82 protein-coding genes and 7 pseudogenes are annotated in these 95,083 nt (G+C 37.1%); 62 read left to right on the forward strand and 27 right to left on the reverse strand.

The features are described 5' to 3' along the window. Positions 1–50 precede the first annotated feature (50 nt). From SPD89_RS03000 to SPD89_RS03020, 5 genes are all read left to right on the forward strand, one after another. Positions 51–1,799, forward strand: coding sequence for a thiamine pyrophosphate-binding protein (locus SPD89_RS03000; RefSeq protein ID WP_336260483.1), 1,749 nt, complete (start codon positions 51–53; stop codon positions 1,797–1,799). Positions 1,800–1,997: 198 nt separating this feature from the next. Further along, positions 1,998–3,023 carry a tripartite tricarboxylate transporter substrate binding protein gene (locus tag SPD89_RS03005; protein WP_336260484.1) on the forward strand — a complete coding sequence of 342 codons (1,026 nt, stop codon included), beginning with the start codon at positions 1,998–2,000 and terminating at the stop codon, positions 3,021–3,023. A 105-nt stretch (positions 3,024–3,128) separates the two neighbouring features. Then, complete coding sequence (locus SPD89_RS03010; RefSeq protein ID WP_336260485.1) at positions 3,129–4,430, forward strand: FAD-dependent oxidoreductase; 1,302 nt, start codon at positions 3,129–3,131, stop codon at positions 4,428–4,430. A 239-nt stretch (positions 4,431–4,669) separates the two neighbouring features. Further along, positions 4,670–5,098 (forward strand): tripartite tricarboxylate transporter TctB family protein, encoded by a 429-nt coding sequence (locus SPD89_RS03015; protein WP_336260486.1) that lies wholly within the window; start codon positions 4,670–4,672, stop codon positions 5,096–5,098. Positions 5,099–5,144: 46 nt separating this feature from the next. Then, the gene (locus SPD89_RS03020; protein WP_336260487.1) at positions 5,145–6,665 is read left to right on the forward strand and encodes a tripartite tricarboxylate transporter permease; all 1,521 of its coding nucleotides are present in this window, start codon (positions 5,145–5,147) and stop codon (positions 6,663–6,665) included. A 55-nt stretch (positions 6,666–6,720) separates the two neighbouring features. Here the strand turns inward: SPD89_RS03020 and SPD89_RS03025 are convergent, their stop codons facing one another. The 5 genes from SPD89_RS03025 to SPD89_RS03045 all read right to left on the reverse strand — a co-directional run bounded on the left by SPD89_RS03025 (position 6,721) and on the right by SPD89_RS03045 (position 12,323). Continuing rightward, complete coding sequence (locus SPD89_RS03025) at positions 6,721–7,764, reverse strand: Gfo/Idh/MocA family protein (protein WP_336260488.1); 1,044 nt, start codon at positions 7,762–7,764, stop codon at positions 6,721–6,723. A 9-nt stretch (positions 7,765–7,773) separates the two neighbouring features. Continuing rightward, positions 7,774–9,276 (reverse strand): tripartite tricarboxylate transporter permease, encoded by a 1,503-nt coding sequence (locus SPD89_RS03030; RefSeq protein ID WP_336260489.1) that lies wholly within the window; start codon positions 9,274–9,276, stop codon positions 7,774–7,776. A 12-nt stretch (positions 9,277–9,288) separates the two neighbouring features. Then, complete coding sequence (locus SPD89_RS03035; protein WP_336260490.1) at positions 9,289–9,783, reverse strand: tripartite tricarboxylate transporter TctB family protein; 495 nt, start codon at positions 9,781–9,783, stop codon at positions 9,289–9,291. Positions 9,784–9,906: 123 nt separating this feature from the next. After that, positions 9,907–10,974, reverse strand: a complete 1,068-nt coding sequence (locus SPD89_RS03040) for a Bug family tripartite tricarboxylate transporter substrate binding protein (protein WP_336260491.1) — start codon at positions 10,972–10,974, stop codon at positions 9,907–9,909. Positions 10,975–11,255: 281 nt separating this feature from the next. Continuing rightward, positions 11,256–12,323 carry a Bug family tripartite tricarboxylate transporter substrate binding protein gene (locus tag SPD89_RS03045; RefSeq protein WP_336260492.1) on the reverse strand — a complete coding sequence of 356 codons (1,068 nt, stop codon included), beginning with the start codon at positions 12,321–12,323 and terminating at the stop codon, positions 11,256–11,258. Positions 12,324–12,729: 406 nt separating this feature from the next. On the opposite strand from SPD89_RS03045, the gene SPD89_RS03050 reads away from it, so the two are divergent. The 16 genes and pseudogenes from SPD89_RS03050 (at position 12,730) to SPD89_RS22845 (ending at position 35,153) form a co-directional block, all read left to right on the forward strand. Beyond that, positions 12,730–13,482, forward strand: a complete 753-nt coding sequence (locus SPD89_RS03050; RefSeq protein ID WP_336260493.1) for an IclR family transcriptional regulator — start codon at positions 12,730–12,732, stop codon at positions 13,480–13,482. A 315-nt stretch (positions 13,483–13,797) separates the two neighbouring features. Next, positions 13,798–15,006, forward strand: coding sequence for a CaiB/BaiF CoA transferase family protein (locus tag SPD89_RS03055; RefSeq protein WP_336260494.1), 1,209 nt, complete (start codon positions 13,798–13,800; stop codon positions 15,004–15,006). After that, positions 15,007–15,963: a hydroxymethylglutaryl-CoA lyase gene (locus tag SPD89_RS03060; protein ID WP_336260495.1), complete on the forward strand. Its 957-nt coding sequence runs from the start codon at positions 15,007–15,009 to the stop codon at positions 15,961–15,963. A 150-nt stretch (positions 15,964–16,113) separates the two neighbouring features. Continuing rightward, positions 16,114–18,219, forward strand: coding sequence for a sigma 54-interacting transcriptional regulator (locus SPD89_RS03065; RefSeq protein WP_336260496.1), 2,106 nt, complete (start codon positions 16,114–16,116; stop codon positions 18,217–18,219). Between the two features lie 802 nt (positions 18,220–19,021). Next, positions 19,022–20,401 (forward strand): aminotransferase family protein, encoded by a 1,380-nt coding sequence (locus SPD89_RS03070; protein WP_336260497.1) that lies wholly within the window; start codon positions 19,022–19,024, stop codon positions 20,399–20,401. Between the two features lie 39 nt (positions 20,402–20,440). Further along, positions 20,441–21,862 carry an NAD-dependent succinate-semialdehyde dehydrogenase gene (locus SPD89_RS03075; protein WP_336260498.1) on the forward strand — a complete coding sequence of 474 codons (1,422 nt, stop codon included), beginning with the start codon at positions 20,441–20,443 and terminating at the stop codon, positions 21,860–21,862. Positions 21,863–21,923: 61 nt separating this feature from the next. After that, positions 21,924–22,574, forward strand: a complete 651-nt coding sequence (locus tag SPD89_RS03080; protein ID WP_336260499.1) for a GNAT family N-acetyltransferase — start codon at positions 21,924–21,926, stop codon at positions 22,572–22,574. Positions 22,575–23,138: 564 nt separating this feature from the next. After that, complete coding sequence (locus SPD89_RS03085) at positions 23,139–24,230, forward strand: ABC transporter ATP-binding protein (RefSeq protein WP_336260500.1); 1,092 nt, start codon at positions 23,139–23,141, stop codon at positions 24,228–24,230. Positions 24,231–24,245: 15 nt separating this feature from the next. Next, positions 24,246–25,328, forward strand: a complete 1,083-nt coding sequence (locus SPD89_RS03090; RefSeq protein ID WP_336260501.1) for an ABC transporter substrate-binding protein — start codon at positions 24,246–24,248, stop codon at positions 25,326–25,328. A gap of 1,114 nt (positions 25,329–26,442) precedes the next feature. Beyond that, a complete protein-coding gene (locus tag SPD89_RS03095; RefSeq protein WP_336260502.1) occupies positions 26,443–27,276 on the forward strand; it encodes an ABC transporter permease in 834 nt (277 codons plus the stop codon). After that, the gene (locus SPD89_RS03100) at positions 27,269–28,120 is read left to right on the forward strand and encodes an ABC transporter permease (RefSeq protein WP_336260503.1); all 852 of its coding nucleotides are present in this window, start codon (positions 27,269–27,271) and stop codon (positions 28,118–28,120) included. The genes SPD89_RS03095 and SPD89_RS03100 overlap by 8 nt, the downstream gene beginning before the upstream one ends. A gap of 381 nt (positions 28,121–28,501) precedes the next feature. Then, positions 28,502–29,779, forward strand: coding sequence for an NAD(P)/FAD-dependent oxidoreductase (locus tag SPD89_RS03105; protein ID WP_336260504.1), 1,278 nt, complete (start codon positions 28,502–28,504; stop codon positions 29,777–29,779). Between the two features lie 36 nt (positions 29,780–29,815). Next, positions 29,816–30,901: a C45 family peptidase gene (locus tag SPD89_RS03110; RefSeq protein WP_336260505.1), complete on the forward strand. Its 1,086-nt coding sequence runs from the start codon at positions 29,816–29,818 to the stop codon at positions 30,899–30,901. Positions 30,902–30,916: 15 nt separating this feature from the next. Then, entirely contained in the window at positions 30,917–31,579 is a 663-nt protein-coding gene (locus SPD89_RS03115; protein ID WP_336260506.1) for a GNAT family N-acetyltransferase, read from the forward strand. A gap of 666 nt (positions 31,580–32,245) precedes the next feature. Further along, positions 32,246–33,595 (forward strand): APC family permease, encoded by a 1,350-nt coding sequence (locus SPD89_RS03120; RefSeq protein WP_336260507.1) that lies wholly within the window; start codon positions 32,246–32,248, stop codon positions 33,593–33,595. Positions 33,596–33,844: 249 nt separating this feature from the next. Further along, a pseudogene (locus SPD89_RS22845) lies at positions 33,845–35,153 on the forward strand (IS91 family transposase). A 511-nt stretch (positions 35,154–35,664) separates the two neighbouring features. On the opposite strand, the gene SPD89_RS03140 reads toward SPD89_RS22845, so the two are convergent. The 6 genes from SPD89_RS03140 to SPD89_RS03165 all read right to left on the reverse strand — a co-directional run bounded on the left by SPD89_RS03140 (position 35,665) and on the right by SPD89_RS03165 (position 42,149). Beyond that, positions 35,665–35,985, reverse strand: a complete 321-nt coding sequence (locus tag SPD89_RS03140; protein ID WP_336260510.1) for a YxeA family protein — start codon at positions 35,983–35,985, stop codon at positions 35,665–35,667. Positions 35,986–36,001: 16 nt separating this feature from the next. Next, positions 36,002–37,924: an ABC transporter permease gene (locus tag SPD89_RS03145; protein WP_336260511.1), complete on the reverse strand. Its 1,923-nt coding sequence runs from the start codon at positions 37,922–37,924 to the stop codon at positions 36,002–36,004. A gap of 2 nt (positions 37,925–37,926) precedes the next feature. Further along, the gene (locus SPD89_RS03150; protein WP_336260512.1) at positions 37,927–38,700 is read right to left on the reverse strand and encodes an ABC transporter ATP-binding protein; all 774 of its coding nucleotides are present in this window, start codon (positions 38,698–38,700) and stop codon (positions 37,927–37,929) included. A gap of 382 nt (positions 38,701–39,082) precedes the next feature. Then, positions 39,083–40,018, reverse strand: coding sequence for a sensor histidine kinase (locus tag SPD89_RS03155; RefSeq protein WP_336260513.1), 936 nt, complete (start codon positions 40,016–40,018; stop codon positions 39,083–39,085). Between the two features lie 114 nt (positions 40,019–40,132). Then, positions 40,133–40,816, reverse strand: coding sequence for a response regulator transcription factor (locus tag SPD89_RS03160; protein WP_336260514.1), 684 nt, complete (start codon positions 40,814–40,816; stop codon positions 40,133–40,135). 472 nt (positions 40,817–41,288) lie between these two features. After that, positions 41,289–42,149, reverse strand: coding sequence for an alpha/beta fold hydrolase (locus tag SPD89_RS03165; protein ID WP_336260515.1), 861 nt, complete (start codon positions 42,147–42,149; stop codon positions 41,289–41,291). Positions 42,150–42,380: 231 nt separating this feature from the next. On the opposite strand from SPD89_RS03165, the gene SPD89_RS03170 reads away from it, so the two are divergent. Beyond that, positions 42,381–42,965, forward strand: a complete 585-nt coding sequence (locus SPD89_RS03170; RefSeq protein WP_336260516.1) for a CGNR zinc finger domain-containing protein — start codon at positions 42,381–42,383, stop codon at positions 42,963–42,965. A gap of 48 nt (positions 42,966–43,013) precedes the next feature. Here the strand turns inward: SPD89_RS03170 and SPD89_RS03175 are convergent. After that, positions 43,014–43,151 (reverse strand): annotated as a pseudogene (locus SPD89_RS03175) (Atu4866 domain-containing protein); the annotation flags it as partial. Between the two features lie 386 nt (positions 43,152–43,537). Between SPD89_RS03175 and SPD89_RS03180 the strand changes: the two are divergent. Further along, positions 43,538–43,871 (forward strand): annotated as a pseudogene (locus tag SPD89_RS03180) (AraC family transcriptional regulator); the annotation flags it as partial. A gap of 180 nt (positions 43,872–44,051) precedes the next feature. Then, positions 44,052–44,318, forward strand: a complete 267-nt coding sequence (locus SPD89_RS03185) for a helix-turn-helix transcriptional regulator (protein WP_336260564.1) — start codon at positions 44,052–44,054, stop codon at positions 44,316–44,318. 356 nt (positions 44,319–44,674) lie between these two features. Here the strand turns inward: SPD89_RS03185 and SPD89_RS03190 are convergent, their stop codons facing one another. Further along, positions 44,675–45,268, reverse strand: coding sequence for a TetR/AcrR family transcriptional regulator (locus tag SPD89_RS03190; protein WP_336260517.1), 594 nt, complete (start codon positions 45,266–45,268; stop codon positions 44,675–44,677). A gap of 192 nt (positions 45,269–45,460) precedes the next feature. Here SPD89_RS03190 and SPD89_RS03195 point away from each other — a divergent pair, with 192 nt between their 5' ends. The 4 genes and pseudogenes from SPD89_RS03195 to SPD89_RS03210 all read left to right on the forward strand — a co-directional run bounded on the left by SPD89_RS03195 (position 45,461) and on the right by SPD89_RS03210 (position 47,427). Beyond that, positions 45,461–45,778, forward strand: a complete 318-nt coding sequence (locus SPD89_RS03195) for a PadR family transcriptional regulator (protein ID WP_336260518.1) — start codon at positions 45,461–45,463, stop codon at positions 45,776–45,778. Next, positions 45,765–46,335 (forward strand): annotated as a pseudogene (locus SPD89_RS03200) (DUF2812 domain-containing protein). Before SPD89_RS03195 ends, SPD89_RS03200 begins: the two are co-directional and overlap by 14 nt. Before the next feature lie 665 nt (positions 46,336–47,000). Further along, positions 47,001–47,219, forward strand: a complete 219-nt coding sequence (locus tag SPD89_RS03205) for a hypothetical protein (RefSeq protein ID WP_336260519.1) — start codon at positions 47,001–47,003, stop codon at positions 47,217–47,219. Positions 47,220–47,241: 22 nt separating this feature from the next. Next, positions 47,242–47,427 (forward strand): transposase, encoded by a 186-nt coding sequence (locus tag SPD89_RS03210; protein ID WP_336260520.1) that lies wholly within the window; start codon positions 47,242–47,244, stop codon positions 47,425–47,427. 259 nt (positions 47,428–47,686) lie between these two features. On the opposite strand, the gene SPD89_RS03215 is transcribed toward SPD89_RS03210, so the two are convergent. Together SPD89_RS03215 and SPD89_RS03220 are read right to left on the reverse strand one after the other, a co-directional pair. Continuing rightward, positions 47,687–47,947 carry a transposase gene (locus tag SPD89_RS03215; protein WP_336260521.1) on the reverse strand — a complete coding sequence of 87 codons (261 nt, stop codon included), beginning with the start codon at positions 47,945–47,947 and terminating at the stop codon, positions 47,687–47,689. Positions 47,948–47,967: 20 nt separating this feature from the next. Next, a complete protein-coding gene (locus SPD89_RS03220; RefSeq protein WP_336260522.1) occupies positions 47,968–48,969 on the reverse strand; it encodes an Rpn family recombination-promoting nuclease/putative transposase in 1,002 nt (333 codons plus the stop codon). Between the two features lie 850 nt (positions 48,970–49,819). Between SPD89_RS03220 and SPD89_RS03230 the strand changes: the two genes are divergently transcribed. Further along, on the forward strand, positions 49,820–50,818 hold the full coding sequence (locus tag SPD89_RS03230; protein WP_336260523.1) for a nuclease-related domain-containing protein: 999 nt from the start codon (positions 49,820–49,822) through the stop codon (positions 50,816–50,818). A gap of 725 nt (positions 50,819–51,543) precedes the next feature. Here the strand turns inward: SPD89_RS03230 and SPD89_RS03235 are convergent. Continuing rightward, positions 51,544–51,768, reverse strand: a complete 225-nt coding sequence (locus tag SPD89_RS03235; protein WP_336260524.1) for a sulfurtransferase TusA family protein — start codon at positions 51,766–51,768, stop codon at positions 51,544–51,546. Positions 51,769–51,789: 21 nt separating this feature from the next. Beyond that, positions 51,790–52,857, reverse strand: a complete 1,068-nt coding sequence (locus SPD89_RS03240) for a YeeE/YedE family protein (RefSeq protein ID WP_336260525.1) — start codon at positions 52,855–52,857, stop codon at positions 51,790–51,792. 155 nt (positions 52,858–53,012) lie between these two features. Between SPD89_RS03240 and SPD89_RS03245 the strand changes: the two genes are divergently transcribed. After that, the gene (locus SPD89_RS03245; protein ID WP_336260526.1) at positions 53,013–54,236 is read left to right on the forward strand and encodes an N-acetylglucosaminidase; all 1,224 of its coding nucleotides are present in this window, start codon (positions 53,013–53,015) and stop codon (positions 54,234–54,236) included. Positions 54,237–54,584: 348 nt separating this feature from the next. On the opposite strand, the gene SPD89_RS03250 is transcribed toward SPD89_RS03245, so the two are convergent. Next, positions 54,585–54,809 (reverse strand): hypothetical protein, encoded by a 225-nt coding sequence (locus SPD89_RS03250; RefSeq protein WP_336260527.1) that lies wholly within the window; start codon positions 54,807–54,809, stop codon positions 54,585–54,587. A gap of 45 nt (positions 54,810–54,854) precedes the next feature. After that, on the reverse strand, positions 54,855–55,760 hold the full coding sequence (locus SPD89_RS03255; protein WP_336260528.1) for an Rpn family recombination-promoting nuclease/putative transposase: 906 nt from the start codon (positions 55,758–55,760) through the stop codon (positions 54,855–54,857). Between the two features lie 453 nt (positions 55,761–56,213). Here SPD89_RS03255 and sipW point away from each other — a divergent pair, with 453 nt between their 5' ends. The 3 genes from sipW to SPD89_RS03270 are packed head-to-tail and all read left to right on the forward strand — an operon-like array spanning position 56,214 to position 57,837. Further along, positions 56,214–56,780, forward strand: coding sequence for a signal peptidase I SipW (gene sipW, locus SPD89_RS03260; protein ID WP_336260529.1), 567 nt, complete (start codon positions 56,214–56,216; stop codon positions 56,778–56,780). A 37-nt stretch (positions 56,781–56,817) separates the two neighbouring features. Further along, the gene (locus SPD89_RS03265) at positions 56,818–57,222 is read left to right on the forward strand and encodes an FIMAH domain-containing protein (RefSeq protein ID WP_336260530.1); all 405 of its coding nucleotides are present in this window, start codon (positions 56,818–56,820) and stop codon (positions 57,220–57,222) included. A gap of 27 nt (positions 57,223–57,249) precedes the next feature. Continuing rightward, positions 57,250–57,837 carry a CalY family protein gene (locus tag SPD89_RS03270; RefSeq protein WP_336260531.1) on the forward strand — a complete coding sequence of 196 codons (588 nt, stop codon included), beginning with the start codon at positions 57,250–57,252 and terminating at the stop codon, positions 57,835–57,837. 527 nt (positions 57,838–58,364) lie between these two features. Here the strand turns inward: SPD89_RS03270 and SPD89_RS03275 are convergent. The 5 genes from SPD89_RS03275 to SPD89_RS03295 form a co-directional block, all read right to left on the reverse strand. Continuing rightward, positions 58,365–58,610, reverse strand: a complete 246-nt coding sequence (locus tag SPD89_RS03275; RefSeq protein ID WP_336260532.1) for a hypothetical protein — start codon at positions 58,608–58,610, stop codon at positions 58,365–58,367. Between the two features lie 239 nt (positions 58,611–58,849). Continuing rightward, complete coding sequence (locus SPD89_RS03280; protein ID WP_336260533.1) at positions 58,850–59,917, reverse strand: DUF4179 domain-containing protein; 1,068 nt, start codon at positions 59,915–59,917, stop codon at positions 58,850–58,852. Beyond that, positions 59,901–60,443 (reverse strand): sigma-70 family RNA polymerase sigma factor, encoded by a 543-nt coding sequence (locus SPD89_RS03285; protein ID WP_336260534.1) that lies wholly within the window; start codon positions 60,441–60,443, stop codon positions 59,901–59,903. The genes SPD89_RS03280 and SPD89_RS03285 overlap by 17 nt, the downstream gene beginning before the upstream one ends. Positions 60,444–61,130: 687 nt before the next feature. After that, positions 61,131–61,556 (reverse strand): MaoC family dehydratase, encoded by a 426-nt coding sequence (locus SPD89_RS03290; RefSeq protein WP_336260535.1) that lies wholly within the window; start codon positions 61,554–61,556, stop codon positions 61,131–61,133. Positions 61,557–61,597: 41 nt separating this feature from the next. Beyond that, on the reverse strand, positions 61,598–62,419 hold the full coding sequence (locus SPD89_RS03295) for a polysaccharide deacetylase family protein (RefSeq protein ID WP_336260536.1): 822 nt from the start codon (positions 62,417–62,419) through the stop codon (positions 61,598–61,600). A gap of 419 nt (positions 62,420–62,838) precedes the next feature. Here SPD89_RS03295 and SPD89_RS03300 point away from each other — a divergent pair, with 419 nt between their 5' ends. Then, on the forward strand, positions 62,839–63,306 hold the full coding sequence (locus SPD89_RS03300) for a hypothetical protein (protein ID WP_336260537.1): 468 nt from the start codon (positions 62,839–62,841) through the stop codon (positions 63,304–63,306). A 302-nt stretch (positions 63,307–63,608) separates the two neighbouring features. On the opposite strand, the gene SPD89_RS03305 is transcribed toward SPD89_RS03300, so the two are convergent. After that, the gene (locus SPD89_RS03305) at positions 63,609–65,069 is read right to left on the reverse strand and encodes a C40 family peptidase (protein WP_336260538.1); all 1,461 of its coding nucleotides are present in this window, start codon (positions 65,067–65,069) and stop codon (positions 63,609–63,611) included. Between the two features lie 347 nt (positions 65,070–65,416). Here SPD89_RS03305 and SPD89_RS03310 point away from each other — a divergent pair, with 347 nt between their 5' ends. From SPD89_RS03310 to SPD89_RS03425, 24 genes and pseudogenes are all read left to right on the forward strand, one after another. Continuing rightward, a complete protein-coding gene (locus SPD89_RS03310) occupies positions 65,417–66,193 on the forward strand; it encodes a YveK family protein (RefSeq protein ID WP_336260539.1) in 777 nt (258 codons plus the stop codon). Then, a complete protein-coding gene (locus SPD89_RS03315) occupies positions 66,162–66,857 on the forward strand; it encodes a CpsD/CapB family tyrosine-protein kinase (RefSeq protein WP_336260540.1) in 696 nt (231 codons plus the stop codon). Before SPD89_RS03310 ends, SPD89_RS03315 begins: the two co-directional genes overlap by 32 nt. Positions 66,858–67,156: 299 nt before the next feature. Then, on the forward strand, positions 67,157–67,927 hold the full coding sequence (locus tag SPD89_RS03320) for a tyrosine-protein phosphatase (protein WP_336260541.1): 771 nt from the start codon (positions 67,157–67,159) through the stop codon (positions 67,925–67,927). Positions 67,928–68,283: 356 nt separating this feature from the next. Further along, positions 68,284–70,116 carry a polysaccharide biosynthesis protein gene (locus tag SPD89_RS03325; protein WP_336260542.1) on the forward strand — a complete coding sequence of 611 codons (1,833 nt, stop codon included), beginning with the start codon at positions 68,284–68,286 and terminating at the stop codon, positions 70,114–70,116. Between the two features lie 24 nt (positions 70,117–70,140). Beyond that, positions 70,141–71,019: a UTP--glucose-1-phosphate uridylyltransferase GalU gene (gene galU / locus SPD89_RS03330; protein WP_336260543.1), complete on the forward strand. Its 879-nt coding sequence runs from the start codon at positions 70,141–70,143 to the stop codon at positions 71,017–71,019. 28 nt (positions 71,020–71,047) lie between these two features. Continuing rightward, a complete protein-coding gene (locus SPD89_RS03335) occupies positions 71,048–72,154 on the forward strand; it encodes a DegT/DnrJ/EryC1/StrS family aminotransferase (protein WP_336260544.1) in 1,107 nt (368 codons plus the stop codon). An 85-nt stretch (positions 72,155–72,239) separates the two neighbouring features. Further along, on the forward strand, positions 72,240–72,857 hold the full coding sequence (locus SPD89_RS03340; protein WP_442961031.1) for a sugar transferase: 618 nt from the start codon (positions 72,240–72,242) through the stop codon (positions 72,855–72,857). Between the two features lie 19 nt (positions 72,858–72,876). After that, complete coding sequence (locus tag SPD89_RS03345; RefSeq protein WP_336260545.1) at positions 72,877–73,401, forward strand: GNAT family N-acetyltransferase; 525 nt, start codon at positions 72,877–72,879, stop codon at positions 73,399–73,401. 22 nt (positions 73,402–73,423) lie between these two features. Next, positions 73,424–74,377 (forward strand): 1-aminocyclopropane-1-carboxylate deaminase/D-cysteine desulfhydrase, encoded by a 954-nt coding sequence (locus tag SPD89_RS03350; protein WP_336260546.1) that lies wholly within the window; start codon positions 73,424–73,426, stop codon positions 74,375–74,377. A 5-nt stretch (positions 74,378–74,382) separates the two neighbouring features. Next, positions 74,383–75,354, forward strand: coding sequence for an ATP-grasp domain-containing protein (locus tag SPD89_RS03355; protein WP_336260547.1), 972 nt, complete (start codon positions 74,383–74,385; stop codon positions 75,352–75,354). 26 nt (positions 75,355–75,380) lie between these two features. Then, a complete protein-coding gene (locus tag SPD89_RS03360) occupies positions 75,381–76,688 on the forward strand; it encodes a hypothetical protein (protein WP_336260548.1) in 1,308 nt (435 codons plus the stop codon). A 161-nt stretch (positions 76,689–76,849) separates the two neighbouring features. Further along, positions 76,850–77,680 (forward strand): annotated as a pseudogene (locus SPD89_RS22850) (transposase). 36 nt (positions 77,681–77,716) lie between these two features. Further along, positions 77,717–78,055, forward strand: coding sequence for a transposase (locus SPD89_RS03370; RefSeq protein WP_336260549.1), 339 nt, complete (start codon positions 77,717–77,719; stop codon positions 78,053–78,055). Between the two features lie 111 nt (positions 78,056–78,166). Next, positions 78,167–79,234, forward strand: coding sequence for a glycosyltransferase (locus SPD89_RS03375; RefSeq protein ID WP_336260550.1), 1,068 nt, complete (start codon positions 78,167–78,169; stop codon positions 79,232–79,234). Between the two features lie 486 nt (positions 79,235–79,720). Beyond that, positions 79,721–80,992, forward strand: coding sequence for a lipopolysaccharide biosynthesis protein (locus SPD89_RS03380; protein WP_336260551.1), 1,272 nt, complete (start codon positions 79,721–79,723; stop codon positions 80,990–80,992). After that, positions 80,985–82,742, forward strand: a complete 1,758-nt coding sequence (locus tag SPD89_RS03385) for a hypothetical protein (RefSeq protein ID WP_336260552.1) — start codon at positions 80,985–80,987, stop codon at positions 82,740–82,742. Before SPD89_RS03380 ends, SPD89_RS03385 begins: the two co-directional genes overlap by 8 nt. Before the next feature lie 12 nt (positions 82,743–82,754). Then, positions 82,755–83,804 (forward strand): sugar-transfer associated ATP-grasp domain-containing protein, encoded by a 1,050-nt coding sequence (locus tag SPD89_RS03390; RefSeq protein ID WP_336260553.1) that lies wholly within the window; start codon positions 82,755–82,757, stop codon positions 83,802–83,804. Positions 83,805–84,368: 564 nt separating this feature from the next. Beyond that, entirely contained in the window at positions 84,369–85,535 is a 1,167-nt protein-coding gene (locus SPD89_RS03395; protein ID WP_336260554.1) for a nucleotide sugar dehydrogenase, read from the forward strand. 206 nt (positions 85,536–85,741) lie between these two features. Next, positions 85,742–86,780 (forward strand): annotated as a pseudogene (locus SPD89_RS03400) (IS3 family transposase); the annotation flags it as partial. A gap of 99 nt (positions 86,781–86,879) precedes the next feature. Further along, entirely contained in the window at positions 86,880–87,533 is a 654-nt protein-coding gene (locus SPD89_RS03405) for an IS1634 family transposase (protein WP_336260566.1), read from the forward strand. A gap of 195 nt (positions 87,534–87,728) precedes the next feature. Beyond that, positions 87,729–87,875 (forward strand): hypothetical protein, encoded by a 147-nt coding sequence (locus tag SPD89_RS03410; protein ID WP_336260555.1) that lies wholly within the window; start codon positions 87,729–87,731, stop codon positions 87,873–87,875. Positions 87,876–88,046: 171 nt separating this feature from the next. Next, complete coding sequence (locus SPD89_RS03415; protein ID WP_336260556.1) at positions 88,047–88,223, forward strand: hypothetical protein; 177 nt, start codon at positions 88,047–88,049, stop codon at positions 88,221–88,223. Between the two features lie 3 nt (positions 88,224–88,226). After that, positions 88,227–88,394: a hypothetical protein gene (locus tag SPD89_RS03420; RefSeq protein ID WP_336260557.1), complete on the forward strand. Its 168-nt coding sequence runs from the start codon at positions 88,227–88,229 to the stop codon at positions 88,392–88,394. A gap of 432 nt (positions 88,395–88,826) precedes the next feature. Next, a complete protein-coding gene (locus SPD89_RS03425) occupies positions 88,827–89,906 on the forward strand; it encodes an EpsG family protein (RefSeq protein ID WP_336260558.1) in 1,080 nt (359 codons plus the stop codon). 162 nt (positions 89,907–90,068) lie between these two features. On the opposite strand, the gene SPD89_RS03430 is transcribed toward SPD89_RS03425, so the two are convergent. After that, the gene (locus tag SPD89_RS03430; RefSeq protein WP_336260567.1) at positions 90,069–90,551 is read right to left on the reverse strand and encodes a tyrosine-type recombinase/integrase; all 483 of its coding nucleotides are present in this window, start codon (positions 90,549–90,551) and stop codon (positions 90,069–90,071) included. A 524-nt stretch (positions 90,552–91,075) separates the two neighbouring features. After that, a complete protein-coding gene (locus SPD89_RS03435; RefSeq protein ID WP_336260559.1) occupies positions 91,076–91,252 on the reverse strand; it encodes a transposase in 177 nt (58 codons plus the stop codon). A 288-nt stretch (positions 91,253–91,540) separates the two neighbouring features. Between SPD89_RS03435 and SPD89_RS03440 the strand changes: the two genes are divergently transcribed. From SPD89_RS03440 to SPD89_RS03455, 4 genes and pseudogenes are all read left to right on the forward strand, one after another. Beyond that, positions 91,541–91,789 (forward strand): hypothetical protein, encoded by a 249-nt coding sequence (locus tag SPD89_RS03440; RefSeq protein ID WP_336260560.1) that lies wholly within the window; start codon positions 91,541–91,543, stop codon positions 91,787–91,789. A gap of 602 nt (positions 91,790–92,391) precedes the next feature. Beyond that, entirely contained in the window at positions 92,392–93,957 is a 1,566-nt protein-coding gene (istA, locus tag SPD89_RS03445; RefSeq protein ID WP_336260561.1) for an IS21 family transposase, read from the forward strand. Beyond that, positions 93,944–94,694, forward strand: a pseudogene (istB, locus tag SPD89_RS03450) (IS21-like element helper ATPase IstB). The gene istA and the pseudogene istB overlap by 14 nt, the downstream one beginning before the upstream one ends. Continuing rightward, positions 94,691–94,891, forward strand: coding sequence for a hypothetical protein (locus SPD89_RS03455; protein ID WP_336260562.1), 201 nt, complete (start codon positions 94,691–94,693; stop codon positions 94,889–94,891). Before istB ends, SPD89_RS03455 begins: the two are co-directional and overlap by 4 nt. Positions 94,892–95,083 lie beyond the last annotated feature (192 nt).

The following is a 95,083-nucleotide window of genomic DNA, read 5'->3' on the forward strand; positions in this document are numbered from 1 at the left end:
AAGATGAGTTTTCCCTCATACAAAATTATAAAATTTTAGGAGGCTGGAAAATGTCAAAAAGATTAGTTTCGAATTTATTAGTAGAATATTTGGAAGATCGCGGAGTAGAGCATATTTTTGGTCTATGTGGTCACACAAATATTGCATTTCTTTCTCAGTTAGAAAATAGTTCGATAAAATTTGTAAACGTTCGTCATGAGCAGATTTCTGCACATATGGCTGACGGATATGCGCGTGTGACAAAAAAAGCGTCGGTTGTACTAAGCCACCTTGGACCTGGACTGACGAACGCGGCGACTGGGGTTGCAAACGCAGCGCTTGACTCGATTCCGATGGTTGTCATTGCTGGAGATGTTCCGAGTCATTTTTACGGAAAACATCCGCACCAGGAAGTGAATTTACATGCTGATGGTGCTCAATATGAAATTTATCGTCCGTTTGTTAAACGTGCATGGCGTGTCGATCGTCCAGATTTAATTCCTGAAATTATGGAAAAAGCATTCCAGCTTGCGGAATCAGGTAGACCCGGCCCGGTATTAGTGTCTGTACCGATGGATATGTTCTCTAAAGAGATTGAAGCGTCACTATTCGATCGCACGAAATACCATACGCGTTCGATTACAAAACCGTCGATCGATGACGAGAGGGCTAAGGAAATTATTGAAAAACTTGTTGCATCGAAAAATCCAGTCGTTTACGCTGGCGGTGGAGTGATTTTAGCCGATGCGGCAGTAGAATTACGCGAATTTGTAGAGCATTTTGACATCCCTGTTGCACACTCGCTCATGGGGAAAGGCGTTATGTCTGATGACAACGATCTAACTCTTGGCATGACTGGATTCTGGGGAACAAAATTCATTAATGATAAAACGAGAACTGCTGATACGATGTTAGCGCTCGGCACACAGTTTGCGGAAGCGGACAGTAGCTCATGGGAATCTGAATATACGTTTGATATTCCAAAAACAAAGCTGATCCAAATCGATATTAGTGCAGATGAAATCGGTCGTAACTATCCAGTAGAAATGGGAGTAGTAGCAGATTTAAAACAAGCATTAACTGTGTTGAATCGAGTGGCAAAAGAGCTTTATCCAGAAGGAAAGACGAATAATGCGATTAAAAAGGAAATCAGAAACTACAAAAAAGAATTCCGTGCGAGCAATGAAGAATTGCGTACAGATGATAGCTTTCCATTAGTACCGCAACGAATTTTAGCGGATGTTGAAGCAGTAATTCCTAGAGATGCGTACATTACAACAGATGTAGGTTGGAATAAAAACGGGGTTGGACAGCAGTTCCCAATTTACGAAGCAGGTAGCATTTTAACACCAGGTGGATTTGCGACAATGGGCTTCGGTGCTCCAGCGGCGATGGGGGCAAAAATCGCCGCACCAGAAAATGTGGTCATTTCCCTTGTTGGGGACGGAGGATTCGGTCAAAACCCAGCAATCCTTGCGACTGCGGCTGAAGAAAACATTCCAGTTGTTTGGATAATCATGAACAACTCCTCATTCGGAACAATTGCCGGCCTTGAAAAAGCACATTTTGATACAACATTCGGTACCGTTTTTGAACAATCACCTGATTTTGCAGCGATCGCAAAAGCATACGGCATTGAAGGTATCAAGATTAATTCTGCAGACGAATTTAAGCCAGCGCTCAAAAAAGCTATCGCAATGAAAAAACCTGTCGTGATTGATGTACCGATGATCAACAACCCAGTTCCGACTGATGGACACTGGAACATTATGGACATTTACTCGCCGGGGAAAAAAGTTCACCATGTGAGTGTGGAGTAAAAGAAAAATATCTGAGTAAATAATCAGAATTAAATAAATTTATTATGTTTACTAGATATCTAATTGGCTTCTATCAAACGTAATAACCCTTATATAGAGGGGACGTGTTTTTAGAAAAGAGAAATGTTAAGTTACTATAATTTTACTTTAATCGATTGATAAATTTTGTTTAACCATTTCTTGGGGGGAAGAGAGTTTATGAAAAATAATATATTTGGAATAGTTTTTATTGTTTTGATAATAGGATTACTAGCAGCTTGTGGTAGTAATAACGATGCAACCGGAGAAGATAGTTCAAATGAAGAACTAGATTTTCCAACTAAAAGTTTAACAGGGGTTATCCCTTTTTCACCTGGTGGTACAACAGATTCCATTTCACGTACAATTGCTTTTTTAGCTGAAGAAGAGTTAGATCAATCAATTGTTATCCAAAATACGAGCGGAGGAACTGGTTCGATTGCCACTCAAGAAGTGTATGAAGGAGACGCAGACGGTCATACATTACTATTTGCTGCTGAGAACCAAAACTTATATCGTACAACAGGGATTTCTGATTTAAGTTTTAATGATTTTGAACCAATTATTTTACTAGGTAGAGAAGTACCTGTCTTTGTTACACATGTAGATGCTAAGTGGGACACTATTTCCGAAGTATTAGATGAGATTGAACAAGACCCTAAATCAATTAGTATGATGACAACGGGACCAGTTGGAATATCTGGAGTCGTATCCTCCATGTTGAATAAAGATTTTAATCTAGTGCCATATGATGGTGCAGGTGAAGGTATTGCTGGGGTCATCGGTAAACAAGTAGATTTAGGGGTAGTAGGTTTAGCAACAGCACTTGATTATGTTACGGCGGGAGACTTAAAAATTTTATCTGTTGTTAATGATGAACCATTGGAAGAATATCCTGATTTACCTGTATTAGCAGAAGAGAGACCTGAGTATGCGGAGTTTTTACCTTGGGGTCCTTATTATGGAGTTTACGTTAAAAAGGACACTCCACAAGCTGTAGTAGATACTTTATCAGATGCTTTTAAAACTTCGTGGGAAAATGATGAATTTCAAACATTCCTTTCAGATAATAGTATTATTCCGATGGGGTATAGTGGTGAAGAAGCATTAGAGTTTCAACAAGATTGGGAATCCAAAACGAATTGGTTACTTCATGAAGCAGGAGAAGCGAGTGATCCATCAGAGTTTGATATTCCGAAGCCTTAATTATAAATAAAAATAGAAGATTTGCTTAGCGAAGCGTAATCTTATTGATTACGCTTCTATTCATAAATTATTCCAATTTATATTTAAAGAAAGGAAAAGATGATATTGATTAAAACTATGGAACAAATTGGACTCCCATTTGCTGGTGATATAAAGACAGATGTCTTAGTAATGGGTGGTGGATCAACGGGGATTGGGGCGGCAGCAGGGGTGGCTAAGTCGGGAAAAAAGGTACTCCTAGTTGATAAAAACAGTAGTTTGGGCGGTATGGCAACTTTGGCTGCCGTTAGTACAATTTGTGGAGCTTATTCAGCTGATAAATCAAAAAAAATAATTGGTGGCATCTATCAGGAATGGATGGATGAGTTAAGAGAGTTAGATGGAATTAACGAAGGTGCTGATTTTGGTAGGCATAGAGCTGATGTATGTGATCATCATTTGTTGAAAACAGCTGCAGATCGATTATTAATGCATTACAATGTTGATTTACTTTTTCAAACACAAGTTATTGGAACAAAATGTGATAATGGATTCATTCAATACATTTTATTATCAAATAAAGAAGGAATCTTTCGTGTTTTTGCTGATAAATATATTGATTGCACTGGTGATGCAGATATAACAGCACAATGTGGAGCTCCATTTGAAATAGGCGATGGAAATGGAAACATACAGGCAGCGACGACAGTTTTTAAAATGGCAAATGTCGACATTAACGTTACAGAAGCTTTACCACAAGAACAGTTTAACAATCTCGTTAAACAAAGCAAAGAAAATGGTGAATATAATTTGCATCGACCTTCTGGTGTCTTTATGACATCCGCTGTAGGGAATTCTATTATTTGTAATATGAATTGGATCACTGGATTTTCACCATTGAATGGAAAAGAAATGACTGAAGCAGAAATAGAAGGTAAAGAAGCAGCAATTGAATACAGTAAGTTTTTAAAAGACAAAGTGCCTGGATTTGAAAACTCCTATTTAGCAGAAATCGCCGAACAAATCGGTATACGTGAAACAAGAAGAATAATAGGGGAAATTGTATTAACTGAACATGAAATTATGAATGGTGCCCAATTTGATGATGCTATTTCATGGGGGGCTTGGCCAGTCGAATACCATGATCCGTCCCAGTCACAAGCTAAAAAAACTTATTTAAAACATGATTATCAAATACCTTATTCAACATTAATTCCTCAAGGTATTTCAAATTTGATCGTTGCAGGTCGTTCGATTTCGACTACTCAATTTGCAAACGCTTCTACAAGGGTAATGGCTCCTTGTTTAGCAATTGGACATGCAGCGGGAGTTGCTTCCGCTATCGCAATCAAACATGATACTGACTTCAAGAATGTAGATATAAATTTACTTCAGAATACATTATCAAACCAAGGAGCAATCTTATAAAATTACACAATTTATATTTAGAGAATATTCAAAAGTATGGTTAAAATACATTAAATTTTGCGTGAATACTTGTTTTTTTTCTTTAAAAAGCAAAGAACCTTTTCTAAGTGCTAAAGCATTTATTTACGTATTAATCGTTTATGTTACGTTACCAGGAGTCTCGTTACCTCGAACTCCTCGGTCTTTTATTCTTCCTTTTGAATACGCTCTTTTAGAACATAAATAAGAGGGTGAAAACTTTGATACGATCCACACAATTTTATTTTAATTTAATACTTGTAGGAATTAGTATTATCTTAATTAATCAATCTTTAAATATTCATGTAAAGGATGAATTCCTTTCATCGCCAAAGATATTTCCGTTATTTCTATCGATAACGATGTTAATCTTGGCGTTAGTCATACTCTTCAAGGAAATAAAGAGTAAAGAAGTATACAATATTTTACCGGAAAACTTATTATTTTTTCTTGGATTCATCATATTAACTTTCTTGTATATTTTCTTCATACCAATTATAAAGTTTTCTTTTGCGACGGTTGCATTCCTTTTTATTTGCTTTATATTTTTTAAAACGACAAATATATGGAAAAGTATGGTAATTTCTGTGGGATTTGTAATTGTAATCGTAATTATTTTTGAACGCGTATTTAATATTATTTTCCCATAAGTTAATTTTTAAAATTATTAAATAAAGCTTTATTGAGGTGAAATAAATGGACGTATTATTAAATTTTTTAATGCCAATTTTAAACCTAGAATTGCTTCTCATGGTTGCACTAGGTACATTTGCGGGAATATATGTTGGTGCAATCCCAGGGTTATCCGTTACGATGGCAGTGGCACTTTTACTTTCATTAACATACTCTTGGGATCTTTTACCAGCATTGGCGCTCATCATCGGAATATATACAGGTGGGGTTTATGGTGGTTCAAGAGCTGCTATATTGCTAAATATACCGGGTGGCCCCTCAGCTGTAGCAACAACATTTGACGGATATCCGATTGCACAACGAGGAGAAGCTGGCCAAGCCATGGGACTTGCAACTATCACCTCTGTTATTGGTGGAATGGTTGGTGTTGTATTTCTTGCTTTTACAACTCCAGTTGTTTCACAATTAGCTTTACATTTTGCGCATAGAGATTATTTTTTATTAGCATTTATGGGACTTTTACTAGTTGGTTCTTTAAGTAAAGGCTCTTTTATAAAATCTGTCTTTGCTGCATTTTTAGGAATTATTATAGGGTTAGTTGGGCTAGATAATATTACCGCTGTGCCTCGTTTAACATTCGGAATGCTTGATTTACAACGTGGCTTTAATATTATTGTTGTAATACTAGGACTTTTTGGATTTTCTGAAGTGCTCTATCAGATGTCTAAATCATTTAGTGTTACCGTTACTAATAAAGTTGGGAAAATAGTTCCCACATTAGCTTTCATTATTAAATTCTTACCACTTTCCTTACAAAGTTCTCTGATTGGTGTACTTTCCGGAGTTCTACCAGGAGTTGGCGGAGAGATTGCTGCACTATTTAGCTATGATCGAGCAAAGAAAACAGTTAAAAAACCAACTAGACCTTTTGGTGAAGGAGCATATGAGGGAGTTGTAGCACCTGAAACTGCCAATAGTGCCGCTATAGGTGGAGCATTAATACCAATGCTGACCCTCGGTATACCAGGTGACGCGGTAACTGCAGTTATAATCGGTGCATTTGTTATCCATGGGCTAAACCCTGGTCCTTTATTGATGATAGATTCTCCAGACATGTTTTGGGTTATTACCGGATCTTTATTTCTATCAAATATTTTCTTGTTAATTTTTGGTTTTATGGGAATAAAAGCATTTCAAAAAATTGTAACCATCCCAAAAGGAATATTATTACCAATTATTACTGTATTGACTGTCATTGGTGCTTACTCCATTAATAATAGTATAACAGACATTTACTGGATGATTGCTTTTGGTTTTGTAGGATACTTTTTCCGGATATTTGGTTTCTCGGTAGCTCCATTGGTATTGGGTGTTATCCTTGGACCGTTGATTGATAAATCTTTAAGAGCGAGTCTCATAGCTTCACAGCATAATTTCGGTGACTTTTTACTAGGCTTTGTCACTTCACCTATAAGTTTAGTTCTATTTCTTATAACTACATTAGCTGTACTATCGGGGACTTCTCCATATAAAAAGGTGAAATCATTTATAGGTAGAAAAGTTAAACTAATATTTAATAGATAGATTGACATTAAATAAACACCTAAGGAAGAAATTTTCTTCTTTAGGTGTTTATTAATTAAGGTAGCTGTACCTGTACAATTTTTTTCTCCTCAGCTGACTGCTTAATCGCTAGCACTATTTTCAACGTTTCTACTGCATCTTCACCTGTTACTAGTAGTGGAGTGTTGTCGTGCAATACGCTGATAAAATGTTGTAATTCACTTGTCATCGGATCATTGTCTTCCTCTGCGTCCAAATTTTCAATAGAAAGAGGATGGTCCCAACCGTATTTGTCCTCATCATACGAATAATATTTCATACTCGGGAAGGCGATGCTTCCTTTTGTTCCGAAAAAATAATAGCAGTCTGCATCCTCATAATAAGGATATTTTGGATTTTCACCTGTCGTAAATTCATATGACCAAGGGGCAGGAACGCCGTCGGAAAGGAAATAATTCATCGTTACGCCTTCTTCAGTTTCGAGCAAAATAGAGGCAGTGTCTTCCACTTCATTTCCACGAATGTGGTTTTGCGAAGAGGCATACACGCGATCCACCGTTAATCCAGTCACGTAGCGGATGGTGTCGATATCGTGAGCGGCGTTAATTAATAGAGGGCCGCCTCCGGATTTCGACACACGCCATTTTTCCCAAAAATAAGCACGATCCTTCGCTACAGCAAATATCATATTGACTCCGACTAAATCACCAATTTTTCCTGAGTCGATTACTTCTTTCAATCGTTGAATTTTATTCGAAAATCTCCGATGGTGTCCTACTAGCAGCTTGATTCCAGCTTCATGGGCGATGCGCACCATTTCCGAGCCTTCCTCAACAGTTGATGCGATCGGTTTTTCAACTAAAACGTCAGTGCCTCGTGTAGCACATTCTCGCACTGCCTCCAAATGCAACTGATTCGGAAGTGTGATAATTGCACCGTCGATCTCGCATTCCTCAAGCAACTCACGATAATCAGCAAACAGCGGAACATCAAGTGATGCTGCACGCTCTTTTGCCAACGTATCATTCCCCGCAACAGCAACTAACTCCGCTCCGTCTAAATTCAAAAGATCCTGTGCAAACTTATAGCCATGATTTAATCCTAATACAGCAAGTCTCATATTCTTAACCTACGCTTTTTTAAATAATTTGCTTTTTAAATTTTCAAACATACTCGTTTGTGAAAGTAGAGTAAAGACAAACACGATCGATAAAATTAGTGTAATTGGTGTATTGACGAAACCGAATAAAAAGTCACTTGCGCCTTCAGAACTCATATAAGCTCGTCTAAACGATGTGTCAACGAGTGGGCCGAGAATGATTCCAAGAACGAGCGGGGCGACTGGGAAGTTGTTCAGTTTCATAAAAAATCCAACGATTCCAAATCCTAACATCCAATACACATCTGTAATACTATTGTTTAACGAGTAAGAGCCGATTATTGTGATAACTGCAATAATAGGGAGTAAAATTTGCTTCGGTACGGTAACAACTCGAATGAATATGGTGACAACAAGTAATCCAAAAATGAGTAAGAAAATATTCGCTAACGCGGATGAGCCGACCATCATCCAAAATAGGTCACCACTTTGTTCCATTAATAATGGCCCAGGTTGAAGTCCGTGAATAAATAATGCTCCGATAAAAATTGCTGTAACCGCATCTCCCGGGATACCGAGCGTTAATAGTGGGATTAGTGCTCCACCGATTGCTCCACTATTTGCAGCTTCTGGTGCGATAACACCATCATAGGATCCTTCCCCAAATGGTCGGTTCGTCTTTTTAACCGTTCGTTTTGCATGGTCATACCCTAATAAAGCAGCGATTTCTCCCCCGGCACCAGGTAGGGCACCAATGAAAACACCCATAATGGAAACACGTAAAGACATTGGCAAAAATTTTAAGAAAAAAGCAATTGTCGGAAAGGCAGTTTTCTTTAAAATCGCATTTATCCCTTGTTTATTAACCGTTCTCATTTGGAATAAAATTTCCGACATCCCGAATAAACCGAGTAAAGCTACAACAAAATTCACGCCACTCATTAATTGTAAAGAACCGAAAGTAAATCTGGTACCGCCGCCGATTGTATCCATTCCGACCAGTCCGACTAAAATTCCAGCACCTGCAGCAAATATTCCTTTTGCTGTTGCTCCTTTACTAAGACTTCCGACTAATAGTAATCCGAGTAAGGCAAGTAACAAATAATCACGCTGTCCAAAATTAATCGCAATCTTTGCAATAAGCGGTGCCGTTGTTCCTAAAATAATAACCCCGATCATCCCACCGACAAAAGAGAACACTGTTGTAAGAGTCAGTGCCATTTTCGCTTCTCCCTTTTGAGCTAACGGATAACCGTCAAAGGAAGTTGCAACGTTCGATGGACCACCTGGCATATTAATTAAAATCGCAGCTCGTGAACCACCAAATACACCACCATAATATACCCCTAACATAATCGCCAATGCATCAAGAAGATCCCATGAATAAGTAAGGGATAGTACTAGCGCAATACATAATGTTACAGATAGACCTGGAATCGCTCCAAGAATAATTCCGACAAACGTACCCGCTGCAACATAAAATAATAACTTAATATCTAATAATGGAATAAGTAATTGTTGAATGACTTCCATAATAAACGCTCCTTACGGAAAAATAATATGAAATAATTTTGAAAATACTAAATCAATAACGATAATACTAACAATAGAAACGATAAGATTTGTTTTCCAAGAAACGCCTCTTAAAAAAAACATGCTCACCGATAAGAAAATAAATGTTGCTACGATAAATGGAATGAAGGATAGTAATAAAACGTATATAATAATCATTATAAAATAAGTTAAGATTAAACTATATTGCCTCATTGTCATTTCTGTATTTTCATAGTCAGGTGTTTCTGCTTCAGCTTCTATTACTTTGTGATGTGTTTCGGACATTTCCACTTTCAATTTCATTCGTTCTTGAAAGAGAACAGTTATTCCAGTGATCATCATTACAAATGCAATTAATGCTGGAAGAAAACTACCACCTGCAGGGTCAGTAATAGAGGCCTTTTCCATCGTGAATGCTTGACTTAAAAACACAAGACTGACGATGATCATAATTACTCCAGGAGCAAATGCTCTTACCTTTTGCATTTTCTAAATCCTCCTTTTGATTCAAATACTTTTTAAAAAATGCTCTTAATAGAGGTTGTAAAGGTATAAAACAAAGGAGAGCTCGCGAGATGCGAGCTTTCCAAGTAAAACTAAAACTTCAACCTATTCTGCAACTTTCGGGATATCAAATTCCTCTGGTGATTTTACTGTTTCACCAGCTTCATATAACATCCATGCAGCAGTAGAACGGTTTTGATCAACATAATCCATTGCTTCTTGTCCACTAATGTTCATGTATTCCATACCTAAGTTTGCTAATGTAGCTTTAAATTCATCTGTTTCAATAGCAGCTTGGAAAGATTCCGAGAGCTTTTCCACCACATCGGCTGGTGTGTCTTTATGTGCAAATACGGCTTGGAATGGTCCCCAAGGTAGATATTTATTAATTTCTGGATAAGCGTCTGTGATTGCTGGCACATCCGGTAATGCATCGATTGGTTCATTGTTCACAACTGCTAACATGCGGAAGTCACCAGATTCTACATAATCTTGTGCAGCCGAGACCGTTACTGAGGTAACATCAACTTCGCCACCTAAAAGAGCAGTTGTTACTGGTCCTTCACCATCGTATGGAACGGTTTTAAACTCAGAGCCAAGTTCATTTTGCAACATGGCGAGAACAACATTTGGAAGTCCACCTTCACCAGTTGTCCCAAAAATAAGATCATTCGGTTTATTTAGTGCAAAATCAACTAAATCTTCAATCGTTTCAAATGGTGAATCCTCTTTTACGATGATTCCTGCATAACTATTGGCGATAACAGATATTGGTACAAAATCTTCTTGATAACTACGATCCGAAATATCCAACACTTGATAAAGGTTCGGATTTTCAGCACCGAATAATAATGTGTGCCCATCGGCAGGTCGATCGTATACATCTTGTGTTGCGATTGCCCCTGCAGCACCTGCTTTATTTTGCATAACGAGTGAGCCATCAATTTCGTCTTCTACGATTGGAGCGAGTGTTCTTGCAATAATATCTGTCGCTCCTCCTTCACCCCACATGATGATCCCATCAATGTTTTTCTCAGGGAATGAATCTGCCGCTCCATTGCCCTCGCCTGAAGACGCTGAATTAGCATTACCACTATTTGAGCTACAGGCAGATAAAACTAAAATGATTATTGCGAAAATTGGCAGTGTTATTTTAAATAGTTTTTTCTTCATGTTGTCTCCCCCTTTGTTTAGCAGTTAAGAAAAGTATAACTACTATCTTACTGCTCACTGGCTAAAAGTGCGACGTCCTGGGACTGGGACTGCGCTTACTCGTCCCATCGAAGAGCATTTGCACTTTCGTTCGTCTCACCGTAAAGATTTGTCTCAGGCGCCAGTACTAGCACGTCAATCACTCGTAAGGCTACTAAAGCATTCACCCAAAGGCATGGCGAATGCCAAGTTTTCTAATGTTTTTACGTTAAAATTAGAAGAGTGCTACAATTTCGCTTTCTTTATTCGCCAACTTTTGGAATACCGAGTTCTTCTGGAGAAATTTCTGTTTCACCAGCATCATACAGCATCCAAGTTGAAGTTGATTGGTTTGCTTTTACAAATTCTACCGCTTCTTCACCGTGTAAATTTAACGGATCTACACCCAAACTAGTAAGTTTTTCAATAAATTCTTCATCATTTTGTGCAGCTTCAAAGGCATCACTTAATTTTTGAACAACTTCATCTGGGGTATCTTTATGTGCAAAAATTCCTTGAAACGGTCCCCACGGCAAATATTGATCAAACTGTTCATAAATATCTGTAATCGGCGGTACATCTGGAATCGAGTCTAATGAACTATTGTTTAGTACAGCTAACATTTTAAAATCGCCTGACTCTACATATTCTTGAGCAGCAGAAACTGCAAGTACTGTAACATCAATTTCATTTCCGAGCAATGCGACAGCTAGTGGACCATCTCCGTCATATGGAATGAGGTTAAAGTCTGTGTCAAGTTCACTTTTTAACATCGCACTTGCTACATGTGGAAGACCACCTTCACCTGATGTCCCCATTTTAAGCTTTCCAGCGTTCTTGCTAGCATAATCTACTAATTCTTCTAAAGTATCAAACTCAGAATCTTTATTTACTACTATACCCGCATAACTTTGTCCAATAATGGAAACTGGAACGAAATCATTTACGTAATCCCTTTCAGAAATGCCTAATAATTGATAAAGGTTCGGGTTTTCTGCTCCGAATAATAATGTATATCCGTCTGCCGGCTGATCATAAACATACTGGGCACCGATTGCTCCACTTGCGCCAGTTTTGTTTTGCATAACTAAGGAAGCGCCAACTTCATCTTCCGCAATGGAAGCTAGAGTTCTTGAAATAATATCAGTCGCCCCACCTTCCCCCCACTGAATGACACCATTTATATCTTTTTCAGGGAATGAAGTAGCTTCATCATCATTTGTTGGGCTTGCTTCATCAGCACCCTTGTCCCCTCCGCCACCACAAGCTGCTAGAGCGAGGACAGCTAGTAAACTACCAAAAACGCATAACTTCTTCAAAAACGAATTCATTATTTGTTTCTTCCTTTCTAGTTATTATAGTTGATTATTTGTAAAACGATAAGAGAAAACTGCTGGAAAATCCACCACCTTTATATGATTTTTATGCAAACGGTTACTTTATAGCGTTAAAATTCCATTCAGTGGAACAGGTTTACCTTTAATGGAATTGATTGATAAAAGAATTCTAACATAAAAAAAGAAAGCTGTCACCTGAAATTTAAAAAAACTTCGTGAATTTGTCGGAACATTTAAAAATTACTTAGAGAATATGGGGGAACTTTAGCGTAAAATTGTGTGTGAGTGAATTTTTGATATTAAAATATTGAAAAATCGGTAGAAATGTTTTAAACTAAAATTATAGTTCTGTTGTATAGAACTGAATTCCATTTAGGGGGTTCAGGAAGGGGTTTTAGTGATGACAGAAAATAATCCGCAAATTATTCGCTCAGTCCAACGAGCGATTGATGTTCTCAATTGTTTTAGTGAAGAAAAATCAGAATTAACATTAACGGAAATTTCTATTGTAACCGGTTTAGCAAAGTCGACAACGACGAGAATACTTGCAACATTAGAGGAAAATAGATTTGTAGAAAAAGAAGCTTCTACTGGAAAATATCGACTAGGTAGACAGCTTTATTTTCTAGGCCATCGCGCCGGACGTTCCATCGAACTAAAAGAAGTAGCAAAAGAAACGATGATTCGCTTGCGGGATCAGTTGAAAGAAACAGTAAATTTATATGTTAGAGAAGGCGAACATCGTGTTTGTGTACAGCAGTATGAAAGTTTGCAATCTGTAAAACATATGATTCAAATCGGCCAACATCTCCCACTAACAGTTGGTGCGAGTGGAAAAGTATTGCTCGCATATGAACCGAAAAAATTTATCGAAGAGATTATGGAAAAGCAAGTAATGGTGAAAAGTAAAGTCGCCTTACTTTCCGAACTCAATATGATCACCGTCGAAAAATATGCGGAGAGTATTGAAGAAAGAGAAACCGGAACCTCAGCAGCGGCCGCACCAATTTTTAATATTCACGGCGAAGCGATTGCCGCACTATCATTATCAGGTCCCGCACAACGATTTAACCCAAGTAAAGTCCCGGATTTAAAAACAATTTTAGTCGCCAGCGCTTTGGAAATTTCAAACCATATGGGCTTTACGTTGTGAGACGTTATCGGCACATGTTGTGGTGAAACGGCACATATTAGGCTGCAATCGGCACATGTTGCGAAGAAACGGCACATGTCGCGAAGAAACGGCACATATAAGGTTGCAATCGGCACATGTTGCGAAAAAACGGCACATATCAAGTTCCAATCGGCACATGTCAATCAGAAATGGCGCATGTTCAGTTGTAGTTCCACAAATTGTGTTAGATTGGTGCATATTAATATTAATCGTGTAATCAATGATGGGATGAAATCCTCTCCCATTCATTTTTCTATAAGTTTTAGATCGATCTATTATATGGAGGGAATTAGTATGACAGCTAAGAGTTTTGGTCCGCTAACGGGGGTAAAAATTCTCGATATTTCAACGATGATTGCGGCACCGTTTGGGGCAACATTGCTCGCGGACTTCGGTGCAGAAGTAATTAAAATTGAACTACCAGGAAAAGGGGACACACTGCGAACGGTTGGTCCGTGGAAGGGTGAGGAGGCGCTTCGTTGGCCGGGGCTTGCGCGTAATAAAAAGTCGCTCACGCTTGATATCCGCACAGATGAGGGGAAAAAGATTTTTAAAAAACTTATTACACAATCTGATATATTAATAGAAAACTTCCGTCCAGGTACATTGGAAAAGTGGGGACTGGGCTACGAGGAATTGAAAAAAGAGAACCCTGAACTTGTGATGGTGCGTGTTTCTGGGTATGGACAAACGGGACCTTATCGTGAAAAAGCAGGTTTTGGTACTCCGGGAACGGCGTTTAGCGGGCATACGGCAATACAAGGTTACAAAGATCGTCCGCCTGTCAGTCCATCTTACTCGTTGCTTGATTATATTACTGGTGTTTATGTGGCGTTCGCGGCAGTGGGCGCACTTTATCACCGTGATACGGGTGAGGAAGGTGAAGGGCAAGTCGTTGAGATGGGTCTCTATGAATCTATTTTCCGGATGCTCGAGTTTTTAATCGCTGAATATGATCAAAATAAAGTCGTGCGCGAAAGATCGCCGGGACTTTCAGGTCACTCAAGTCCTGCGGGAACATATGAAACGAAAGACGGAAAATTTGTTGTACTCGTTTGTAGTACTGATTCCACATTCGACCGCCTTGCAAAAGCGATGGGTCGCGAAGATATGTTAGAAGATGATCGTTATTATACAAATGCAGTTCGTCTGAAAAATGATGATGAAGTGCAAGAGATTGTCTCCAGTTTTATCAAGCTATACACACAAAAAGATTTAACAGCAAAACTCGATGAAGCAGGTGTGCCAGTTAGCCCAATTTATACGATTGAAGATATTTTCAATGATCCACAGTATAAAGCACGGGAAAATATTGTCGAAGTTGAGCATCCTCGTCTTGGAAAAGTGAAAGTGCCAGGAATTGTGCCGAAGTTTTCTAAAACTCCTGGAGCAATTCGTCACCGAGCACCTGAACTTGGTGAGCATAATGACGAGATTTTGGGCGACGCACTCGGACTTTCGGAAGAGGAAATCGCGGGACTAAAAGAACAGGGAGTGATTTAAATGGAAAAAAAATTAACCTTACCAGAGCGGGTAACGATATGTGAAGTGGCACCACGGGATGGTTTTCAGTCGATTAACGAATTTATCCCAACAGAAAATAAGCTAGAAATTATCCGAAAATTAGCTGCAACTGGAATTACGTCGCTTGAAATTACTTCATTCGTGCATCCTCGTGCAATTCCGCAGTTAAAGGATGCGGAAGAAGTGGTACGTACGGTCATCAATGAGCTTGACGGGATCGATGTGCGTGCGCTCGTTCCGAATTTACGAGGAGCAGAGCGGGCATTTGGTGCAGGCGTCAGGAAATTAAAAACAATGCTCTCGGCGACAGATTCTCATAGCCTGTCGAATGCAAATGCGACTGTTAAGGATTCACAGGAAAAACAGGCGCCTATTTTTGAGTATGTAGCTCGGGAAAATATCGAGGTAATGGGCTCTATTTCTGTAGCGTTTGGTTGTCCGTTTGAAGGATTGGTGCCAGTTGAACGATTAGTCGAGATCGTCGGTCGCTACGATGCAGCCGACGTCCGGGAAATCTCTCTTGCGGATACAACAGGCATGGCACAGCCGAAACAAGTATTTGATACGCTGGAAGTTTTAAAAACAGAATTTCCACATATAACCTATTCGATGCATTTTCATAATACACGCGGCATGGCGCTTGCGAACACATTGGCAGCATTGCAACAAGGTGTGACGCTTTATGACAGCTCCATCGCGGGGCTAGGCGGTTGTCCGTATGCTCCAGGCGCGACTGGAAACGTTTCGACTGAAGATCTAGCACATATGCTTGCCGAAATGGATATTGAAACGGGAACGGATTTGGAGGCGCTGATTGCAGCGGCAAAAGATGTGCGTGATTTGCTTGGTGTTCCGGGTGATAGTTATATGCTAAAAGCGGGACCATCCTGCCGTTTACATGAAGAAGCGCCGACCGGCCAAAAGAAAGTAAAATAGAAATCTACATCAAAGCTTTTCCCTCAATCCAAGGGGAAGGCTTTTTTAATTTCCTACAAAATACAATTATTGTAATTCCATCTTCTATGATATAATACACTCTAAATGAAGGCACTTTTAAAACGCTCGGAGATAAAGGGGGGTGAAGTTATGTTGAATGTTTCACGCGAGAAAATTCATCCGTTGTTTTCAATATCTATTGATCCGTTAGAAAAAAACTGGGAAGAAAAAATAACACAAAGCAAAGATCCGTTCGTTTTTTTGGAAAGAAATGGCGAGCTTTATGCGTATGTGTTTATCGGTAATATGAAGGAAGACATCACGCTTGATATGATAACATCCAATGCCAGTTCGCTTGATATGGTTGGGGTGTTAAAAGATGAAGAGTCCGTTTCCGCTCCTTTTCTTTTTCAAACACTCGGCGATCCAATTGCACTTGTAAAGAACAATGAGGAATACATTGGATACATACGCAGAGAGGATTTGTTAATCGAACTGCTTCGGGAAGAGGACAATCATACGAATTTGTTGAAAATCATGCTTGCCTCAATTCCGATGGGGATATTTATCGTCAATACGGAAAGAAAAATTATCAACTGTAATGAAGCGGGCATACGAATGATAAAGTCAACGTATGACGACGTAATGTTTATAGATGCTGAAAAAATTTTTGATCCAGAAAAAATCGAGAAGACATTTGCGACATCGAAAGCAATGCTTAACCAGATACATGTAACAGATGATTTGGGAGTTTTATTTGATTATAACCCCATTGTGGATGCGAACGGTCAGTTGGAAGGGCTTATGATCATTGTTCAGGATTTGCCAAAAGTGGAAGAAATGGCGATGGAAATTCAATATGTAAAAGATTTAAATGCTGATTTGAATGCAATTTTAACTTCGATGTACGATGAATTATTAGTTGTTGATCAAGAAGGGATTATTCTGCGTTATAGTGATAATTTTATTTCAGACTTTGCAGGGACAAATGTAAAAGAACTTATTGGAAAAAGTATTTTTGATCTGGAGAGCAATAGTGATATAGGTGCATCGGTAGCCGATCTTGTTATAAAAAGGGAAAAGAAAGCCTCGATTGTCCAAGAACGAAATGGAAAAAATGTAATGGCGATTGGAAATCCTGTTTTTAATGAAAAGGGTGAGTTGTATCGGGTCGTCATTGCAACGAGAGATATTACCGAAACTACTAAACTGAAAAATGAACTCGATGCAACGAAAAGACTAACCAAAGAATACGAGAAACAGATAGAAAATTTAAAGCGCAAAGAAAAGTTTGGAAAAAAGATTATTTATAGCAGTTTAAAAATGGAACGGATCATGATGAAAATCGAAAAATTGGCAGAGTTTCATTCGACTGTTATGATTTTGGGCGAGTCGGGAGTAGGGAAAGATTTAATTGCAGAAGTTATTCATCAGCACGGAAAAAGGGCAGATAAGCCATTTTTAGCACTAAACTGTGGTGCAATTCCAGAAGAGTTGTTGGAAAGTGAGCTTTTCGGATATGTAAAAGGTGCGTTTACCGGCGCAGATAATGAAGGAAAAGTTGGATATTTTGAGCAAGCACATCAAGGCGTTTTGTTTTTAGATGAAATTAGCGAATTGCCACAACGTCTGCAAGTAAAATTATTACGTGTCCTTCAGGAAAAAGAAATTACACGTGTCGGGAGTACACAAACGATTCCAATCGACGTGCAAATTATCACTGCGACAAATAAAGATTTAAAAGAACTTGTAAAAACAGGACAATTCAGAGAAGATTTATTTTACCGGATCAATGTTATCCCAATAACAATTCCACCGTTACGTGAAAGGTCTGAAGATATTCCACTGTTGGCTTACCATTTTATTGAGCGTTTAAATGAACAATATGAAAAAAATTATCATCTTTCCCCAGAGGCGTTAAGTTTATTAGAAGCATATGCTTGGCCAGGAAATGTTAGGGAGTTACAAAACTTAATGGAGCGTCTCGTTGTTTTTGCAGATGAGGACGTGATTACAGCTGACTTTATCAGTCCGTTTATGCATTTTGGTCAAGCAAGGCAATCGAAGCCTGTCATTACAGAAGTTTTGCCATTACATGAAGCGAAAGAATGGATTGAAGAACAGTTGATTACATTAGCGATGGAAAAATATAAAACGACAACAGAAGCAGCGAAAGCCTTACAAATCAATCAATCGACGGTAAGTAGGAAGTATAAACGAATCATGGAAAAGAAAGAGATTTTAGAAGTGACATAGGCTTTATGCAGGACCCTTGTCGAAATTTGTTATTTTTAATCTAGGTAGTTGATAAACTGCCGCGTATGCGCTAAGTTGATTTCCGCTCCGGGCAGTCGCTTTCCGTGGGCACGGCTTCAGCCTCCTTGCCCCGACAAGGGGTATGCCGACGTTGTCCGCAAAGGACGCTTTTAGTCGGCCATCATTAAACCACCGCTGCGGGGTTTTCAGACACGTGGGACTGCAGCTGCCTTCGTCCCATTGAAGAGCATTTGCTTTTCCAGCAGGAGTCGACTGCCCTCCGCTCCAATCAACCATCACGAATGGCATTGTATGGCTTCATCAAGCAATAAACAGTCGTGAATAGTTGCAATTCACCATCCCAGCGAAGGAAATACACGGAGACTCCTGCGGGAGGAAAGGCATCGGTGAGACCCTGCCCCGGCAAGGGGTATGCAGACGTTGCCCGTAAAGGGCGGTTTTAGTCTGCCCTCCTTAATATACTCGAGGAGGCTCAACAACCGCCCGCGGAAAGCGTAGTGTATTTCCGTAGCGGTAAGATAATTACCATTCCAAGATACGCAGAAAGCAACAAACTTTTTAGAAAACAGACTTATGCAAAATGGAATACATTATGCAACCTGTCATAAAAATGTCTTACTGAATAATATTTGAAATTCAATTATTTTAAAATGAAAACATAGCCACGACAGCGATTTCTATACTACCAAGTATAATAATCACTGTTTTTTTCATATTGGCATATAAATTGCAATAAAATATTAGTAACAACTATATGATGAATAGGCAGGAGGAGATATGCATGAAAGAACAGACGATGACAGATTCGAAAATAAAAGAATTAATTGAACTAGATAAAAAACATTTTATTCACCCAGCTTCCAATCCGAAAGAAGTTTCAACACAAGGACCAGGCGTCATTTTCTCTGAAGGAAAGGGTGTTTACGCTACTAATTTAATTGATGGAAAAGAATACATGGATGGTATGTCGATGCTTTGGAATGTGAATGTTGGGCATGGTCAGCAGGAACTCGTTGATGCTGGTAAAGAGCAAATGGAAAAAATTGCGTACAGTTCTGCCTTCAAAGGTTTTTCAAATGAACCGGCGATTCGACTTGCTGCAAAATTAGCGGAGCTTGCTCCAGGCGATTTAAATGCTGTATTTTTTACCTCAGGAGGGTCTGAGTCGAATGATACGGCAATTAAATTATCGAGATTTTATTGGGGGCTAAAAGGAAAACCGAAGAAGCGAAACTTTATCGCTTTAGGTAGTGCATATCACGGGGTAACATTAGCGGCGCAAACGGCTACAGGGATTCCAGCGTTCCATGAATTTGCGGGTTCATTTATTGACGGAGTGTTCCACGCGCTTCCACATCAATTAGAATGTGAATTAGGAGATAAGGAACATCCGAATTATGCGGAATCCATTCGTGGGATTATTGAGCGTGAAGGCGACGACACGATTGCGGGAATTATTCTTGAGCCAGTGCAAGGCGCCGGAGGAGTGAATATTCCCCCAGAAGGATATATGCAAGCCGTTCGAAAAATTTGCGATGAATATGACATCTTAATGATGGCGGATGAAGTTATTTGCGGATTTGCCCGAACGGGAAAAATGTTTGGTGTTGAAAATTGGGATATTGTACCGGATATGATGTCGATTGCCAAAGGGATAACAAGTGGGTACGCCCAGCTCGGCGGCGTAATGGTAAACGATGAGATCAAGGCTACGATTGATGGCTATGAAGCGGTAATGGCACATGGTTTTACATATAGTGCACATGCAACAGCTTGTGCGGTTGGACTGAAGAACATTGAATTAATGGAACGTGAAAAAATGCTAGAAAATGTACAACAGATGGAATTGGAACTAAAAAAGGGGCTTGACTTTTTAGCGGAAAGGCATCCGGTTGTGACGAACACACGCTGTATCGGTTTACTCGCTGCTTTTGAGCTGTATGAAGATCCGGCGACCGGAACAATGTTTGGAGAAAATGTATTTCCAGCGAATAGAGTAGTTGATGAATGTTTTGACAGACAACTGATTTTAAGAGCGCTCGGTGCCCATAATCACATTGTCGCAATCGCACCACCTCTGATTATTACGAAAGAAGAAGTGGAAGAGATGATTGACATAATCGATCAAGCGTTAACTGCTTTTGAAAAAAGTCTTGCCTAAATAACGAAAGCGTTTTATTAGAGAGAAGGAGGATTACCAATGCTATATATTAATGGGGAATGGATTACAGATGGTAACAAAATGGACGTTATCAATCCAGCTACCGGAAAAGTGATTGATTCGGTAACGATAGGTGGTAGGGAGGAAACGAAGGAAGCAATTACTCATGCGACAGAGGCTTTTAAAACGTGGAAAAACATACCTGGGGCGAAAAGAGGTCGTTATTTAGCTACTGTTGTTAAGTTGATGCGGGAAAAGCGAGAAATTTTAGCTGAAACGATTACGAGGGAAAACGGGAAACCATTTTCTGATGCACGTGGTGAAGTAAGGAGCGCGATTGATTATTTGGAATGGTATGCGGAGGAGGCGAAACGATTATACGGGGATACACTTCCTGCCTCACAAGTCGACAAACATCTCATGGTGCTAAGGGAACCGATCGGGGTTAGTGCAGCGATTACGCCATGGAACTTTCCACTGTCGATGATTACGAGAAAAATAGCTCCAGCACTTGCTGCCGGATGTACCGTTGTGTTAAAACCTGCTTCACAAACTCCTTTATCCGCAATTAAAGTGTTTGAATGTTTTCATGAGGCGGGGATTCCTAAAGGGGTTGTGAATCTCGTCATTGGGCCAGCAGAAGAAATCGGCAAAGAAATGACGAGTAATCCGGACGTTCGAAAACTTACGTTTACCGGCTCAACCGCTATTGGTAAAAAATTGATGCGTGATGCCGCCGATACGGTCAAAAAAGTATCGATGGAACTTGGTGGGCATGCACCATTTATTGTATTTGAAGATGCGGATATTGATGAAGCGGTAACAGGAGTCCTGTTAACAAAATTTAAAAACAGTGGGCAAACATGTATCAGTACTAATCGAATATATGTGGCTGAAAGTATTGTTGAAGAATTTGGTAAAAGGTTAGCACAGAAAACGGCTGAATTAAGAATTGGCAATGGTATGGAAGATGGAGTAGATGTCGGGCCGGTCATTAATAAAGGTGCAATGGAAAAAATTGCAGCGCAAGTAGAAGACGCTGTGAAAAATAATGGAAAAATTCTTCAAGGCGGAAATATACATAAGCCGGAAGAAGGGAGCGGATATTTTTATGAACCAACCGTCATCCAATATGCAACAGAGGAAATGCAAATTGCAACAGAGGAAACATTTGGACCAGTCGCACCGATTTTCCCATTTAGTTCCGAAGAAGAAGTGATAGAAAAGGCAAACCATAAACAGTACGGACTTGCTGCTTATTGTTATACAAAAGATATGGGGTGCGGGTTGCGGATGATGAAAGCATTAGAATACGGAATCGTCGGAATTAATGATCCGGCACCAATAGTCATTCAAGCACCGTTTGGTGGAGTGAAAGAAAGTGGAATTGGAAAAGAAGGCGGGAAGTATGGCCTTGAAGAATATATGGAGGAAAAATTTGTTTCAATTGGAATGAAGTAATAATTGGGCTGTTTTTCTATGACAGCTCTTTTAGTTTCATGCAGAGAAAGGGGGATCTAGCATGTCATCTTTAGACATAAACAAAACCGAAAAAGAAGGGCTCGTTCGACAAATCAAACATGAGGATTTGAAAGAAGTCGCAGCATTGTCTTACCGCTGTTTTGGATCAGGAATGTCATTGAATCATGAACAGATAGAAAGTCAGGTAAACATATTCCCGCGCGGCCAAGTATGTATCGAATATGATGGAAAAATTGTCGGCTGTGCATTAAGTTTAATCATAAATTACGATGATTACGGTGAAGACCATACATACGATGAAATTTCGGGAGATGGCTATATTCATAATCATAATCCAAACGGCGCCAATTTGTATGGAATTGAAGTTGGAGTAGATCCCAATTACCGAAAGATGAACTTCGGCAAAAAGCTATATGAGGAACGAAGACGAATCTGTAAAGAACATAATTTAAAAAGCATTATCATCGGTGGTCGGATGCCGAATTACCATCAGTATGCGACACAGATGAGTGCAGAAGACTATGCCAATGCAGTAATGAGAGATGAAATTTTTGACCCAGTACTAACCTTTCAAAAACAAAACGGTTTCTCGTTAAAAAATGTAATCCCAAATTATTTACCTGATGACGAAGAATCGCTATATTATGCCGCTTGTTTGGAATGGGTGAATAGCGATTACGTGGTGAAGTAACAGTACGCCACGTGTTTTCGGGTGTTATATTAACCTAAGTTCCCGGAATTTATAACGAGTTCAATTTGAAAATGCTGTAATATCAAGGTCTCGTCGTAAATTTGTTCATGAATCCATCGTTATACTTTAAACATTTGTAATGATGGAACTATCCAGTATTTACGCGGGGGTTCGAAGTTTCTCGTTACACAATCCGGGAATCCAGGATATTAAGGGAAAATTGTCAACTGTTACATTGACAAAATGTAAAGTTATTCTGAAATTTTTTTAACAGATCAGAAACCAGCATGGCTTCGCATAGCGTAGCCACCATCTATCATGAAAATAGATTGTTTTCATACAAAAGTATAAAACTTCCTTATCTGCATAAGTGCAACTAAGGCATTCGACATAACTAGGCGATAAGCTAAGTTTTCAAAACAATTGAACGAATGATTTTAATGTAGTAAAAGTTATAATAAGTAGTCGATTATAAACTTACAAGTATTTCCCTTTAAAAATGATTACGCTTACAAAAATCTATATGATTACTTTGACATTAACTAAGGGACAGGGGGATTTAAGGTGGCAGAAACAATTGTACGTTTAGAAAATATTACGAAAAGTTTTGGAGATATGCATGCAGTCAATGATGTCAGTCTTGATATTAAGACTGGGGAATTTTTAACATTATTAGGTCCTTCCGGGTGTGGAAAGACGACAACGCTAAGAATGATTGCAGGGTTTGAACAACCGACCACAGGAAATGTCTGGATCAGTGATAAAAAGGTAAATAATGTCGAACCATACAATCGTGAAGTGAATACAGTATTTCAAAATTATTCCTTGTTTCCCCATATGAATGTATTTGATAATATTGCATTCGGTTTGAAAATGAAGAAAATCAAGAAAAATGAGATCAATGAAAGAGTAATGAAAGTTTTAAAACTTGTTCAATTAGAAAGCCATAAGACCCGAAAGCCAGAGCAACTCAGTGGTGGTCAGCAACAAAGAATTGCTATTGCACGAGCCGTCGTTAATAATCCTCAAGTCTTATTGCTAGACGAACCGCTCGGAGCACTCGATTTAAAGCTCCGTAAACAAATGCAACTGGAGCTCAAGCATTTGCAACAAACCCTCGGAATTACATTTATTTATGTCACACATGACCAAGAAGAAGCACTGACAATGTCCGACAGAATTGTCGTCATGAATAATGGGAAAATTGAACAGGCGGATATTCCTCATAAAATATATGAAACTCCTAAAACATTGTTTGTTGCTAATTTTATTGGTGATACAAATATTTTAGAAGGTGTTGTAACGAATAGTGATAATGACGATGTAAAAGTTCAATTAGGGAATGAAACGTTACTTGCAAAAAATGATGGATCGTTACAGACAGGGCAAGAGGTTCAAGTGTCCATCAGACCGGAAAATATTTCATTTTGTACGGAAACAAATGAAGGTATGAAATTTGAAGTGACGGTAAAAGAGTTGATTTACATCGGTTCATTAACGAAAGTAGTTACTGAACTAGCAGATGGGCAAAAGCTACTTATTCAAAGTACAAATGGTTCAGATATTAAAGAAAATACAAAAAGATATGTAACTTGGAATAAAGAAGATTGCCTCGTATATCAAGGAGAAAATGAACAACAAGCTATAGTTCAATAAAAAGGGGCTGAGTTTATGAGAAGGAGTCTTGCAGTTACTATTTTTGGAATGGTGTTAATACTCGGATTAGTGGCGTGTTCGAACTCGAAACAAGCGGATGGAAAGGAGTCAGGGGTCGATGATTTAAGCGATGAACTAATCATTTTTAACTGGAGTGAATACATGCCAGATGAAATTATAGAAGGGTTTGAAGAAGAATTCGGCGTAGAAGTTGTCTATACTACATTTTCATCGAACCAAGAGATGTTAGCGAAAATTAAAAGTGGCACAGTTGCTTATGATCTTGCAGTACCTTCTGACTTTTACGTTAAAGTCACGAAAGAAGAAGGATTACTAAACAAAATAAACTTCGATAATATTCCAAACTTTGAACATATCGCAGATGAATGGAAAAGTCTAGACTCTGATCCGGATAATGAATATTCGGTTACGTATATGTATGGATTTGATGGGATCTTTTATAATAAGTCAAAAATAAATGAACCGCCTACAAGTTGGGGAGATTTATGGAATCCAGAATATAAAGGACATGTCGTTGTCATGGAGGCTGCAGATGAGATTAATGATATGTTACAGCAGTATTTAGGAAATGACATCAATGATCCAACGGTTGAACAAATCGAAGAAGGTGGGGAGAAGTTTAAAGAACTTGTTCCAAATATTTTATTGTTCTCTGAAACGCCAATAGCAGAGTTGGTAAGTGGCGAAGCGTGGATTGGTTATGGGTATTCAGGTGAAGCGGGTGTTGCTTATTTAGAAAATGAAGACATTGATTTTGTTTTACCAGAAGAAGGCGGGATTAGATGGACAGATAATATGGTAATTCCATCCACTGCACAAAACCAGGCAACTGCCGAAGCTTTCATTAATTATATGTTGCGACCAGAAGTAAGCAAACTTTTGTCTGAAGAGTTTCCTTATGGCAATCCAAATACAGCGGCTGTTGAACTTTTAGATGAAGATCATGCAAAAATTCCTGGCATTTCGCTCCCGCAAGAGCAAATTGAAAAATCAGAATGGGCTGTTGTACTAGATCCGGAGAGAACGCAAGTTGTTAACAAAGTCATTCAAGAAGCTAAAGTTGCAGGAGGTCATTAGAAAAATAAAAGCTTTCAAAAATTAAAGATAGCCTTTTATTCTCCGTTATCACTTTAAAATTATAAGCAGCTAGGATTCGTTACCTTAACAAACTAGGCTCTTTTCATAAGTTTTGTTGCTTTTGATTTTCGCAGTTGAAGTATACTGTGACGTAACGATTTATCACCGTTGGGGAAAAGTGACTCTACCTCCGCTCCGGAATGTGAGCCGATTAACAACATGCAGAGTCCAGATCTAAGATGTCGAGTCGATCTGCATGACGTCGAGTCTTTTTCCAACATGTCGAGTCGATCTGCAAGATGGGTAGTTTCGCTCTTAATCGTGCCCGTTTTAGGTGGGGGTCATGGAAAACGGGCATGTTTCGCTCTTAATCGTGACCATTTTGGGTAGGAGTCATGGAAACCGGGCATGTTTCGCCCTTAATCGTGCCCGTTTAGGGTGGGGGTCATGGAAAACGGGCAAGTTTCGCTCTTAATCGTGCCCGTTTTGGGTAAGAGTCATGGAAAACGGGCATGTTTTGATCTTAATCGTGCCCGTTTAGGTTGGGGATCATGGAAAACGGGCATGTTTCGGTCTTAATCGTGCCCGTTTTGAGTAAGAGTCATGGAAAACGGGCATGTTTCGGTCTTAATCGTGCCCGTTTTGAGTAAGAGTCATGGAAAACGGGCAAGTTTCGCACTTAATCGTGCCCGTTTAGGTTGGAGATCATGGAAAACGGGCAAGTTTCGCACTTAATCGTGCCCGTTTTGAGTAAGAGTCATGGAAAACGGTCATGTTTCGGTCTTAATCGTGCCCGTTTTGAGTAAGAGTCATGGAAAACGGTCATGTTTCGGTCTTAATCGTGCCCGTTTTGAGTAAGAGTCATGGAAAACGGTCATGTTTTGATCTTAATCGTGCCCGTTTTGAGTAAGAGTCATGGAAAACGGTCATGTTTCGGTCTTAATCGTGCCCGTTTTGGATAAGAGTCATGGAAAACGGCGAGTCTTTATCCATGATGTCGAGTCGAGCCGTATCGATTTATTAATAAGCAGAGCCTAATGTCACAGTTTATGGATTATGTTTCAAAGACATCAGGTCTTTTCGGTGGGGCGAATGGAGGTGCAGTCTTAATTTTATGGAAAATAGCCAAAAACTAAAAGGGGAAATAGGTGTTGACATGAGAGAGAGAACGAAGAAAATTTTATCTGCTTATAGCTTGGTTGTTTTTGCATTTCTATATATACCAATCATCGTTTTAATGGTCTTTTCATTTAATGATTCAAAACTTGGAACTGTATGGACCGGATTTACATTCGATTGGTATATAAAACTATTTAATAACTCCCAGATCATCGAGGCATTACTCAATAGCTTATTTGTTGCCACTGTAACAACGGTGCTGTCGGTTATTTGTGGGACGTTGGCAGCACTTGTTTTACATCGATATATTTTTATTGGGAAAAAAGCGGTCGACTTTATTTTAATGATCCCTGTGATTATTCCGGATATCGTGATTGGAATTGCACTACTATCTATTTATGGAATCCTTAAAATTAATTTAGGTTTATTTACAGTAATACCGGGTCATGTCGTATGGGGAATCTCTTTTGTTGCCTTAGTCGTTTTGGCGCGCATGGCTGGCTTTGACAGGTCACTTGAAGAAGCAGCAAAAGACTTGGGTGCCAATGAATGGCAGACCTTTTGGCGTGTAACCTTTCCACTCATTTTTCCAGGTGTTCTGGCTGGTGCGTTAATTGTCTTTACGATGTCATTGGATGAATTTGAAGTAGCATTTTTCACATCCGGTCCAAGCTCAAGTACACTTCCAGTACTGATTTACTCGATGGTTAGACATGGTGTTTCCCCTGAAATTAATGCGCTATCTACGATATTGATTGTATTAATTATGCTTGCTATTCTCGTTTGGGGTCTAACCATGAGAAGGAAGGAGAGTGCAACAAATGATTAGAAACATACGACTGGCCTATACGATGCTTACACCAACGCTCATTTGGCTACTACTCTTTTTACTCATACCACTAGGGCTAATCATGGTAATTAGCTTTACAACGAACTTGGGATTCGGTGGCATTTTGTATGAATTCAGTACAGAAGCATATCGATTAGCATTTAGTACGACATATGCAAGAGTAATTTGGAATTCATTACTTTGGGCAGGAATTGGAACAATAATCTGCTTACTTATTGCTTACCCCTTCGCCTATTTTATTGCACATGCTGGCAAGTGGAAAAATATACTCCTATTATTAGTCATGGTACCTTTTTGGACGAATTTTTTAATTCTTATTTATGCATGGATTGTGTTATTGAATTCTCAAGGAGTTATTAACAATTTATTGCTATCAATAGGAATCATTTCTGAGCCACTTGCGATGCTTTATACGCCGTATGCAGTTGTGATTGGAATTGTCTATGGATTTTTACCATTTATGGTGTTACCGATTTATGCTTCCATCGAACAATTGGATCATTCATATTTAGAAGCGGCAGAAGATCTCGGTGCGAGCCCGGTAAGAGCCTTCATAAAAATCACCTTGCCATTGACGGCACCAGGTATTTTTGCGGGGATTTTCCTTACATTCATTCCAGCACTAAGTGTATTTGTTATTACAGATTTATTGACCGGTGGAAAATTACTCATGTTAGGTAACATTATCAGAGATGCCTTTATCGTTGAGATGAACTGGCAATTAGGATCAGCCTTATCCTTATTACTTACTCTTCTTGTGTTAATTGCAATTTACTTATTTATGAAATTTACATCATCAGAGGATCGGAATCTATTACTATAGGTGCGTGTTCAAAAAGGAGGATAAAAAGGACTAAGTCGGCTAAGGTCGAAACGTCCTGTGCGGGCGCCATCGACACTAGCACGTCCTGTGCGTCGTCGGTCGATGACAAACGTCACGTCCTGTGATGCCATCGACACTAGTACGTCCTGTACAACGAAAGTTCAAGGCGCGGCGTAGCTTCCCATACCGGAACGTATGCAGTTAATACGTGAGGAACTAAAAAAAGCAAGCCAACGAGCTTTTCAAAGGAATGTCGACTAATAACGGGCTCCAGGCCCAACGACGGTTTACCCCTTTTGAAGGGCATGTCATTTTTACCGAACTTTTTGAACAACCTCTATAGTAAATTATCCTCTTATTACTTTAATAGAAGGTGAAAAAATGGATTTTTTATCCATGTGGGAAGCGACAGCAAATGAACGAATTGATCATCCGGCGCTTGAGGGAGAAATTGAATGTGATGTCGTCATTATTGGGGGTGGCTATTCAGGTCTATCTACTTCTTATCATTTACAAGAAAAAAACTGTCAAACGGTCGTTCTTGAAAAGGGTAGAGTAGGTAGTGGTGCTAGTGGCCGGAATGGCGGAGAAGTGCTTACAGGTTATCTTGGCACCATGCAAGAATGGGCGGAAAAATTCGGAATTGAAATCGCTAAAGAGATGTGGAAACTATCGATAGAAGCGATTGATTTAATCGAAAATATTATTGATACACATAACATTAAATGTGATTTTACTAGAAATGGAGATTTTTATGCTGCATATAAACCTTCACATCTGGAAGGAATGAAAAAGGAACAGGAATTCATGGCAGAGAAACTTAGTTATGAAGAGATAACTATCATTGAAAAAGACGCTCTGAAAACAGAGTTACAGACTGATTTTTATTATGGTGGTCGTGTCGATAAAAAAAGTGCACATTTCCACCCATTAAATTATGCACTTGGTGTGGCTGAAGCGACTGCTGAACGTGGGGCAAAGATTTTTGAAAACACAGAGGCAGTGCAGGTAGAGAGGAAAAATAAAAAAGTCGTCGTTCATACTCCGAACGGGCGGGTTGTTGCCGAGGAAATCGTTATCGTGACGAATGCTTATGCTGGTGATTTACATCAAACGATTAAACGAGCGGTCATCCCGGTAGAAAGTATTATGATTTCTACAGAAGCCCTGACAGAAGACTTGATGGAGGAATTAATTCCAAACAATCGAGCTGTTTCTGATTCTAAAAATCTATTGTATTATTTTCGGAGAACAAACGATAACCGTATGGCCTTTGGGGGGTCTGGTCGAGCAGCGAGCATGCGTGGACTAAACCGGATGTACGAAGCGTTACATATGGGAATGCTCAACGTTTTCCCACAGCTTAGAGATGCAGCAATTGATTATCGTTGGGGTGGCAAAGTAGGATTTACAAAGGAGATGCTGCCATATATTGGGCAATTGGAAGATGGTACATATTTTGCTTTTGGGTATGGCGGGCATGGTGCGGCAATGGCTTCGATGTTAGGAAAAGTAATCGCACATGCAATTTTGAATGATGGGGAAATGAATAATCCATTAAAAGTTGAAAAACTAAAGCCAATTCCATTTCATAGCCAGCATGCAAAAGCAGTTGGGTTGATTAAATTTTATAAAAAGTTTCAGGATATCGTCTCATAGAGAACGCATATGAAAAGAAAGGGATGAAAGGATAAGATGATTCAAAAATTAACATGTAAAGGCTCCCCTAAAGAAATCGGTAAGCAACATGGGGAGCAAGGAAAACAGCAAGTTTTATATAGTTTAAAAACATATGAAGAGCTTTTTCATGGCTATCAATTCATTGATTGGAAACAAGCGAGAGAACGGGCATTATTACATGTCGATGCGATTGAAAAGTACGATGCTGAACTGATCGAAGAAATGGAAGGAGTTGCCGAAGGGGCGGGAGTGGATTTTGAAGATATTTTAGCGTTAAATGCTCGTAGTGAAATTGCGCTAGGAAGTTACGGCGGGCGTGGGTTTTCCGATGGGTGTACAGCAATTGCGACATTTCCACCAGTTAGTAGAGACATCATTATTGGACAGAATTGGGATTGGAAAGGACAGCAACAGAAAAGCTTGCTTCTTATGGAAATTGAGCAGAAAAGTAAGCCAGCTGTCACGATCGTTACAGAAGGCGGGATCATCGGTAAAATTGGGTTTAATTCAGAAGGGTTAGGACTGTGTTTCAATGCGCTTTTAACAGACAAAAAGTCAAATGATGTTCCGATTCATTTAGGGTTGCGTGCTGTCTTAAATTCCCATACATTACCAGAAGCAATTTCAAAATTAAAAGATGGGCAAATTGCGGCGACAGCAAGTTTTGTGATTGGAAAAGCAGATAAGGATGGCAGTGGAATGGCGGTAAATGCGGAAGTTTCTCCATTTGGAATTGATCTTGTCGGTGGGACAGATGGCTCTTTCGTTCATACGAACCATATAAAGTCAGAGCTGCTTAAAGAAAATTTAACGGATATGAATGAATTTATTTACGATGGTTCCATGATGCGCTATAATCGTGCGAAACAGTTGATAAATATCGCGAAACACGAACAAGAAAATATTACCGAAGAAACGTATAAAGAGTGGCTAAAAGATGAATTTAATGCACCAGAAGCAATTAATCATTTTTCGAATGAAAATACTCCTGAACACCGACGGATGGAGACAGTTTTTTCGATCATTATGAATTTGTCAAAACGAAAAACGTACCTATGTATTGGGAAACCTTCTGAAGGAGAGTATACTGAAATTGAATAGAAAGGAAGGATGAACGTGTCAGCCGTTGATTGGTTAGAGGAAAAATTGATAATTCGCAAGATAGAAAAAGATGATATTGAAGAAGTGGTTAAAGTTGCTCAAGCTGCTTTTGGGAATCCTAATATTGCCTTTGAGAAAAAACATTATGAAAGTCATATTGAAATTTTTCCAGAAGGGCAAGTTTGTGTAGCATATGATGGAAAAATTATTGGAGCCAGTTCAAGTGTCATTGTCAACTATGATGAATATGGACACGATCATTCGTTTGAAGAAATTTCCGGGAATAATTATATTACAAACCATAATCCGGAGGGCCGAAATCTGTATGGAATTGATGTCGTCGTTCATCCGGATTACCGCAATTTAAAAATCGGTCGCCGTTTGTATGAGGAGCGGAGAAATTTATGTAAACGATTGAATTTAGAGAGTATTATTATTGGTGGTCGTATTCCGAATTACCATAAATATGCCGATACATTGACGGCGGAAGAATATGTGAGACAAGTGGAAAAGGGTGACATCTTTGACCCTGTAATTTGTTTTCAATTGGCGAACGGGTTTAAAATCAGGACTGTTAAAGCGAATTATTTGATTGGTGATGAAGCCTCATTGGAATACGCAACGATTATGGAATGGGATAATCCTGATTATCGTCGTGAGAATAAAAATAAATTGTAACTTCTGATGGAAGATTTATGCAAATTGGAATAATGTATGCAGATCGGAATGAAATCATGCGTAATGGTTTTAACAGTAAGACAGCATGATCCCGCATTCGCGGAAGCCACCATCTATCATGAAAAAGGTTTGTTTCCATACAAAAGTATAAATCCTTTCTTGACTCGCTCACTGGCTAAGAACGCGACATCCTGCCGCAACGCCAGTACTAGCACGTCCTGGGACTGCGCATTCGCTCGTCCCATCGTAAAAATTTGTGCTCGTAAGTGCTACTTTCGTTCTCGCCGTAAAAGGCTTGCACTCTAGAGCATAAGTGCAACATCACCTCTGTCTTTCGCCATTATGGCTCTGAGGATGGTCGACTAAGAACAGGCTTTGCGCCTAATGTCGGCATACCCCTAGTGATGAGGGCAAGTTTTCTTTAACGTATGCCAAGTTTTCTAAAAGAAACAGGGATGTACAGCCTTTGCAAAGGGATATCCCTGTTTTTGTTGGCATATATCTTGCAAGTGAAATAGTTGGAAGAGAATTACATGAAGAGAAAATTTGAAAACGGTTACGATAGGGGGGAAGCCATATCTAATTCTGTTTATTTCGTTAGGTATATTGTAAGCGATTGCATAGCTTAATCCTAAATAAAAAACTAAAACGATTTGGGGGAAAAATATGGGTCAGAAAACATCACTCAAAAGAAGTTTGGGAGTTTGGGCAATTGTTGCACTAGGTTTGGGGTATATGACGCCAACCGTTGTGTTTGATACGTTTGGAATTGTTTCGCGAATTTCGAACGGGGTTGTACCGCTCGCTTACCTTGTCGGGTTAATCGTGATGATTTTTACTGCAATCAGTTATGGAAAAATGGTGCGCGTTTTTCCGGATGCAGGTTCCGCCTATACATATACAAGGCGAACGATGGGGGAACATGTTGGATTTCTCGTAGGTTGGGCGTCTTTACTAGATTATTTATTATTGCCGATGGTTAACGCACTAATTATACGTATTTATATGGGATCTTTATTTCCAGAAGTACCTGGTTGGGTCTGGGTAGTCATTTATGTCGCGATTGTCACTGCGATAAACGTGTACAGTATGCGCTCTACTTCAGGTTTAAATTTGATTCTCGTCGTTTTCACCGTTGCACTAGTTGCGATTTTTATCGTCATGGCTTCTTTCCAACTTTACAATGGTATGGGGGAAGGAACGTTATTTACGATTAAACCATTATGGCATCAAGATGTGGAAATGATTGCTGTCTTCACTGCCGCAACCGTGGTAGCATTTTCCTTCATTGGGTTCGATGCGATCACAATGTATACGGAAGAAGCAAAAGATGCAAATACTGTGCCACGAGCGATTTTGGTTACGGTTATTCTTGGTGGAACTATCTTTTTTATCGCTGCTTATTTTACACAAACATTATTCCCGGATCTTGGCGTGTTTAGTTTGTTAGATGATACATTACCTGAAATCGGATTATATGTAGGAGGGCAAGTTTTCCAGCTCATTTTCCTGGCTGGAGCTTTTGCGGCAACCGTCGCTTCAGGACTTGCATCTCATGCGAGTGTTTCGCGCTTGTTGTACGTAATGGGACGAAATGGGGTGTTGCCGAAGCGGGCATTTGGGTATGTTCATCCGAAATTCCGAACCCCAGTTTTTACAGTTGTATTAACAGGAGTAGTCTCGTTGCTTGCGATTGGCCCAGATCTCGAATTAATTGCTTCCGTAATTAATTTTGGTGCACTGATTGCGTTTACGTTTGTTAATCTCTCTGTTATTTCCTATTTTGTCGTGAGGAAAAAGCGCTATAAAACTGGCAAGGATATCTTAGACTACTTAGTAATGCCAATTTTAGGTGCAGCGTTCACCGGAATTCTCTGGTACCACTTACATGCAGATGCATTTATTGGCGGACTCACTTGGGTTGTCGTTGGAGTTATCTACATGTTGTATTTGACAAAGTTTTTCAAGAAAAAATTGGGTACATTTGAAGAATCAGAGATGGACGAAATTGCATAATTTTAAGGAGACATTCAAGTTAGGGAAAAATTTGCAACTATAGAAGGAAATAAATCCGAGTTAATAAAAACGATTCAGGATGTCGTACAAATTGATACTGTCGTTGGCAATGAAAAGGTAGGACAGCCTGCATAAGTGTATCTAAGGCACTCGCCATTAAGGCTTGGCTAATGTCAAGTTTTCTAAAAAGATAAGAAAGTATAAAATTTGGGTCTACCATAGTGTGTGTCACTGTGGTATTTTTAATATATGGAGAAAAACATATTAAAACAAATCTTCTTTGATAACAATCAACATTGGGAGTCATTTAAAAAGAAATATGGAGCTAGAATCCGTCCAGTAGTCATCAAGGAGGTTTAGAAGTTTCGTGACTGCGGAAATCCAAAAAATGGATTTAAACTCTTTGTTTGCGAAGGCTGCCATGATGTTCGAAAAGTTCCTTACCGATGTAAAGGTCGCTTTTGCACAACATGTTCACTTGGTGAGAGTGAAGAATGGAGCCGTTTATTAACGGAAGATGTGTTACAGGTGAACCATCGACATATTATATTTACGATTGATGAAGGGTTACGCGAAATATTTTTGTTGCATCGTCATCTCTTAAAACCTTTGATGGATGAGGCCGCCAAACTAATTTCAGATTACTTTGGAAAGAAAGCAAAGGTAAAACCAGGTATCATAGCTGGTTTACATACATTTGGTTCAAGAGTGAACTTTAATCCGCATGTACATATGTTGGTGACAATGGGAGGAATAACAAAAAAGGGAGAATGGAAAGGATATGATTTTATCCCTTTTCAAATGCTCAGGAAGCAGTGGCAGACCGTTGTATTAAAGTTAATCCGAAAAAACCTGTCCAATAAAGAAAAGAAACAGGTTCAGCCTCGCTTACAAAAGGCTTTTTCCGAAAATGGAGAAGGCTTCTATGTGTATGCCCCAAAACAAAGAGGAAAAATAAAGGATCAATTACGCTACATTGGTCGTTATATGCGTCGACCGGCGATTGGAATCAATCGAGTTGAGGCATATGATGGACAATATGTCACATACAAGTATATTGATAAAAAGATAAGCAAGAGAAGCGTGAAACGCTGATGGTAGAAGAGTTTATTATCGTTTAATCCGTCATATTCCGGATGAACAATTCAAAACGATTCGTTATTATGGCATGTATTCGAGAAGAAGTAAAAGCTTAAGCAAAAAAATGCTAACTGCATGGCAACAAGGAAGAAAACGTTGGATACTGAAAGTAAAGAAAACATTACGCCGCCAAACCTGGAGAGAGCGTGTTATTTCTAGTGGTCAAAAAGATCCCATGATATGCCCGCACTGCGACAATAATTATGAGTACATGGGAGAAGTCTGTCCTGAAGATGGCAGATTGGAAATAAAAGTGGCATTAACCGTTGAAGCAAGAAATTATATGAAAAGGGTGATTGCTTATCTCGAAGAAACCCCGGAGCCAAAACAAACGAAAGAGGAATAAAAAGAAAATAGGAACCGATCATCTAAAACCCAAAAAAACAATGATCAATTATCATTGTTTAATGTGTCATGAAGTGGAAAAAATTCCTTATGACGTTGTTAGGGACTTTGATTTAATGGATGGAGGAGATCCTACGACCCCACCAAGATTCAGCTGTGAACAATGCGGAGAAGAAATGTATCCAGAGTATTACAAAGGAGTACATGGACAGGAATACAAATTATCGGATATTCTCTAGTCATGGAGAGAGAGAAAGGACCGGGCCGTCTTTTGCCCGGTTTTTCTAAACACAGAGGGGAGCAAGCGTAGCGCGGTAGGAATTTTAAAAAATTCACCATTTCTAGTGTCCAATTTCTTGACATAGATCCATTCTTATCTTTTATTCTAAATACAAATTAGCTTTTATTATACGCTTGTGACTTATGTTTTACTTTAAAACCGAACATATCATTTATTGGAAATTTGCTTTTACTTATTTATCTTGATGACTAGAATCTGAGTTCCTCTACTTGTGTGGTTATGGCTAATAACTCAAGTGTTTCAGCACAAAAAGGTCTTTTTATTACACCTAACTAGTTTTATTCTATGGCATTTCATCCTCATTTATAAACTCGTATTCTATTGAGTACGCTCCTTTCGCGAGCACTCTTATGAATGTGCCTGGTTCGAGCCTCGTGCTGGAGCTAAATACCACTTGTTTTGTTTTATTGTTTTTGTTAATCCCTTCTAGATCATACTTAAACCTTCCGTCATCATCTATAGGTTCATCTTCATCTTGAATCTCCACATAGACATATTCTTCATCAATCAATGGATTAAAACGATCAAATATCTCTTGAAAGAAGAAGTATAGACTTGCAATTGTAATAATTAGAACGAGACATGAGATAAGAATTTTTTTCATACAATATTTTTCCTTTCTATAAAGCATTTGTTACGATGCTTTTGTAATACCGAATGGTAACCACGGTAAACATCAAATAGATAACAATATAAGCCGCCATACTAATTATAATTGGGGTGAGCATACTTGCGGCCATGAGAACAGAACCTACATTAAGAGCAAAAGCAGCGTGAATTAACCCAATTCCCAGAGGAATTAAATAAACAAAGAGCTGTTTACGGATGATGCCTTTCATTATATCGTTTACTTGAAAACCGAGTTGTCGCAGTGTCCGATAATGGTTTTTTTCTTGCTCAGCCTCTGTCATTTGTTTAAAGTACAAAATACTTCCCGTTGAAAGGAGAAACACAAAGCCTAAAAAGCCAGCGATGAAAATGAGCAACCCGAAGGCTTGAAACGATCCTTTGTATGTGGAATAAAAGTCAGAGATATACTCGTCGCTGTCCACATTCGTTTGAAAGATGTCAGATGCAGTATCTGATTTCTCCGTATCCAACAACTGAAATGTCTCAAAGGTCAAAAATTCTGTGTGTTCATCCTCCTGGATGTTGTCTCTCATTCTCTCGAAGGTTTCTTCCGAAACAAGTAATTGTTCGCCATAGAATAGGTAATTCATCACATTTTCAAGTTTAAACTTGGAGACAGTTAATTGATTTTCTGCATCGTTTGCTGCATACTGCACGTCTTTCGGAAATGAAATCTCCCTTCCTTCTATAACGGTTCGCGAATTATAATAGATCGCTTCATCATCTTGGGGGGGCTCAACATCTAATCCAGCCTTCGCCATCTGCTCTGCTGAGAAAACCATAAACGTGCTGTGACGGTTGTCTATATTTGGATTCTTCTCCACCCATGTGCCATCAAATCGTATGGCATCTAGTTGATGATAATCGAATTCTATCTGCTCCTCTTCCAATCTACTTGATATAATAGCGGCTTCCTCCTGCATATTTTCCACTGCAAAATCAAAAGGCATCGCCAATCTCGTATCGTCTTCGGTTGAATAATATAAGGAATATGAAAGTGAAATCATCGTAATCGCCATAGCAGACAATGTAGTAATTAAGGTTAACGAATTAGCATGACCTTTCATACTGTGCATTAATGGTGCTACCGACAAGCTATTATACAAGCCAAGATTGCCATTTTTCCTTTTTCGAAAAACATATAATATCCAGCTTATTGTTGTACGGAAAAATAAATAGGTTCCTGTTATGGTACTGGCGAGAACTAATAACATAAGATACAGTAGCAAATCTGCATGGACTACAATCAAGGTAGAAACATAATAGCCAAACCCTATAAGGCTTAACCCTGTTAGCCCTAAAATACCTGAAACAATACTTGGTTGTTTGACAAAGTGATCATTTTTATTATTTGCTTGAAACAATTGAAGGAGTGTACTGCGATAAACCGTCAATATAATTTGTAAGGAAGTGATAGCAATTAAGCAAATAAAAACAGCAATTGTTTGGATAACTGCTTGGGTGGAGAAGGTTAAGCCCACCATAACTTCAAGGTCTATAAGTTTTATAAACAGTAAAAGAAAGAGTCGCGAGAACAAAACTCCAACTATCATTCCGATAAGTAAAGCTCCTAGACCAAGAATAGAATGTTCCGCAATCAGCACCCTAGCAACCCAAGCTTTAGACAACCCAATTAACTGATACAATCCGATTTCTTGACTGCGTCTTCTAATAAAGATGTTCGTAGCATACATCGTAAACACAATGGTAATGAAAATGAGTAATATTCCGGCGACTTGAAATGCCGTTGCGAAATTTATGCTATCTTCAGATATATTAACAATGGCTTGGTCATTTTGTAAGGTAGAAAAGATAAAATACAAACTTATGCTAAAGATCATTGCGAAAAAATAGAGATAATACATTTTGATGTTTTTTCGCATGCTGCGAATCACTAATTTTTGTGTGGTCATTGCTAATTGCCTCCTCCAAGAACAGCTTGCATATCAAGAATGTCCTTAAAGAAGGATTCTCTTGTTTTCTCTCCTCGGTACAATTCAGAAAAAATGGTTCCGTCCTTCAGAAAGACAACACGATTACAATAGCTAGAGGCCAGCGGGTCATGAGTAACCATTACAATAGTAACTTGTCGTGTTTGGTTGATCTCATGTAAATTCTCTAATAAATTAGAGGCAGCTTTTGAATCAAGGGCTCCGGTAGGCTCATCAGCAAATACTAGTGAAGGCGAATGAATTAACGCTCGTGCTGCAGAAGTTCTTTGCTTTTGACCACCTGAAATTTCAGAAGGGTACTTATTCGCTAACTCCTTAATTCCTAATATCTCTGCGATGGTATTAAACTCTGTTTCAGCCTGAGCTGTGCTTATTTTTGTTAACGAAACAGGTAACAAAATGTTTTCTTTCACCGTCAACGTATCAAGTAAGTTGTAGTCCTGAAAAATAAAGCCTAGATGCCGGCGGCGAATGTTTGAAAGTTGGTTATCTTTCAGGTTAGAAATCTCGTTCCCATTTATAACAATGTTGCCATCTGTGGCACGATCAATTGTAGCTAACGTATTAAGAAGCGTTGTTTTACCTGAGCCTGAAGGCCCCATGATACCCACAAATTCACCTTCAAACACACGAAGGTCGATTCCATTTAAGACTTGTTGAGCATTTCCCTTTGAACCATAGGATTTACGTACTCCTTCAGCGCTTAAAACAGTATTAGCTGTCTGTTGAATTGTCATCTCGTACACTCCAATCAAGTTGATATAGATACAGTTTAGTTCTTTATTGACTCTATGTCGCACGCTTAAGATGATAAAATAGCGTTGAATGTGATATTTTTGTCACTTAAAGAATGAAAAGTGCAAAACGCTTTTTTAATACGTAGAGATTGGAGTGACTCAACTGAGATAAAGGAAACGGGACGACGGAAGTAGTCAACGTTGACTTGTCATGACTTATCGTAGGGCGTGACATGAAATTTCCTAGTTTTTGTGATTGGAGCAGGATATGGCTATTCTTCAATATTAATGAAATCATGAAAAACTTTATGGTTTCTCTTATCTTTCAAATAAAAGGCTGTCATGTCATGAATAGATCCCAACTACTTCGTTATAGTTCAATTTATAACAATGATTGTCTAATTTGTTCAAATGAATTGGTACTAGTAAAGATCATTACCAGCGATGTGCCTTTGCCAACGACTGAAGAAACATCAAGTTGGATATGTAACTTCTTGCTTATTTCTTGTGCAAGGTAAAGCCCTATTCCGGTGGCATTGTTTTGTACTCGACCATTTTCCCCCGTAAAGCCCCGATCAAATATACGCGGGAGATCATGCGCTTGAATCCCTGGTCCTTCGTCTTTAATGTTTACTATAACAGATTTATTTTCATCTGAACCCACATTTATGACGATTGTTCCACTTGTGGGGCTATACTTAATGGCATTTGTTAAAAGCTGTCGCAAGACGAATCCGCACCACTTTTTATCCGTATAAACGATAGATGCAGTGTTTCCCGTTATATCAACGGCTAAATTTTTTTCCATACACCAAGTTGACAACTCCCTAATCTCTTCTTTTAGCAAAATTCCCACTTCCAGCTTTTCAGGCAGAAGATCTGAGTCTAGAGTGGGTAATCGTGAAATATAAAGTTGTCGGTCAAGTAGTAAATGTATCTTTAGCCAAATTGTATGAAGCTTTTGAGCTAATTCATTAGACCGATGAGCATCAATGGTTATCTTCATCGCTGTAAGAGGCGTTTTCATTTCATGAACCCATGAGGTAATATCATTATGTTCCATTTGTTGAGAGAAGTGATCCTCACGACGCTTGTTTTGATTTTGCTCATAAATGTTTTGAAAAAGTGAATATAAAATATGGTCAGGAAAATGGCTTTCAGGAGTAGGGATGCTTTCAAACCAGTCATCGTCTAGATCACCAAAGAGCTCAAGTAAAGATTTATAATAAGAGGTTTCTTTTTTGTACCTCCAAACAAAAAAAACAACAAAGATCGTTAGAAGTAACCCATTTAAATAAATAATTGAATAGGGCTCCACATGAATCCCCACATCAAATAGGATTAAAGCGTTTGTAAGTAGAAGGAGTATCACAATTAGGCCAATCCAACTTTTCTTATAAATGAGATAAGAGATAAATATTTTAGACCCCTCCTATAGTGTAATAGCCATATATCCGAGCCCTTTTTTTGTTATAATCCCATTGGCTAAGTTAAGAGATGAGAGCTTTTGTCGTAACCGTGTGATGTTTGCTGTAAGTGTATTGTCATTAATAAATTGATCATCCTTCCAAAGCAGTTGCATCAGTTCATTACGTGAGACGATTTCGTTATTTGATCTGACTAATACAGAAAGAATAAAAAATTCATTTTTTGTAAGCTCAATAGTTATGCCATTCTTATAAATTCCACCACTTTTTAAGTCAATAATGGCTTGATTCCATTCAATGATATCAACAGATGCTTCTTCATACGTATACGTTCTGCGAAGAATTGCCTGAATTTTAGCGAGAAGGACATCCATATGAAAAGGTTTTTGTACGTAATCGTCAGCCCCTAAGTTCATTGCCATCACCATATCCATCGGATGATCTCTTGATGAGAGAAAGATAATGGGCACCTTGGATACAGCACGTATTTCTCGACACCAATGGAAGCCATCAAATTTAGGAAGCTGTATATCAATCAAGACTAAGTGGGGCTGATGCACAACAAAGTCTTCCATTATAAGAGAAAAATCATTTGGACTACTTACTTTATATGACCACTGGTTTAATCCTTCTTTTAATGTTTCTAAGAGAATGGGGTCATCTTCAATAATAAAAATATTCATATTCATTTTGACCCCTCCTTCTATACGTAGACTATTTTAAATTTTCACCATTAAAAGCTATTAATTGTACCTAGTGTTTATGGTAATATAAAAGTAGAGAGTATTGCAACGAAAATATGAGAAGGTTGCACAAATAAAAAGGCTTTCCAGTCCAATCAAAACACTATATCGTTAATAGCGAAAATGGATTTATAGTTTTATTTATTACCCAGTATGATATGCGGAAATAAATAATAGATTTTACGAATTAACCCCCACTGAAGCTGAAATAAATGAGAACGTCATTGAACATCCATATGATGTGAATTGGGGCATATATGATTCACTTAAGCCGGTACTACTTCTCCTCGATCCAATGAAGAAGCAGCACATGCCTAATTCAATACGTGAAAAGTGTAAAGCATTACTATAGTCCCTTTAATTAAAACTTAACATGAAATTCTGCTACTCCATTCACATCATAAAATTGGATCTTATATTACTTCAAATGATCTCTTAAAAATTGATTTATCAGATAAGCACTCGTTTCTAACTCTTCTTCTAGAGGGAAATGACCAGTATTTAATAAATGAATCTCACAATCTTTAAGGTCTTTTTGGAATGCTAACGCACCTTTAGATCCGAAAAACATGTCATTTTTCCCCCAAGCAACCAATGTAGGAGGTTGATAAGTTCTAAAATACTCTTGCCAATTTGGATATTGTTTCAGATTGTTTCTATAGTCATAATACAAAGCAAGTTGTATTTCGCTATTTCCCGGACGATCCAAAACGAATTGATCCATATTCCATGCATCGGGGCTAATTCGATCAGGGCGACGAGTCCCATCTGTATATTGATATTCTGTAAATTCCACAGATAACAGGGATCTTAAATTATTTTTATTTTCCTCAGTAGGCTTTTCCCAATATGTCCTTATAGGATCCCAGGCAGACAATAAACCTTCTTCATATGCATTTCCATTTTGAGTTATGATGGCTTGAATTCTTTCAGGGTGTTTTGTTGCTAATCTGAATCCGATTGGGGCTCCGTAATCATGAACATAAATACTATATCTTTTTAATTTTAGCATCTCTACAAATTCATTTATCAGAATAGCGATATTATCAAAAGTGTATTCAAAATCATCCATTTTGGGCTGATCACTATTCCCGAAACCTGGATAATCAGGTGCAATAATGTGATATTCATCCATTAATTTAATAATTAAATTTCTATACATATGAGAAGAGGAGGGGAAACCGTGAAGCAATAAAATTGTAGGATTGCTTCGATTACCAGCTTCTCGATAAAAAACATTAATGTTGTGGATATTTATTGTTTTGTATTGAACAGACATATTCTCACCTCGAATTATTATTGGAAATCAGTTGGGCACTTTAACAAAATCGTTGAATCGACTCATTTATGTTTCTACGTATATTTCTTCAACATTAAATTCTTTCAAGTTCACCTCACCTCCTTAACCTGTAATATGAAGATATAATGGTTATAATTGAATACTACATCATTTTAACTAACTTGTAAATTATTTTTTTAACGGTTATAATGATTTACGAGGTGAAATATAATGAACAAATCAATATTCGTATTAGGTGGAACTACATGGATTAACCTATTAAATACGACATATAACTCTAATAAAGAACAGGTTGATATTCTTGTTGACTCATCGAAAACCCTTCAATGGCTAGAAGCAAATAATTTATTAAGGGAGTCTGACACCCTAGCTTTAGAAAACAAAGAATTGCTTGATTCGCTCATTTACGGGCTTCATTCGCTTCGGAACCTCTGCAAAATAATTATGTCTGATTTAGAACGACATGGAGAACTCGTTCCAAACACTGCGGATCAACTGGTAAAACTAGTTAAGCAAGTGAAAGTTGATCTGACTATTGTTCAAAAGAATGATAAATTAGTATTGGCATCCGAGGGAATCACAGCTAAAGATCACGTGTTGTACAATATTGTTGACTCAATTATTCACACATTGGAGAGCACGTCCACCAATCGTATTAGGAAGTGCGAAGCCCCAGAATGCTGTCTCTATTTTGTCGATACATCAAAAGCAGGAAAAAGGCGCTGGTGTAGCATGAAATTATGCGGGAATCGCAAAAAAGCTGCTGAATTTTATGCAAAGAAAAAGAAAAAGTAGTACACAAATTGCCAATGAAATTATGATTACGACCCAAAATGGCCAACTCCTCCCTTGGTAAGCGCTCTTGCGGTTACTCCGAGCTTCATCGTACCGGCCGTTGGGCAGCAGTTCATGCCGGATATGGCCATCTTCTGTGACCCACATACCGACATATGGATGGGATGTTGCCTGTTTATTGTTCATTTCAATTTCTCCCTTCATTTTCAAATGGCGACTTGCATCCGGTTCGTGTCATGCTTGCTTCATAATATATTCAACGAAAGAACCAGTAACAGAATCTTAATCAATATCCTAACCTCCAATTGGATGGGATGATCACAGTTTTATTATGAAACACTGCGTAAGCATAGTGGTAGCCGGGATATCCACGATTCTTGCCTAATCCTCCAAAAGGCTATAGTATAATAAGAAAAAGACTTAAGACGGAATTAAAAGGATGGGAGAAGATCTGTGTGAAAAGAAATGAAGAATTAATCGAGGCAATCGGGCAATATATACAAAGCGACGGTACGCAGGAGAAAGCTATTCCTGGTTTACGATTTACCCGCACCTCCCAGATTTCCGAGCCGGTGCATACAGTCTACGAGCCTTCCCTGTGCGTCGTGGTACAAGGCTCAAAAGTTGTCATGCTTGGAAAGAGGGGTTTCATTATGATGCAGCCAGTTATTTGACGGCTTCTGTTCATCTGCCAATCAGAAGCCAGGTCGTAGAAGCTTCACCGGAAAACCCCTATTTAAGCTTGCAGTTACAGATATGAATCGGATTCTTGATATTCTTCCAGCATCGAATAAAACAGAGAGGCCGAAAAGTGAATCAAAACGTGGCTTGGCGATTAGCAGGATGAGTGACTCGCTCCTCGATGCCGTTTTCCGGCTCCTGGATACTCCTCAAGATATTCCTGTACTTTCGGCCGGTCTCCATCACGAAATACTTTACCGGGTACTGCAAAGTGAACAGAGCGATGCTTTGAAGCATTGTGCGCTTATCGGGTGCCAAGCTCAGCGGATTGCAAAGGTAATCGAGAAGTTAAATTACACATTCGACCAGCCTATTCGAGTGGAACAGCTGGCGCAGGAAGCAGGAATGAGCTTTTCCTCCTTCTACAGTTATTTTAAGGAGGTCACGGGCATGAGTCCGATTCAGTATCAGAAGCAGCTCCGGCTTCAGGAAGCACGCCGGCTGCTTTTTACAGAAGAACTAAATGCTGCAGAGGTTTCGTTCCAGGTTGGATATGAAAGTCCCTCCCATTTTAACCGGGAATACGCCCGTAAGTTCGGTTTACCGCCAGGGCAGGATCTTCGACGTCTGCGTGAAGCCTTTATATTAATATCGCATTTTATCGCAATGTAACTCTCCAATTAGTTTAACACCAGATTAAGAAAGTGTCACGATCGTTGATTTTGTAATAGAATAAGCCCTTTTATTTTGAAAAAAAGGTTGATCAAAATAAGAGGGCTACGTTTTTCTATATAATTCATTTTTATAACAAAGTTTGATTACAATTTTTTATAAACACTACATCTTTTTTTGTAGTATAAGCTAACAAGAAAGATACTTTCTTTATAAGAATAATATAGCTACCGGATTATCGACTAGATACCTAGCAAGCAAAAACTATCATTATCAATGCATAATTAAAAAGTAAATTTAGCGAAAAGGGAATAAGATGTAAAGAAACTTTAAAAGTTTACTGGTATACCGTTTAATTAAATATCACAAGTTTTGATAATTTGAGTTATAGCTTGGTCAATTGATTTATAACTTATTCCGTCTCTTGCTTGTGTAGAAATTCCATACATAAAAGCTTCTATCAACGTGCACAAAACATCCGCCTTTACCTCTCTAGTTATCTCGCCGTTTTCTTGCCCTCTTATTATACATTCTTCTAAATTCAACCGCACTAAAGAACGTTCTTTAAAGACAAGATCACGTACATGGTTATTTTTTTCTGAACAAACATTTGCTGATAATACCAACATACAACCAGTAGGATGGCTAGAATCTGTCTGCATTTTGGCTGTCTGTCTTAAAGCTTTTTCTATTGCTACTTTAGATTTAATCGACGTGTCAGCTAAACAATCAGTCACTTTACCGTAAGAAGTGTTATATCGATCAATAACTTCTTTGAACAGGTTCTCTTTAGAACCAAACGCTGCATAAAAACTTGCAGATGATATACCCATCGCTTCTTTTAGCTGTGCAAGAGACGTAGAATCAAAACCTTGCTCCCAATATAAAACCATCGCTTTTGAAATTGCTAATTCTTTGTCAAATACACGTGGTCGTCCTGTTCGAGCCATACGCGCACCTCCTTGAATACTTACTTACATACTAATCGATCCATAAAGAACGGTTTATGGATTATCTTGTCTCTCAATTTTCCCTTAAGTTCCTTTGACTAATTTTGAAAATGTTGTTGACTATTCAGTTGAACTGTATTACGATATTATTAAGTTGAACTATATAGTTGAACTGAATAGGGGGGTGAGGATATGAAACATAAATTATTACCGTTGTCTGAAACCATGCATTATATTTTATTAGCTCTGCGTGAGCCACTCCATGGCTATGCCGTAATGCAGAAGATAGAAAAGATAAGTAACGGTACTGTTATCTTGGCAGCTGGTACATTATACGGTGCAATTGAAAACTTGAATAAGCATGGTTGGATCAAACCCGTTGGAGAGTCAGGTCGGAGAAAAGTTTATATGATAACTGCGGAAGGAAGCACCATTTTGAAAATGGAACAAAACAGGTTATTGCATATTTTATCCTTGTACGAAGGAAGTGAATCGAATGAAGAAATTTAAGATGTTTTTTGATATTGAAAAGGAGGAGCAGTGGCTGAACGAGCAATTACAAAAAGGCTATCGCTGTACAAATATTAGTGGATTAGGAATATACACGTTCGAAAAAACCGACAAGAGATATGTGATGCGACTGGATTATCAAGATTATTTATCAAAGAAAAAATTCAAAAATTACAAGGGGTTATATGAAGACTTCGGTTGGATTTATATAAATGGCCCTTGGCTTGGTGGAATTCGATATTGGCAAAAAAGAAGATGATGATCAAAATGAAATCTTTTCGGATCGCCAATCAAAGAGTAATTATTATAAAAGATTAATGGATTATTCATTCATGTTGGGTATGCTGTGTTTGTTTTTTTCTTATTTGCTTTACAAGGATTCAGGTTTATATTTAACTAATGGTCTTTGGAGTATGAAGGGTGCATTATTTTGGATAGCATTTTTATTTGAGACTCCATTTGTTCTTTTGAGGTCGCTTCCCGCACTTATGGTTATTCTTTTTGGCAGCAGTTTCTATAAAGCTTATAGAAAGTATTCAATGTTAAAAGAAAAATAAAAAAATGAGGGAATTTAAAGATGCACTTTTCTAAAAAGAAACCTTTCTTATTGGCTGTGCTTTGTCTCATGATTGTTGTATCAGGGTGCAGTAATAATGATAAAGTGTTTGATGAAGTAGAAAATATATTTCGTCTGTCAAAAAGATTAATATTCCGGATGATGTAAGAATAATTGGCTTGGGAGAGGCAACACATGGGAATTTAGAACTTCAGAAGTTGAAAAAAGATGTGTTTGAGCATTAATTAAAAATGAACATGTCCGTGTGTTTGTAATAGAAGGGGATTTTGGAGGCGGACAGGAAATTAATCAGTTCATTTTAAATATCATGAGCAAGTTCAAGCAGTCAAATTCCTATCCGATGAAGTATTAACGGATCTTATTCATGGCGAAAAAAGACATCTTGAATCGTTGTCGAGGTGGAATGGAAAGAAACGGATCCATTGATTGTAATTCTTGTAGAGCCGAATAGTTACGTTCAAACAATTTCAATAATAGATTGTTTAAATACTTCAACTTACTTTATAAAAAACTAGATATGCCAATTATCCCAATTGCAATTTTTAGCTATGAGGACAACTGGGAAAAAGATGAGTTTAATGCAATTTTCAGATTTAAATGTGTTGAACTTTCAATATTTGACGTTGCATTAACGGAAAGCAAAATTTGCATAAGTTCATTAAGAAAGACAATCCTGTATCTGTAGCATTGCTAAGCAAAATGGGTTATTCAGAGGATGAGTGGGTGCAAGTCAAGCTACAGTTCATGCGCATACTAATGCGTTTGAAACTAAATGAAGCAGAACACCGACTTTTGTATGCGTTCGTTGAAACGTATTTAAAATTAACTGGGGAAGAGGAGGTTTTCGCGCTAGGAAGCAAGTAATCACAAAAATGCAGAGGAAATATTGGAAATCCCAATTTCGTATGAAGAGCGGGGGAAGGAAAAAGGTCATGAAGAAGGACTACAAAAAGGATTGGAAAAGGGAAAACAGAAAGTTGTCTTGGAACTGTTAAAAGAAGGAGTGGATACGATTTCAAAAACAACAGAGCTAAATTTTGATGAAATCGAAAAAATGAAACAACAAATTTAATCCACTCCAGTACAGAAGAGTTCTACCTCATTTCAATCCGAGAAAGTGGTCGATTCCAATATATCCTTGATCGTTTAGGCGGCTGTAAGTTTGTTTGGGGCCCCATTAGCGCAAATTTCAAGATATTTTAAGATGTGTCGTTGTACCATGACCGAACATCCCATCACTTAATGATCACGTCCAGTTCGCAACCCAAGTAACGCTGATACAGTAAAATTATCTCTCAAGGTTTACTTCATCCATTTATTCTCCCTGCCCCTCATCTTTCTATCTGTTTTTCCAATCGTTCTATTTCTTCCAAACTTAGCTTTGTTGCCTCTATTATCAGTTCAATATCTATTCCTTTCTTCAACAATTCCAATGCAACTTCCTTTTTTCCGCGCTCTAATCCTTCTTTTAATCCTTCTTTTAAACCTTCTTTTAAACCTTGTTCTAATCCTTTCTTCTTCCCTCTTTCCTCATACGAGATAGGAATTTCTAAAATCTCATCTGCATCCTCAAATCGTCTTGCTTCTTCCATTAATTTATTCTCCCTGCCCCTCATCTTTCTAACTGTTTTTTCAATTGTTCTATTTCTTCCAAATTTAGCTTTGTTGCCTCTTTTATTAGTTCAATATCTATTCCTTTCTTCAACAATTCCAATGCAACTTCCTTTTTTCCGCGCTCTAATCCTTCTTTTAAACCTTCTTTTAAACCTTGTTCTAATCCTTGTTCTAAACCTTCTTTTAATCCTTGTTCTATTCCTTGTTCTAATCCTTTCTTCTTCCCTCTTTCCTCATACGAGATAGGAATTTCTAAAATCTCATCTGCATCCTCAAATCGTCTTGCTTCTTCCATTAATTTTCCCTCCTCTTCATCCGTTAATTTTAAGTATGACTCAAAAAAACCGTACACCAATCGCTCTTTTGCAGGATCAAGTTGCAGACGAACGAGCATCCGTAAAAATTCAATCTTTACTTGAACCCGTTCCTCCTTAGAAAAACCCATCTTACTTAGCAATGCCGCCACGACCGGGTTATCCTTATTAATATATTCTCTCCATTTTTGTTTCCTTAAATGCAGTGCAAAATAATTGAACTTTAAAATATCCTGATTATTAAAATGAATATTAAATTCACTCTCGTCCCAGCTGTCTTCATAGCTGTAAACAGCAATTGGGATAATCGGTTTACGAAATTTATGATATAACAAACTGAAATATTGAAACATCCGTTCATTGAAATATGTTTGTACTGTGCTTTGAGGTTCGATATGTGCAACTATGAACGACTCCGTTTCTTTTATTCTTGCTTGCACAAGGATATCAAGTCTCCTCACATCTCCATTTATTAAATCTGTAAAAAACTCTTCGGATAACTGTATGGTTGATTGAAAGTCAATTTGTTCATGGATTTCTGGAAAAAATGCATCCAAAAACTCTTCGAAAAAAGTGTGAATTAATTGTTTAAATAATTGATCATGCTTCGTATATTGTGGCGAATTTTCTTTTGCTAAAAACTCATTCTTTAAAATATTCTCATTTGGAAAAATTATTACACTCATTATAACACACCCTAAACAAGTAATGGATGCATATCTAGATGAAGATCTACTTCTATTATACAACAAAATATAAATAAGAACAAGTGTTTCTTTAGGTTTTAAAGTTGTTCAAGAAATGATTGATCATGCTGGAATCGATAAGTATGTTAAAAATTAACTACGCTTATTGTTATCAAGCTTTTATATACGCTCAGTTGAAATAAATGTTGAACTGTTCTTCAAATGGGTAAAGCAGCATTTAGTCGTCAAAAAGTTTTACGGTAAAAGCCAAATGCTGTATTTAATCAGATTTATCTCGCGATGACAGCATTCTGTTTAAACATACTCACGAAAAATGACCTAGGATATAAAGGAAACCTACTGGAAATGATGAATTGGGTAACCGACTATTGGTTCAAAGAAACTTACAACCTTTATCTCCGAGTTATTCAAGAAGCCAGACCAATCCTACCAAGGGGCGACGGCGAATTTAACATTAACGTATCTTTGAAGAGACCTTAGCACAATATGAAGTGGGAGATGTTTCGCATTTGGATGATCTAACCTACGATCCTATCATTTGAATAACTATAAAAAAACGGAAAAGGGCTGCCTTTACGTCTCATTGTCCTTTTTTAAAAATAGAAATAAAACGATATCTGAATATTCCGTTAACAAAATGATTGTGCTAATATAAGTGTTGGATAAGTTAGGAAATTTTTTATGCAACGTTACTGATATAAAATAAAAGAATCAAGGAATGCGAGTAGGTTAAAATTGTTTTTTCTAATAGGGAGAAAAAGGTTTTTGGATATGTTTTGTAGTGGCAAAACTGCTTTTTACTGTTTTGACGCGGTCGTTGCGATTCCTTATGATAGTTAAAAAGGAGTGGATTATTTTCATTAGAGATCGAAAGAAGCCGATACCACTACAAAAGTTAGATGCTTCAATTCCAAGACTAGCTGTTAATGCTGATAAACTATCGTACTTGCGCATGGAAGCTGCCAAAATGCAAAAAGGGTATAATGGTGAGCGGAAATTGGATTATCATCTGCGGAGTTTACCAGATACGTTTGCTGTGTTGAACGATGTCACGCTTACAATTTTTGGCAAGAAATTTCAAATTGATTCCCTTATCATCAGTGCATACGCTATCTACACCCCCGAAGTGAAAAGCTTTGAAGGAACTGTTACGTTCAATACGCTACTCAGACAATTTATTCAGAACAGTGGCAAAAAATTGCAAGGATACAAATATCCAATTTCCCAGGTTGAGACAATCCATTTTCATTTATTGCGGTGGCTACAGCAACGAGGGCTCGCAGGTCTTCCTATCTATCATTTCATAGCTTTTTCCGAACAAAGCACGATCATAAATGTGCAAGGAGATGAGAGGGCGTTAAGTAACGTCGTTTCTTATGTGGACGAAATTCCGGTGCGTGTGATGAAGAAGGATGCAGAAGTTGCAAAGGAGAGCGCTTCGAACAATAACTTGAAAAATCGTGTGATCAGCACAATTATGCGCGAGTGTGAAGAGTTTGATTATGATATTTTTGAGAGATTTGGCTTCAGTTTGAGTGACATCCAGCCTGGTGTCCACTGTCCTGAGTGTGGGAAACTGGGAATGGTACGGTCGCATGGGAAATGGCATTGCCTAGGATGCGGTGCTTATTCGAAAGATGCGCATAAAAAGGCGCTTTATGATTACTCATTACTTTTTTCACCGAAGATTACGAATGAAGAATGCAGGAAGTTTTTATTATTAAAATCTAGATTCATAGCACGAAAAATGTTACAAGACTCACATTTTTCTTTAAAAAACAGGTCTAAAGTATGGATAAACAAAAATCAATTGAAAAACTTAATTTAGAGTAGCGCATTTCTCTCAGATTTGGCACATGTTTCGTGAAACAGGCACATTGTTCTCGATTTTGGCACATCTTTCGTGAAACAGGCACATTCCTCTAGGATTTGGCACATCTTTCGTGAAACAGGCACATTTCTCTCAGATTTGGCACATATTTCGTAAAACAGGCACATTGTTCTCGATTTTGGCACATCTTTCGTAAAACAGGCACATTCCTTCAGGATTTGGCACATGTTTTGTAAAACAGGCACATTCTTCTCGATTTTGGCACATCTTTCGTAAAACAGGCACATTGTTCTCGATTTTGGCACATCTTTCGTGAAACAGGCACATTCCTTCAGGATTTGGCACATGTTTTGTAAAATAGGCACATTCCTCTCAGATTTGGCACATCTTTCGTAAAACAGGCACATTCCTTCAGGGTTTGGCACATGTTTCATAAAACAGGCACATTTCTCTCAGATTTGGCACATCTTTCGTGAAACAGGCGCATTCTTTCAGGATTTGGCACATCTTTCGTAAAACAGGCACATTCTTTCAGGATTTGGCGCATGTTTTGTAAAACAGGCACATTTCTCTCAGATTTGGCACATCATTCGTGAAACGGGCACATTCTTTCAGGGTTTGGCGCATCTTTCCGAAAAAATTGGTGAATTGTTCAATTTCACAACGAATTTTAATCATATAAAAAAGGACTTCTTTCCAAAGAAGTCCTTCCCTACGCTACTTTATGCTTTTTTGACTGTAATTGTCCAAGCGGCGGTGTCGGTTTGTTCGAAGTTGGTGACTTCGTGTCCGGATTCTGCTGCCCAGCGTGGGATGCTTTCGGTTGCTTGGGTGCAGTCGAATTCGATGACGAGTTTATCGCCGCTATTAATTTCTTCGATACCTTTTTTCGCTTCTACTAATGGGAATGGGCAAACTTGGCCCATCACTTCTAATTTTTTCTGCATGATCAAAAACCTCCTTTTAAATTATGCGGTAACAGCTTCTTTAGCAACGGCACCTTTTTTCTTCGTTTGTGGACGGATAAATACGAAATATGATGCCGTCCAAGTGCCGAGCATTATAAATAGTAAGGATACCCAACCTTGCCATGTCATCATCGCAGTCATCACAAGACCATTTCCGATTGAACATCCACCAGCGAGGCTTGCGCCGAATCCCATTAAGTTTCCACCTAGAAAACTTGTCATTCCTGTTTTGGCATCAGGCATTCTGAAGCGGAATTCGCGGCTTCCTTTTGCGGCGAGATAAGATCCAAGTAAAATTCCTAGCACTAAAAAGACGCCCCAATTAATAAAAGACATATCCCCACTGATTGCAAATTGCAAGATGTTCGCAGATGGCGCAGTAATCCCAAGACCAAACATTCTCCCCGTTGCAGCGCTGAGCGGCCAAGCAAGGATGGCGATCAACCCAACAAGAACGGCTGTTACAAAAGGATGCCATCTTTTTTCAAATAAAATATGCGCAAGACCAGTACGGCGCGGTTTCATGGACGGAATTGCTACTTTTGGCTTTTTCATTTCTTTATAAACGACAAAACCGACGATGGAAACAAATAAAATGATTAAAACACCGACCGGTATTCCTGTACTTTCCGCAATGGAATTTGTTGGTGCTTCCACTTTTTTAAGTGAAGCATCCACCGGAGCCAACACGCCAGTTCTCATGACTGCGCTCATAAACATATAGCCAAAAAGGGCGATCCAACTCCCAAGTAACCCTTCACCAGCACGATACCACGTCCCAGTCGCACATCCACCGGCAAAAATTATTCCAATTCCAAAGAGGAAAGAACCAATTATGACTGCGAGCCACGAAAAACTTCCCGCGAAAAACTCAATTACCCCAAAGTGTATAAGCGAAAAAACGCCAACACTTTGGACGGCAATGGCTACCAAAAGTGCATAAAACATACGATTATCTTTAGCGATATACATATCGCGAAATCCACCAGTTAAACAAAAGCGACCTCTCTGCATCACAAAACCTAGAAGTCCTCCACATAAAAGTCCAGTTAAAATCATGTAGACCATTTTATATAAATCACTCTTTTTATTCATAGTAACTTGATAAGAATTATAAGGTAAGAAGTGAATTATGTCAACACTAAAAAGAAGGTAAAAAACTCTTTAATTTTCTCGTAAACTTCGATAAAATATTGCTAGACTCTACAATAGGGGATGACATATTGAGAAAAATTTCTATAATTCTAGCAACACTTTTCCTCCTCGTTCCTGCGACAATCAATGCGCAAAAGGCGGAAACTGCATATACCGATTATTCGATTACGCTTGAAGAAGCGGTTGACATACAACTTAATAAGGCATCGAATCCAATTACCGATATTTACCGCAATGACCCGGCATATATAGCGACGAACGATGTCAAATTCACTGGACCAAATGAAATTAATGCACTAACCGTAAACATACGAACAGAACCTACGTTAGATTCGAAAGTTGCGTTTCAATTTATAAAAACAACGCCCGTTAATATTAATAAAGTCGTACAAGGAGACGAGTATGAAGATAGCCCACTTTGGTATGAAATTTACTATAAAACGGATACATATTATATTCATTCAAATCTAGTAGATGTACAGCAAATCAAAACTGCTAGAGACACAAATATTCACGCAGGTCCTAGCAAAAATAACCACGAATATGGTACCATCCAAAAAGGGGAGACACTCACAATTGCCAACCTCGATGTGAATTGGATAGAAGTTTTTTTCGATGGCTGGCGCAGACCGAAGCCGGGTGACATTAAAAAGATCCTCGATCCAAACGATGAGGAAAATATATTCCAACATATTCGGCTTGATGAATCAATCGGTGTCACGGAAGAAGACTTGAACCTTGTTCTTGAAGATCGGGGAATCTTGGAAGGTCGTGCACAAGCATTTATTGACGGAGGCAAAAAACACGGCCTCAATGAAGCATATTTGATCGCCCATGCACTGCATGAAACAGGGCAAGGCACATCCGAGCTTGCAAATGGGATTGAAGTTGGGTTAAACAAGAAAGGCAAGCCAACGGTCGTCACGCCTAAAAACGAAAAAAAATTGAAGGAAATTAAAACGACTTACAATATGTATGGCATCGGCGCAGCAGACAGTTGCCCGCTCAAATGTGGTGCCATAACCGCATATGAAAATAAATGGTTCACCCCGGAAAAAGCGATTGAAGAAGGTGCCGAGTGGATCGGAAAAGACTACATTTACAATGAATTTGAACAAAACACGCTCTACAAAATGAAATGGAATCCGAAAATGGGTGAGGGCTATTACTGGAAACAATACGCCACCGACATCGGCTGGGCGGAAAAACAGACAAAGCAAATAAAAGAAATTTATGAGCAGCTGAAAAATCCAACCTATCATTATGATATACCTGCATATAAGGAAGGATAGGCGGCACTATCAGGAAGTCCCATTTGGCAACTTTAAGCTGAATGGGTTTATTTTGGCAGATAAGAAATCAGCATAGCCTAGCATTCGCAGAAGCCACCAGCTATCATGAAAAAGGTTTGTTTTCATACAAAAGTATAAATCCTTTCTTACTGCTCTCTGACTAAAAGCGCGACCTCCTGGGACTGGGATGCGCTTACTCGTCCCATCGAAGAGCATTTGCACTTTCGTTCGTCCCACCGAAAAGCGTTTGTCTCAGGCGCCAGTACTAGCACGTTCTGTGCGTCGTAAGCGTAACTAAGGCATTCACCGTTAGGCTTGGCGAATGCCGAGTTTTCTAATTAATCCGCCTCATTTTTCTAACTGCTTCTGCAACTTTTTTATTTCATCTAAACTTAGTTTAGTTGCTTCCACTATCAGATCAATGTCTAATCCTTTCTTCAACAATTCCAAAGCAACCTCTTTCTTACCACGCTCTAATCCTTCTTCCAAACCTTTTTTCTTACCTCGCTCCTCATAAGATATAGGGATTTCTAAAATTTCATCCGCTTCATCTAAGCGTCTCGCTTCATCCATAAATCTTTCCTCCTCCCCTTTCATCATTTAGATTTAAAATCCGCCTCATTTTTCTAATTGCTTCTGCAACTTTTTTATTTCATCTAAACTTAGTTTAGTTGCCTCCATAATCAGATAAATATCTAATCCTTTTTTCAACAGTTTCAATGCAACTTCTTTCTTACCACGCTCTAATCCTTCTTCCAAGCCTTTTTTCTTACCTCGCTCCTCATAAGATATAGGGATTTCTAAAATTTCATCCGCTTCATCTAATCGTCTCGCTTCTTCCATAAATCTTTCCTCCTCTTCATCATTCAAACTTAAATATGACTCAAAAAATCCGTACAACAATCGCTGTTTTGCAGGATCGACTCGCAAACGGACAAGCATCCGTAAAAATTCAATTTTAACTTGAATGCGCTCCTCCTCAGAATACCCCATCTTACTAAGTAGGGCCGCTGCGGCTGGGTTATCTTTCTTAATATATTCTCGCCAATTTTGTTTCCTTAAATGCAGTGCAAAATAATTGAACTTTAAAATATTTTTATCTAAAAAATGAATATTAAATTGACTTAAGTCCCAGTTTTCTTTATAACTATAAACAGCAATTGGGATAATTGGTTTACGGAATTTATGATATAACAAACTGAAATATTGAAACATCCGTTCATGAAAATTGGTTTGCACGGAGCTTTGGGGTTCAATATGAATAATGATAAGCGACTCTTCTGCTATTATTCTAGCTTGGACAATAATATCAAGGCGTCTTACATCACCGTCTATTAAGTCAGTAAAAAATTCTTCGGATAATTGCACAGTGGATTGAAAGTCGATTTGTTTATGTATCTCCGGAAAAAATGCTTCCAAAAACTCTTCGAAAAAAGTGTGAATTAGTTGTTTGAACAATTGATCATGTTTTGTATATTGTGAGGAACTTTCCCTAACCAAATTCGGGAAAATTGATATGCTCATTATAACACACCCTAAATAAGTAATGGATGAGTATCATGATGAAGATCTATTTTAAGTATACACCAAAACCGGAATACGAACAAGTGTTTTATTTATTTTTTTAAAAAAATTACTCCAGTAATGTTTTTATATCCCACGGAGAAATGGATTTTATGCCATAGTTACGTAACTCTCCCACTAGAGGTAACCTCACGTCCGGCATCTCCTTCACGCCTCATAGGTAATATCACCCCTATCACCAGACTTTAATCCTACATCCACTCTGTCAACAACTAATCCCTTTTATTCATCTTTTGATCCGACAAAATAAACCGACAGTTTTAGACAACATCATCTATTTTTATTTGCTAGTTTATCAATAAGGATAGAAAGCGACGAAAAATAGTAATATAACGATAAGTATACTAGCGATTAATTAAAAATTTACTAGATTACTGGAGATGATCCGTCAAAATGTGGAGAAAGTTGCTAAAAATAATCAACCAACTCGTAACAACCTTATTAACTATTACACTTCTAATCACTTTATTTCTCGTTATCTCATCAAAAATCACTGGAAAAGATGCGAATCTATTTGGCTATCAAATAAAAACTGTCCTTTCAGGTTCAATGGAGCCCGAGATGGAAACAGGGTCGATCATTTTTATAGAAACTGAGGGAGATACAACCCAATTTCAAGAAAATGATGTGATTACCTTTTTAACAGAAGAAAACACAACGGTTACGCACCGGATTACGGAAGTGATTGAGGGTGGGGAGCAATACATGACAAAAGGGGATGCGAATGAAGCTGTCGATCCCCAACCGGTGTTTGCTGAAAATATAGTCGGAACATATACAGGGATTTCCATTCCGTATGCCGGATACGTACTTAGTTTCGCCACTTCCAAGCAAGGGGCAGCTCTACTATTAATCGTTCCCGGAATTCTTTTACTCATCAACTCATTCATTATTATTTGGCGAGTGGTCCAATACGTGCAAAATGATAAACAAAAAAATATAAAGGAGGTGAACCTCTAGAAGTATTTTTTAATTTATAGGGGGGACAAATTTTTCAATGAACATCAAACAGCGAATCACTTTTATTTTTGCCATTTTCACCGTAGCTGCACTTCTAAGCGGTTTTTCATCAGTCGATGAAGGTGTTTCAACGCAAAGGATAACAACCGGTGACTTCAAAGCAGATATTAAAATAATGCAAGGTGCCGTTGAAAGGGCAGCCGCAAGTGGTGATATTAGAAACGAAGCAACCACAAGGAACTTACAACTACAGCTAACGACAATTGATTTTTATCTCGATCAGGGAAATACAGGTAAGGCACTACAACAACTGCGTCAATACGAAGTACTGCTCGAGCATCATCAATATAGCGGAAATATCGAAAGAACGAGAGGAATAATGATTCGTAAAATAACTAGAGTCTTGGCTTGGGATTGGGAAACAATCCTCGAAAATCAATGATTATGAAAAGAAGAAAGGAATGGAGAAATGAATATAAAAAAACAAGTAACAATCGGAATGATGTCTGCAGTACTTGGAATCTTGTTAATAGCCGGAGGAACATTCGCGTTCTTTAGTGACAGTGAAACAAGTAATAATACATTCGCTGCCGGAACATTAGACCTTGAGATGAAACCGACCGCCTTAATCGATCTTGACAATATGAAACCAGGCGACAGCATGATTCGCGACTTCGAGCTACATAATAATGGCACACTTGATATGAGTAAAGTAACGTTAGACACAGATTATAACGTCATTGACGCAAATGGTGACAACACCGAAGACTTCGGTGCACATATCCAAGTCGAATTTTTATACAACGTCAACAATTTCGATGAAGTGATCTATGAAACAACCTTAGCCGAATTAAAAAATATGTCACCAGAAGCAGTTAGCAAAAATATTTTCTATCCAGAACTAGGAGATGAAGGCCTACCAGCTGGAGAAACACATGATCTGATCGTCAAATTCGTCTTTCTCGATAACGGCGCCGACCAAAACCAATTCCAAGGCGATGCCCTCGAACTCGCATGGACATTCACCGCATACCAAAAAGACGGAGAACAAAAATAATCGGAAAACTCTAGCGTCCGCTAGAGTTTTTTCATTCATTTCTCTCTCCAAAGATGTGCCGATCCCACCAAAGATGTGCTGAAATGTCATAAGATGTGCCGCTTCTACCAAAGATGTGCTGAAATCTCATAAAATGTGCCGCTTCTGCCAAAGATGTGCCGAAATCCAATAAAATGTGCCGATTCTACCAAAGATGTGCCGAAATCCAATAAAATGTGCCAATTCCACCCAAAGATGTGCCGAAATCTCATAAGATGTGCCGCTCCCACCAAAGATGTGCTGAAATCTCATAAGATGTGCCGCTTCCGCCAAAGATGTGCTGAAATCTCATAAGATGTGCCGCTTCCGCCAAAGATGTGCCGAAATCTCATAAGATGTGCCGATTCCACTAAAGATGTGCTGAAATGTCATAAGATGTGCCGCTTCCGCCAAAGATGTGCCGAAATCCAATAAAATGTGCCGATTCTACCAAAGATGTGCCGAAATCCAATAAAATGTGCCGATTCTACCAAAGATGTGCTGAAATCTCATAAAATGTGCCGCTTCTGCCAAAGATGTGCCAAAATCTCATAAAATGTGCCAATTCCACCAAAGATGTGCTGAACTCCAATAAGATGTGCTGTTTCCACCCAAAGATGTGCTGAAATCTCATAAGATGTGCCGCTTCCGCCAAAGATGTGCCGAAATCCAATAAAATGTGCCAATTCCACCCAAAGATGTGCTGAAATCTCATAAGATGTGCCGCTTCCGCCAAAGATGTGCCGAAATCTCATAAGATGTGCCGATTCCGCCAAAGATGTGCCGAAATCTCATAAGATGTGCCGTTTCCGCCAAATATGTGCTGAAAACCTATAAAATGTGCCGCTTCCACCAAATATGTGCCGAAATCTCATAAGATGTGCCACCCTCGCCAAAGATGTGCCAATATCAATAGTCCCACTCAACAAAAAAGGATCAGAGCCTAACCAGACCCCAATCCTTCCTCAACTCCTCAATCCTCACTAGAAAACTCTTACTTCGGAATTTCCACTGTAAAAGGTTCAAATTCAATCGGCTCAATCAAATCACCTTTAAACTCCAACTCTTTCTCCTCGCCGTCTTCACCAATTTCAACTCCTCCGCCACCAGAAGGAACAACCACATAAGGAGTGATCGTCAATTCTGTTACACCGTCATCGATCGGATCAAACTGCTTCCGACTCGTATACACAATCCGACCATCAACCAATTCCCCAGTTACGCCGCCTGAGAGACCTTCAATTTCATTTCCGTCCTGATCTTCCATCAAAAACTCAATATTTCCACCGCGACTCAAATCAAAATCCGTCTCATCCTCCACGCTTTCATAAACGACACTCACCCCTGTCTGGCTCACCGCCAGCTCCGTCACCGAAAGCTCAACCCCGTCAACAGACTGAGTATGATCCACAGGAATCACCGCAACATCAGAAATTTTCTCAATAGGAGTGGAGAAGTACCACGTCTTCCCGTCCTCCCCATGCAAGATTAATCCAAGTTCAAATTCATCCGGCATTTCCTCAGTAACATTTATTTCCTGAATCGCAGTCCGAGTAGTTGCAGACAAAATTTCTTCCCCGTAACTCCCAGTTGATCCACTAGGTAAATCTCCATCGATCGTAAAATCCATTCCCGCACCAAAATAAAATTCCCCAAGTTCCTCCTCCGATTCAATGTAAAGCCCAATCGATATATTATTTTGATCATATAAAATTTCATCAAGCGTAACGGAAATTCCGTCAACCGTTTGTGTTTCCCCAACAGCCGTCGTTAACCCACTTTTTTGTGCTTCCCGCAAACTGATCAGATCAGAATTCCCAAAAACAGAACCGATAATCGGAATTTGCGATAAACTGCTCGCTAAAGTAGGAGAAAAATAAGACGAACCTACTAATATTACAAAAACAGCCGCCACACTACCCAACGCATAAATGATCTTCTTTCCATAACGCTTCCTGACACGACGCGACCCCATAACAGAATTCTCATCTTGAGCCCGAGCCACTCCCGCACGAATCGCCGCCCGCACCTGATCTTCCGGAAACTCATGTGACTTTTTCATGTAATTGATAACTCCTTTCCAACTCAGATTTTAATTTTTTCCGCGCTCTCCGCAAATACGTTTTCACCGTACCAACCGGCTTCTCCATCACTACAGCAATATCCTTAATTGACAAATCATGATAGTAAAATAAAATGATCGCCGTTTGATAAGAATCATTTAGCCTCGACAAAGCCTCACCTAAATGAAATGACTCTATCTCCTCATCTTGCTTCTGATCCAATTTCCGAAGCAATTCATTCTCCTCATAAGGAATAGTCCGATCTCGTTCCCGTAACAACCGATAACACTCTCGTATCAAAATCCGAAACAACCAAGTCGAAAAATACTCCGGCTGCCGCAACTGCCCGACCGCCAAAAACGCCTTATACGCCGTCTCCTGAATCGCATCCAACGCATCTTCCTTCCGACCAACATAAGACAGCGCCTTATAATAAAGCATTCTCTCTTCCAAAATCAGCAACTCCTCAAAAGCCTGAGCGTCTCCCTTCATCGCCCGTTTCACCGTATGTAGATCATGTTTCACCAAATCATCCCTCCCTTCACTAATTAGAGCAATCCCGCCACACAAAAAGTTTCAACTTTTTCATTTATTTATATTAAAGTTCCTTTTATTTTATCTTGTTGCTTTATATAGTAAACAAAAAATCTCAAAATGAATAGGAGAGCACATTCGCCTAAACATTTTGGGATTATCTCATTCGTATGGGGAAGCCTCGTATTTTAAAAATATTAATGTTTATATTATGAAAAAAAATGAGGTATAAAATATGTAGATATTCATAATGTAATAAAGACCGACCATGCAGGAACATGGAACGGTTCAATGTGTAACAACCCTTCAAAGGGGCGACTCATATTTGAGTGTTTTAAGTAACTACCCTAAATGCTGTCAGCTTAGATAGGGTGGTTATTTTTTATTTGGAAATGACATCGTATTCTAAACTAGCATCTAGCAATCCTTTTAAAAATTCACTCCAGCACTTTTCCCACTAATAACACAAACTCATACCCTCGTGCCATGAGTTGTGGTACCGCCTCGCGCACGGCGCTCGTCGGCTGGTTCATATGTAACAGTGCGATCGATCCAGGTTCTGCCGTTAATAAAGCCTGACTCACTTGCCCACTCGTATACGTCGCGCCAGCGTCTCCTAAAAAATCAAAATTGACAACCTCGGAGCCAAACGCCAGCGATTAAAACATGCAAAAGACCCTATCGCTTAATTAAGACAGACAATTCCCCTTTAAATACTTTCTCATTACCCGCATTATATGTAGATAATAATACAGTTACAATTCCGGCATCTTTTTTAACCTTTTTCTTATTAATCACTTCCGCAACAACGCGCAACTCATCACCAGGATACACCGGCCTCAAAAACCGGATTCGATCCATCCCAGTTCCCGCGATGATATCCTCCCCATAAACACCTAATTCCACCCACAGTTTAAACGAAACACCTAACGTATGGATGCCAGAAGCAATAATACCATTAAATCGCCCTTCCGCAGCCTTCCCCTCATCCAAATGCATATACTGCGGATCAAATTTTTCCGCAAATCCCATAATATCCGCTTTTGTGAGTGTAAGTGAATCCGATTCAAATACTTGCCCAATCGTAAACGCATCGTACTTCATAACGAACACCTCGTAAGTTAGTATATTTGTTTTGGCAAAATTCACTCCAGCTCTTTTCCCGCTAATAACACAAACTCATATCCTCGTGCCACGAGTTGCGGTACCGCCGCTCGCACGCCTTCCGCCGTGCCGCTCGTCGGCTGGTTCATGTGTAACAGTGCGATCGATCCCGGTTCTGCCGTTAATAAAGCCTGACTCACTTGCCGACTCGTATACGTCGCACCAGCGTCTCCTAAAATATTAAAATTGACAACCTCATAGCCAAGCGCATTTGCGAGTTCCACAGCGACTTCATCATAATAGGCTGTACCTGAGCGGAATAATCTCATGTTGCTTCCAGTTAAGTTTTTCACAGTTTTATGATTATCCATAATTTCATTATACGCCTCATTAACAGATCCGGTTGCTGAAATGCCCCATGCTTCCCCACCATTGATGGAAAGGGGAGCATGTTCGGTTCCGTGATTTTCAATTTGAAAAAGCGGATCACCTGCAAGCTCCAAAAAGATAGCTTCGTTTTCATTGATCCAGCGCTCATTTACAAATAATGTAGCTGGAACTTGTTCTTCCCGGAGAAAGGAAATCAACTCTTCATCGTAACCATTTCCATGATTCCCACCACACGCATCAAATGTTAAGGCGATTTCTTTTTTATCGGTACGGAAACGAGTCTTTACACCAGTAACATGTTCTCCCCATTCATGTGGAGACCGGTCAAATTGGGATAAATCTATTTCTCTTTCAGGAATTTCTTTTTGTACTATATTACTCTTCAATTCTTTTACGTCAACAGCTTCATTTATTGTTGGACTAGCGCAACCGATTAGTATGAGTAGAATAATAAATATGTATATTCGTTTCATTTGTTAAACCTCATTTCTCTACGATAAGTATACACCCTACAAAATGTCTAACGCACTTTTTATCTAATACTTAGTTATCATTTTAAGAAGATGTTCAAAAAGTCCAGTAAAAATGACACTGCGAATTTCGCACGAATGCTTGTTTCTCCACTCCTTGAAAAAGGAAAGCACTTTTTCTTCGTGCTAGAAGCGTTTCCTTGGAAAAGACGATCACTTTTCCTGCGTGCCAGATCTTTAATCATATATATATGCATACATTCCGCTGACGGGAGCTGCGCCGTCTCGAACTTCTTGGTCCTTTTTATCCTCCTTTTTAAACACGGACTTTAAGGAAAGTGAATTTTTCCGACAGCTTTCAACAAAATGTCGAGTCATTTTTTGATAGAGTAGATGCAATCTAGTAAGTGGGTGAGAGATCAATGAAACAGACACTCGTAAACATACTCGCAATGGTTTATTTACTAGTTATGATTGCAAGTATGCTACATTCGGAAACTAACGCATTATTTACAGATACAAAAAGCTATGGTGGGAAGCTAGCCGCAGCAGATGTATTTAACGAAGAAGAGTCTAAGAATGAACAGGTAGAAGAAGACGAAAAAACAGATAATGTTGAAGAAAAAGAAATGAGAGAAGATAGTGAAGATAATGTTGAAGAAAAAGAAATGACAGAAGATAGTGAAGAAAATGTCGAAGAAAAAGAAATGTCAGAAGATAGTGAAGATAATGCTGAAGAAACAGATATGACAGAAGATAGTAAAGAAAACGTTGAAGAAAAAGTTCATAAAGAAGATGAACTGGAAGAAATCGAAACCGAAGAAGATGAATTAGATAATCATGAAAATGATGAAACATTAGAAGAAATGGATGAAGATCCCGAGGAATAAGGGGGAGTAGTTTTCGAAGGATCAATCCGACAATTTAAAGGCTGATTGTTAGAGTTCGCGTAATTTTAATGAACGAACTGATATGCTGTTCTTAAATAAGAGGAATTATCAGTACAGCTTAAAAAAGTATAGATGAATTTTTGTATATTCATAGGAACTCCTGTACCTTTTATTTAGCAGAGTTAATATAAACCTCTTTCATGATAGATGGTGGCTGCACAATGCGGAGCCATACAGGTTTCTTATCTGCCAAAATAAAAGCCCTAGCGGCATCGCTAGAACTTTCTGATTCTCATATACTATTAATAAAATCTCTTAAAGCTATGGAAATGTTTGCTCCAATAAGAGTTACTCAAACTTGTAATTGTTACACCTGTAGATGTTCCTGCATGGATAAATTGATTATTTCCTAAGTAGATTCCCATATGAGAAATCCCGGATCGATATGTTCCTTCAAAAAATACGAGATCGCCAACTTGTGGTGAGTTTACTATATAGGATCGGTTGTAATATCCATCTGTTGATAGGCGGCCAATCGATTGACCGGACTGTTCAAATGCCCAGTAAATAAATCCACTACAATCAAATCCACTAGGGGAGGAACCACCCCATTCGTACGGAACACCCATAACTGATTTTGCAGTTGAAATTAAATCACCAGATGCTGGTGTAGAAGGCTTAGATGGCTTCGAATCTGAACTTGCAGCTTTGCCACTGACAACTAATTTATTCCCAGGATAGATAGTATCAGACGTTAAATTATTCCACTTCTTCAAGTTGCTTAACGAAACACCATGACTAGATGCAATTTTGTCTAGTGTATCGCCACTTTTTACTGTGTATGTACTTGTCTTATCAGAAGAAGAACCTCCTCCATTACTTCCGCTATTACTAGAATCACTAGAAGAAGACTTTCCACTACTACTGACAGCTAACTTATCGCCAGGATAGATAGTATTAGACGTTAAATTATTCCACTTCTTCAAGTTGCTTAACGAAATACCATGATTAGATGAAATTTTGTCTAGTGTATCGCCACTTTTAACTGTGTATGTACTTGTCTTACCAGAAGAAGAACCTCCTCCACTACTTCCGCTATTACTAGAATCACTAGAAGAAGACTTTCCACTACTACTGACAGCTAACTTATCGCCAGGATAAATAAGATGAGAGGATAAGTTATTCCATTTCATTAAATTATTTAAAGAGATCCCATGTGCTTTTGCGATCTCACCTAATGTATCCCCACTTTTAACCGTATAGGTACTTCCACTGCTGGAACTGCCTGTTGAGCTGTTCTCACTACTTGAACTCCCGCTGTTAGAAGGCTTTGAATTCGCAGCATCTTTACTTACGACAAGTTTATCGCCAGGGTAAATTAATGTTGTTGATAAGTTGTTCCAGTCCATCAAGTTTTTTAAAGATATTCCGTGTTCGGCAGCAATTTTACTTAACGAGTCCCCATCCTTAACTGTATATGTACTAGCCTTAGACGGTGTAGTGCTTTTATCTTTCGATGGTGCTTTCGAATTAGATGGACTGCCATCGACCTCTATAACTTGATTCGGGGAAATGATATGATTCGACAAATTATTCCAAGCCTGTAAATTTGCCACACTCGTATTATATTTTTGCGAGATAGACCATAATGAGTCACCCGGCTTAACCTTATACGATGCGGCATCTGCCGTTTGGCCACCAAACATAGTAGAAGCAATAACAGCCGATGCAGTAACAGACATAAATACTTTGTTTTTTGACAATGACACCACTCCTTTTTTCTTAGTCAAATTTTTACTATGCAATTAAAGTCACAAGGACTATCTTGACTAGGTTGTTTTTTAGCGTTACAATTACAACACTTTATAATAGGTAGTACTATCAAACTAATACAATATAGTACGAATTTCCACCGTGTTATTATGACTAAATGCCTACGACGCACATTATTACAATTATTACAGTTAGTTTACATGTCGTAATATAGCAATTTTCCTTTTACTTTTTAGCGAAATTTGGTACTATATTTAAGTGCTATGTAATTATTTAGTAAAAAAATAATTTCGTGAATAAATTCGATAATATCAGAATAAAATGTGGAGGTAAAGTAATGGAAGAGACCATTTCATTAAAAGAGATTTATGAGATAGTTAAAAAGCGTCTTTCCCTTATTGTTTCATTTGTGATCGGGGCAGCGCTTCTTGCAGCGATTGTTAGTTTTTTTATATTAACCCCAATCTATCAATCTAGTACACAGTTTATCGTTAATCAAAGCCAAGAAAGCTCTAACCAAGAAATGCAAATAGATCAAAATACCATTCGGACAAACGTTGAGCTTATTAATACGTATAATGTAATTATTACGAGTACAGCTATTTTGAATGATGTTATTGAGGAACTTAGCTTATCTTATTCCCCGGAAGCGTTAAAGTCAAACATCCAAGTTTCCAGTGAGCAAAATTCACAAGTTGTTACGGTTACTGTAAAAGATCCCGATCCAGCGCTTGCAACAGAAATTGCCAATACAACTGTACATGTTTTCCAAGAAAAAATTCCTGATCTGATGAATGTGGATAATGTGAATATTTTGTCAGAGGCAATAACAAAAGAAAATCCTTCACCAGTTGAACCGAAACCGATGCTTAATATTGCAATTGGGATTGTTCTAGGGTTAATGGTTGGGGTTGGAATTGCATTTTTACTCGAATACTTAGATACGAAAATTAGAACAGAACAAGATGTGGAAGAAAAACTTGGTCTTACATTAATAGGAGTTATCTCCACAATTGAAGCAGATGATATACGTCGTGATCCATCAACAACAACACAACCTGTAAAGAGAGGGGGATTCCATCATGTTCAAGCGAAAAAAACCGGCACCAACTAGTAAAATACGTCATTTAATTACAAAGTTAAATCCAAGATCCCCGATCTCGGAGCAATACCGAACGATACGGACAAATATACAGTTTTCATCAGTCGATGAGCCATTGCAGTCTCTTCTCGTAACATCGGCCGGACCTGCAGCAGGAAAATCAATCACTGCAGCGAACTTGGCAGTCGTCTATGCCCAACAAGGAAAACGGACATTATTAATTGATGCAGATTTAAGAAAACCGACTGTTCACTATACATTTCGTCTCGATAATTTACGGGGACTTAGTAATGTATTAATCGGTGACAGTACAATAGAGAATACTGTTGAAGCGTCAGATGTTGATAATCTTCACATCTTATCATGTGGACCGATCCCACCAAACCCATCTGAACTTCTTGCTTCAAAACGGATGGCTGACATTTTAAAACAAGTAAAACAATTATATGATTTTATTATTTTTGATACGCCACCTGCACTTGCGGTAACGGATGCGAAAATATTGGCAAATATTGTCGATGGAACAATCCTTGTCTACAGAAGTGGTACAACGGAATTAGAAGAGGCGGAAAGAGCGGCGGAAATGATAAAAGATTCAAAAGCGAGATTACTAGGGGCGATACTAAATGATCGTTCGAAAGAGACTGCTAGTTATTATTACTACTATGGTTCGTAACAAAATACCCTCTATATACTAATAGGAGGGTATTCTTTTACAGCTCTACAGGTAGAAACTGTAAACCTATCGAAGGAAGTACCGATTATTTTTGAAAAAATGTAGAATTTTCCAAAAAACTGTTGCACTTTGTTGCATAATTTTTAAATGGAAATCAATTTGAGGGAAAATACCTATTGAAAAGGTAGAATTTTCCCATAAAATTTGTTACACTTCTGTTATATAATTTTAATTGTAAATCAATTTGAGTGAAAATACCTATCACGAACAGAAAGACATATCCAAAGGAGGGAATTTAATTGATTGATATACATAGTCATATATTACCTGGTGTAGATGATGGTGCAAAGACTGAGCAAGATAGCCTTGCTATGGCTAAAGTAGCGGTAGAAGAAGGAATTACAAAAATCGTCGCTACCCCACACCATAAAAACAGAACGTATGATAATTATAAAGATGAAATTACTACCCATGTCTCTGTATTAAATGACTTGTTCCATGAAAATAATGTGCCTCTCGAAGTGATCGCTGGACAAGAGGTACGTATTTACGGGGAAATTTTGGAAGATTTGGAAAAAGGTGAAATTCAGCCGGTTAATGACACGAAATACCTATTAATAGAATTCCCGTCTGATTCTGTTCCGCATTATACAGAACAACTTTTTTACGACCTACAAATTGCCGGAATTAAACCAGTAATCGTCCATCCTGAACGAAACAGAGAATTATTAGAAAACCACCGGAGAATGTACGAACTTGTAAGAAATGGTGCGTTATCACAAGTGACAGCAGCAAGTCTTGTCGGTAAGTTCGGTAAGAAAATTGAAGAATTTTCTCATCAATTAATTGAAGCACATTTAACACATTTCATTGCATCTGATGCGCATAACACGACAACAAGAGGGTTCTGCATGCGTGAAGCATTTGAACTATTTAAAGAACGGTACGGTGTTGAAATGTATTATCTGTTCATGGAAAATAGTCAATTGCTCCTGGGGAACATGAATATTAATAAGATCGAGCCGGCTTCGATTCGGACAAAACGTCGGAAGTTGTTTGGATTATTTTAACAGGTAAGAAACCAGCATGGCTTCGCATAGCGCAGCCACCATCTATCATGATAAAGGTTTGTTTTCATACAAAGTATTAAAAATTTCTTACTGCTCACTGACTAAAAGTGCGACGTTTTGGGACTGGGACTGCGCTTACTCGTACCACCGAAAAGCATTTGTCACGTGCCCCAGTACTGGCACGTCCTGAACGTCGTAGGTGCAACTAAAGTTTCCGCCATACTTGGAAATAAGCCAAGTTTTCTAAAATTTATGTAAAAAAATTAGTTATGCAATTTTATGTACATTTTGTTTGATATACTAAAAATAGTTACTAATCACTTTTGAATAAGTGAAAATAGAAAGAAGGTTAGACTGTGACATATCGAAGTCGGCTTACGTTACTTATATTGCTAGATTCAGTGATTGTAAGTATCGCAATTTTTGTTGCGTTTTGGCTTGTCTATCCATATAGTGCAACTCCATATGACAATACAGTCATCATCATTACGGCCGTAGCATTACTTTTGTTTCATCATGTTTATGCACTTGTTTATAATTTATACAATAAAATGTGGGCGTACGCAAGTGTTGGGGAACTTGTCTCGATAGTAAAAGCAGTTACTTTTACTATTATATCGGCAGCAATTGTCCAAATGTTAATAAACGATTTTACGATGTATCGCCGGGCATTATTGGTTACGTGGATGTTACATATTATTTTAATTGGCGGTTCTCGCTTTTTTTGGCGTGTCGTTCGGGACAGGTATATTACAAAGTCTGATAAGAAAAAACGCACGCTTATTGTTGGAGCAGGTGATGCAGGAGCAATGATTGCAAGGCAATTGAATAATGATCATAATGATTCAGAATTATGGCCAATCGCGTTTGTGGATGATGACCTGACAAAACAACGGATGCAAGTGTATAATTTACCGGTTATCGGTAAGGTGAAAGATATCCCTGATGTCGTTACACAAAGGAAAATTGATCATATTGTTATTGCAATTCCTTCCTTAAAAAATGGGGAATTAAACAAAATTATTGATTACTGTAATAAAACTTCCGCAAAAGTGCAAATGATTCCCAAAATAGAAGATTTAATGACTGGACGAGTATCGGTTAGTAGTTTAAAAAATGTCGAAGTAGAAGATTTACTTGGGCGTGAACCGGTTGAACTTGATATTGATTCAATTCAAGATAAAGTGACAGGCAATACAATTATGGTAACTGGAGCTGGAGGTTCGATTGGTTCAGAAATTTGTCGACAGCTAATGCGCTTTTCACCGGCAAAATTACTTCTCGTCGGACACGGGGAATACAGCATTTATTCAATCGATATGGAATTAAGGAAAAAACATGGACAAACCGATGTCGAAATCATCCCAATAATCGGTGATGTGAAAGACCAGGCACGTATGTTTGAAATTGTAGAAAAGTATCGTCCAAAAAAAATCTTCCACGCAGCAGCACATAAACATGTGCCGTTAATGGAATATAACCCGCATGAAGCGGTGAAAAACAATGTGATCGGAACAAAAAATGTTGCCGAAGCGGCAGATGCATTTGGTGTAGACACGTTCGTATTAGTTTCAACAGATAAAGCGGTGAATCCAACGAATGTCATGGGGGCGACAAAACGGATTGCGGAAATGGTTGTTCAATCAATGAACACTAAAAGCAATACGAAATTTGTGGCAGTCCGATTTGGAAATGTACTTGGTAGCCGTGGTAGTGTTATCCCGCTATTTAAAAAGCAAATCAATGAAGGTGGCCCAGTTACCGTCACAGACCCAGAGATGACTAGATATTTCATGACGATACCGGAAGCGTCCCGACTTGTCATTCAAGCCGGAACACTTGCTAGAGGTGGAGAAATCTTTGTTCTCGATATGGGCGAACCTGTAAAGATTCTTGATTTAGCAAAGAATTTAATTCGATTATCTGGTTATTCAGAAGAAGAGATTGGAATCGAATATACAGGTATTCGACCTGGAGAAAAAATGTATGAAGAATTACTTGGTGAAGATGAAATTTTACCAGGACAAGTATATGAGAAAATATATATTGGTAGAACTGTAGAAGTTGATGAAAACTGTATTGATGATTTGATTGTGAATTTTAGCACTTTTGAAAATCCAAAATTAAAGGATAATCTGATGAATATTGTTTATATGGAAAAAGAGTTGTTGACAGCTAAAGGTTCGTAAGCGAAAAGTATGGAGGGTATAGAAATGCAAAAAGTAAAAAAAGCTATAATCCCTGCAGCGGGACTAGGCACACGTTTTTTACCAGCCACAAAGGCTATGCCGAAAGAAATGTTACCGATTGTCGATAAGCCTACCATCCAATACATCGTAGAAGAAGCTATCGAGTCAGGAATCGAAGATATCATTATAGTCACTAGCAATACAAAAAGAGCCATTGAAGACCATTTTGATACGAATTTCGCACTAGAAGAAAGTTTAAAACGCACCGGTAAAACAGAATTATTAAAGAAAGTGAAAGAAGCGGAAGTCGATATCCATTATATTCGTCAAAAACAACCTAGAGGATTAGGACATGCGGTATGGTGTGCACGTAAATTTATCGGAGATGAGCCATTTGCAGTTCTTTTAGGAGATGATATCGTTCAGGCGGATACCCCAGGGTTAAAACAACTAATTGATCAGTATGATGAAACGGGCTGTTCTGTTATAGGTGTACAAACCGTTTCGGATGAGGAAACGGATCGTTATGGTATTGTTGATCCGTTTTCAAAAGAAGGTCGTCGTTACCAGGTGCATCATTTTGTTGAAAAACCAAAGCTTGGTACAGCTCCATCAAACCTAGCGATTATGGGGCGTTACGTTTTAACACCTAGAATATTCGAACATCTGGATAAACATGAAATCGGTGCTGGCGGAGAAATTCAATTAACTGATGCTATCCAAGCAGTAAATGAAATTGAAAAAGTATACGCGTATGATTTTGAGGGTAAACGTTTTGATGTTGGAGAAAAGTTAGGATTCATTGAGACAACTATTGAATTTGCACTTCAAAATAATGATATTAAAGATGAATTATATGAATTTCTTGAGAAAAAGATTGAGGAAATAAAAATAAAAGCTTAACACAATGGGATTAAAGGAGCTTATCGTTTTGAAAGAGAAAATTTTTCTTTCATCACCACATATGAGTGATGAAGGGTATGAAATGGAATATATAAAAGAAGCATTTGATACAAATTGGATCGCTCCACTTGGAGAAAATGTAAACAAATTCGAAAGTGAATTTGCCGAAAAGGTTGGTTCGAAATCAGCAGCAGCTTTATCATCTGGTACTGCTGCTATTCACATGGCATTAAAAGCAGCAGGAGTTGGTGAAGGGGATATTGTCTTTTGTCAATCTTTAACATTCTCTGCCTCTGCAAATCCCATCCTTTATCAAAATGCAACACCTGTATTTATTGATAGTGATGAAGAGACATGGAATATGTGTCCAAGGGCATTAGAAGAAGCGTTTGAAAAATATCCAAACGTAAAGGCTGTCATTATTGTCCATTTGTACGGGTTATCAGCGAACATGGATGAAATAGTAGAGTTATGTAAAAAACATAGCGTCGTTTTAATTGAAGATGCAGCTGAATCTTTAGGATCAAAGTATAAAGGACAGCAAACGGGTACATTTGGCGATTACGGCATTTTTTCATTTAATGGAAATAAAATTATTACTACTTCTGGTGGTGGCATGCTTGTTTCGAATAAAATAGAAAAAGTTGAAAAAGTTAAATTTTGGTCAACACAATCTCGAGATCAAGCGAAACACTATGAACATAGTGAAATTGGTTATAATTATCGTTTGAGTAATGTTCTTGCCGGAATAGGTAGAGGACAATTAAGAGTATTAGAGGATCGTGTGAAAAAGAAGACGGAAATCTATGAATACTATAAAGATCATTTAAAGAATATAGAAGGTATCGGTTTTATGCCAGAAAATGACTGGGATGAACCGAACTATTGGCTAAGTGCGATTACATTAGAAGGAAAAATTCGTCCATTAGATGTGATTGAAGCATTGGAAAAGGAGAATATCGAGGCTCGTCCATTATGGAAACCGATGCATTTACAGCCCATTTTTGAACAATATGATTATGTTGGTGGTAATGTAGCAGAAACACTGTTTAAAAATGGGATTTGCTTACCTTCGGATACAAAGATGATGAAAAAAGAAATAGAGAAAGTAGTTAAAGCAATAAAAAATTATTAATTGTGCATTTTGCAAAACTAATAGGTTTAATGTGATAAAATCTGAAAAAGAAAGAAAGTTCGAATAGATGCGAGAGTGATAGCTCATGTATAAAAAAAATATAAAAAGAGTTTTTGATATATTAATAATTTTACTGTTTTCACTTCCAACAGTATTAATCGGAACAATAATCGCTATATTAATAAAAATTGATAGTAAGGGATCGATTTTTTATAAGCAAGAAAGACTGGGGTTCAAAGGTAAAGTATTTGAGATATATAAATTCCGTACTATGGTAGAAAATGCAGAAAATATTGGTTCAGGTATTAAAACATTTCAAGACGATCCCAGGATAACAACAATTGGAAAATTTTTAAGGAAAACGAGTTTAGATGAGATTCCACAATTAATAAATGTATTGAAAGGGGATATGAGCATAATTGGACCAAGACCTCCAGTGCCATATCATCCGAGAAAATATCAAGAATACAGGAAGGAACAAGTCAAAAGATTTACTGTTCGCCCTGGTATTACTGGTTACGCCCAAATCAAAGGGAGAAATAATATTAGTTGGGATGAAAGAATCGTATATGATATTGAATATGTCAACAATCTTTCTTTTCTACTTGATATTAAAATATTTATTTTAACAATTGTAAAAGTGTTTAAAAAAGAAGGGATTCATAGTAATACAAAAGAAGAGATTCATAGTAATACTAAATAATTTTGAAAGGATATTTTATATGCTTAAGGGTAAAAATGTATACCTACGTTTAATGGAAGAAAAAGATATTCCTTATAGAGTGAAGTGGATTAATAACCCAGAAATAAGGCATACATTAAATTTTGATTACCCGATTTCAGAAGTTGGAACTCGAAAATGGTTACATAGTGTTGCAAGTAATCCGGGTAGAAGAGATTTTATTGTTTGTGATATTGAAACAGATAAACCAGTCGGTTATGGTGGATTATTAGGTATTGATATAAAAAATGGAAAAGCTGAATCGTATATGGGAATTGGTGAGAAAAATCTTCACGGAAAAGGAATTGGCTTTGAAATAAGAAAAATACTACTAGATTATGCTTTTAAAGAATTAAACCTTAATAAAGTGTATGCATATGTGTGGAAAGAAAATATGCCAATGATTAAATTAAATGAAAAAGTAGGATTCCAAATAGAAGGTTTATTAAGGCAAGATGTTTTATCCCATGGCGAGAAAAGAGATAGATATATTATGGGAATATTGAAAGACAAGTATTTATCTTGAACGAAGTGAAGTAGGTGCAGTAATGAACTCAATAAAATTTAATACATATCCAACCCCAGTAGAATTTTATGGAGAATATTACAACAATAATATATATATTAAAAGAGATGATTTAACAGAACCTACTTTAGGTGGAAATAAAGTAAGGAAGCTTGAATTGTTTTTAGCTGAAGCAAGAGAAAAGAAAGTAGATTATATAGTAACATATGGATCGGCACAATCGAATCACTGTCGATTGACTGTTACAATGGCAAGAAAATTAGGATTTAAGGTATTACTCATTTTAGCTAAAAGTGATAGCGTTCATTATAATGGTAACTTTTTAATTTATGACCTTTATAATACTGAAATCGTTTGGACGGAAACGGATAAAGTACCAGAGTCTATTAAAGATACTTTAAGTAGTCTATTAGATAAAGGTCATAATCCATATTTTATTCAGGGTGGCGGACATGGAGACTTAGGAACACATGCATATAAACTTGCATTTGACGAAATTATGGAACAAGAAAAAGAATTAGAGCTTTCTTTCAACAAAATATTTCATGCTTCTGGTACTGGTACAACGCAAGCCGGCTTAGTAAGTGGAAATATATTATATAACAGTAATAAAGAAGTAATCGGGATTAGTGTTGCTAGAAATAATGCACGAGGAAAAGAAGTCATTGCAGAAAGCATCATATCTTATTTAAAAAACATTCATGAATTTAATTATCATATTACGAATGAATTAACATTTATCGATAAATATGTTGGTAATGGATATGCCCATATTTATCCTGAGATAATAAATACCATTAAAAATGTTGCTAGAAATTCAAGTGTTTTATTGGATCCCGTCTATACAGGCAAAGCATATTATGGAATGTTAGATTATATAAAGACGAATAGTATATCGGGTGAAAATATTTTATTTATCCATACAGGAGGCATTCCTTTATTATTTAACTATGCTAGTGAATTTAAAGAGGAGTAACTTAGATGAACATATTAGTAACAAGCGCAGGTCGTAGGGTGAAAATAATTGAATACTTTAAAGATGTGGTTGAAAAAGAACAAGGAAAAGTAATCACAACGGATTGTGATGCTCATGCTCCAGCTATTTATTTCAGTGATGATTATGAAATTGTGCCATGTATTGATGAGCCAAATTATATTAATATTATACTTGAAATATGTAAGAAACACGACATCAATGCCATCATTTCATTAATTGACCCGGAATTAGAAATATTAGCAAGCAATAAGAATCTATTTGATAATCATAATATTCAATTAATCTTATCACCTAAGGATATGGTAGATATTTCATTTGATAAATTGAAAACTTATAAGTACTTAAAAAATAAAGAAGTTCCTTCTGTCCCAACATATGATAACTTAGATGAAGTAAAAGATTTATTGAAATCAAATAAGTTATCATATCCTTTAGTTGTTAAACCAGCAAAAGGAAGTGCAAGTATTGGTTTGTACATCGTTTCAAATGAATCAGAATTGAACGAAGCATTTTACAAACTAGAAGGGCAAATTATACAACCCTTTTATAAAGATAAAGAATTTGGAATCGATGTATATATTGATATGGTTAATGGCGAATTAGTTGACTTATTCATTAAAGAAAAAATAAAAATGCGAGCTGGAGAAACTGATAAATCGATATCAACACATAGTGAAAAAATAGAAGAATTAATAAAGAAAATGATTGAAAAAACCAACTTTATAGGCCCAATCGATATTGATTGTTTTGAGTTTAATGGTGAATATTTTATTTCTGAAATAAATCCAAGATTTGGTGGAGGATATCCACATGCTTATGAATTAGGATGTAATTTCATGGAATACATTGTTACAAATTTGAAAAACGAAGAGAATGAAACTTATAAAACATATAAATACAAAGCAGAGATTGTGATGATGAAATATGATCATTTGAAGTTAATAAAAGAAAAATAAGAAATTTATGTATCGGAGAGTTAAATATGTTTTTTTTGCCTCAATTAAGAGAAAGAAAAATAAAACCACATTTAGAAAAAGAAAAAACATTCTATCAAAACATGAAAATTGATCAGGTTGAATCTTATCAACTCCAAAGGTTTAATAAAGAATGGGAAAAAATTCAGATTCATGTTGATTTCTATAAAAATCTTGTGAATAAAAAGGAAGTCCCAAGAGCCTTTGATAGTTTTGAACAAATTAATGAACTCCCTATTATTACAAGAGATTTTGTAAGTGAAAATATTCACCTTTTTACAAATAAAAGTAAAGAAGCTGATTCTTTTGGAACAACAGGAGGTTCTACAGGTAATCCTTTACAATTTCCCAAATGGCACTCCGAAGCAGTACACTGCGAACCTTCTGTTTGGTATGTAAGAGATTTTTACGGTGTTAAAAGATCAGATAAAATGTTTAGATTATGGGGACATTCCCATACGTTAGGAAAAGGTCTAACTAGAGTCAAAAATAAATTGAAATTTGATATTGGTTTACCTTTAATAGGATTTAAACGGTTTTCAGCTTACGATTTATCAGAAGAAAAATTAAAAGAAGCCGGCGAAGAAATATTAAAGTTTAAACCCAAATATATTATTGGATATAGTAAAGCTTTATTTATGCTTGCTAAAGCAAATGAAGATAAAAAAGAAATCTTTCATCAGTTAAACTTAAAAGTTGTGTTAGGTGCAGCCGAAGGATTTGAAAGAAGTGAAGATCGAGAATTTGTCACGGAAATATTTGGCTGTCCAGTAGGCTTACAATATGCAGCAATGGAAACAAATTACATTGCTCAAACACATCCTGATGGTGAATATAAAGTATTATGGAAAAATAACATTTTAGAATGTGTAGATGATAACGGTAATCCAGCGGAAACGGGAAGAATTATTCTAACATCGTTATATCCAAGAGCATTTCCTTTAGTGAGGTATGAACTAGGAGACATAATTAGTGAATGTAAAAAAGACAAACATAGTGTATATTCATTTAAGGAAGTTAAAGGTAGAGATAATGACTTTTTAATGTTAGATGATAATACACCTATACATTCTGAGGGAATAACTCATGCAATTAAATTTTCTGATAAAATTATTGCCTATCAAATAAGGTATACAACAAATAATATTTATACTATTTATGTGAAAAGTAAAGAAAAATTAATGAAACAGGATATTGAAGAAATTAGATTTCGTTTGAAACAAGTAGATGAGAGACTAGCACAATTAGAAATAAGACAGTCTCAAAGCTTAAGGCAGACTGTGGCAGGTAAGACTAAATGGTTGGTGGAAGAATAGGAATCTTTATTATAGATAAAATAGGTTCAATAACAATTTACGGGTAGCATAATCCGACAAATTTGATGATAAAAAAGGAAAATCCAAACCACCTGTCGTATTGGTAAAGTAACTAAACAAATACCAACGAAAGGATGATTTGGATGCTTAACCATTATATCATGACAAGCGATGGCGATAAAGTACCTTTTATCATTACTCATCAAGTAGAAGTTCCATTCGGCTACCCAAACGTAGGATTGTACCGTCATATTCAATGTACAAATCAAGAAGCTCATTGTCCGGATTGTGGTTTTTGGACAACCAAAGTTCATGAGTATCATCCTAAATGGGTTGTTGCCGGTACTCACAATAACACACCCATCATTAATCATTTCAACCATTGTCGCTTTGCATGTGATGTTTGTCATCATACGTTTATGGAGCCTTTGTCCTGGCTAAAGCCGTATCAACGCATTACCGAAATCGGCCATGAAGCACTTCTGTACGCAACAGATGACTGTACGTTTAAAGCAGTTGGAGAAGCCTTTGGTCGTAGTGGTCAAAATGTGCGGATCCATGTATTAAAACATTATTCGGAGCAGCCGGATCTGACGGAACGTTCAACACCCACGTTGATCGGAATGGATGAAATCAGTTTGGCCAAAGGGAAAGGCAAATATCGACTTGTCCTATATGACCTTTCCATTCCATGGCGTCCGCAACTGTTTCTGATGCATGAAAACAGGCGCAAGGAAGAAGTCAACAAGCTGCTCCATGAATTATCACATCCGGAACGAGTAATGGCGGTTGCGATTGATATGTGGAGAGGTTATAAAACCGCGATTTAAACGGCACTCCCTGATGCAATTGTAGTCATTGATGCATTCCATGTTATTCAGGCTTCTACTAAAGCTATGGGCGAAGTTCGAAAAGACGTTCAGAAATCGTTAAGCAAGGAACAGCGGGATGACTTGAAAAAAAGACAAGGAGCTCTTTGCCGAATCGCCTGAAGAGTTAACAGAAGAGCAACAGGAACGCTTGAAACAATGGGAAGAGGCATCTCCGGAACTGGCACAATCCATCTTGAATGGAAAGAGAAGGTCCTGGCTTTTTCCCCGGAACCGTTCGAGGAATTGCTGAAAACGATCTGCAATTGGTTGCCCGAAATCCTTAATCGCTTTATCCATTACATATCCAACGCCAAAACGGAAGGGAAAAATAACCAGGTTCGGACGATGAATCAACAAGGTTTTGGTTATTCCATCAAATCGATCCAGGCACGGATGCGGATGAAGGAAGAAAAGAATGCCCAACTCAAATGGAGGAAATACCAAGACCGTTATGAGAAACGTTTAAAACAAAATGGACAACAAATAGCTTGTTAAATTTTTTTCGACAAACATTCAAGCAGCCTATTATTATGAACTTTTAATGTCGACTATTGTCGATAATCCCGTGATAGTGAACCATAAAATATAAATTAAAGGAAGATATTCATGCAAAAGGTTAGTATTATAGTTCCAATCTATAATGCAGAAAATTACTTATCAAATTGCCTTGAAAGTTTAGTGAATCAGACATATAAAAATATAGAAATTATATTAATTAATGATGGATCTATAGATAGTTCTTTATCTATCTGTCAACAATTTTCCAATGTGGATAAACGAATAACACTATTAAGTATTGATAATTCTGGTGTTTCTACAGCAAGAAACTTGGGGATTAAGCAAGCCACAGGAGATTATATAACATTTGTTGATAGTGATGATTGGATAGAATTAAATACAATAGAATTTACAATAGAAAAAGCTGTTGAAACAAATGCGGATATTATCGTATGGTCTTATTTTAAAAATTATGCAAATCAAGAAAGAGCCTTATCTTTAATTCCAGGTGGAAACCAAACATTTACTGCAAAAAAAGAGATTTTATATCTAAAATCTATTTATCAATTTTATGGTCAAAAAAAATTTGGGGATACGGTATCTGCTGGAACGACATGGTGTAAACTTTATAAAAGTAATTTAATTAAAGAAAATAATATTAAATTTAAAAAAGAGCTCACTCGTTCTCAAGATGTAATTTTTTGTTTGGAAGCATTTAGTAAAGCTAATTTGATTAAATATTATGATGAACATTTGTACCATTACCGGATTAATAATTCTTCGACTTGTTCTGGAACTAGATACATTGAAGATACATTAACCCCTTTTAATTCTCTATTAAATGAAATGGAGAAATTTTCAAAACAGTTTACTGAAAAAGAAAAGTTCGATGATGTAATAAATGCAAGAGCAGTTCAAATAATTTTATGGCATTTAGATCACAAATATTTTCATAAAGACTATAAAGCAAATATTTTTAAGAGAAAAAGAGAAATAATAAAATTTATAAACTTAGAGCCATACAAATCTGCTTTGAGAAACGTTGATTTAAATTTATTACCCAAGAAGGAACGAACAGTCACAAAACTATTTAGAAAAAATTTAATTGTAACGTTTTATATAATTTATCGGATGCATCAATCTTATATGAGGTTAAATAATAAAAAATTCGATTAAATTCATAGAATATTTTATTTTATAATATGTATAGATATTGTTTGGAATACTTAGGAAGTGAATTATATTTTGAAAATAAATTTAAAAGTATTAGCTTTTGTAATTATATTTTTTACTATATTAGAAACGGATTATTTTCTATAGAGCTAATTTATTCATATTATGGTGATGGTAGTAGATAAATTGTGCTTAGTGCACTAAGAGAGAAAGAGACTTCACAACACCATACTTCAGTATATGTTCCAACATGGAATAATTGGTTTTATTCCAATAGTGTTATTAGTACTATTATTTATTAAGCGCATCGCTTAATTTAAATAGCATGAAATTGCAAAATTTGTATTATTTTCTTTTTTGTTTCTACTACGATGATGATAAGTGAAGTATACTCATTTACTTTTTTATTGGTTGTCTTACTACTAGATATATTTATAGAAGATATTATTAAGCTAGAAAATAAAAAGAATAAAATATTAAGGAAAAGCCATGATTAAAAATAATCTAAAAAATAAATTCGTAAAAAATGTCGTCATAGTTGCAAGTGGTACAGCAGGCGCTCAAGCTATTACAATGTTGTTTTCTCCAATAATCACAAGATTATATGGACCTGAAGCATTTGGAGTAATGGGAACATTTAGTGCCATGATAAATATGATTATCCCAATTGCTGCTTTAACTTATCCAATAGCAATCGTGTTACCTAAAAGAGATGATGATGCACAAGGAATTGTAAAGTTATCAATGCTTGTATCATTGATTTTATCAATTATTTCATTAATTATTATTTTGTTATTTAGGGAACCACTGGCTAATTTATTTAATTTTAAAAATATTTCTATGTATTTATATTTCATACCAGTAATAATTATATTTTCTGGTTTTATGCAGGTTTTAGAACAATGGATGATAAGAACAAAGCAGTTTTCAATAAATGCCAAAGCTACACTTTATCAATCTTTAATTGTAAATATCAGTAAAGTCGGAATTGGCTTCTTTTACCCTATAGCTCAGGTTTTAGTTTTTTTTACAGCGATAGCTAATGGACTAAGAGGAACATTAATGTATTTATTTTCTGATAAAAATATAAGTTTTAAATCTAATAAAAGTGTTAATATTAAACAATTAGCGCAGAAACATTATGATTTTCCAGTCTATCGCGCCCCTCAAGATTTAATAGACTCTGCATCCCAAGGTGTACCTGTAATCATGTTGACAACATTCTTTGGTCCAGCTGCTGCAGGTTTTTATACAATAGGGAGAACAGTTTTAAGATTGCCGACCAATTTAATAGGTAAAGCAGTTGGAGATGTATTTTATCCTCGAATTGCAGAAGCAGCTATAAATAAAGAAGATGTCGCAGGTTTAATTAGAAAGGCAACATTCTCGCTAGCAATCGTAGGAATTATTCCTTTTGGTGTTGTAATGTTGTTTGGCCCATTTCTTTTTAGCTTAGTATTTGGGAGTGATTGGGAAATGGCTGGGGAATATGCAAGGTGGATTTCAATTTGGTCGTATTTTGCGTTTATGAATCGACCAAGTGTTAGGACATTACCGGTATTAAATGCGCAAAAGTTCCATCTGATTTGGACAATATTATGGACAGCCTTAAGAATAGGTTTGTTAGCTTTTACTTATTATTTATCTAAAGATGACTTATTAAGTATAGCTGTGTTTTGTATATCTGGCACAATATCAAATGCATTATTAATATCAATTACTATTAGATTAAGTCGAAAGAGAATGATGAAATATGAGTGATTTTTTATATTCGACCAAAAAGATAGAGCAAAAAATGATATATAAAGTCTTTAAAAACATTTATAAAAATGAAAAAACCAATTTGAAATATTATCAAGGTACTTGGGGTTCATTGGCTATTTCTCAAAACACTTATAACGGATTCGAACCATTAGAAACAGAGGAATTCATTACAGTTGTAGTAGGTGGTCCACTACTTATGTTTCGAGATAATAGTTTTATTACTATTAAAGAAAGTAATGAAGGAACGAAATCTATTTTTAATCGTTGGTTGAATGGAAAAATAAATTGGAACGAAGATTTTAGTGGACCGTTTCACATATTAATTATAAATAAAAAAGAAAGAACTTGTTTGAGTGTTACTGATATTATGTCATTTGTACCAGTTTATTATTTTAATAATGAGAAAAATAGTTATATATGCTCTCACGTAGATATGTTGGCAGAAGTATCAGGTGATAAAGAAAACCTAGACGAAATTTCTTTAATAGATTTTATTTTACATGGAGTTGTAACTTATCCGTATACTTTCTATAAGAATATAAAGCAATTACAACCAGCTTCAACACATAAAATTAATGTAAATAAATTGAGAACAAATAGCTATTGGATTCCAATAGAAGAAAATAGTTACAGTTCGATTAATGAAGCTGCAGATGATATTAGGAAAAATTTAATTAAGTACATTAATAAAATAACCTCTGAGACAACAAATATAGCTCAATTTATAAGCGGGGGAGAAGATTCTAGAACTTTATCAGGACTTTTAAAAGATATAAATAGAGATGCATTCATTTATTTAGATTCGATGAATCGTGAAGGGAAATTAGCAAAAAGAATAACAGAAAACTACAATGCGACATTTAATCTTAGAACTAGAACTTATACACATTATTTGGATATTTTACCTGAATGTGCAAGCTTAGTCGGAACAGGATCAGAGTATCACCATGCACATACTTATGGATTTCATAAAGAAATTGAAAGATACGATGCAGTGTTTGGTGGATTGTTTTCCGATGCTCTATTAAAAGGAGCAAGAATAAAGAAGCATATATGGACTATTAAACTGCCATTCTTGAGTGAAATAAAAGATAGGAGCTTTTCTAATTCTAATAAGCTAAAAGTTAATTTATTTGATGAAAAACAAATAAAAGAATTAACTTTAAGGAGACAGGAACACCTAGATTTTATTTGTCAATTTAGGAATGATTCAGCAGAAGAATGGTTTGAGTTATGGCCTAGTTCAATGAATAGGAATATACCAAATGTTCATGCAAATAGAAGATTGTTTAAAAGTTATGAGCCATTTTTATCGAATGAAATAGTTAAAATTAGTGCAAGAGTAAATCAAAGTTGGAAGTTAAATCGAAAATTATTCCATAAAAGCGTTAAACCATTTTTAAAACCTTCTAAATGGATTTTTCATAGTAATGGCTGGTTACCTTATTATTCATGGAAACCTAATATTTTAATTCATTTTACTACATGGACTTTTAGACAATTTGGTATTAGACTCGGTATTATTAAAGGAAATCAAGGCCCTTGGACTGAGTGGAGAAGTCTAATTACTACAAATGATTGGAATGATTCAATACAAAGTTATTTAAGTAATACTACCATACTGTCTTCTGAGTTAAAGGCAAACATTGAAAATGTTTTAAAGAATAATTCACTTGCAGTATTACAATATATTGCGCTTACACAAGTGTTGTATGAAACATCGGTATTAAGTCAAAATAACGAATAGTTGAGGGCAAATATGAAAAAACAAATAAAAAAATTTTTGAAAGAGTACAAAAAGAATAAATATGACAAAATTCATAAAAAAAATGCATTAAATGCTTTAAGAGTAATCGAGAAAGATACAGGATATAAATTATCATCAAAGTTAAAATCTATTATTGATGAGTATTCGATAGAAGTATTAGGATCCAAAGAATATTCTTATTGGTTATATGCTTACACTGCATATAACCAAAAGTTTAAAGAAGGTTGGATTCCTGATAATTATTTTGGTTATATTGTTGCACCAAAAGTAAATAAAGGAATTGGAGAAATTTCTAATATTAAAACAATGTCAAGAAAAATAGTGCAAACTGATTTACTTCCTGATAAATTTTATATGATTGATAAAACATTATACGATCAGGATTTCAATGTTATTGATAAAAAGGATGCATTTCATTTACTTTTTAAAAATTATGATGAATTGTTTTATAAAAAAGATGAATCAAATCAAGGTAGAGGGGTTATAAAACTAGATAAAAATAATTTTGATTTAAACGAGTTATATAACTTAGGAGATGCAGTTATTCAAAGACCGATAGTTCAATCTGAATGGTTTGATGAAATTGTTACAGGTAGCGTAGCTACAATTAGAATAACAACATTAAAAGATAAAAAAAAGAATATTAAATTTGCAGGTTCCTACTTAAGAGTTGGAAGAAGTGATTCTGTATTAGTACAAGTAGATAGAACGGTGAGAATTCCAGTCATAGATGAAAGTGGCCTGTTAGGAGAATATGGGACAAATTTTGAATGGAAGAGGCATTATAAGCACCCAGATACTGGTTATAAGTTTTATAATCAAACTATTCCTCATTTCAATAAAGCTGTTCAAACATGTATTAAATTACATAAGAAAATACCACATTTTGCGATTATTGGATGGGATGTATCTATTAACGCTAAAGGTAATCCTGAAATTATTGAATGGAATGCTAGGCATCCAGATATAAAATTTATTGAAACAACAACCGGTCCTTGTTTTAAAACTTTAGAATGGGAAAAACTCCATAATGAAAATTGATTTTTTATCGAGGGAAAATAATGGAACGAAGTGATTTAGTCTAGCCTGTGGATTTGCTGTAAACTTCTAGTTTTCTTGATCTTTATAGGAATTTCAAAATTGGTTTGTTTTTAATCGAGGTAACGAGTTTATAACTTTAGGTTACTTATGTTTTAAAAGCTTCTAGATTATCTTTAATGATGAAAAATATTTCATCATGTTATTATAGATTTTATTTATAATGTTGGATGGATTGTCTACTTAGTGAGTATTATAAATATTTTTGTAGTTAGTAAAACTCGTTTAATTCGATATAAAAAGCACAGAAATATTAGCTAATATTTAGGTTATAATCCGTTGGTTTTGATGCCTTTCCACAAGCTACAGATGAATTGAAGTGAGTGCTTAACTTTTATTACTTAATTAATACTAGATTCCTTTGCTCTTGGAAGAGAAAGATTGCATGAGCTAAGCTATATAGAAGTTGTTTTTAATTTAGTTATAAAGAGAGCGTGAAATGCAATATTAGAAGAACTTCAAAATATGTTAATAATAAAAGATACTTTTATACGAGGATGTGAATAAATGAAAATCACTGTCGCGGGCACTGGTTATGTCGGTCTATCCAACGCTGTTCTATTAGCTCAACATAATGAAGTAATTGCATTAGATATCGTGCAAGAGAAAGTTGATATAATTAATAATAAGCAGTCACCGATCGTTGATACTGAAATATCCAAGTTTTTAACAGAGAAAGACTTACACTTAAGGGCAACGATGGATACGGAAGTAGCTTTTAAAGATGCTGAATTTGTCATCATTTCAACCCCTACTAATTATGATCCAGAACAGGATTTTTTTGATACAAGCTCTGTTGAGACAGTTATTGATAATGTATTAACTATTAACCCGGATGCTACGATGGTAATTAAATCTACCATTCCTGTTGGTTATACGAAAGCTATTAGTGAGAGGTTCAATACAAACAACATTATTTTCTCGCCAGAATTTTTGCGAGAAGGACAAGCGTTGTACGATAATTTGTATCCTTCTAGGATTATTGTAGGGGAACAGTCTGAACGTGCAAAGAAGTTCGCTAATTTATTAGCTGAAGGTGCAATTAAAGAGAATATCCCTATGTTATTTACAGATTCTACCGAAGCTGAGGCAATCAAACTGTTTGCTAATACGTATCTTGCTATGCGTGTTTCTTTCTTTAATGAGTTAGATACATATGCGGAGTTAAAAGGTTTAGATACGAAGCAGATTGTTGAAGGAATTGGTTATGATCCACGGATTGGTGACCATTATAACAACCCTTCATTCGGTTATGGTGGATACTGCTTGCCGAAGGATACTAAGCAATTATTAGCGAACTTTAAAGATGTTCCAAATAATATCATCACAGCTATTGTTGATGCCAATGATACAAGAAAAGCTCACATTGCAGATATGATTTTAACTAGAAAACCGGAAGTTGTAGGAATCTATCGTTTAACGATGAAAACGGGATCGGATAATTTTAGACAATCAGCGATCCAAGGAGTTATTGATCGGATTAAGGATTATGGTATAGATGTTGTTGTATATGAGCCGGTGTTGGAAGCTAATGAATTTGATGGATTACGAGTTATCAAGGATTTTGGAGATTTTAAAGAGGTTTCTGATGTTATTGTTGCTAACCGATTATCAGAAGGCCTTGAAGAGGTAAAAGAAAAAGTGTATACGAGAGATTTGTTTAGCAGAGATTAAGTTATATTAGAGGTGAATTATACAAATTCTATTCCACTTCATATTCAATTAAAAAAAGATAATAGAAGATAAAATATTTAATGGTGAATTTACTAATAAAAACCTTAGTGAACGGCAAATATGGGCTTGGAACCTTGATGCTAGTATAGTTTCATGGACACATCTAAGTTAAATTTATACAATGAATTTCAAGGAGGATGTGTCCGATGAGTACAAGAAATAATGGGAAACGATATAACGATGATTTCCGTAAAATGATTGTCGATCTTTATAATTCTGGAAGTTCTGTAAAAGATTTAAGCAGCGAGTATGGCGTATCTGATGTCACCATTTATAAATGGATTAAGGATTTAACCCCGAATGAAGGAACCGATGGCAAGGGGATTACTCCGAAAGATATAGATGCCATTGAAAAAGAGAACTTTCGCTTGAAACAGGAGCTTGAAATCCTAAAAAAGGCTATGGCCATATTCGCTCGAAAGTAAGTGACACAGAACTAACTGAATTTATTACAGAACATAAAGATGATTATCCCATTCGTACGATGTGCGAAACGCTTGATATACCTAAAAGTACCTACTACCAATCTTTAAATAAAACAGAATCGAATCGTGACCGTGAAAACCGTGTATTCACAGAAAAGATCGTACAGATTCATGAAGAGAGTAAGGAACGATATGGTGCACCTAAGATTCATGAAATGCTTGAAAAACAGGGGCACAAGATCAGCTTAAAACGAGTTCAACGCTTGATGAAAGAAGCTGGTATCCGATCCATAATCGTTAAAAAATTCCGTCCGACACCTAGTAAAGAAAAGATTGTAGAACGAGAAAATATTATTAACAGGGATTTTCTACGACAACGATTAACCAAAAGTGGGTTGGTGATATAACGTATATTCACACGCTTCGTGATGGTTGGTGTTATCTTGCATCTGTATTAGATCTACATTCCAGGAAAGTAATTGGATATTCATTTTCACGATCAATGACAACTGAATTGGTAGAAAAGGCTTTAGAAAATGCTTATGTCACACTGAAGCCTGATGATGGCGTCATATTCCATTCTGATTTGGGTTCACAATATACAAGTGATTCTTTCTCCGAAAAGATTCAGATCTATATGATGACACATTCCTTTAGCCACAAGGGAAGTCCCTATGACAACGCTTGTATTGAGTCTTTTCATGCGATTTTAAAGAAAGAAGAAGTAAATCACGTCAAATACTTGATTTTTAACGCTGCGAGAAATGGAGTGGGATGAATAAAGCTGCAATCTACCCCTTGAACTCGATTAAAGGCACTGGTTATTAATATGCTTTGTGATCGGTAACCGTTGTATCACGTGCAACAATTTTTTGAAGAACAAGATGTAGAGATGTTGTTTCGTTTAGATGTGAAGGCTGAAGATTTAAATGAATACGTACTACTAGGACGCTCAATTGATGCGCTGTTCCAAGCCAACCCGTGGAAAGTGTATTCAACGTTGGCCATTTCAACCTGCCTTAAACTGGGCATACCACTTGGCAGACTGCATAATGATACGACATCTTACTCTGTATACGGAGAGTACAATACATTAGAAAAAATAGAGAAGTCGGATGAATCATCAAAGGATTTAGAAATTACGTACGGACACAGTAAGCAACATTGCCCTAATTTAAAACAGACTGTACTTGGTATGAGTGTTACATCTGAGCGTATCCCAGTTCTAGCCACCATAGAAAACGGAAATACCGATGATAAAACGTGGAACTTCACATTCATTCAAAAACTTCGTGAAATGTTGTCAAAAGAAGAATGTGATCAACTACCTTATCAAGCTGATTCCGCTTTGATAACAAAGGAAAACCTGAGGGAAATACGAGGATATCTCCATTTTATCTACCGACTTCCGGAAACATTCAACTTAAGCTTGGAGCTAAAAGAAAGGGCATGGAGAAAGGACAAATGGGAAGAGGTCGGTCAGTTGGGATCAAAAAAAGGCTGCTTCCTATAAACTCCAGTCCTATATAGAAGAGTTGGATGGTTACTCATATCGCTTTGTAGTGGTCTATTCAGATAAGCTTACTGAACAAAAAGAGAAAACCTTCCTGCTTAACTTAGGAAAAGACGCACAAAACTTCAAAAGGTGATTGATGCATTTGAAAATACCGTTTTTCATTGTGAATCAGATGCACAAGAGGCTTTGGAAATGTTTAAAAAGGAACATTCTAGCCACTATTTTCACTATTCGTTTACGATTAGACCGGAAGAACAAGTCGAAAAACGGAAAAAGCGGGGACGTCCGAAAAAGGGAGAGGTTCCTAAAACCATAACGGTGTATCGTCCCCATCTCTAACGTCTGGAGGAAATCAAGGAAGTGATAGAAGAAAAGAAACGCAAATTAAGTACGTTCATACTTATTACGGATAAATGTGACGATCAGGAAATGACGAATTAGGACATTCTTAAAACCTATAAAGGGCAAGAAGCTACCGAGACTCGCTTTCGCATTTTAAAGAGCCCGCAAATGATTGATAGCGTTTTCTTGAAAAAACCTAGTCGTGTGGCAGCACTGAGAATTGTTTTCGTAATGGCACTACTGATCTATGGCATTTTGGAAAACTGGGTTCGGGAAAACATGAAACAAGAGACGGATCCCCTTGTTTTAGCTGGGAATAGGAAACTGTTCCAACCAACTGGGTAAGTATTGTTAAAAGAACTTAGGGGAATTAAAGTCATATATATTCAACAAAATGGAGAGACACTTCGTTTTCTTCCGGATAATATTAGAGAACAATGTAAACGAATCCTTGAACTTGCAGGGTATGATTTATCTATCTACGTTTCGAAACAAGCAGAAAAAGTTATGGTTTAACGGATAAAGAAGGGATTATGGATAAAATATGTCGAATAAAGAGGGAAAGAGAGAAGAATGTCAATTTTGCTTTCTCTCAAATAAATTTGGTGCACTGTGTACATGAAATTCATATACACCCTTAAGTAAAGGATGAAATGTCTTATTCAATTAAATTACCTCCAATTCTAGTACGGGTACTTTATCACTCTGTCTCTACACATATTACTAAAATATCTTCTCACTAGCATTGTATTAAATTTTAATAAAGGTGAATCAATTTTATAATAGCTATTTTTTAATGCAAATACCTATGCATTTTCAAGTATTGTGGTGATTTGTCTATTTAAGTTTAGTGTGCGGATAATATTAATCACTCTCTTTCTAATTCTTTTTTCTTACTTTTTGTGATACAATTTAACAGACTTTGTATGAAGGGAAGTAAAATTTTTAATGAAAATCTACCTATTTGTAGTCATAACATTAATTTTATTAGGATTAGCTTTCAAGATTGTTAATATGGTAACAGAGCAAGAGCTTCAGCAAAAGCTTCCTACATACTTTTATATAATACCTAGTTTTGTATTACTATTTTTTATCTCAACATTTCGAGGTGATTTTACTACTGACTACAAAAACTATTCGGATCTTTTCAGCCTTTATAATAAGTATAGTTTTATAGACTTACTAAATGCTGATTTTCAAAACGAAATAGGTTTTATATATCTAAATAAAATAACAGGGCTTTTCACCGATGATGTTATCTATTTTTTTGCTATTATGACTTTTGTTATACTCTTTGGTTTTTTTCATCACTTTAAAAAGTACTCAGTCAATCTATGGTTAAGTGTTTTAATGTTTGTGACAGCCGGATCATACTATGCATCTTTTAATATAACAAGACACATTTTCGCAGTTGCAATTGTTTTTGTTGGTTCTAAATTTTTGTATGAACGTAAGTTTTTTAAATGGGTTTTAGTTGTTATTATTGCTTCTTTATTTCACAAAACAGCAATAATAATGATACCTTTTTATTTTATTCTTAATTTCAGAATCAGAATACGAAACTGGATATTAATAGTTATTGGTAGTGTAATTACAATTTTACTATTCGATAATATTGTTCAATTTGCTCAACAATATTTTTATGAACAATACACTGACGATTCATATGGTATGTGGGGACAGGCAATCACCAATGCAGTTCTGCCAATTTCATTTTTAACATTTTGCTTATTTAACATCAAAAAAATTGACCCGAAAAACACTATACACCGAATATGGTTTAATGCTGTTATCTTTTATGCATTTTTTAACGTATTAGCACTACAAGTCGAAATGGTAGAAAGAATAGGACGTTTTTTCGCTCCATATGCATTATTGTTAATACCGTTCTTTTTTTCAAAAATGCAAAACAAGCATTTAAGAGTGATTTATATGTTGGTTTTAATCTTTACGCTCGTATTATATAACTATGTTATTTTAGCAGATTCTGTGTTCGACCCATATTATTTCATTTGGGATGTTAGATAAATCGAGTAGGAGACTAATCATTAATTGATTAGTCGACTTCTCACACCACTTATCTAGACTTCTGTAATATTGTATTATTCCGACTTTTATAAGTTAGCCATCAAAACCACAAGGTCTTTATTTGTTTTTGATGGCTCATAGCTTAAAGGGTCGGAATAATGTCTATAATAAACCATAAAGACGTTTGATTAATTCATCATCATTCTGCCATGATGTAACTTTCTGATTCCGTGACAATGGATTTAGGCTGTTTGTTGCTTTTTTTATAGCTTTTTGTTTCATTTGTGTATCAGTATATGCATAGGACTTAGTTGTATCCAACTGTGCATGTCCCAACCATTTCGACAAGAGTGGGAGCGGCATACCACCGCGGGAAAGATGCATTGCTCTGAAATGACGAAACATATGCGGATGAAGACCTTCAGGCACTTTATTGCATTGTTCCCTCGTTAATTTCTGATATCGTTTCATAAATTTTGCGACATTATCAGCTGACATTGCCTTTCTTTTCTCTTTTTGTATAACGTAGAATAAAAATTCATTTGTAACCTTTCCGTCATGGAAAATTCGAATATAAATATTAAAGTGATCAATGGTTCTCGCATGAGTGGTACGATTCTTATTTTGTTTCCTTTTCCTGTTAATACTGCATGAGAATCCTTTGTAGACAAACGAATATCACTGACTTTTATGTTAAGTACTTCCTGATTTCTGCCGGCGGTATCGTACATCAATATATAGTTGTTCTTACGTATGGACGAATCCAAATGGCTTTTATGCCCTCTTCCCGCATGTAGTTGCCCACTGTTTTTTGGTTATGATGTGGCCCCTGCATTGTAGGATTGACGGTATTTTGGGCGCTCCATAAATCTGATGTGATTCATGATAAATTTCTGTGATTTTAGTTTTAATATCCTTTTTTCTTATTTCTTGTTTTGAGGTGTTCGCTTTTTCCATCTAATATTCTGATGTAGAAACGCCCAATATTTTGAGCACACTGTTAACAGAAATCTTGCGTATCTTTGTTATTTGATTGGTTGATTCATAGATTGTTTCTGTTAATTGCTCAGTATGCTCACAGCCTTTTTTAGGATTTCAAGGGCATCCTTTGAATCTCGCAACTCCTTTTTAAGGCGGACAATTTATTTTTCGGCATCGTTGGCATGGTTTCAGTATCCACGGTGATCAACCACACCATTGTTGTTCTTGGCGGCTGACACCAATTTTCCAAGTGTAGATTCGCCAATTTTTAGATCCTTTGCCGCCTGTCCTAAGGTTTTACCAGATGAATAATAATTGACTGCATCTTGCTTGAATTCCGCATTAAATTGCCTGCGTTTTGCCATATCACAATCTCCCCAAGTTAATAATATTGTATACTATATTAAACTAGGAAATCTCTCTATTTGAGGTAATTGCGATGTCCCAAACCTAAAGCGGAACGCGGGATTGGGAGCCGCGCAAAATTAATTTTCTCCCAAAAATAAACGGTATAATGCGCTTTGGCGAGTATGAATGTAGGCAAATAGCCAAAATCCACCCCAAAAGACAAAAAAACAGATGAAACCTTGTCCCAATTGGGTTATGATGGTGTTAACAACAACAAAACCAAAACCACGGGAGGTTCATCTGTTATGGCTATTATACCACAAATGAATTTATTTTCATGGACTGAAATTGAAGAATTGGGAGATTTAGATCGATTGCGCTTGGCGATTGAATATATGCCCGATGATAAATTGATGCGCATTTTGGAAAAAGAAAGGAAGAACGGTAGGGATGACTATCCGATTCGTGTCGTTTGGAATACCATTTTGGCCGGAATTGTTTTCGAACATAAAACGATAGAGTCCCTCATTCGGGAATTTGATTACAGCCAATGAAATGTACCACTAGTGACATCTTTTGTACCAACTAATGCCACAAAATGTACCAGTGAATGACAAGCTGTTTACCGGACCATACCTCCTGTATAATTAATGAGCACATTCAAAAGTGTGACATTATTTATACAGGAGGTTTTTTGCATGATCCATTATCGAAAGATTCTGGAACTACATGATGAGGGTATTAGCTTGAATACTGCGGTTAAATAGCCCCACCTCTGCGGACTTTTGCTCCACCATTTGCGGGCGAAAGCTCCAAGAGTGCGGAAGCTGCTCCGAGAATATATCCTAATCCTTCGGATGTTGTACTCGATGAGATTTATCAGTGCGGTGTTTAATATCGGTGGGTGCAGAGAGATGAACCACTTAGTACAAGGAAAAGACCACCAGCTATTACACAGCTAGTGGTCTTACTATCAGTCTTCTAACCTTTCTTTAATAAGTTTGCTGATTACAGCCATCCGATTGAACCGGTTGTGCCATCTTTTTGATCCACCTCTGCCATAGATTTGATCCACTTAAGACGAAACTGATCCATTCTCCTATATAATAAAGGAGCACATTCGTGCAAATTTATTAATTATATGGGAGGTTTTTTTGTGGTTAAATATCGAGAAATATTAAGGCTTCATGCACAGGAAGTCACGCAAAGGGGGATAGCTTCAAGCACTGGTCATTCTAGGAATACGATTAGAGATGTACTTAAACGAACAAAAGAGAAGGATATTCAATGGCCGTTGGAAAATGACATCACAGACTTGGATTTACAAATTATATTGTATCCAAAGAAACAAATATCATCTGATCATCGCCGGACGCCAGATGGAGAGCATATTCATAAAGAGTTGGCTAAATCAGGTGTGACATTATCTCTTTTATGGGACGAGTATTCTTTACAGTGCAGGCAGAATGATGAAATTCCATATAGCTATCGACAATTCTGTAGGTTTTACAACGAGTATGCAAGAAAAACAAAAGCAACCATGCGCATTAAAAGAAAACCTGGAGAACAAATGGAAGTAGACTGGGCAGGACAAACCATGCATCTTACAAATAATTTAACAGGAGAAGAGATTCCTGTTTATATTTTTGTTTCTGCATTGCCATGTAGTCAATATGCGTACGTGGAAGGATTCCTGTCTATGAACACAGAGAGTTGGATTACAGCTCACATTCATGCTTTTGAGTTTTTTGGAGGAGTAGCAAGGGTTATCGTTCCAGATAATTTAAAGACTGGGGTGACAAAAGCTTCACGTACTGATCCAATTATTAATCAAAGCTATCAGGAAATGACCGAACATTATCAAACTACTATTATTCCAGCACGGGTGCGCAGTCCAAGAGATAAGGCAAGCGTAGAAGGAAATGTTGGTCATATATCAACCTGGATAATTGCTTCCTTACGAAACGAAAAGTTCTTTTCCCTATTGGAACTAAACAAAGCTATTAGGGAAAAGCTAGCTATAGTCAATACAAAGCCATTTCAGAAAAAGGAAGGGAATAGACAGGAAGCGTTTTTAAATGAAGAGAAGTTCGCTTTAGCGCCCCTGCCTCATTCACAGTATGAGATCGCAAGCTGGGCAAAAACTGTTGTCCAACCTGACTATCATATAAAAGTTGACGGGAATTTTTATTCAGTTCCTTACGATTATATCAAATGCGCGGTAGACATACGAGTAACGAGAAATATAATTGAAGCCTTTTATAAGAATATACGGATTGCTTCTCATAAAAGGTCTACCAAGACGGATGGAGATTTCATTACTCTTCCCGATCATATGCCTAGGGACCACAGGAAGTATGCAGAATTCGATAAGGAATTTATTTTAGAGTGGGGTGCGGCTGCAGGGCCATCTACCTTATTAACAATTGAGAGAATCATAGAATCTTATCCAACAGAGAAACAAGGACTAAAGTCCACATATGGATTGATGAAGCTTGCGGATAAATTCTCCATCGAACGCATAGAGAAGGCATGTGAAAGAGTCTTGTCTTATACGCCAAGACCAAAGTTAAAAAGCATACAGACTATCTTAAAAACAGGACATGATAAATTACCATTAGAAAGTGCAAAAACAGAATCTAGCACACGAAGGAACGAGAATGCTTATGGATTCACTCGTGGAGCTAATTATTATGGAGGAACCGATAATGACAACAGATAATACGCTAACGAAGTTAAATGAAATGAGAATGTCTGCGATGGCAGAAACATTTAGAGAGCAGTTAAGGAATACAGATTACCAAGAACTATCTTTTGAGGATCGTTTTGGATTACTGGTTGATATTGAATGGTCTAGAAGACAAAACAATAAGCTCGATCGCCTAATCAAATCAGCTGAATTACGTGACACACAAGCGTGTATTGAGGATATAGAATACCATCCGGATCGGAAGTTAGATAAAGCGCAAATTTTACGTTTAGCAACAGGTAATTATATTGAAGAGCATCACAACATTATATTAATGGGTGCTTCGGGAAATGGGAAGACGTACTTAGCCTGTGCATTCGGTATCGCTGCATGCCGTCAATTTCACAAAGTGAAATACATTCGATTGCCTGACCTATTGGACGAATTGGCAATCGCAAGAGGGGAAGGGACATACAGGAAGGTTATGAAAAAATACAAGAGTGTAAACTTACTCATCTTAGATGAGTGGCTACTAACCCCATTTAAAGGAGACTGAGGCAAGAGATCTTCTTGAAATTATAGAAGCACGCCATCAGCATGGTTCCACTCTATTTTGTTCCCAATTCGATCCGAGAGGTTGGCATGATAAGATTGGTGAGGGTACACTAGCAGACGCCATTCTAGACAGGATTGTACACGATTCCTACAATATACTTATTGACGGTACAGTCTCCATGAGAGAACGTCATGGATTGGCAGCAACCAAATGATACCTGAGGAAGTAGAACTCCGTATAGCAAGGTATTTCTTTCACATGTATTTACCTGATGACGTAATGAGGAGTCTGGAAGCGAAGCTATTACCTTCATGTATTGGGATGGATGAAGAAGAATTAGACCATAATGAACTCGTTCGCTGGGCTCTTGAGATTATGGATAAACAACTAGACGGAAAACGCTTAAAATAAGCAAAGCAATTGGAATGTTTTAGGTTTCAATGGATATTTATAAATATGCTCAAACGGAACGGATTGCATCAATAATACTTTTGGAGTCACTATCTATATGGTAGTGGCTCACTTCTGTCATTAGTGGATCAATATCTTGTCCGGAGTGGGTCAAAAAGATGGCAGAGGTGGGGCTAACCTATGTCCTTCTTC

This window comes from Pseudogracilibacillus sp. SO30301A, from assembly GCF_037072025.1.
Classification (GTDB): domain Bacteria; phylum Bacillota; class Bacilli; order Bacillales; family Amphibacillaceae; genus Pseudogracilibacillus.

What these genes read in the sequence shown, in the direction of transcription:
- SPD89_RS03000 (WP_336260483.1), top strand. Translation starts at nt 51, where the DNA reads ATGTCAAAAAGATTAGTTTCGAATTTATTAGTAGAATATTTGGAAGAT.
- SPD89_RS03005 (WP_336260484.1), top strand. Translation starts at nt 1,998, where the DNA reads ATGAAAAATAATATATTTGGAATAGTTTTTATTGTTTTGATAATAGGA.
- SPD89_RS03020 (WP_336260487.1), top strand. Translation starts at nt 5,145, where the DNA reads ATGGACGTATTATTAAATTTTTTAATGCCAATTTTAAACCTAGAATTG.
- SPD89_RS03025 (WP_336260488.1), bottom strand. Translation starts at nt 7,764, where the DNA reads ATGAGACTTGCTGTATTAGGATTAAATCATGGCTATAAGTTTGCACAG.
- SPD89_RS03030 (WP_336260489.1), bottom strand. Translation starts at nt 9,276, where the DNA reads ATGGAAGTCATTCAACAATTACTTATTCCATTATTAGATATTAAGTTA.
- SPD89_RS03035 (WP_336260490.1), bottom strand. Translation starts at nt 9,783, where the DNA reads ATGCAAAAGGTAAGAGCATTTGCTCCTGGAGTAATTATGATCATCGTC.
- SPD89_RS03040 (WP_336260491.1), bottom strand. Translation starts at nt 10,974, where the DNA reads ATGAAGAAAAAACTATTTAAAATAACACTGCCAATTTTCGCAATAATC.
- SPD89_RS03045 (WP_336260492.1), bottom strand. Translation starts at nt 12,323, where the DNA reads ATGAATTCGTTTTTGAAGAAGTTATGCGTTTTTGGTAGTTTACTAGCT.
- SPD89_RS03050 (WP_336260493.1), top strand. Translation starts at nt 12,730, where the DNA reads ATGACAGAAAATAATCCGCAAATTATTCGCTCAGTCCAACGAGCGATT.
- SPD89_RS03055 (WP_336260494.1), top strand. Translation starts at nt 13,798, where the DNA reads ATGACAGCTAAGAGTTTTGGTCCGCTAACGGGGGTAAAAATTCTCGAT.
- SPD89_RS03060 (WP_336260495.1), top strand. Translation starts at nt 15,007, where the DNA reads ATGGAAAAAAAATTAACCTTACCAGAGCGGGTAACGATATGTGAAGTG.
- SPD89_RS03065 (WP_336260496.1), top strand. Translation starts at nt 16,114, where the DNA reads ATGTTGAATGTTTCACGCGAGAAAATTCATCCGTTGTTTTCAATATCT.
- SPD89_RS03070 (WP_336260497.1), top strand. Translation starts at nt 19,022, where the DNA reads ATGAAAGAACAGACGATGACAGATTCGAAAATAAAAGAATTAATTGAA.
- SPD89_RS03075 (WP_336260498.1), top strand. Translation starts at nt 20,441, where the DNA reads ATGCTATATATTAATGGGGAATGGATTACAGATGGTAACAAAATGGAC.
- SPD89_RS03080 (WP_336260499.1), top strand. Translation starts at nt 21,924, where the DNA reads ATGTCATCTTTAGACATAAACAAAACCGAAAAAGAAGGGCTCGTTCGA.
- SPD89_RS03090 (WP_336260501.1), top strand. Translation starts at nt 24,246, where the DNA reads ATGAGAAGGAGTCTTGCAGTTACTATTTTTGGAATGGTGTTAATACTC.
- SPD89_RS03095 (WP_336260502.1), top strand. Translation starts at nt 26,443, where the DNA reads ATGGAAAATAGCCAAAAACTAAAAGGGGAAATAGGTGTTGACATGAGA.
- SPD89_RS03100 (WP_336260503.1), top strand. Translation starts at nt 27,269, where the DNA reads ATGATTAGAAACATACGACTGGCCTATACGATGCTTACACCAACGCTC.
- SPD89_RS03105 (WP_336260504.1), top strand. Translation starts at nt 28,502, where the DNA reads ATGGATTTTTTATCCATGTGGGAAGCGACAGCAAATGAACGAATTGAT.
- SPD89_RS03110 (WP_336260505.1), top strand. Translation starts at nt 29,816, where the DNA reads ATGATTCAAAAATTAACATGTAAAGGCTCCCCTAAAGAAATCGGTAAG.
- SPD89_RS03120 (WP_336260507.1), top strand. Translation starts at nt 32,246, where the DNA reads ATGGGTCAGAAAACATCACTCAAAAGAAGTTTGGGAGTTTGGGCAATT.
- SPD89_RS03140 (WP_336260510.1), bottom strand. Translation starts at nt 35,985, where the DNA reads ATGAAAAAAATTCTTATCTCATGTCTCGTTCTAATTATTACAATTGCA.
- SPD89_RS03145 (WP_336260511.1), bottom strand. Translation starts at nt 37,924, where the DNA reads ATGACCACACAAAAATTAGTGATTCGCAGCATGCGAAAAAACATCAAA.
- SPD89_RS03150 (WP_336260512.1), bottom strand. Translation starts at nt 38,700, where the DNA reads ATGACAATTCAACAGACAGCTAATACTGTTTTAAGCGCTGAAGGAGTA.
- SPD89_RS03160 (WP_336260514.1), bottom strand. Translation starts at nt 40,816, where the DNA reads ATGAATATGAATATTTTTATTATTGAAGATGACCCCATTCTCTTAGAA.
- SPD89_RS03165 (WP_336260515.1), bottom strand. Translation starts at nt 42,149, where the DNA reads ATGTCTGTTCAATACAAAACAATAAATATCCACAACATTAATGTTTTT.
- SPD89_RS03170 (WP_336260516.1), top strand. Translation starts at nt 42,381, where the DNA reads ATGAACAAATCAATATTCGTATTAGGTGGAACTACATGGATTAACCTA.
- SPD89_RS03185 (WP_336260564.1), top strand. Translation starts at nt 44,052, where the DNA reads ATGAGCTTTTCCTCCTTCTACAGTTATTTTAAGGAGGTCACGGGCATG.
- SPD89_RS03190 (WP_336260517.1), bottom strand. Translation starts at nt 45,268, where the DNA reads ATGGCTCGAACAGGACGACCACGTGTATTTGACAAAGAATTAGCAATT.
- SPD89_RS03195 (WP_336260518.1), top strand. Translation starts at nt 45,461, where the DNA reads ATGAAACATAAATTATTACCGTTGTCTGAAACCATGCATTATATTTTA.
- SPD89_RS03215 (WP_336260521.1), bottom strand. Translation starts at nt 47,947, where the DNA reads ATGGAAGAAGCAAGACGATTTGAGGATGCAGATGAGATTTTAGAAATT.
- SPD89_RS03220 (WP_336260522.1), bottom strand. Translation starts at nt 48,969, where the DNA reads ATGAGTGTAATAATTTTTCCAAATGAGAATATTTTAAAGAATGAGTTT.
- SPD89_RS03230 (WP_336260523.1), top strand. Translation starts at nt 49,820, where the DNA reads ATGATAGTTAAAAAGGAGTGGATTATTTTCATTAGAGATCGAAAGAAG.
- SPD89_RS03235 (WP_336260524.1), bottom strand. Translation starts at nt 51,768, where the DNA reads ATGCAGAAAAAATTAGAAGTGATGGGCCAAGTTTGCCCATTCCCATTA.
- SPD89_RS03240 (WP_336260525.1), bottom strand. Translation starts at nt 52,857, where the DNA reads ATGGTCTACATGATTTTAACTGGACTTTTATGTGGAGGACTTCTAGGT.
- SPD89_RS03250 (WP_336260527.1), bottom strand. Translation starts at nt 54,809, where the DNA reads ATGGATGAAGCGAGACGCTTAGATGAAGCGGATGAAATTTTAGAAATC.
- SPD89_RS03255 (WP_336260528.1), bottom strand. Translation starts at nt 55,760, where the DNA reads ATGAGCATATCAATTTTCCCGAATTTGGTTAGGGAAAGTTCCTCACAA.
- sipW (WP_336260529.1), top strand. Translation starts at nt 56,214, where the DNA reads ATGTGGAGAAAGTTGCTAAAAATAATCAACCAACTCGTAACAACCTTA.
- SPD89_RS03265 (WP_336260530.1), top strand. Translation starts at nt 56,818, where the DNA reads ATGAACATCAAACAGCGAATCACTTTTATTTTTGCCATTTTCACCGTA.
- SPD89_RS03270 (WP_336260531.1), top strand. Translation starts at nt 57,250, where the DNA reads ATGAATATAAAAAAACAAGTAACAATCGGAATGATGTCTGCAGTACTT.
- SPD89_RS03275 (WP_336260532.1), bottom strand. Translation starts at nt 58,610, where the DNA reads ATGAGATTTCGGCACATCTTTGGCGGAAGCGGCACATCTTATGAGATT.
- SPD89_RS03280 (WP_336260533.1), bottom strand. Translation starts at nt 59,917, where the DNA reads ATGAAAAAGTCACATGAGTTTCCGGAAGATCAGGTGCGGGCGGCGATT.
- SPD89_RS03290 (WP_336260535.1), bottom strand. Translation starts at nt 61,556, where the DNA reads ATGAAGTACGATGCGTTTACGATTGGGCAAGTATTTGAATCGGATTCA.
- SPD89_RS03295 (WP_336260536.1), bottom strand. Translation starts at nt 62,419, where the DNA reads ATGAAACGAATATACATATTTATTATTCTACTCATACTAATCGGTTGC.
- SPD89_RS03300 (WP_336260537.1), top strand. Translation starts at nt 62,839, where the DNA reads ATGAAACAGACACTCGTAAACATACTCGCAATGGTTTATTTACTAGTT.
- SPD89_RS03310 (WP_336260539.1), top strand. Translation starts at nt 65,417, where the DNA reads ATGGAAGAGACCATTTCATTAAAAGAGATTTATGAGATAGTTAAAAAG.
- SPD89_RS03315 (WP_336260540.1), top strand. Translation starts at nt 66,162, where the DNA reads ATGTTCAAGCGAAAAAAACCGGCACCAACTAGTAAAATACGTCATTTA.
- galU (WP_336260543.1), top strand. Translation starts at nt 70,141, where the DNA reads ATGCAAAAAGTAAAAAAAGCTATAATCCCTGCAGCGGGACTAGGCACA.
- SPD89_RS03340 (WP_442961031.1), top strand. Translation starts at nt 72,240, where the DNA reads ATGTATAAAAAAAATATAAAAAGAGTTTTTGATATATTAATAATTTTA.
- SPD89_RS03345 (WP_336260545.1), top strand. Translation starts at nt 72,877, where the DNA reads ATGCTTAAGGGTAAAAATGTATACCTACGTTTAATGGAAGAAAAAGAT.
- SPD89_RS03350 (WP_336260546.1), top strand. Translation starts at nt 73,424, where the DNA reads ATGAACTCAATAAAATTTAATACATATCCAACCCCAGTAGAATTTTAT.
- SPD89_RS03355 (WP_336260547.1), top strand. Translation starts at nt 74,383, where the DNA reads ATGAACATATTAGTAACAAGCGCAGGTCGTAGGGTGAAAATAATTGAA.
- SPD89_RS03360 (WP_336260548.1), top strand. Translation starts at nt 75,381, where the DNA reads ATGTTTTTTTTGCCTCAATTAAGAGAAAGAAAAATAAAACCACATTTA.
- SPD89_RS03370 (WP_336260549.1), top strand. Translation starts at nt 77,717, where the DNA reads ATGGGAAGAGGCATCTCCGGAACTGGCACAATCCATCTTGAATGGAAA.
- SPD89_RS03375 (WP_336260550.1), top strand. Translation starts at nt 78,167, where the DNA reads ATGCAAAAGGTTAGTATTATAGTTCCAATCTATAATGCAGAAAATTAC.
- SPD89_RS03380 (WP_336260551.1), top strand. Translation starts at nt 79,721, where the DNA reads ATGATTAAAAATAATCTAAAAAATAAATTCGTAAAAAATGTCGTCATA.
- SPD89_RS03385 (WP_336260552.1), top strand. Translation starts at nt 80,985, where the DNA reads ATGAGTGATTTTTTATATTCGACCAAAAAGATAGAGCAAAAAATGATA.
- SPD89_RS03390 (WP_336260553.1), top strand. Translation starts at nt 82,755, where the DNA reads ATGAAAAAACAAATAAAAAAATTTTTGAAAGAGTACAAAAAGAATAAA.
- SPD89_RS03395 (WP_336260554.1), top strand. Translation starts at nt 84,369, where the DNA reads ATGAAAATCACTGTCGCGGGCACTGGTTATGTCGGTCTATCCAACGCT.
- SPD89_RS03410 (WP_336260555.1), top strand. Translation starts at nt 87,729, where the DNA reads ATGTTTAAAAAGGAACATTCTAGCCACTATTTTCACTATTCGTTTACG.
- SPD89_RS03415 (WP_336260556.1), top strand. Translation starts at nt 88,047, where the DNA reads ATGATTGATAGCGTTTTCTTGAAAAAACCTAGTCGTGTGGCAGCACTG.
- SPD89_RS03425 (WP_336260558.1), top strand. Translation starts at nt 88,827, where the DNA reads ATGAAAATCTACCTATTTGTAGTCATAACATTAATTTTATTAGGATTA.
- SPD89_RS03435 (WP_336260559.1), bottom strand. Translation starts at nt 91,252, where the DNA reads ATGGCAAAACGCAGGCAATTTAATGCGGAATTCAAGCAAGATGCAGTC.
- SPD89_RS03440 (WP_336260560.1), top strand. Translation starts at nt 91,541, where the DNA reads ATGGCTATTATACCACAAATGAATTTATTTTCATGGACTGAAATTGAA.
- SPD89_RS03455 (WP_336260562.1), top strand. Translation starts at nt 94,691, where the DNA reads ATGATACCTGAGGAAGTAGAACTCCGTATAGCAAGGTATTTCTTTCAC.